This window comes from Parahaliea mediterranea (assembly GCF_017255185.1).
Taxonomy (GTDB): domain Bacteria; phylum Pseudomonadota; class Gammaproteobacteria; order Pseudomonadales; family Halieaceae; genus JAFKCZ01.
The window spans coordinates 230,686-346,028 of sequence record NZ_JAFKCZ010000004.1 but is presented as its reverse complement, the minus strand read 5'-3'; the positions used below and the strand labels follow the sequence as shown (position 1 = coordinate 346,028).

Sequence of the window (115,343 nt, the reverse complement as noted above, 5' to 3'; positions counted from 1 at the left end):
CCATCGGTTTCGATCTCCTGGTAGATCACCCGCGGAGTGATGCTCAGGGTCTCGGTGGGCTCCCAGGCCAGCGCCACGCGCCCGCCGGTGCGGTTGCCGCTGTTGACGTCCTCATCCCTGCCGCCGCCCTCGCGCAGGGCGTCAATATAGCCGCCGTACTCGGTGGTGTAGCCCACCACCCGCATGGCCAGGTTGTCGCCCATGGGGATATTCAGGTGACCCTTGAGGTGGCCGCCCTCCTCGCCGTCGGTGATGGTGTTCAAGTCCGCCTCCACCGAACCGTTGAAGTCATCCATCTCCGGCTGGTTGGTAATGAAGCGGATGGTGCCGCCCACCGAGCCGGAACCGAACAGCGTGCCCTGGGGCCCGCGCAGGGTCTCCACCCGGTTGAGGTCGTAGAGGTCGAGATCCGGGGTGAACAGGGACACCGAGATCACGGTCTCGTCCACGTACACCCCGACCTGCTCCTTCACCCCCGGCTGGTCGCGCACGATCTGGCCCGCGGACACCCCGCGGATCGCCACCTGGCTCTGGCCGGGGCCGAGGTTCTGGATACTGAGGCCGGCGACATTGCGCGACAGGTCCTCGAGGTTCACCGCCCCGCTGCGCTTGATATCCGCGGCGGACTGGGCGTTGATCGAGAACGGCAGGTCCTGGGCCGAGGCCTCGCGCTTGGTGGCGGTCACCAGCACTTCCTCGAGCTGGGCCAGTGCTGACCCGGGCACCAGGGCCAGGATGGAAGCGGCAAGCAGGGTTTTGCGGTGCAGTGGCATGGCGGGCTCCTCGCATTATTAAAGTTATATGCCCGAAGTCTAGTCCGCGTACCGGCAAGGTACAGGGCCGGAAGCTGTTAATTTTTCATAGGATTGGCGTTGAGGGGAAACACCCCCGGCGACCGGGCCGGGGGCTCACGAGAGCTACTCAATCGAGCAAATCGGGCTGCTCGGCCACTATCACGTCGTAAATCGGCTGGAACTGGAACCAGCCCGCCAGGCTGTTGCCCACGGTCTCCCGCGTCTTGAGCGCGATATCACGATCGATCGGGCGCGGCGTGCCGGCGGCTTCCGCCAGCAGCTGGGCCTGGCAGCTGCGCTCCATGGTGATGAACCACCACGCCGCCTCGTCCACCGACTCGCCCACTGTAAGCAGGCCGTGGTTCTGCAGGATGGCGGCCTTGCAGTCGCCGAGCGCCGAGGCAATCTGCTCACCCTCGTCGCAGTCGAGCACCACGCCGGTGAATTCGAACAGCACATGGTCCTCGAAAAAGGCGCAGGCATCCTGGGTCAGGGGCTCGAGCTTGCGCCCCAGGGCGGAGAAGGCCTTGCCGTGCAGGGAGTGTGAATGGGCCGCGGCCACGACCCGCGGGTGGGCCATGTGGATACGGGAGTGAATGGTGAACGCGGCGCCGTTGAGCAGGCCCTCGCCCTCCACAACTTCGCCCTCATGACTGACCAACAGCAGGTCGGACACCTTCATCTGCTTGAAGGAGCGCCCCATCGGGGCCACCCAGAAGTGGTCGGTGCGCTCCGGGTCGCGGACGGTGATATGCCCCGCCACCCCCTCGTCAAAACCGAAGCGTCCAAAGGCGCGGTAGGCCGCGGCCAGTTTGCGCTTGCGCTCGGCGCGCACCTCCTCTACGGATTGTCCCTCACCCGGCTTCATCGCATCGGGATCACTGTTCATTATGATATTGTTGACGGCTTCGGCCATGGAATCTTTCCTCCGGTTATCATGCTATGTCAAACACCACCGTTCACTCGCTGGACCACCTTCGCCAGTGGCTGCGCCAGCAGGGACTCTCCCGTCCGGCGGCCCTGGAAGCCTGGCTGGCGCACTGCCAGCCGCGTCAGCTGCAACGCGACGAATTCCTGCTCCGCGCCGGCGATGAACGGCATCTGCTCTACTTTGTGGACAGCGGCCTGCTGCGCCTGTTCTACACCACGCCGGACGGCAAGGAGCGCAACAAGGCCTTCTACAGCGCCCCCCACATGGTGGGGGCGGTCAGCGCGGCCATGACCGGTTCACCGGCGCCGTTCAGCATGCAGGCCCTGGAGCCGACCACGGTACTGGCGGTGCCGTTCGCGCCCCTGCGCGAGGCGGCCCAGGCCGACATCGACGTGGCGCAGTTGCTGATCCGGCTGCTGTCCGAGGCCTTCATGCGCAACGAGCAGCGCGAAGCCATGCTGCTGACCGGCAACGCGCGGCAGCGCTACGAGTGGTTGCGGGAGCGGGAGCCCGAACTGCTCGCGCGCCTGCCCCAGCACCACATCGCCTCGTACATCGGCGTCGACGCGGTGTCGCTGTCCCGTCTCAAGCGCAAGTAGTATGGAAGGTCCGGCGGGGGCGTGCCTTAACAAATGTTAAGGCGCTTTTGCTAACTAAGACATTGGGGTGCTCATGGAGCGGCGAATGATTTCCGGAATCGTCGGTGATTCCGCGTCATCCAGGCCGTCGGCGAGGGCGCGCAGGCCCGGCCCTATGACGGTGCGCACACCCTCCGGGCGCAGGGGCTCGCCGCACTCGCTGCAGGCCATGACCGGTATGGTTTTGTGGCCGCAGCCCTGGTGCACGTATTCCAGGGGCGGACCGGCCTCGTCGGCCATCCACTCGTCGCCCCAGCGCGCCAGGCTCATCAGCACCGGGTACAGGCCCAGGCCCTTGCGGGTCAGGCGGTACTCGTGGCGCACCGGGCGGTCCTGGTAGGGCACCTTGACCAGCACGCCCTGCTCCACCAGCTTGCCCAGGCGCTCGGAAAGGCGATGGCGGGTAATGCCGAGGTTGTGCTGGAACTGGTCGAAACGCCGGGTGCCGAGAAAGGCGTCCCGCAGTATCAGCAAGGTCCAGCGCTCGCCCACCACCGAGAGTGCCCGCGCCACCGAGCACACTTGTTTATCGATATCCGTCCAGCGCATGAAAACTCCTGACTCACCCTGTCAATCGGGAAATTATTGACTCTATTGAGCTAAAATCCACCGAAATCCAAAGATATTTCGGAAAACAGGAGAGTTTATGACGACAGGTATGGGTGGCGCCACTGCCGAACAGGCCCTGGCCGGCCTCACGGACATGACCGGCGGCGCGACAGCCATCGCCGACGGCGAGTTCGAGGCCCGCCTGCGACAGGCCCAGGCGTTGATGCGGGAGGCCGGCCTGGACGCCGTCTACGTCAATGCCGGCACCAACCTCTACTACTTTACCGGCACGCCCTTCGGCGCCACCGAACGTATGGTCGGCGCGCTGATCCCCGCCAGCGGCGGCGTGCACTACATCGCGCCGGCCTTCGAGCTCGGTACCCTGCAGGGCTTTATCCGCATCCCCGGCGAGGTCCACTGCTGGGAGGAACACGAGAGCCCCTACCGCCTGTGCGCCACGGTGCTGGCGCAACTGGGCATCGACCGCGGGCGCATCGGTATCGACGAGGCGGCCCCCTTCTTCATCTTCGACGGCCTGCGGCAGGCGGCGCCGGAACACGACTATGTCAGCGCCACCGCGGTCACCGCCGGCTGCCGGATGCACAAATCCGCCGCCGAACTGGCGCTGATGCAGCGCGCCAAGGACATGACCCTCGCCGTGCACCGCGCCGCCGCGAGCATCCTGCGTGAAGGCATCACCACCACCGAAGTCACCGAGTTCATCGACCGCGCCCACCGCGCGGTGGGCGCGCCCAAGGGCAGCTATTTCTGCATCGTGCTGTTCGGCCCGGACACCGCCTTCCCCCACGGCGTGGCGCAACCGAAAACACTGGAGCGCGGCGACATGGTGTTGATCGACACCGGTTGCCAGCTGCAGGGCTACGTGTCCGACATCACCCGCAGCTACGTGTTCGGAGAGCCCAGTCCCCGCCAGCGCGAAATCTGGGATATCGAGAAGGCGGCACAGGCCGCGGCATTTGCCGCGGCCCAGCCCGGAGTGCCCTGCGGCCGCGTCGACGACGCCGCCCGCGAGGTGCTGGTGGCCCACGGCCTGGGCCCGGACTACCAGCTTCCCGGCACCCCCCACCGCACCGGCCACGGCATCGGCCTGGATATCCACGAGTGGCCCTACCTGGTGCGCGGCACCGCCACGCCACTGGCTACCGGCATGTGCTTCTCCAACGAACCGATGATTTGCGTGCCCGGGGAATTCGGCGTGCGCCTGGAGGACCACTTCTACATGACCGACGACGGCCCGCGCTGGTTCACGCAGCCCTCCCCCTCCATCGACGATCCCTTCGGCCTCGCGGCAGAAGAATAGGCAAGGAGAGCAACATGCCCGCGAAACAAGGCAACATCGCACGTGAATTCGTGGTCTTCACCCCGGGCATGGACGCGGTGCCGGAGCGCAACCGCCCAACCCTGTACCAGGAGCTCGACCGGGACTACGACAACTTCGCCGGCCACGTGCTGGTATCCCAGTACACGTTCAGCGAAAACTGGCCAACCTGGGAGATTCACCCCAAGGGCGACGAGCTGGTGACCCTGATCGCCGGCCGCGCCACGATGGTGCTGGACTCGCCGGAGGGGGAGCGGTGCGTGGTTCTCGCGGAACCCGGCGACTATGTAGTAGTACCGCGCAATACCTGGCACACCGCGCGGGTCGAGGAGCCCTGCACCTTGCAGTTTTTCACCCCCGGACAGGGCACCGAAAACCGCGAGGCTGGCACGAACCGGTAGCGTCGACTAGCTTGAAACATGATCCGGGGCTTCACCCGGAGCATGGAGACGCCCATGAACAACAACATCCTGACCCTGGCCCTCGGCGCGGCCCTTGGTGCAACCCTGGCCGGGGCGCCCGCCCTGGCCGATCAGGCCGCCGACCGGGAAAAGCTCATCGCCCTCGACAAGTCCTGGGGCGAGGCCCGTGACGCAACCAGCCTGAAGAAGCTGCTGGACCCGCAGATGATCGGTATCGCGCCACAGGGGGTCGCCGACCGCGACCGGCAGATCGCTATCGAAACCGCCCCCGGCGCCTCCGCGGGCCCCTACGAACCCGCTGACTACAAGGTGCACTTCATTGACGACGATGTCGCGATCATGGTGCACAGCGTGCGCGGCACCGAGCCACACTACAGCATGCACGTGTGGGAGGAAGACGACGGCGTGTGGCGGGTAGTCGCAACCGCGACCACGCCGATGGCGAAATAGCGGACATAAAAAAGGGGTCAGTACCCAATCCCTCCGCTAGCGCGGTGAAATCGGTATCCGTCCCGGCTTTGTAAAAAAACGGGGAGGCGGCTTGCGCCACCTCCCCGTTCACGAAACAGCAGGGTTGGCGGCGGGCCATGCCCGCCGCCTCCGGCGTCTTAGCCGAACTGGTTCATGGTGTTGTCCTTGCCACCGGCCTTGAGCGCGCCCTCGCCAGCGAAGTACTCCTTGTGATCATCGCCGATGTTGGAGCCGGCCATGTCCTGGTGCTTGACGCAGGCGATGCCCTGGCGGATTTCCTTGCGCTGAACACCGGCCACGTAGGCCAGCATGCCTTCCTCGCCGAAGTAGCCCTTGGCCAGGTTGTCGGTGGACAAGGCCGCGGTGTGGTAGGTCGGCAGGGTGATCAGGTGGTGGAAGATACCCGCCTCGCGGGACGCATCCGCCTGGAAGGACTGTACCCACTGATCGGCCTGGGCCGCCAGTTCGGTGTCGTCGTACTCGGCGCTCATCAGGTTGTCGCGGTTGTAGGCGGACACGTCCTTGCCTTCCTCGGTCCAGGCGTCGAACACCTGCTGGCGGAAGTTCAGGGTCCAGTTGAAGGACGGCGAGTTGTTGTACACCAGCTTGGCGTTGGGTACCTGCTCGCGGATGGCATTCACCATGGCGCCGATCTGGCCAACGTGGGGCTTCTCGGTCTCGATCCACAGCAGGTCGGCGCCGTTTTGCAGGCTGGTCACACAGTCCAGCACGCAACGCTCCTCGCCAGTGCCGGCCTTGAAGCGGTACAGGCCGTTGGGCAGGCGCACCGGGCGCACCAGCTTGCCGTCCTGCTTGATCACCACGTCGCCCTCGCGCACGTCGGAAGCGTCTTTGACTTCCTCGGTTTGCAGGAAGGCGTTGTATTTGTGGGCCAGGTCGCCGGCGTCGCGGGATACCGGGATCTTCTGGGTCAGGCCGGCGCCCAGGGAGTCGGTGCGGGCGACGATCACGCCGTCTTCCACGCCCAGTTCCAGGAAGGCGTAACGCACGGCGTTGATCTTGGCCAGGAAGTCCTCGTGGGGCACGGTCACCTTGCCGTCCTGGTGGCCGCACTGCTTGGCGTCGGACACCTGGTTCTCGATCTGGATGGCGCAGGCGCCCGCCTCGATCATTTTCTTGGCCAGCAGGTAGGTGGCCTCTTCGTTACCGAAACCGGCGTCGATGTCGGCGATGATCGGCACCACGTGGGTCTCGAAGTTGTCGATGGCGTTCAGCGCGGCCTTCTCGGCCACCTGATCACCGGCCTTGCGGGCCTCTTCCAGGTCGCGGAACAGGTGGTTCAGCTCACGGGCATCCGCCTGGCGCAGGAAGGTGTAGAGCTCTTCGATCAGCGCGGGCACGGAGGTTTTCTCGTGCATGGACTGGTCCGGCAGCGGGCCGAATTCGCTGCGCAGGGCGGCGATCATCCAGCCGGAGAGGTAGAGGTAGCGCTTGTTGGTAGTGCCGTGGTGCTTCTTGATGGCGATCAGCTTCTGCTGGCCAATGAAGCCGTGCCAGCAGCCCAGGGACTGGGTGTAGCTCGAGGAATCGGCGTCGTACTCGGCCATGTCCTTGCGCATGATGGCCGCGGTGTAGCGGGCGATATCCAGGCCGGTGCGGAAACGGTTCTGCAGCGCCATGCGCGCGGCGTATTCGGGGTTGATGTTGTCCCAGGTACCGCCCTGCTGGTCGCGCAGTGCGGCGAAGGACTCAACGGTCTGCTGATAGGTGGCCATGGTTGATACCTCGTGCTCTAGATGGGTAAAGGGTCGCCGGTGCGTGCCCACCGATGATGTGCGGGTATCTTAGTCAGCCGCCACACATAATTGAAATAGATAGAAAAGATTTTTGCTATTCACCGCATGAATCAGCCGGAGGCGGCGACACCCCGGATTTCTGGCTGGCCGGAAGTCATCGGCCGCTTGCTGCCGTCGGGAGAGTGTACGGTTACCGAGGTTGCATCCACGCTGAACCTGGGTTCGCGGACGCTCCAGTCCCAATTAAGGTCCAGGGGCACGAGCTAGCGAGACATTCTGCAAGAGACACGCTGCAACCTGGCGGTCCAGCGCCTGTCAGAAGACGGCTCGAGCATCACCGAGCTGGCCCTGCAGCTGGGCTATGCGGAGGTTGCCGTGTTCAGTCGGCACTTCAAATACTGGACCGACTGTCGCACCGGTTGTGGCGGAAAACGCGGCGTGCCAGCTATACAGAGGCAAATACGTGGAAACGGAAGCAGCCGGGCAGTCGGGCTTGAGGTCTGCTCGCGGGGCCGGCAACCCGGCCCCGTCAAGTTACGGCGCGGACACTCAAGCTGGAAGCGGCCGCAGCCCGCCGACCTGTCCGGGGTTGGCCGCATCCTCGCGAACAGCGCGAAAGGCTTTGTCAACACGGGCGGTGTACTGCCTGGACACCACGCTGGACAGCGTAACGTAGCTCGCCGAGACATCCTCGCGCCGCAACTCCACCAGCAGGTAGCCCTTGCTCTTGGGATCGTTGTAAATCACCTCGGGATTGCGTTCCGCCATGGCCCGGCCGATCGGGGCGTCGGGCAGGTAGTCGCCATAGCTGGGACTGGTCACGGACGTGGTGGCGAATTCCACCGCGACCCGGTGGCGGCCGCTGTCGTCCCACAGCTCGTTGGCCCAGGCCATGTGGGTATCGCCCGCCAGCGCCACGACCCGCGCATTCGCCTGGCGTATCGCCTTGTACACCCGGGTGCGGGCGGCCGGGTAGCCGTCCCAGGCATCGAGGTTCGAGGGGATGTCGTAGGCCGACAGGATTTCGTTGCGCACCACCCGGTCGCGCTGACCTTTTGACAGCCCGGCCAGCAGGCTGTTCCAGGTCGCTTCCGGCATCGCGGCCTTGACCGAGGGCGCGGCGATGCGCGCCATCAACACCTGGTTTCCCAGTACCTGCCAGCGCACGCCGGCCGCGACCGACTGCGAAAGCGACCGCGCGAGCCAGTCGTCCTGCCAGCGCCCCAGCATCTCGCGGCCGGGGTCGAGCAGTTGCCGGTTAAAGGTCGCCACGTCGGGCTTGTCGCCCTGCCAGCTCAGGTGCTTGCCGTACTCCAGCGGCCGGTCGCGGCCGGTGAGCCGGCTTTCGACCATTAGTAGTTCCGCCAGGTCGCCGAAACGAAAGGCCCGGCACGCGGCGCTGCGACGGTCATTGGGCAGGGGTTCGCGTATCGGCATCCACTCGTAGTAGGCGCGCAGGGCCGCCACCTTCTTCGCGTCCCAGGCGGCGGCGCCCTCGCCCCCGGCGTCCGCCGTGGTGTCGTCGCCGCTGTGCCAGCTGTTGTTGGCCACTTCGTGGTCGTCCCAGACCGTGATCCAGGGCGCGCAGGCGTGTGCGCGCTGCAGCTGTTCGTCGCGTTTGTACTGGGCGTGGCGCGTGCGGTAATCCGCCAGCGTCGCCAGCCGGTGGGCCGGTTCAGGTATGCGGCCAATTTCGGCGCCGATGTGCATGCCGTAGTCACCGGCGGCGGCGCCGTACTCATAGATGTAGTCGCCGAGGTGAATAACGGCGTCCAGGTCCTGGCCTGAGGCAATGGCCTCGTAGGCGTGGAAGTAGCCCGAGGTCCACAGCGCGCAGGACGCGACCGCCAAGCGCAGCTTGTCGATAGGGCCCACCGCCAGGGTGCGGGTACGGCCCGTCGTCGAGCTGGCGCCCCGGCAGTGGAACCGGTAATAGTAGTCCCGCCCCGGCTCCAGGTTGTTGAGCACATGCTTCAGGGTGTAGTCCCGCGCGGCCACCGCCCGCAAGCCCGGCACCAGCCGGCGTCCCTCGCGGAACCCGGGGTCGTCGGCGACCTCCAGGTCCACGGCGATGTCGCCACCACCGGCGTCCCCCGCGGGCGTGACCCGCGTCCACAGCACCACGTCGTGGGCGCCGGGGTCGCCGCTGGCCACGCCGTGCAGAAATCGCCCCTCGCCGCCGTGCAGCGTGAGCGGAGCGGCGTACGCCGCGGGGGCGGCGGCGCCGGCCGCGCCCAGGGCGCGCAGCAGGTCGCGCCGTTTAAGCTTCGCCATTGCCGTGGCCCCCTAGAATGCCTGCTTCAGGGTGATGCGCCACTCGCGACCGCGGCCCGGCAGGGCGGAGGTGTTCACATAACTGCCGGCGGCGGGCTGGAAGTATTCCTCGTCCATCAGGTTGTTCACGTTCAACGTCAGCTGGGTGCTGCCCAGGGTGGCGTAGACGGAGAGATTGACCACCTCGTAGGACGGGTAGACCACGGGGTTGTTGATCAGGGTGGAGGTTTCGGCAACGTGGACAATACCCAGCGAGGCCCCGGCCTGCCCCCAACTCATGGGGTCAGACACGTAGGTGCCGTACAGGCTGAAGGTATTGTCGGGAATATTGCTGGAAGTATAGTCGCCCGGAAACCCGAGATCCGATCCGGCGAGGTTGAAAACCGCCAGGGCGCCACCGGCGGCATCCGCGGGGTCCAGGCCCACGGCATAGGCCGGTACGTACACGAAACCGGTGTCCGGCCCTTCGATGGTGGTCTCCTGGTCGGTGGCCGCCAGGGTGGCGCTGAAATTGTCGTCGATCAGCCAGCGCAGCTCGAGCTCGACACCCTCGCCGGTGGTGGCCACCACGCGCTCGCGGGAGCTGAGTCGGGTGCGCTGCTGCTCGTAATAGCTGAGGCCGCCCACCAGGGTCTGGTCGAACAGCTCGAACTTGATACCCGCCTCCTTGAGCTCCGACTCCGACAGCCATTGGCCGTTGTTGACCAGCCCCGGGTGCACGTCGCCCGCCTGGCTGTTCTCGATCGCCGAGCTCTCGGCGTAGGTGACGTAGGGCACAAATCCGCTGTCCAGCAGCAGGCTGAGGCTGGCATTCCAGGTGAAATCGTCGTCGGAATTCGACTCCGCCGGATTGTCAATGGCCAGGTGGCCGGTATCGTTGGAGGTGAGATCGTAATCGTCGTAACGGGCGCCAAGCATCAGGTTGAGCGTATCGCGGAAGGTCAGGTCGCCCATGTAGAACACACCGGCATCGCGCCACTCACTGTTGTTTTCCAGCTCCCAGCCGATATCCGGGTTGCGGAAGGGGTCGTCCAGGGTATCGCCTGGTGTCGCCCCCGCGGAAATGTCGCGACGGTCCAGCGCGGTGAAACCGAGGTTGTAGTTCTCGCGACGCACGCCGTCGAACTCGCGCCAGGACAGGCCGGTAATATGGTGGGATTCCAGCGCCAGGGATTCGTTGTCGAAGACAAAGTCCACACTGCCGCGCAGCTCCCACACCTCGGAGTCGTAGGATGCCGGGAAGCCGTAGCTGACAAAACGCTCGTTCTCCAGGGAGTCGTAAAAGCCCTGGGCGCGCAGGCGCACGTCGCTGTTGAGCTGGTGGCTAAGCTCTACAAAGAACGTATCGGTGCGGCTTTCGGAGAAATCGGCATCGCTGATGAACACGTCTCGCGGATCGAGCGTTGTCGTGCCGATATTCTGGTCGAGGCTGTAGCGCTCGTCCAGGCCGGGGGGAAAGCCAAAATAACCCGACACAAAGGAGCCGCCGCTTTCGGTAGGATCGATGCGTCCGTCACCATTGCTGTCGACCACGGTGGTGTCAGTGCCGGTGACATAGCGGCCGGAGTCGATCAGCTCCTGGGTGAGGCGGTTCCAGCCCGGGGTTTGCACGTAACCGTCCGAGTCGTAGTAACTGCCCGAGAAGGCGAAGGTGGTTTTATCGCTGAGATCGAGGTCGATCGCGTACTGGATCAGCTTGTGCTCGGGGTGGATGCCGCGGTAGTAGCTGTCGGAGTCCTCGTACTCGCCGTAGAGCGAAAACCCGCCCTCGACCGAACCCAGCTCAAATGGCCCGCTGATGATGCCCGAGGTATTGAACTTGCCGTAGCTGCCGCCCACCACTTCGATACTGCCGCCCAACTCGGAAATCAGCTCGCCGGAAGCGTCGCGGGCGGACTTCGGCGTGATGTTCAGGAAACCACCGACCTTGCCGGGACCGAACAGCGCGGTGGGCGGCCCGCGCAGGATCTCGATGCTCTCGGCGGAGGCCAGGGAGGTCTGGTAGGTGCCGCGGTTTTCGATGCGCTTGAAACCGCGGTAGTAGGTCTCCGCCATGGTGCCGCGCAGGTTGACGGCGCCCTTGACCCCGTAATAGCTGGCGGTGAACGCGCCGGGCACGATGGAGATGAGGTCGTCCACCTCCTCGATACCGTAGCGCTGGATGTTGATATCACTGACAAACGTTGCCGAGCGGGGCGTTTCCGTCAGGGGCTTGGCGATGCCGAACAGGTTCTCGGTGGGGGTGGCTTCGAGCAGACCGGTTTTATCCGAGCCGTAGACGATGATTTCCTCGATAAAACGGTCCTTCGGCTGCGCGGTCACGGCGCTGTCCTGGGCCGCGGCAAGCTGGGCGATGGCACTGGTGGTGGCGATGGTAATTGCAAGCAAGGGGAACTGCCGTGGCATGACAAGACTCCGGTCACGATGGAAGACGTGGCGGAGTGTAGGCAAGCCAGGTGACAAAAATATTAAAACAGTTTGAACGTAAAATATTTTTCGATCCAAATGGCCCGAAAAATTGTGCTGTGAAGAAAAACAGGCCGGCCGGGGCCGCAAACGCGCGCCGAAACACTATCGGCCGGCACTATCCGGATTACAAATTCCGGCGGCCGGTTTTACGCCGCCCCCCTGCCGGCGCAGCCAGACCTCGGCGGCCGCCGGCCAGGCGAGTAAGTTACCGCTGACCTGTCACTCGCCAGGATTCGAGGGGCGGGGCGAAACCACGGCCAGCGGCGATCTCACGACAGGGGGTACGGCGGTGGCGAGGCAATTTCGAGGTTGATTTCCACGCTGTCCAAACGCCAGGCGCCCTTTTCGTAGACGAAGCGCAACCGCTCCAGGCCATCCGCGAACTCATAGCGGTCACCCCGGCGCTCGCCCTGCCCGTGGTATTCGTGCAACAAGCGCCTGAAGCCCGCATCGAGATCAGCCATCGCCGCGCGGTTGATCCGGGCCAGAAGGCGACTCAGGGAACGGTCCAATGCCCGGTCATTCAGGAGCTCGTGCATGTCTTCGCGCTTGAAGCGCTCGCTGAACAACGCCTGGAACTTGTCCGGGTATTCCGCGTAGGCGTAGGCATTGCGGCCCCAGTGGGCAAGCAGCTCGCCGAAAGCAAGCTCCCGCGCCCCGAGCGCGGCAAAGGGCACGTCATGGCGCATCAGCAGGCCTTCCGTCTGCTCTTCGACCTCGGCGATAGTACGCCCCGTCATCTGCCACAGAGGTTCCAGCGCCGCTTCCCGGCGCATTTCGTCCGCGATCGCCATGATACCCGCCTGGTACTCGGGCCAGTCGAGATCGCTGCGATAGGCCGCGCGCAACTCGGAAGAGAACGCTTTGAACGCCTCCCGAAATTGGTCGTCGTGATCGGCCTCGCGGATCTGTTGCATGCCCGCCATGAATTTATCCTGGAACAGCGACCGCTTATCGGTATAGGGGCGGAAATAACGCCACGCGCCCGAGGAATAATCCACAAAGTAGCCGACTTCCAGCTCGGGGGGGGAGTCCGCAGGCTGGATGGACGGCAAGGAGGCCTCGTAAACGCCATCGAGTAATTCGCTCAGTTCCGTGTAGACCGGCTGACGCGCCTCACGATTGGACCAAGTAGCCGGATTGGTCACCACATTCTGCCTGTGCAGCTGTGCGGCCCGCTGCACCGCGGGCTCTTGCTTTAGCCGCTGATACTCATAGAAGCCGCACGTAGAAGGGCAGGCATCAGCGGCCATGGAACTCACAGAGTCGAGTCGGATTTCGTCGGCTTGAAGATGTGCCAGAGCGTCGAAAAACACTACCCGCTGCTGCTCCTGTAGCAGCTGCAATGACAGCCGGGTCGGGTAAAACTTAACCGCGCTAAAGCCCAGATCACTCTTTTTCAGGCAGAGTTCCAGTTGCCGGCTTGTCACCGGGTAGCTCGTGCCGTAGGCCTCCACGCGCAGATTTTCCAGCGCCACTCCCACGGGAATATCACTCAGTATGCGCACTTCGCAAGACTCGCCAGCCATCGATTCCGCCGGCAGGGCCAGCAGCCCAAGTAATCCCAGTGTTTTGATGAATGGTGTCTGGATGGATGTTTTGTGGTTCATGTGTCGTGGTTCCTTGGTCGGAAACGGAAACAGCGCCGCACTCCCGGGAGCTCCCGGGCGGAGATAAGTGTGGGAAAAAGCGTTTTCCGTCTTAAAGCTGGATGGGGCCGGGGATTTACCACCGCGAAAAAAGGACGACAGTGTGCGTATGCCCTCGCTCCAGGCGATCGCGATAGTCGCAGGTGATTTTGCCGCCTTTACTGCATGGACGGCTACTATACATTCCAGCCGTCCCGGCAGCAACGCCAGCTACCGAGATCTCGACACGGCCAGCGCAAGTTGCGCGTGTCGGGTTGGCGGGCCCCTTCCACAGGCACTCGCCCTCCTCGCGTCTGTGGCTATATCGGATAATTTGCCGGTTCGGTCGCCACGGTGACCCAGCGCAACTCGGTAAAACTGTCGATACCGGCCCTGCCTCCGAAGCGGCCATAGCCGGAAGATCCCACCCCACCAAACGGCGCCTGTGGCTCGTCCGATACCGTGGCCCCATTCACGTGGCAGATTCCCGACCTGATCTGGCGAGCCACGTTCAGCCCCCGGGCGGTGTCGCGTGTAAATACCGCGGCACTGAGTCCATACTCGCTGTCGTTCGCGATCGCGATGGCGTCTGCCTCGTCTTTCGCCCTGATCATGGACAGTACGGGACCGAAGCTTTCCTCGCGATAGAGCTTCATGCGCGAAGTCACTCCATCGATCAGGGTCGCCGGCATCAGGACCGAGTCCGCCGGCCCACCCGCCCGCAATTCGGCGCCGAGTTCCAGCGCGTCCTCGATCAGGCCATTGACCCGCTCCACCGTTTTCATATCCACGACCGCCCCCAGGGGCGCCGCCCCGTGGCGCGGATCGCCGACAGCCATTGATTCGACTTTGGTCTTCAGTTTTTCCGCAAGGGCGTCGGCAACGGCATCCACGACTATCAGCCGTTCCGTGGACATACAAATCTGCCCCTGGTTGAGATATGCGCCGAAGGAAACGGCCTTTACCGCCTCATCCAGATCGGCATCTTCCAGGACCAGCAAAGGCGCCTTGCCACCCAGTTCGAGCAAGCAGGGCTTCAGGTGTTCGGCGGCGCGCCTGGCGACAATCCGGCCAACAGCGGTCGAGCCGGTAAAATTAATGCGCTTCACCCCCGGGTGATCGATCAGCGCCCCGACAATGTCACCGGCATCCTCCGGCACGTTGTTGACGACGCTGACCGCGCCCTCGGGAAAGCCCGCCTCCTGAAGCGCCTCGATGATCAGACCGTGGGTGCGCGGGCAGATCTCGGAGGCCTTCAGAATCACGGAATTGCCACAGGCCAGCGCCACGGCCACGGCCCTCACCCCGAGAATAACCGGCGCGTTCCAGGGCGCGATGCCCAGGATAACACCCACCGGCTCGCGCAGGGCCATGGACAGCACCCCGGGCTTGTCGGAGGGAATGACCTCCCCGCCTACCTGGGTCGTCAAGCTGGCCGCCTCGCGCAGCGTGTTCACGCCCAGGTTGACATTGAGCGTCGCCCAGCCCTTGGTGGCGCCGGTCTCCAGCACCATGGCGTCCACCAGCTCGTCCTGCCTGGCCTGCAGGCGATCGGCCGCCGCCATCAAGGTCATTCGCCTGGCATTGGGGCCAAGCCTGGACCAGGTTGCAAACGCCCGCTCGGCCGACGCCACGAGCGGCGGTATATCGGCCAGCTGCATGGCCTGCACACGACTGACCACCTCGCCCGTAAGGGGACTGATGCGTTCCAATTCCATAACTGACGCTCCTTTCATAGCAACAGGCTATCGTTGTGGTGACAAAAAACCTTTAGTGGTAACAGAAAACTACTCGACGCCTTCGGAGACATCCGCCCCGCGCCTGTACCGGACATGCGCCCGAGCCGGGCAAGCACCTTTATACGATGGCGATTGCTGGCCGGCAACTACCTGAAAGACTATGGCCAGGCCCCCGCGGACGCCAATGAAGAGCTGTTTACTCGCCATGAGTAAAAGTTACCTCCATGCTTTCCAGCTGCCGACAAGAGGCGCCGGTATTCACACGCCCTGCAACTCCAGGGCCACTTCCCTCAGGCATTCCAGAAAGGCCTTGGCGGCAATGGATAGTTCCGTTCGGGCGCGAATCGTGATCCCGATCGAGCGGTAGGTGCCCGGCAACTCGATGGGCAGGACACACAGCTGGCCAAATTTTCTTTCGTAGTAAATCTGATGTTCGGACAACAGCGCCAGCCTGTCGCTTTCAGTCAATAATCCACGGACCATCGACAGCGAGCTGGACTCAATGAAGCGCTCTGGCTTGTCCAGGCCCTGCGCTTCCAGGACCTGATCGAAAAGCCCGCGCGCGGGGGTCTTGGCCGCCGGCAGTACCCAGTGGTAGGCCAGCAGATTGCTCAATTGGAGCTTCCGGCGCGACACTAGTGGGTGCCCCTTCCGCGCGATGATCGAGAGACGGTCGGTAAGCAGCTTTTCCGTGGAAAAGTCACCTGCGTCGCCTCCTTCCCTCAGGGCACCGACAATAAAATCCAGCTCGCCGCAACGCAGGGCAGCCTCCTGCATGACATACGGCCCCTCTGTCGTGGTAATGTTCAGTGCCGGATACACTTCCAGCAAGCGATTGATCGCGCGCGGGGTCAGAATACTGCGACTATAGGGCAAGGTGCCAATCGAAACGGTTCCCGTTGCCCCTCCATCCCGCAAGCTGGCGATGTCCTCTGTTAGCTGGCGAAGCTCCTTGAATACCAGCTTCAACTGCCGTACCAGCACATCGCAGTAAGCACTGCCCGTCATGCCAGTCGGGCCGCGCTCAAACAGCGACATTTCCAACAACGCTTCGGATTCTCTTACGGCCTTGTATACCGCCGGCGGGCCAATGCCGAGCCGCAGGGCCGCCAGGTTCACGTCACGGTGTTCATGCAAGGCAATCAACGCCGACAGGCGCTTGCAGCTGACCTCCATGGAGAACATCGCAATGCGCTTATGATTCCGCGCGCCCGGCTTGTATCTCGTATAGGCCTGCCCGGCAATCATCAGCTCGCGTTCCGCACGCTCCACGCTGGACGCAAGCAACTCACAGTAAGCCGTGGGCTGCATGCCGCAGCTTGTCCTTTCGAACAGGCGCACGCCAAGCCCCGCCTCGAGCTTCTTGATGCCCTTGGTTAGCGCGGTTTGTGACCGGTTGAGCTGACTGGCGGCCCGGGTAAGGTTTTTGGTGCGGCTAACCACCAGCGCCGCTTTCAGGTGCCGAAGGCTGAGATCGGGCAGTGCAGTATACGAATCGAGCATCGCTGTATGAAACCCCCATGGCTCGGCAATGCGTTTTGCAACTACTTACGGCTGCTGAATATCGCCCGGGCGCCCCATTTTATGGCATGCGGGTGCCACGCGGGCCCTTTGTGCCATTGTTGGTGGAACCGGCGACCTGGCACCCCCGGCAGGCCATTATCCAGATTATTGACCGCGACGAAACACGTGTTTAAAATCCGGGCAATGTCCGCGCAAAAAACAGCGAAAAAAGTCGCCAAACCGAAAAAAGGCCAAGGCAGAACCTCTGCAGGCAGCCAGACGCAAAGCCGTATCATGGAATCCGCAAGTTCACTCTTTGCGCAAAACGGCCTGAAGGGCGTTTCGATCCGGGATATTGTCAACGAGGCCGGCGCCAACGTCGCCCTGGCCAACTACTACTTTGGCTCCAAGGAAGCGCTTTACGTCGCCGCCGCGACTCGCTATGTCGCCGAAGTGAACAAACAGCGATCCGACAGCCTCGACGAGCTGGCCAGCTTTAAAGGGACGCAAAAGCGGAAACTCAAGGCCATTCTCGCCGGCTATGTCATGCCGCACTATGCCGTTGCCGCCAAGCCCGGCGGCATGGATTACCTGCGAATCTTCAGCCGCTTTCTCCTGGAAACACCCAACATTTCCAAATCGTTCACCCAGGACCACTTCGGCTCTATCAGGCGCCGCTACCTGGATGCCCTGCAGGAGGTGCTGACGCCCATATCGGAACAGAGCCTTCACCGTGGATTCAGTTTCTTTGTCACCAACATGCTGATCTCGCCGCGGGATTTCGGCTATGAATTACTGAACAATACGGAGTTAACCCCGGACGACCTGAACAAGGTCGGTGAAATGCTCGTCGAGTATTCCGCGGCGGGGCTGTGGGCTTTGCGCGATTGACCGTCAGTAGCGAATCAAACTCGCTTCGATGTTTCGCACCATATTTTTCAGAAGTGGCGCCACTTCTTTCCGCAGAAACTCCGGGGTCAACCTGTAGGCGGGCCCACCCGCATTGAAAGAATAAATATTTCCCTGGCTCATCACCAGCGGAACAGAGATGCCGTTTACGTCCCGGTCCCAATCTCCAAACGAACAACAGAAGCCACGCTGCCGGTAAGACTCCACCGCCTCGTCCACTCCGGCCTTTATCCGCGGCCAGTTTTCGCCCGCCTTGCGCTCCAGGTAACCGAGAAAGTAGTTGCGCTCCTCCTCTGGCAGGGCAGCCAGGTATCCGCGCCCGGTAGAGCTTTGGGCCAGGGGCATCTTGTCGCCAATTTCATGCTTGAAGGTGGTCACATTGACCGGGGCGCTGTACTCGACAAAAATCATTTCCAGGCGGTCGCGGTCCGCGAGCCCAATTGCCGCGCCGGTGTTGTTGGCCAGCTCCTGCATCAGCGGCCTGGCAACCTGCCGAATCGCCAAATTCGAAATAAATGCGTAGCCCAGAGCCAGCACACCACTACCCAGCTGATACTTTTCCAGCCTCTCGGAATACCCCAGGTAGCCCAGCTGAGTCAGGGTATATGTCAAGCGGGAAACACTGGACTTCGGCAAGCCGGTACGCTGCGCGATTTCCTGATTGCCCAAAAATCCGTCACCGGGCTGAAACGCGCGCAACACATCCAGGCCCCGGGCCAATGCCTCAATGAACTTGCGGTCGGTTTCCTGGCCTTTTTCACGGGGCAAGCCCGAAAAACTACTCATGAATACAACTTCCATCATCTGCGGCCACCATTATATACGCGGCCTCCTCCGAAGTAAGGGGCCGTCGCGAGCGCCACCGGCGTCGACAGCCTACAGGGAGGCAAAACGCCGGGTGTGATGGTCGGTACTGCCAAACATGTATTGCACGGTGGTCAATCGCTTGAATATGTGACCGATATCCAGCTCCTCCGTGACACCGATGCCTCCGTGCAATTGCACCGCCTCCTGACCGATAAGGCGCGCGGCCCTACCCACCCTGCTTTTTGCCGCGGACACGGCCCTGGGCGCGATGCCGTTATGGGCATCGAGCTGCAAGGCAGCCATAATCACAATCGAGCGCGCCATTTCGCATTCGATAAACATATCGGCCATGCGATGCTGCAGGGCCTGAAAAGAGGCGATGGCTACGCCAAACTGTTTCCGCGTGCGGGTGTATTCCACGGTTTTCCTGTAGGCGACCTCCATCGCTCCCACCGCCTCGGCACACAGCGCCAGGGAGACCCGATCCACCGTGCGCTCGATGACGGGCAGCGCCCCGCCCGCCTCGCCCAGCAGGTCAGTGGCGGGCAGCCGGACCTTGTCGAAGGTGATCTCCGATGCCCGGTGGCCGTCCACCGTGGCGTAGTCCTGCCGGACAAGCCCATCGGTATCGGCATTCACCAGCAGCAGGGAAACGCCGTTATCGTCCAGTTGACCACCGGAGGTACGGGCCGCCACGATAAGGACATCCGCGGCACCGCCATTCAAGACCACCGATTTTTGGCCGCTAAGTACGTAACTGTCCCCCTGCAACTCTGCCCGGGTCTTGATGTTGGCCAGGTTGTAGCGACTCTGCGGCTCGCTGAACGCAAACGCCAACTGCAAGCGCCCCGCCATCAACGCTCCCAGCATGTCGCGTTTTTGCACCTCGCTACCCGCGGCGGCGATCAGCCCGCCGCTCAGCACGACCGAAGGCAGAATGGGCTCGACCACCATGCCCTGGCCGAACGCCTCCATCATTAGCATCAGATCAACCGCCGACCCGCCAAACCCGCCGTCTTCCTCACGAAACGGCACGCTCAACCAACCCAGTTCCGCGAACAGTTGCCAATGCGCCGCGCTAAAGCCGGTCTCACTGCCCACCAGCTCACAGCGACTGTGGAAATCATAGTTCTGCTGTATAAATTTCGCGATGCTGTCCCGCAACATCCGCTGCTCTTCACTGACTGAAAAGTCCATACCCTACCTCGCCCCGGATGTTGGATTAGAGCCCTAGAACGGCCTTGCAAATAATGTTCTTCTGTATTTCGTTGCTGCCACCGTAAATTGAAGTCTTGCGATTATTGAAGTACCGCGGCGCACTGTTTGCCGCCGCTCCGGGCCCCACCCACGGTCCCTCGTACTCGCCGCCAAACTGCGCTTTGACAAAGGGAAGACCGTAGTACCCGGCAATTTCCACATACAGCTCGTCAATAGCTTGCGCCACCTCGGTTCCCTTGATCTTCAGGATCGACGATTCGGGGCCCGGCGCCTGTCCCGTGCTGACAGCCGACAAGGTGCGCAGCTCGGTGAATTCCAGGGCCAGCAACTCAATCTCTATAGCGGCGACTTTTTGCGCAAACGACGGGACCCGCATCAGGCTTTCGTCGTCCTCAATGCCGTCTCCATGACTGGTATTCGAAGCCAGCTCCCTGGCCGTCTGCAGGCGCTTCTTGGATTGCGCGACCCGGGCGATCCCGGTTCGCTCATGCGTCAACAGCATCTTGGCGTACGTCCAGCCCCGCCCCTCTTCACCGATGCGGTTTTCAAGCGGTACCCGAACATTGTCGAAGTGCACTTCGTTGACCTCGTGCAAGCCGTCCAGCGTTATGATCGGCGATACCGTAATCCCCGGCGTCTCCATATCGATAAGAAGAAAGCTAATGGCTTCCTGATTTTTCACCCCGGGACCACCGGTTCGCACCAGACAGAAAATCCAGTCAGCGTAGTGCCCCAAGGTGGTCCAGGTTTTGGTGCCATTGACGACATAGCTATCGCCGTCGCGCACCGCGCTCGTGGTCAGTGAAGCCAGATCCGAGCCCGCGTTGGGCTCGGAGTAGCCCTGGCACCACCAATGGTCGCTGGAAAGAATGCCGGGGAGAAAGCGGTGCTTCTGCTCCTGGTTGCCGTAGGTGTAGATAACAGGCGCCACCATCTTCATGCCAAATGGCACAACTTCCGGCGCACCGGCCATCGCGCACTCGTTGGCCCAGATATACTTCTGCGTGGGGGTCCAGCCAGTGCCGCCGTACTCTACCGGCCAGTTCACCGCGGCCCAGCCCTGCTCATAGAGTATTTTCTGCCAATTCACATGATCGCTCTTGATCAAGGGCAGGCCGTCCAGCACCTTGCGGCGGGTACCGGGGGGCAGCTTTGCTTGCAGGAAATCGCGAACCTCCCGCCTGAACGCCAGCTCCTCCGGGGAATAATCGATGTTCATCTTCACTCCTTGTCGTCAAAGCTCCCGGGGGGTGATCGGGCCGGTAAAGCCCCGAGACAGGAACACGCATCCACGCCTTTACCTTCGCGGTCGATTCGCGCATGGGCTGCCGCCGATTCCGCGCGGAATCGCCCACTCGCGGCTTTATTTAGCGACTTAGTTCTATTATATTATCAGCTAGTACCGCTCTGCGGAACAATGCAGTCACAAATGGCAGTATCAACCCTGCCAAAATTATCGTCAAGGAGCGTAAGCAGCATGTCGGATACCGCGGCGAACCTGAAGACAGCGAGTGATTTAACGACCTTCGAAGCCTCTCCCAGAATGCGTCGCTACCCCCTGACCAACACGCTTGAGCTGATAGTCAGCTGCAGCGAGAGATACCGGCACGATACCGCCCTGGAGTATCTACCCACGGCGGCCCGGGGCGAGACCGGTATCCGCGTCAGTTTTTTACAACTCGCGGAGCGCGTCATCCAGACCGCCAACTTGTTCACCAGTCTCGGCGTGAGACCGGAAGATGCGATCAGCTTGTTACTGCCCAATCTCCCCGAAACACACTATGCCCTCTGGGGCGGCCAGGCAGTGGGCATCGCCAGCCCCATAAACCCGTTCCTGGAGGCCGGCCACATCGTCGAGATCATGAACGCCACCCGGGCCAAGGTGCTGGTCACCCAGGGGCCCGGTGTCGATCGCGAACTCTGGAGCAAAGTCGGGCAAGTCATGGAAAAAGTCCCCACCCTGGAGACGGTACTGGTCGTCGATGCGCCCGGCGACACCGCCGGTGTTTCGACCGGGATCAGGACACTGAATTTCAATGACTCCATCACGCAACAGGCGGCGGACGCGCTTGCCGGCGACCGCGCGATCAATGACAACGACATCGCGGCATACTTTCACACGGGCGGCACTACCGGGCGCCCCAAAATAGCTCGGCTCACCCACGGGAACATCGCTTTTGTCTCCCAGGTGTACGCGGACTGCACCGCCGAAAAAGGCCGCTACGCCATGCTGTGCGGGCTTCCGCTGTTCCATATCTTTGGCACCGTCGCCGCGGGTATTGCGTCGCTGTTCGCCGGGCGCAGCCTTGTTATCACCACACCTCAAGGCTTCCGCTCCCCCAATGTGCTGCCCAACTGGTGGCACCTCGTCGAGCGCTATCAAGTCAAGAGTTTTGCCGCGGTCCCGGCCATCCTCGACGCCCTGCTCCAGATGCCCGCCGGCGATTGCGACATCGGCTGCCTCCAGGAGATAACCTGCGGCGCCTCCCCCCTGCACGAAAGCCTGAAACAGGCCTTTGAGAACAAGTTCAACGTGGCGATCTCCAACGGCTACGGCATGACGGAATCAAGCTGCCTCCTCGCCCGGCCGTCCTCGGCGGCGGACACACCACCGAACAGCGTTGGTAGTCGCCTGCCCTATATGGAAATGCAGATCGCCCACGTTGATGGAAACCGCCGTGCCAGGCAGTGTGCCGCTGGCGAAATCGGCGACATCCTGGCTCGGGGGCCGCATATTTTCGCCGGCTACCTGAACCCACAAGACAATGCGGGCGCCTGGGTTGAAGAACGCTGGTTCAACACCGGCGACATGGGCTACATGGACGACGACGGCTTCCTGTACCTTACCGGCCGCAGCAAGGACCTGATCATCCGCGGCGGCCACAACATCGACCCCGCATTGATCGAGGAACCCCTCGGCCGGCACCCGGCAGTGGCCACCGCCGTGGCCATCGGACAGCCCGACGCCTATGCCGGCGAACTCCCCATCGCCTACGTCACGCTCAAAGCCGGCCATCGCACTACGGTTCAGGCGCTGGACGAGCACTGCAAAGCGACGGTCTCCGAACGTGCGGCGGTTCCGAAACGCATCGTGATCCTTGAGAAAATGCCGCTGACCGCGGTCAACAAAATATACAAGCCGGAGTTGCGAAATCTCGCAACGGAATGGGTGATTCTCGACATGCTGTCCAAAAAGTCCATCAACGCCTCGGTGAAGGCATCGATGGATACAAAACTCGGCCAGCTGGCGAGGGTTCAGCTGCAGGAGCCCGGGCACAATGCCCTGGCCCGGGAGACGCTTGCGCGCCTGCCCGTGCATATTGAACTGATATAGATGGGACCAAGGCCAACACAGCGGCGGGGTCCCCGCCGTCGCTATCAACAAACCGAACACCGAGGAATACGATGGTTTTAAAGGGTATACGCGTACTGGACTTTGGCCGCTATATTTCCGGCCCCCTATGCGGGTGCATGCTTGCGGACCTCGGCGCCGAAGTGATTCGCGTCGAAAAAGTCAGCGGCAGCGAAGATCGCTACCTGATTCCCGTGGACGACAACGGCGATGGCGCCATATTCCTGCATCTCAACAGGAATAAGCTCGGGATGACGCTGAACCCGATGAAACCGGACGCGAGGAATGTCATGGCCAGGCTGGTCGCCAGCGCGGACATCATCATTGCCAACCTGCCGCAGGAATCCCTTTTGCAAATGGGGCTGGATTACGACACGTTGAGAAGCTACAAGCCCGACATCATTCTAGTCAGTTCGTCGGCTTTCGGCAGCAAGGGGCCCTACGCAAACCGCACCGGCTTTGACGGTGTTGGCCAATCCATGTGCGGCAACGCCTACCTGTCTGGAGATCCCGACAAGCCGAGCAAGTCCTTTGCCACCTGGGTGGACTACTCAACGGCTTTGTTCGCCTTTTCCGGAACGATGGCCGCACTCATGCACAAGGGCATAACCGGCGAGGGCCAGGTCGTGGAAACAAGCCTGCTGCGCTCGGCATTAATGGTCTTTCACCACAACAACATGGAGCAGTACCTGACAAAGGTTAATCGTACCGCCACCCAGAACCGCAGCCCGATTGCCGGACCGGGAGACATTTTTGAAACACGCGATGGCCACATCATACTCAATGTGATTGGCCAACCTCTCTTTGAACGCTGGGCCAGGATGATAGGCGAGGAACACTGGATCTCCGACCCCCGTTTTTCCACCGACGAAAACCGGGGAAATAACGCGGAAATCCTCAGCGAGCGAACACAGGCCTGGGTTGGGCAGTACACCACCGAGCAGGTACTCGCCCTGCTGGCGGAGGCCAGGATTCCCGCGGGCCCCGTGCTGTCGCCAGAGCAGGTTTTCCAGAACCCGCACATTCAACAGTCCGGCATGATGGAGATGGTCGACTACCCTCCCGCGGGGAGGGAGGTTCCAATGATGCCGCTGCCAATAAGCTTTTCCGGACTGGATACGCCCATCCGCATGCCGCCGCCACAACTTGGCGAGCATACCGGGACGATTATGCGTGGCCTCGGGTTCAACCAGGACGAAATCGCCGATCTGCGCAGCAAGCGCGTCATCTGAAACGCCGGTATCCCGCGACCAGGGAATCAACAAGGCCAAGCGCCGGATAACGGCGGCACCAAAGGATAATAGAATGTCAGTATCAAAGTACCCGAAACTGTTCCAACCCCTTGACCTCGGTTTCACCACGCTCAGAAACCGCGTTCTGATGGGATCCATGCACACGGGGCTGGAGGACGCCCCCGACGGCCATAAACGCATGGCCGCATTCTTTGGCGAGCGCGCTCGCGGCGGTGTCGGACTGATCGTTACGGGTGGATTCAGCCCGAATGAACGCGCCACCCATCGGGGGCGCGGCCGGGCACTTGAAACCGATCTCGACGTTGAGAATCATCGACTCATCACCCGCGCTGTACACAAGTACGACAGCAAGATCTGCCTGCAGATTCTACACACAGGCCGCTACGCGAAGAACGAAAATGCAATCGCCCCGTCGCCCATTCAGGCACCGATCAACACTTTCACGCCCAGGGAAGCCCGAGAGGAAGAACTTGAAGAGCAAATCCAGGACTTCGTTCTGCTCGCGCGACAGGCCCAGAAGGCGAACTATGATGGTGTCGAGATCATGGGATCCGAAGGTTACTTCATCAATCAGTTTCTTGCGAAACGAACCAACCAGCGCGAGGACCGGTGGGGAGGAAGTTATGAAAACCGCATCCGGCTCGCCATCGAGATAGTGCGACGCGTTCGCCAAGCCGTGGGGCGCGATTTCATCATTATCTATCGCCTTTCCATGCTGGACCTGGTCGAGGGCGGCAGCACCTATCAAGAAATCGTCCAGCTGGGCCAGGCCATCGAGAAAGCCGGCGCGACAATCATCAACACCGGTATTGGCTGGCACGAATCCCGTATTCCAACGATAGCGACCAAGGTACCCCGGGCCGCCTTTACCTGGGTCTCGGCGAAGTTTAGAGAGTCGCTATCGGTTCCCGTCGTCACATCCAACAGAATCAATACACCAGAGGTCGCGGAGGAAGTGTTACAGCGAGGCGACGCGGATATGGTGTCAATGGCGCGACCATTCCTTGCCGACCCAGACTTCGTCGTTAAGTCCATCGAGGGTCGCGCGGACGAAATCAATACCTGTATCGCGTGCAACCAGGCGTGCCTGGATCACATTTTCAGCGGCAAGTTGACCAGCTGCCTGGTCAATCCCCGCGCCTGCCACGAAACCGAGTTGAATATCGTCCCCGCCGCCGTGATGAAGAAAATTGCCGTGGTTGGCGCGGGGCCCGCGGGCTTGTCCGCCGCGACGTCGGCGGCGCATCGCGGGCATATCGTTACGTTGTTTGACGCCGCGGGGGAGATTGGCGGGCAGTTCAATATAGCCAAGCAGGTGCCGGGAAAGGAGGAATTCAACGAAACCCTGCGCTACTTTGCGCGCCAGCTGGCGCTTTCCGGCGTCGAGCTCAGGCTCAACTGCCGAGTCGATGTGGAATCGCTGAACGACAGTGACTATGACGAGGTAATCATTGCCACCGGCATTACGCCCCGCACACCCGGCATCGACGGTATCGACCACCCCAAGGTTATGACCTACCTCGATGTTCTGCGGGACAAAAAGCCCGTTGGACGAAAAGTCGCCGTCATCGGCGCTGGCGGTATCGGCTTCGACGTATCCGAGTTCCTCGTTCATTCAGGCGCTGCTTCCAGTCAGGACATCCCGGCGTTTATGCGGGAATGGGGTGTCGACATGAGCTTGCAAGCACGCGGGGGTGTCGAAGGCGTGACAGCCGATGTGGAAAAATCCCCGCGCGAGGTATTTCTGCTGCAACGCAAAGACACCAAGGTCGGTGCGGGCCTGGGCAAAACGACCGGATGGATTCACCGCACGGGTTTAAAGCGAAAGGGCGTTACCATGCTGTCGTCCTGTGAGTACCACAAGATCGATAGCGAAGGCCTGCATATCAGCGTAAACGGCGAACACAGGGTACTGGATGTGGATAATGTGATTCTCTGTGCGGGCCAGGAACCGCTGAATGAACTGGCTAGCGGCCTGCGGAAGCCGTATCACCTTATCGGCGGCGCGGATGTGGCGGCGGAGCTGGACGCAAAACGCGCCATCGACCAGGGAACACGCCTGGCCGCGGCGATATAGTCGCCCACCGCGGGTATTGCCTCGGGTCGGGGCAATACCGCGGCGGCACCCGACCCGATGCCAAGCGGGAGGCGCGCGCCTCCCTCCGTTTGCAGCGGCTACGGAGTATCTCGATGAAAATCGCCGGGGCCACTCCTGTATCGGCTGGCCCGCTCTTTCGACAGGCAAACCGGGCGTCGATCATGGCTGATCGGCGTTGTCCACCATGGCGACAGCCCTGGTCCAGCCAGCGCTGGCGTCCTTGATTTTTATGGGGAAGCAGGAAACCATAAAACCATGGTTGGGCAGGGCTTCAAGGTTGGCGAGCTTTTCCATCTGAAAGTAGCCCATATCCTTGCCGGCTTTATGCCCTTCCCAAATGATCGACGGGTCGTGACACGCCTTCCACCGCTCCGCCACGTGAGCGAACGGGGCATCCCACGACCAGGCGTCGGTCCCCACGACGCGCACGCCCTGCGCGCACAGAAACAACGTTGCCTCGCGACCGATACCACACCCCTTTGACAGGAAATCCGGCTGCCCCAGCGCCTGGCCCGCCGAAGTATTCACCAACACAATATCCAGTGGTTGGAGCTGGTAGCCGATGCGCGACAACTCGGCTTCAATGTCGCGCTGCGTGATGATGTAGCCGTCCTCGACGTGGCGGAAATCAAGTTTTACGCCCGGGCGAAAGCACCAGTCCAGCGGTACCTCATCGATGGTCATCGCCCGCCGTGGACCGTCCTTGTGCATGGCGTCCTGGGTTGAATGGTAATGCCAGGGGGCATCCATATGAGTCCCGTTATGGGTTGATAGCGACAGCAGCTCGACCGCCCAGCTCTCCCCCCCCGGAAGCTGCTCCGGCTTGAGGCCCGGGAAAAAACCTCCCAGTTGCTCAAAGGTTTCATCGTGCTTCATGTAATGAATCTTGGGCTCCAGGCCGGGGGGATCCGCGAGGACATCATTGTCGATAGCGATCGAAAGATCGATGATTTTCATATTCATGGCTGAACCCCAGTGGCTAAACGGCACGCTTGATACGGGTACGGAGAACACCGAGACTCGAGATCTCCAGCTCGACTTCGTCACCGTCCTCGAGGAATCGCATATGCTCGAAACCACAACCGTCACCCACGGTTCCCGAACCGAATACTTCACCGGGGTAGATGGTCTCCCCCTCGCTCACGAATGCGATCATATCCTCGAATTTCCAGTGCATTTCCCCGGATGAGCCCCTGGACATTTCCCGGCCGTTCACGCGTACTATCATATCCAGCGCTCGCGGGTCCGGAACTTCGTCGCGCGTGACCAGATAGGGCCCCAACACATTGGCATTATCGAAGTCCTTGGCTTTCGCCGGCCCCATCATCCCCTGAATCTCCAGGGCCTGGGTATCGCGAGCGGAGAGATCGTTAAAGATCGTATAGCCGAAGATGTAACCGCTGGCCTTGTCCCTGGGTATATCACGCCCTTTTCTGCCAATCACACAAGCCAACTCGCACTCATAGTCCATGAGTTCCGAATAGGCGGGCCACTCAACCGTCTGCTCCGGCCCGCTTACCGCGAAGCGGTTAGCCTTGTAGTAAATGGGGCGCTGATACCAGGCGTCCGGTATCTTCAGGAATCCGGCGTTCAAGGCATTCTTAACAAACTCATCCGGATCCTGGCCATCGGCCATTGCCCTCAGCCTGGCGGAGCTTTGAATGGCTTGCGCGAAGTGCTTTTCAAAAGCCAGAAAATCACGAATCTGCGGCGGCACGGGTATCGGCGCCAGCAGGTCAACATCCCCCGGGTTGACTATCGCCTCTTCCGGTTGAAGATGAAGATAGTGGTAGGCCTGCTCCAGACCGGCCTCGCCGGCCTCGATCAGGTCCAGCATTGTAGAGAACCAGCCCGGCTTTGCGGAAGCCAGGCGTTCATTGCACGCCAGGAGATCAAGGTAGTGACCAGAATCGGTAAGCGCCGCAATTCGCTCATTGGCGCCGTCTCGGTAAGTGACTAGTTTCATTGCTTCCTTTCCTATGGTTTCCACATAAAGGTAACGCCCGGCATGCTGCAAACACGGCGCCACGGGTTCATCCAGGCACCCCAGAACAAAGAGTCCGGGGCGGCGGTAGCGACGCAGGCACGCGGCTAGGCCGTCTCGCCGGGGAACGCCTTGAGGCTCAGGCAAAAAGCGGCGGCCAAAAACAGTGCGCAGGCAGAGGCAATCAAGGCCGGCTGGTAGCTGCCCGACAAGTCATAAACCATCCCGGTGACAAATGGCGCCAGACCCGCGCCGATGAGGAATATGCCGTAGAGCGTACCGTACAGCACACCGTAGGAAGCCAGGCCGAAGTAGCGGGACACCAGGTAACCGATAAGATCGACCTCGGCGCCCATGGCGAAACCGACCGCGACCGCCGCCAGGGGGGCCAGCCCGATCCCGCCCGCAATGAATATCGTGAAACCAACGGCCGCGAAGCAGAACAGAAGCGCGGCCACGCGCGGTGCAAAATAGCGATCAATCATAATGCCGGCCACAATACGACCGATGATCACCGACAGCCCAATGAGAGAAGCCAACCTACCGGCACTGGCGGGCGCCATTCCGGTATCTATCAACATCGGTATGAAGTGAACGATCAATCCACTGACCGCCGCGGATACCAGGAAAAATATCACGGCAAGCTTCTTGAATACCGGATCGGAGTACAGTGTTCGCGCGGATTGCGCGGGAACCGCTCCGCTTGCTGTAGTGAGTTTCTCATCCGCTACGCGGCCGGAATCCGGTTGTCCACGGTGCACCGAAGCAGATGAGTCATCCTTGAGAAAGACGATCACAATCAATGCCCCAAGGGCCACGACCAGAGCCAACATTCTGTAGCCGGCTCGCCAACCGTGATCGGCGACGTACTCTGTCAGCAACATTGGCGCGAGAATACCGGCAATTCCCGTGCTCATTAGCGCGATGCCTAAAGCCAGGCCCCTTCTATGGTCGAACCAGCCGGTCACCGCGCGAGTAAAGGTTACGGGTGAGGAGCCGGCCGCGAACGTCGTGGTTGCCAGGGTGATGGCGTAGAACAACAGTATGGAATTGGGAATAAAGCTTGTCGCCAGCAGCCCCGTGGCGTAAGCCGCGAGCGAGAAGAAGGCCACTCGCTTGATTCCGATACGATCGATTAGCCCGCCAATAAATGGCGACAACAGCGCCAGGATTGCGACAGCGAAAATACTCTGGGCTGATATCGACGACCGGCTCCACCCAAAATCCTGCTCCATGGGTGTCATGAAGATTCCGGCCGCATAGTAGCTCAGCGAGGAAACACCAACTCCGATGCCGACGAACGAAGCCAGAAGCACGGACCATCCCCTGGAAAACTCGCCTGGCTCAACCGCCGATTTACAATTCTCTACCCTGGAACTCGAGGTCACTATACTATCCCTTCTGTGAATGATTGTCGGACGGCAGGCTCACTCGCGAGCCGTCGAAATAGGCAATATCAAACGATCGTCGTTCCTGGACGCGCCGGTACCATCCGGAAACCCGTGGATAGTTGGCCCACATGTGCGCAAGCCCAATGTCGTCCATTCTTACAATCGTTGGGACCAGGACAATATCCGCGACCGTGAATTGCTCACCGAGTATCCAGGGGCCTGGATCCAGGGATGCATCCACGCGCTCGAGCGTTCGCGCCAAGCTCTCGATGGATTCATCAAACGTCGCCTGATCGAAGCCTTCCTCTGTCTCGCGCATTTTTCGGTAGAAGCTTCGACGCAGCGGCATGCTCTCGGTCATTGCCTCGAACTGATCATCGGGCATGCGAGCAAAAGCTTTGGCAAACAGGCCGTTAAACGACGGAACACGGATGGCGGCGGTCGGGACTTCTTCAAAATAGCGCATCCAGCTCCTCATCCCTGCCCTGCCGGCAGCAGTGGCAGGCGACAGCCTGGGCTCGGGTACAACCTCATCCAGGTATTCGCAGATGACGGACGAATCGACGATCACGCTCGCACCGTGAACAAGGGTTGGCACCACCCCGTTCGGGTTCAACTCCAGATACTGTGGAAGAAGATGCTCCTGGCGCGACAGGTCAACCAGGTGGCTGACATAGTCAATGCCTTTTTCGGCGAGACATAACCGCACCTTTTGGCTGCAGGTGGAAAATGGCGCGTGATACAGCTCGAACATAGCGATCTCCTACGAAGAATGTGATCCCGGGTCAGGTCGTCCCATCTAAAATCTGGCTATCAACTGAAGACCCCATTTTCGGGGTTCGCTGACCGATGCATTGGGGAAGCCGCCCAGTGCGGCAATCTGCGTCATATAACGCTCGTCCAGTACATTCTGGCCAAACAGCGCCAGCTCCCACTTCCTGTCTTCGGTAGAGATTCCCAGACGCACGTCGAGTTCGGACCAGGCGTCCTGCCAGAAGGTGTCCGCGTCCTGGTTTGTTTCCAGGAAATAAACACTGTCCTGCCATCGATACGTAGCGATAAAGGTGCCAAGAAGCGACCCAATCTGCCATTCGTAGCGGGCATTGATGTTGAACGCGTGCCTGGGAGCGCGGGTAAGGTCGTTACCCGCGACATCTTCTTCCGTCAGGGACACAAAAGGGGAGCCAAAAAGAAACGGGGTCACGTCGGTGGGAATAGCCGTCAGCGTGCCTTCCGTCATGCTGGCGTCAAGATAGGTATAGCTGGCCGACACGGTCAGGTTTCCGGCCAGGATCGCGGACATCTCGGCTTCGAAACCGCTGATTTCAGCGGCGCCAATATTTTCAATTTCGACGCCGCCCGTCACCACCGGCAGTCGCAACTGCAAGCCTTCATAATCGTAGCGATACGCCGATAGATTCAGGCGCAATCGCTGGTCAAAAAGCGTGGATTTTAGCCCGACTTCATAGGCATCCACGTTCTCCGGATCAAAGGATTCATCAAGACCGAAAGAGTTGAAACCACCGCTCTTGAAACCCTGCGAATAGGACGTGTAAATCATGGCGTCGTCGCCCAGAACATAGTCAATCACGACGCGGGGCGAAACATCCTCAAAGCGTTCCTTGTGGGCCACGGAAACCGGCAGCCGGAAGTAGTCACCGGGCGCAACGGCATCCCCGGGATTCTTTCCGTAACCCGCGTCGCCGCCACCCGTTGGAGCCAGGTAGAATTCCGACCCACGAAGAAAAAGCCCTTGTGTCGTGTTGGTAAAGCTTTTCTTTTCTTCGCTCCACCTTCCACCGAGGGTCAGCTTTAGCCTTTCTGAAAGATGAAACGACGCGTCGAAGAAAAGCGCGTAGGCCTCGGTCTCGTTGTCCGCGTCAAACTGTACATCCAGGCCGTGCGCTACCGGTGCCGAAGTCGGGGGAAATTCGGAGAAACCCACGCCACCGCTGTTTTGGTTCTGTATGGCGATATCAATACCCGCATTCTCATGCATATAGTACAGGCCAACGATCCAGTCGAACGCTTCCCGCTCACCCGACAGCCGAAATTCCTGTGACAGCAATTCACGCTCGGTCTCCGCGTTGTTTGAAAACAACGTTAAACTGCTGCTGTCGGAGTCCATCGACCCGTTCGTATCGGCATTGAAGTACCCGGTAACAGCGTCGAACGTGACCTGCTCGGAGATGCTCCATTGAACGGAAAGCGAATAGTAGGCGTTGGTCGATGAAAACTCATTGGTACCATCGATGGAGAATTCGTCACTTTCCAGTACCTCGTTGAGGTCCGCTCGACGGACATAGGGCGACCCGACTCCTCCCCCCGCCTCGATACCGGTGACTGCCTGGAGCATTGGCGTGGCGTCCCTTTCACTGTGCTCGCCCGCGAACACCAGATCCAGGGAATCAGAAGCGTTGAATGTCAGTGTTCCGCGAATACTCTGGCTGTCCGAACCACCAAAATCCCTGCCGGTAACCGTGTTTTCTCCATACCCGTCTCTCTGCGTGTCACCCGCCGCCAGGCGGGCGCCCAACCGCTCGGTTAGCGGACCGCCAAACGCGCCACTGACACTGATTTCATCCAGGTCTGTTACAGACGCGCGAAACTCGCCCTCGAACTCCTCGCCGGGCTTCCTGGTTTCAATCAACAGCGCACCCGCCGTGGCGTTTCGGCCGTACAGGGTTCCCTGCGGTCCGCGCAGTACCTGGATGGATTCAATATCCAGCAGTTCCGTAACATTAAATGCCGGCGGGCCGATGTAGACGCCGTTCAGGTAGGTAGCCACCGGCTCGTCGGCAAAGACGTTGCCGCCGCCGTTCGCCCCGCCGATACCCCTGATACTCAAGGGTGCCGCCCCGTAGCCGACCGATCGCGTCGTTACGAGCCCGGGTACGGTAGCGGCAAGGTCCTGGATTGAGCGAATTTCGTGCTCATCCAGGAAATCGGATGACAGGGATGTCACTGCGATTGGAACGCTCTGGAGGTTCTCCACTCTCTTCTGCGCCGTGACCACTACTTCTTCCAGCTGATACGCACTGGAGACATATTCGCTCTCCGCGTGCGCGAAAGATGCCAGTAGCATCGAATTCGTCAGCACCGCGTATCTACCAACCAGATTCAATCGCATCGTCCTCTCCTTTCGATCAACCCTGAATCACACAGCGTGCGCCGGAACTACAGCCATTGGTGTACGCGCGGAAGCCGCGACATCCGCACTCCTTGCTGGCCATCCGATACCCAGGGCTGCTCATGAATTTTATTTTTTGTCACGCAACCAGGATTAACTCTTGCGAAAAAAGATTAAACGCGTGTTTTATTATTGTCAATTATTTTTAAACGTCTGTTTTACATTCTCGGTTGCGAGCGCCCGACACCGGATGTGATCGAGGCACCAATCCGGGAACCGAGCCGGGAACCGAGGCGGGAAAAAGCGATACGGGCACGCCGTTTCCGCAGGCGCGTGCCGTCATTGACTGGAATCAACGCGCCACGACGGAGGGAGCCGCGCCTGCCACCATGGCGGAACCCGCCTGGAGGGACCAGATACGAGCGAAAGCCCGCTGAACATCACCGACCTTAGCGCGGCATTCGGCGCCGCAAGCAAAGGCCGGTTGTCACTACTTTTGAGGATTTCGGGGGGAGAGACTACCCAGCATCGCGCTCAGCAGCTGATTCAGGAGGGCATGATCAGCCGGGTCACCCAGATTGCCCGTCAACCAAAGATTGGCAAAACCGTGCACCTGCGACCACAGGGTTATAACGGTGGCGTGAATCCGTTTCTGTTCCGCCCCCGTTGGTTTTAGCAATGCCGCGACGCAATCTTCTAGCACGGCGCGCGAGCGGGCACGGGAGGCCAGGTACTCCTCGGAGGAATGCACCAGGTTTGGCTGGAACATGATTGAAAAATGCACGGGGTGCTGAACCGCGAAGCGCACGTAAGCTTCACCAGCGGCCCTGAGACGCGCCCTGTCATCCGTCCTTCCGGCCTGACTCTCATGCATCTTGATCTCTAGCAGCTCGTAACCCTGCATGGCCACGGCGGCAAACAAGCCCGCTTTGTCGCCGAAATGATGGGCCGGCGCGCCGTGAGATACTCCCGCCGCGCGCGCCACCTCGCGCAAACTGAGCTGCGTGGGACTCTTGTCCTCCAGCAGGTCAACCGTGCTGTCTATGAGGGCCTGGGCGAGGTCGCCATGGTGATAGCCGCGTTTCCGCGATTCGATAGTCATGCCAATATTATCCCCGCGCGGCTTGACATTGTCTAGATTTGGCTTAACCTCATATCTAGACACTGTCTATTTAACGATAAATTCGCGTGGAGAGATACATGTCAGCTCAATTGAACGACTTACTGGATAACAAACACATAGCCCCGGAAGACAACCCCGTGTTGAGTGGCAATTTCGCTCCCGTGGACACCGAACAGACCCTTGTGGAGCTGGAGGTGGTTGGACGGATCCCCGATGCGGTATCAGGCACCCTGCTGCGCAATGGACCAAACCCGGTTAACGCGAAGCACAATCACCACTGGTTTATCGGCGACGGCATGGTACACGCCATAGAATTTGCCGACGGCAAGGCGCATACCTACCGCAACCGCTGGGTGCGTACCACAAGACTGGAAAGCAAAACGGACATGAAGGCCGCGCCGGTGAGCGCTCACGAACTCTTGATGCAGGGCACCGGTAACGTCAACGTGATATCCCACGGCGGTCGAATACTGGCGCTGTCCGAAGCGGGCCTGCCCTATGAGATGAGTGCGGAACTCGACACTGTACGCATGTACGACTACGACGGAAAGTTGGCCAGCAGCATGACGGCCCACCCCAAGGTAGACGGAAAAAACGGTGAACTGCTGTTTTTCGGGTACGATATTCTTCCACCCTACCTGCGCTATCACGTGGCCGACCCCGAGGGTCGCCTCACCAGCACCGTGGACATCAACCTGCTAGCCAGCGTAATGATGCATGACTTTGGGGTAACCGCAACCCGGGTCATTTTCATGGACATGCCCGTGGTGACCGACCTGGAGCTTATGAAGGACGGGTTTGGCATGCCCTTCCGCTGGGATGAGGGCCACAAGACGCGCCTGGGGATAATGGACCGCGACTCGACATCGGACACCGTGCGCTGGATCGACATCGACACCTGCTACGTGTTTCACGTGCTCAACAGTTACGATGACGGCGACAAAATCATCATGGACGTTGTTCGCTACGAAAGAGTATTCAACGAGCGATCCGATCTCGACTACGAACGCGGAACAAAACTCGTTCGCTGGACCATCGATCCGGCTGAAGGAAAAGTCGACAGCCGCGTACTAAGCCCCCTGGACCAGGAGTTTCCCCGGGTAAATCCGGCGGTGGAATGCCACCCCCATCGCTACGGATACTGCCTGCAGGCCGACGCCGGTAACGGGCACGGCTTCGCCAACCTCTACAAACACGATCTTGTCGAGGGATTGACCGAGTCACACGACGTCGGCGACAACTGCGCCGGTGGCGAGCCCATATTTGTGTCATCCGGTGAAGCCGAGGATGAGGGGTACATTCTCAGTGTGGTATTCAACGGCAACACGGGATTCAGTGAAGTGCACATTATCAACGCGCAGCAATTCACCGCGCCGCCGGTGGCCGTGGTCAAGCTGAACACCCGGATTCCCTTCGGCTTTCACGGCAACTTCGTTCCGTCCTAGCGATCCGGGGAGTGCCTTGCGATAGCCCGGTTCGCGCCGGCTATCGCTCGATCCATCAAAACCGCCTCTCATCCGGGTCGGTAGTTTATTCTGTATTCCATGCTGTGTTACTGAGTGAGATGTGGAAAATGACTACGGTGCGCAAAGAGAAAGATGACGCTACCTGCACGGTTGAGGGCGGTATTGCATGGCTTGAACTCGATCTCGGGAGCGTACGCTGCCGCGAGGCTCCGGCACTCAACCGGAAAGTCATACGCATTCTGGATGAAATAGAGTTCGATAGAACGGTCGGCGTCCTCGTGCTTGTCGTTGAGGGATGCATGTCGCCGGAAAGGCCGAATGCCAGGGAAAATCCCGGTAAAAACGTATCTTCGGGCACCGACGCGGAAAGACGGCCCCGGCGCGAGGCGCAAAGCTGGTGGAATCGTCTGTACTGCCTTCGCAAGCCTACAATAGCCATGGTCACGGCATGCCGCGTCGATGGCGCGTACGACCCGGTATCTGCCTGTGACCTGGCATTCGCGGACATCGATACGCAGTTCATGCTAGACGGTGACAATTGCGATGCTATTCCCGGCATGGACCGGTCACCGGGAACCACGGGGCTTCTGAGCATGCGCGGGCTTATGTATCATGCCCTGACCGGGGAGAGTATCAACGGAGCCACCGCCGCCGAATGGGGGCTGGTCAACGAGGCCCTCCCCGCCGACCGGCTACGGGCGCGCGTGATTCAGGTAGCCAATACGCTGCGATAGCCCTGGCCAACGGCAGTTTCGAGACAAGGTTCGTGTAAAGCTCAAGCGATAACAGGTAGAACAAATCACCACAATAAGTTGAGTCTGTACTATGTCGGCATGCTCAGAAAAAGACTACGAAACATGGATTGATTCTCTCAGCAAGGTTTGCGGACGCTACCAAACCAAACTACCCGCGGACGCGGCTTTCACCGGATCCGTTACCCTTCGCCGCGCTGCGTTGATGGAGCTGTCAAACATCAGCACCAACGCCGCCGGACTGATAAAGTCGGCGAGCGACGACCGCGACGACGAAGAGAGCCATTTCTTCATGGTTCTGCAAAAATCAGGCGAGTCGCTATTTGAACAGCTTGGCAATGAAACCCTCCTTTCCGAGGGCGATGTCGTGCTCATGGATCAACGCCATCCCTGTGCGTTCAGAAACCATGGGCTTGTTGAGCACGTTTCGTTTCACGTGCCTTCCGTACTTGTGACAGAGCTTTGCGGCCGTGAAAGCCTGGATTTTTGCCGCAAACTGGACCGGCGATCGAGTCGTGACAACGCTATTTTTCGCTACCTGAAGCAGGTCTATTGCGAAGTGGTGTCGGGAGAACATGCAGTTGGTCTCGACTGCACAATGGACAACCTGGTTCTAGCTTGCGCATCCGGTTTTTCACGTACAGACAGACCGCTACCGGCGGACTTTGTCAAACTCGTCAAGTTCAACGAGGTCAAACTGACGCTGCACAGAAACCTCTCCGACCCGGACCTGGATGTCGATCGGATTGCCAGGCAAAACTCAATGTCCAGAAGGCAGCTGTATCGACTGTTTCAACATGAAAACAGAACCCCGTTCGAGTGGATCAAGCACAAACGCCTTCAATCGGCAAAGCGGTTACTGGCGGACGACAAGTTTCGAGGAGCCTCCATTCTCGAAATCGCCCAACACTGTGGTTTCAAGGAGTTGAGCCATTTCACCCGAAGCTTCTCGGACCTTTTTGGTATGTCTCCGGGAAGCTATCGGAAAGAGGCCGTTTGGGCCCGTGACGACCTTCACAGTTAACAAGGGAGCCCTCCTTTACCCAATAACCCGGCCCTAGTAACCGCTCACCCGATCGGGAAGGACAACCCCATTGCGCTGCGCATAGGATTCCCAGCGTTGAACCAGTTGTTCGAGCACCGTCCTTTCCGTATTCGCCAGGTCGACCTCTTCCGCTGGATCCTGTTTTAGATTATAGAGCTGCCATTTCCCGTTGCCCCACGGTTCGGGCTGAAAGACAACCTTCCAGTCACCGTATCGATAGGCGCGCTTCCCCGCCAACTCCCAGCCCATTTCCGCAATTTTATCGGGAGCCTGGTCGAGGAAGGAGGAGCCACTTGGCGGCACAACCGTACGATCGCTAAAAGCACCGGCCGCATACTGCACACCCGCCATCGACAGCAAGGTGGGCATCACGTCCTTAACGGACACAAATCGCGAGGACAACGGGCTCGAAGGCGCGAGACGCGAATAGCTCAGGAAGGCAGGGGCGCGAATACCTCCCTCTGACGTCGCCCCTTTAAAGTGCTTGAACGGCGCACCGGTCGCGCGCGCCCAATTGGGGCCGAGCATCACGTAGGAATCGGCTCGACCAAGATTTTCATAGCTGTTGTCACAGCACTTTTCAATCCAGGTAATCATTCCTCCAAAGCCGTACTCCACCTTCGGTTCGTGGCCTTCCGCGCCATTGTCCGACATAAAAAAGATGATGGTATCGTCATACTCACCCACCTGAACGAGGTACTCGACTAGCTCGCCGACGTAGCGGTCGACGTCATCAACCATGGCGGCGTATATTTCCATTTTCCTCGCTTCAACGCGGCGCTCTTCCTCGTTCAATGCATCCCAGGCGCGCTCGCCCGGAAAACGCGGCGCCAGTTTCGCGCCCTGTGCGACAACACCTTGCTCAACAGCCCCCTTTAGCCGCTCCCCCTGCAAATGATCATAGCCACGATCATAGCGACCTCGATATCTGGCGATCGATTCCTCCGGCGCCTGAAGTGGCCAATGGGGCGCGCTAAAGGCCAGGTAGGCAAAAAACGGCTTGCCGTTGCCCCGATCCTTTTCGAGATAGCGAATCATTTCCTCGGTGTAAAAGCGGGTGGAGTAGAAGTCCTCGGGCAACGCGGTCATGCGGCCGTCTCTTCGGTAGGTGGCGGGGGTACCGAACATGCCCAGATTGTCAAAATGCCCCCCTCCCCCATTCAGCAAGGCAAAGGATCGCTCGAAACCGTGCCCGGCCGGACTTTGTGACTCCTCGAAACCGAGGTGCCACTTGCCTGTCATATAGGTGTTGTAACCCTCTCGTTTCAGGATCTCGGCCATGCTTGCGGCACGTTTGTTCAGGTAGCCTTCATAACCTGGCCTCCCTTTCTGGTTGGGCGACAGCAACTCCTTCATATTACCCAAGCCAACCAGGTGGTTATCAACGCCTGTCATCAGCATCGCCCGTGTCGGCGAACAGGTCGGAGCGGTATAGAAGTTCGTGAGGCGCAATCCACCGAAAGCGAGCGCATCCAGATTCGGGGTTTTTATTTCCCCGCCGAACGCGCCCATATCGGTATAGCCCATGTCATCGACGACTATCAGCACGATGTTGGGACGCGAATCCTCACTCGCGACTCCCGCTATCGATAGCAACACAAGGACAATAGTTAGAAACAACCTGGACACGACTCACTCCTTCCACCAGTTTTCGGGCTCTTGCCCCATTTACACCTCGATAGCTGTTTGCTTTCCGGGGAAAATCCCGGAAAACTCCAGTCCGGCACTCTATGGCTGCGCGAGATACACCGTTTCACCCTTGAAAACCGTGCGCAGGACCTTGGTCGCCGATACTTGCTCTGGCGTAGACTCGAAGATATCCCTATCCAACACAATCAAAGTACCCCACTTGCCCTTGCTAATACTCCCCTCTTGCTTGCTTCTCCCCACTGAGCGTGCGCCGTTGATCGTGAATATCTCGATCGCCTGTTCCAGGGCAATCGACTCGTTGCCATTGGCCATCATTCCAGAGATGGCGGGAAAGAGGTTTGATAGCTCGCCAATTGGCCAATCCGTACCCGCGGTAATCAGCGCGCCCGACCCGATCGCCGTTTTAAAATTGAATTCCACACCCGGCCCCGGGTCTGCTCCGGTTGCCCAGAATGTCGGGGAGAACTCAATGGCCGTATTGTTCCTGGCCGCGCGCTCACTGTCGTACTCCATGACGCTCTGACCATGGGCGATGTCATGGTAAATACCGGAATTTCCGTTTAGCGCCCTGACTTCGTCCAGCGTGTTCATCACGACCCTGGCCGCACCGGAGCCCACCGCATGTGTTTTTATCTTGATCCCGAGAGCGTCATATTTTCGATAGAGCGCAAGGAGTTCACTCTGCGGAATCAGCAAATGCCGCTTATCCGGCAAGCCAGTATCCGGGTCCAGCTTTGAATCCGTTGGCTTGGGCGGCAAGGGCACGCCATCGAGAAACAACTTTACATTATCCACATGAATATTCTTACTCGCATATTTTCCACGCTCGTTTATCTGCGCATCGAGTTCCTGCTGGTCATCGTATGCCGTGCCTTCTTTCGCCCTGCCGACAAGGTGCGTATCGATAGACAGACTGACTTGACCAAAAGTATCCATGAGCTTCAGGAGCTTGACAAAGGGCCCTATTGCCAGCGCCTCCTGAACCGAGGTAGTACCGGTTTCGTTCAAGTCCCGCATGATGGTTTTCGTCGCCCGGAAGAGACTCACCGGGCTGGGTAAAGGCAGCCGACTAAAGGCCTCGGTATAGGCCGCCTCCAATAGAAACCCGTTAAGCTCGCCAGTGGCGGGATCAACGCCATATTCACCGCCCGGAGGGTTCGGCGTATCCTTTGTAATGCCCAGGCGTTCCAATGCGCGGTCATTGGCAAGGCCGTTGTGAACGGAATAATCGCTTAGAAACACCGGCGTATCGGGAAAGTGCTCGTTCAACTCCGAGTTTTCGGGAATCCCACCCGGAAAGACGTCCGGCCGATAGCTTGAACCAATGAGCCAGCCATCCGTTACTTTTCCAGCTTGCTGGCATGCCTTCAGCTGGGCGACGATTTCATCCACACCACTACCCGGTGTGAGGCTGCAGTTGATCTTTTGCTGTATCGCCCCCACCAGCAAATGAATATGCGCATCGTGCAGCCCCGGTATGACGACCCTGCCTTCGAGGTCGACCGTTTCGGTACGCCAGTTGGCCAACTGCCTGACGGAATCGTTCGAGCCTACTTCCTGTATCTTTCCATTCTTTATCGCCACGGCGTCGGCCCAGGGCCGGTCGGGATCGACGGTGTAAATCTTTCCATTGAACAGCACTGTATCAGCCGATTTACCGAACCTGTTCATGACTTTATCAGCCGCGAGAACAAGCAGAAAAAGCCCTAGCAACGTTACAAAAATTCTCTTCAAAACCTGGCTCCGAGAGACAGCTGGCATGGGTTCAAACTACAAACACGAGATTAAAAGTTATAGAAAATATCGACACCGTAGGTTCTTCCGATATCGAACAGGCTGCTTGTGATATCAAAGGTCGGTATATAGAAAACCGTGTGCACATACTCCTTGTCAGCGAGATTCTTACCCCATATCGCCAGCTCCCATTTCTGGTCACTCGAGTAAAAACCAGCCCGTGCGTCCACCAGCTCCCGGGAGTCAACCCGCGTTCGTCCGGTATTCGTCGGCTCGATAAAAACTTCGTCCCGATACGACCAATCGGCCCGGACATACACCTGCCCCGGATCACCGATGGAGAACAGATACTGAACGGCGGCGCTGGCATTCAGTTTGGAGGCGTTATTGAGCTGGTTTCCATCGCAATCTATCGCATTGCTACCACCCGGCCCCGATGCGCACTCTTTAAATTCCTTATAGATGGGATCGGTATAACCGATGCTTGCACCGAGGGTAAGTCCATTGACGGGAACAAAAAGCGCTTCAAGTTCAACACCCCAGATTTCCGCCTGGTCAGCGTTGGTGATTGCAAACCCCTTGCCAACCGGTGTATAGGCGAGCCGCTGAACCTGAAGGTCATCATAATCCGTGAGGAAAACCGCGGCATTCACTCGCGCGCGTCCATCGGCCAGCTCGGCTTTAAGGCCCGCTTCATATGACCAGACAGTCTCACTGTCAAACACAATTTCGTCTCCGCTGGGGACGATATCCGGATTGAACCCTCCGCTCTTGTAGCCCCGGCTTATTGAGCCATACAAGGTTGTCTGGTCGAGGATGTAGGTGAGACTCAGGTTTCCCGACCAGGCGCCATCATCTATCCCTGGCCGCGAAACAACATCGGGATGCAGGGTAAACGAGGTATTGTCCTGAATGAAATCAAGGGACTTTTCCTCCTTGGTGTATCGAAGCCCGGTGTTCAGGGTCAGGTTCTCCGCCAGATCAAAGTCCGAGCTTGCAAAGATCGCCAGGGCCTCCGTTCGAACTTCCGCGGAACTGCTGATATTGCCGATGGGAGCGACGGTATTGCCGGCGTTGTTCGTCTCTCCAACCACAAACAGGGGAAAGAACGGACCGAGCTGGGCCCGCGTCAGCGGATCGCCAGTAAGCGGGTTCATTGGCGCCGTGGCCGTGGAGCTGCGTTCCGCGCTAGCCTTCTGATCCAGGTAGAAAAGGCCCGCTGTGTAGTCCCACCTTTCCGAAAGCACCCCTTGCAGCCTGAATTCCTGGCTGAACTGACGCGAATCATCGTTGAATGACGAATGAGAGAGACTGACGCCCCGGGAATCATTGTCGGAAAGGACTTCGAAGTTCACCTCATTGTATGCGGTAACGGAAACCAGGGTCAGGTCGTCAGCAATATCCCAAATTCCGCGCAACGACCCACTCCGGGTATCTCTATCGTCCCTGGACATGAAGTCTTGCTGGGTCACGTTAGGTTGGCGCATTTCCGGCGTGGGTATACTGAAACCCGGCGGCGCCTCTGGGCCAATTTCGCTTAGCTCAAAAACGTTGGATGCTCCTTCGGTCGTTGTCGAATCGACCGTCAAAGCTATCTCCAGATCATCCCTGGGCACCCAGCGTAGCTTTCCCCTGAAACCTCGTTCCCGCACACTGCCTATATCCGGCCCCGCACTATTCTCGATATAGTCATCCTCCCGATTGTCGAGCAGGACACTAAGCCTGCCGTAAAGCGTGTTTTCAATTATCGGCCCCGAGACTGCCGCGCTGATCCTGGACGAGTCATGGTTCGCGAAGGTAGTCCTGATATTTCCTTCCAATTCATCGCCGGGGTTTTTTGTTGTAATGTTGATGGCCCCCGCAATCGTGTTGCGGCCAAAAAGCGTACCCTGTGGACCGCGAAGCACTTCCACTTGCGCTATGTCAACAAGGTTCTTGTTGAAGGCCGCCGGGCGGCCCACATACACCTCATCCACATAGACGCCCATGCCACTTTCAAAGCCAATATTGCGCGTGACGTTGACAATGCCCCGCATCCCCATTCCGCCGACGGAGCTTTGTGAATCCACCGTGAAATTCGGCACGGACTTGCTCAACTCGGCAACACCCGTGACGCCCCTTTGTATCAGGTCATTCTCCGCCAGCGCCGTTACCGCAATCGGGATATCCTGAAGACGCTCCTCCCTCTTCCTCGCGGTAACCACAACCTCCTCCAGAGCCCCGCCAGCGGCGCCGGGAGCCATGGATTCTCCGGAAGCGTTCGACATTCCGGCGTAGCCCGCGCCAACACAGCCGATTACGGTTATGCCGCCAACTTTTCCAATGGCGCCCATCAAAAGACCATGAGCGGAGAGCATTTTTATACTTTTATACATTCCACGTTCCTCACATAGGATCCAGGCGGCGCAAGCGAAGGCGCCTGTTTGGCATCGCACGCTTCGTCGGCACGCCCGCGGCCGGCCCGGTTCAGCTGTTCGACACGGCGAACAGCTCACATCCATTGTTTGTATTTCGACGAATCCGGCCCCGTCGTTAGGTTTTCTTTGACACCCCTAGGGCTCATAACCTCCGGTAAATGTCTTGCTGATGATTTTCCATCCGGAGCCATCGTCGATGAGGTGGAAGAGATTGGTGAAGCACATTCCCCCCGGATACCCGGACTCCCGCAGCGTCACCGCCGCGACGTTGCCCTCGATGTGGGTATGAAGAATTTCATGCCTGTATTCACAGCCGGAATTCTTGACGGGGAAATTACTCACTTCTTCAATGAAGGGCCTTGGCGAGGTCATCATGAGTTCACCCACAAGGTAGCCATTCATCACCGCGCTATCGTGAAAACAGCGACACAGATCTTCGGCGCAGCCCTCGTAGGTCCCTCTTACGTACAACTCAATGATATCCTCAACAGATCGTTGTTCAGCCATGCTCGTTTCTCACTATTTTCACCCAGGCAAGTAAACCGGTCCCGCGTCTCCAGCAGCGGAGACAGGCGGAACTGAAACGACTATACAGGTGTTTAAACTCACACCCCTTGTCTCTACGTGCCAGGATTACCCCCTGCGGGGATCGGCAACAGGCGCGGCTTATCGACAAGTGCGGATTGCAAGGGAAGGAGCGGGAATCCGGCCGGGATGGCTCGGGCCCCTTTCAGGCCTGAAAGGGGCGGCAGTGCGGGCTGGAGTGTGGGTGGAGGCAGAACTCCACCAGGGCTTGAATACGCGGCGCGCTTGACGCGCCGTCAGATCTCCCAGCGGTGCCGCCGCAGCCACACGGCACCGGCGACCAGGGCCACGGCGACGGCGAGACCACCGGCCAGGCTGAGCAGGCTCAAGGCGGACCACTCGGGGCCAAGCAGGCTGAAACCGGCGGAGGTACCGCCGCCCACCTGATGCGGGATATGGTTGCCGATGGCCGAACGCAGGTAGTCGCTGCCAAACAGCAGCTCCTCCAGCAGCACCAGCACGACCACCGGCACCACCGCGGCCAGGAAGGGCGAGCGCCGGGCCGCCGCGGATGCCACCAGTAACCAGGCGTAGACCGGGGCCACCCACAGCGCGGTGACCAGCCAGCTCCCCACCTGCTGCATCAGCAACTGGCCGAACTGCAAATTACCCAGCACCAGCTCAAAGGGGTCCTTGTCCATGCGCCACACCACCAGCATGGCCACCAGGGTGGAGGCCAGCTGTATCAACACAGTCGCGGCCAGAAACACCAGCGGCGCCACCACCAGGGCCACGATGAGCTTGGACAGCACCACCTCCCATTCCGACACCGGCATGGATTTCCAGAACAGGATGGAGCGGTCCCGGCGGTCGTCGTACAGACAACCCAGCAGGTAGTTCACGGTCACCACCACCAGTACCAGGCTCATCAGGACACTCACCACTGCGAGCAGCGCGTTGAAGGGCGCCAGGCGTTCGGCGGTAACCACATCCGAGGGCGCCTCGCCCGACGGCGGCTGGTCGGCGCCGCCGCGCGGCTTGAAGGACCATTCGCGGGAGAAGTTCCATTCACCCTCCGCCACCGGCGACGTCTCGGTTTCGATACGGTAGTCGGCCTCTCCCCCATTTGGCTCGTCATCGATCTGGATGGTGATATTCATCCCCGACACCGCCTCGTCCTGGGTCACCACCTCGATAAAGGCCTGCCCGACCGCGGCGATGCGGTTGGCCACCACGGCGCTGACCAGCATTACCGCGACCAGCAACAGCGCGGTGACCAGGGGGGTCCACAACAGCGACACACGGTATTCCTGTAGTTCCCGCTGCAGTAGCGTGAACCAGCGCGAGAAGGGTGATTCAGACATGGTTTTGCGCCCCCTCAATTTTGGCGACGAACAGGTCGGACACCGAGGGCGTCCTCACTTCCCCCAGTGACTCCAGCAACGAACGGTCCACCCCCTCGTAGAGAATGGCCTTGCCGCCGAGAATGGTGCGGGAGCCAATGTGCGGGATGGCCTCGGCGCGGGCCGTGGCCTCGCCCACTACATGCAACTCCGCGAATTCTTCGTCAAAGCTGGACATCGGCTTGTGCATGATCAGCCGTCCGCGATCCATGAACACCACCTCGGTCAGGATATGCTGCACCTCCTCCACCTGGTGAGTGGAGATAATGATGGTGCGCTCGTCGTCGAAATAGTCGTTGAGCAGTTGCTCGTAGAAGCGCTTGCGGAACAACAGGTCGAGACCGAGGGTCGGCTCGTCCAGGATCAACACCTTCGCATCGACGGCCATCACCAGGGCCAGGTGCAGCTGCACGGTCATGCCCTTGGACAGCTCCCTCACCTTGCGCTTGGCCCCCACCTCTGTGGTGGCCAGGAACTGCTCGGCCTGGCGCCGTTGAAAACGCGGGTGGATGCCGGATACGTAGTCCAGCAATTGCCGTACCGTCATCCAGCGGGGCAGCACCGCGGTATCGGCGATAAAGCACACCTGCTGCATGAGCCGGGCATGGTCGCGGCGCGGGTCGATCCCCAGTACCGACACCTCGCCGTCACAATCGGTCAAGCCCAACAGGGCGCGCAGCAGCGTGGTCTTGCCGGCGCCATTGGGACCGATCAAACCCAGCACCGACCCCGCCGACAGGCTGAGGTCCACCTTGTCCACGGCCTGCACCTGGTCGAAACGGCGGCTGAGGTCTCTCGCCTCGATCACCTGACTCATTGTCCACCCCCATTGTCGAGCAGCTGTTTCACGACATTCCCCATATCCAGACCCAGTACCCGCACCCGCTCGGCGAAGGCAGGCACCTCCTCTTCCAGGAAGCGTTCCTGCTCGCCGGTAGTGAGGGCCCTGCGCGCGCCATCGGTGACGAACATGCCCAGGCCGCGGCGCTTTTCCAGCAGGCCGGCGTCCACCAGTTCCTGATAGGCCTTGCCCACGGTGAGGTGATTGATCTGGAAATCGGCGGCCACCTGTCGAACCGAGGGCACCGCCTCGCCCTCGGCGAAACTCCCATCCATAATGCGCTCCACAACCCTGTCTCTCAGCTGTCGGTAAATCGGTTGTTTGTCGTTCCATTCCACTGACACGATCCACTCCCGGCGCGGTTTCAGCGCTCGTTCCGCAAGTCGCCCGAACCGAGCACGGTCTGTTCTATCTCGGGATTGCCACGGAAAACCACGTCGCCACTGCCGAGGATATTGACTTCCAGCTCCTCCACCTCGCCGATGCGCGCATCGCCGGAGCCGACAATATTGATCTCGGCGCTCACGGTATCCAGGCCGCGCAGGTCGATATCCCCCGAACCGACGATGTTGGCCTCCAGGTCGCGGATTGCGCCGCCATCCGCCAGGGACACATCGCCGGAGCCGCGCAGCGACACCTCGACGGCCTCAGCCGCCAGTGCACCCAGTTGCACATCACCCGAGCCGGAGAGACTGATGGTCAGGTCCCGCACATCGAGTTCGGCGGCCTGGATTGCCCCGCTGCCACTCATCTGCAGGGTCAGGTCGTCGCCGCGCAACTCGAACAGGCGCACCCGGCCGCTGCCGCCCACCGACACAAAAAGATCGTCGATGCGCAGGGGCGTCACGTACACATCGCCGGAGCCCTTGAGTTCCAGGTGGTCGAGTGTCGGCGTCACCAGGCGGAATTTCACGCCGGAGAAATTCTCTCGGCGGTGGTCGCGGCTGAACCCGAGGACCAGGGAGCCGTCCTCAACCAGAAAGGGCCGTTTGTCCAGGTCGTCGCGGTCGCCGCGTATCAACAGCTCCCGGCTGTCACCCTGGCTGATCTCCACCTCCACGTCGCCATAGACCAGCACGGCGTCGAACTCCAAGCCCTCCACCCGCTGGGTCTCCGCCATCAATGGCGCGGCCAGGGCGGACAGGAAAGCGAAACAGAGTGTTTTCCACATATCGGGTTCCTCACTATCCCGGAACAATATCGGTGCCGCGGCGGCTTCCGCGCCCGTCAGGCCGGAGCAGCGCCACTGTGGCGCCCAACACCGCGAATGTCGTCAGCGCCGCCATGCCGCCGCCGGCGACACTGATCAAACTACTGGCGAGAAACAGCAGGCCGCCCGTCAGCAGGGCATTGCCCGGCCGGCGCAGGGCCGGCTTGTCGGTATGAAGATACATTATCAGGCGCCTCAATGCTATGGTGTTATATGTAACTATAACACCTGTCGCGAGCGCTGCAAACCGCCATCCACCCGTTCATCCCAGGCGGGGCACGGTTCGTCGCAAGGCGCGGTGCCGCGATGGCGATTTCAGTGTGGGGGGGAGCGAAACCGGTCCGGGATCTCCCGGCGATTGTCCATGAAGCCCCACAGGCGCCGCCGCAGCCCGTAGAGAAGGGCGCCGGCCGACAGCGACAGTATCACCGCCGGCAGCCAGTGGAACAGGGCTCCGTGGACGGGGTCGTACATGCAGGCGAGTTGCATCAGCAGGGCCGGCAGCAGGGCGGACGCCAACACAATACCGGACAGGGTGGCAACCGGCCGCAGGGGATAGCGCCGCAACAGCAACCAAGCGCCGCACAAGGCCGGCAACAGGGCAAACAGGACCACTTCCACCGCGCAGTGGGGCCGCTTGCCGAGCATCGATGGCGCCAGGGGCGGCGCCAGCGCGTTCCACAGCAACACCCACAACCACATGGCGAACACCGCGGTGACCGCCACCGCGCCTCGCCGGCTCGCCCTGCCGGGTATCGCAAGACGAAACAGGTACACCGACAGTCCCGACACAGACAGCAGTCCCAGCGCGACCTCGAGGGCGAAGCGCGGCGCCGCGCCCAGCTGCGCGAGAACGCCCGGGCGCCAGGGGCCGGTAAAACTGGTCGCGGCGGCCACGGCGAGCAGGGCCACTACCAACCAGACCAGGGCCAGGACACCGGGCGCACGCCGCGGCCTGACCGGCGCGAGGTCACGGCTCAGGTCGCGAATCAACAGTTCGGTGGTCACCATCACTCCATTGCCATCAGTTGCTTCAATCGGCCCAATCCCCGGTGCACCCGCACCTTCACCGCGGACTCGGAAATATTCAGCACCCGCGCCGCTTCCGCGGTGCTCAAACCCTCGATCTTGGTCAGGGTGATCGCCTCGCGCTGGCCGGTGACCAGCTTGCCGAGCAACTGCCCCTCGCCTGCCGTGAGGTATTCACCCGGGTCGGCGTCGAGCGCGGCCACCTGCAACAGCTCGCGCTGCCGTGCCCGGGCGCGCTCGTAACTGCCCTGGCGGCGCAGGACATCGACGGCCTTGTGCCGCACTATCGCAAACAGCCAGGGCTTGAAGGGCCGGCCGGGATCGTAGCTGTGCCGCGCGCAGTGGATGGCCACCAGGCACTCCTGCACGCAATCTTCGGTAAAGTGAGTCGCCCCGATGCGGACGAGCAGAAAGCCATGGATAGCCCGCGACAGCTCTTCCAGCAACTGCCGGTAATCGCTCTCGTCGCCGCGCTGGGCGCTGGCCATCAACCGTGACCAGCGCGACTCATCCGATGGCATGCCGCGGGTGCAATGGGCCCGACCTCCACTAACGCATACGTTTCACTGTAATGCGCGCCACCGGATTGCGCCAATCGTATTGGGCGGGAGCGAGAATACCGTCGCCCTCGCCCAGGCTGTGAAAGCCATCGCTGATATGGACAAAGCCCTCGTCTCCGTCATTGGGCCCGGGCGAATGCCCCTCGCCACCGCATACCGGCCCGGGAATACTGGCGCAATCCTGGTCGTTGGCTTCGGTGCCGGCATCGTAGGCGGGAACCATCCGCTCCAGGGTTTGCCCCCAGCGCGGCAAGGGCGCGGCGTCGAGGGCCACGAAGGTGTCGTTGGTGGGAATCAGCATCGCCGCCAGCGAGACGACATCGCGAACGCGGCCACTGATCACCACGCTGGCGCTCTCCCCCGGCCCCAGCAAGCCGTCTATGGTGGTGATATCGGTGGCCACCGGTGCCAGGGCAGTGGCCAGCGGGTGGGTGTCGCCTCCCTCGGCAAGTATCTCCAACGCCGCGCCGGCCGGCTCGCCCAGTTTGAAAACCCGGGCGGCATTGGGGTGGGTGACCACCAGTTGCGGGGTAAAGGTCTGCCCGGCGGTGATATTGGTGATGGTCAGTTCATAGTCGAAGCCAGGCCAGGCCCAAGCCGCCGAGGACAGGGCCAGGCCGGCGGCGGTGCTCAATAGCGTGCGAATCATGGTGATATCTCCTTGGATAAACGACAGGTTCAATCACGGATTCGCCGCGGCGGCCCGAAAAGTTACAATAGCCGGGAATTTTTTTGCCGTTGCGGCATTCACGGAACCGCAACACAGCCCGACTAGCATGATGCAATTCAGACAAGGATGCCGCCAATGCCCCAGCCGCCAAGCCACCTCACACGCCGCGCCCTGATCAAGGGCATTGGCGCCAGCGCCCTGCTGCCCCTGCTGTCCGCCAACCTCGCGGGCTGCTCCGACAGTTCGGATTCGCGCGCCGATGGCGACACCCCCATCGACAGCGTGCCCGCCACCTTCGAGCACGGGGTGGCCTCCGGGGACCCGCTCGACGACCGGGTCATCCTGTGGACCCGGGTGACACCCGAGCGCGAGGGCACCGTGGCGGTGGACTGGGAGCTTGCCCTCGACGAGGCCTTCGAGCAGGTCGTGGCCAGCGGACAGGACACAACCACCAGCGCGGTGGACTACACCTTCAAGGTGGACGCCGTGGGCCTCGATCCCGGCAGCGACTATTTCTATCGCTTTCGCAGCGGCGACAACAGCTCGCCGGTCGGGCGCACCCGCACCGCCGCGACCGGCGCCCTCGCCAGCGTCAGTTTCGCCGTGGTGTCCTGCTCCAACTACCCGGCCGGCTTTTTCAATGTCTACCGCGAGGTTGCCGGACGCGAGGTGGACGCGGTATTGCACCTGGGCGACTACATCTACGAATACGGCGCCGATGGCTACGCCAGTGAGCGCGCCGAGGCCTACGGTCGCGTGGTGACGCCGCCAACCGAGATCGTCTCGCTGGCGGACTACCGCGCCCGCTACGCCCAGTACCACGGCGACCCCGACCTGCAGGCCTGCCACGCCCGGCACCCCTTTATCGTAGTGTGGGACGATCACGAGGTGGCCAACGACGCCTGGCGCGAGGGCGCGGAGAACCACAGCCCCGACAGCGAGGGCGGCTACGGCGAACGCCGCGCGGCGGCGATCCAGGCCTGGTACGAGTGGCTGCCGGTACGGCCGCCGGCGGATGCGCGGGAGATTATCTACCGCCGTTTCCGCTACGGCGACCTGGTGGACCTGCTGATGCTGGATACACGCAACATCGGTCGCGACCGCCAGGTGGACTACACGGCCTTCGCCAACGGCGGCGTGATCGACCCGGTGGCGGCGCGGGCGGCCGTCGCCGACAGCGCGCGAACCTTGCTCGGCGGGGAGCAACTCGATTGGCTCAAGGGCGCGCTCAGCGACAGCGGCGCGCGCTGGCAGGTACTGGGGCAACAGGTGCTGATGGCGCGCCAGGCAATGCCGGAACCCCTGGTGCGCGCCCTCGCCACCTCCATTGGCGGCGACAGTGCCCTGGAGGAAGCCACCGCCGCGGCACTCACCGCGGTGGCCGCCAAGGGCAAGGCGCCACAGGATCGCAGCGCCGCGGAGCAGGCGCTGCTGGACTCCGCCATCCCCCTGAATCCGGACGCCTGGGATGGCTACGCCTTTGAGCGCGACGATCTGCTGAACCACGCGCGACAGCTGCAGTCACGGCTGGTGGTGTTCGCCGGCGATACCCACAACGCCTGGGCCTCGCAGCTCACCGCCGCCGACGGCGAGGTGGTGGGGGTCGAGTTCGCGTGTCCCAGCGTCAGTTCCCCCGGCGCGGAGGCGGTAATCGGCGCCGACAACGCGGCCCTGTTCGGGCCGCTGGCGGTGAACCTGGTCGATGACCTGCGCTATGCCAACCTGGTCAATCGGGGCTTTGTCGAAGCGACCTTTACCGCCGACAGCGCACAGGCGCGCTGGCTCTACGTGTCCGGCGTGGACAGCCGCGACTACCAGCTCGACGCGGATGCCGAACGCCACCTCGGCGTTGCCAGGGACACCCTGCTGGTGAACGGCATTTGATATAGCGCAAAGCGGCGTCATTTTCTCCACCGCGGCGCACCGGGCCGCTCCACCACGCTTGGTCAATCGCCGCCGGGCGCGTTATGCTCCCTCCAGGTCACCCCTGGAGGCGAGCCATGCAGCAACTCTCCGGGCAGGACGCCATGTTCCTGCACGCCGAACTCAAGGGATTGCCGCAACACATCGGCGGCGTCTCGATCTACGACCCGTCCTCCGCACCGGGGGGCCGGCCCGGTTTTGCCGCCATTCACGACATGCTGCAATCCCGGCTGCACCTGTCCCCGATCTTTCGGCGCAAACTGGCGCCGGTGCCCTTCGGCCTCGGCCAGCCCTACTGGACGGAGGACACCCACTTCGACCTGGAGTACCACCTGCGCCATATCGCCCTGCCCAAACCCGGCGACTGGCGCCAGCTCTGTATCCTCGCGGCGCGATTGCACGCGGTCCCACTGGCACGCGATAAACCGCTGTGGGAAATGTATGTCATCGAGGGCCTGGACGGTGTCGAGGGCCTGCCGCCCGGGTGCTTCGCGCTGCTGCTCAAGGTTCATCACGCCGCCATGGACGGGGCCACCGGCGCGCGTTTCATGGGCATTGTCCACGACCGGAGCCCGGAACCGGCGCCCGCGCCTCCCGCGCCGCCCTGGATCGTTGAAAAACCGTCGCCACTGGGCATGCTCGGGCGCGCCTACCTGGACGCCTGGCGGCTGCCCGGCAAGCTGTGGCACCTGGCGAGCGACGCGGTACCGACCGCGCTGCGCCTGCGGCGCGGCTATGCCGAGCACCGTTTCGAACACCTGGGCAAGTTGCCTCGCACCCGTTTCCAGGGCCCTATTTCCCCCCACCGCGTGGTCGAGGCCCGTGAATTCGACTTCGGTAAAATCCGCGCCATGAAGAATGCGGCCCCGGGCGCGACGGTCAACGACGTGATGCTGGCCATCGTCTCCGGGGGACTGCGTCGCTACCTCGATGCCAGGGGCGAGCTGCCCGCACAGAGCCTGGCCGCCGGCTGCCCGATTGACGTGCGCAGTGATAGCGAGCGCGCCAGCGGCGGCAATATGGTGGGTTTCATGGGGCTCTCCCTGTGCAGTCATATTGCCGACCCCCGGGAGCGCCTGCTGGCGATACACCGCAAATCCGTCGAAGCCAAGGATTATGCCCAGGCACTGGGGCCGCGCATCGCCCTGGACATCACCGACCTGATACCGGGCAGTGTCCTCGGGGTGGCCCTGCGCGCGGCCGCCGTTACCGGCCTCGCCGAGAGCAGCGTGGTGATGAATACCGTGGTCACCAACGTGCCGGGGCCGCCCTTCGCGCAGTACCTCTGCGGCGCCGAGTTGATCCGCAACTTCTGCCTGGGGCCGCTGTTTCCCAATGTCGGCCTGTTCCACGTGGTCTACTCCACGGTGCAGCACGGCGAGGGCACCATCTCCCTGTCGTTCACTGCCTGCCGGCAGATGCTGCCGGACCCCGAATTCTACGCCCGGTGCCTGCAGGAGGCTTTTGACGAACTGGCCAAGGCCCTGCTGCCGGCGGCGGCCAGGAAGCGCACCGCCGCGCGCCGCAAGCGCGGAGCCGGAGCCTGAGGTGCGGGCATCCGGCCATGTCGCGGACTGGCAAGTGGGCAAACTGGCACGGCACATACCGAGGTGAAACAGATGTACGGCACTATCACGCGATCCACAGTATCACCGGCCCAGCGGCAACAGCTGCGGGACATCGAACGGGCGATGACCGAGGCCGGGGACTACAAGCAGTGGCGGCAGCTGGCCCGGGAACATGACGACATCTCCGGCGCCGCCATCTGGCGACGCATTCCCGAATCCCGCCGCTACGACCACCTGAGCGTGCGCCGGCGCCTCGACCGGCTGCAGGAACTGCGCCTGGCGGGCAATGACAGGGGCCTGCTGTTCGCCCTCAACGAGGGCATTCACGGCAACATGGCCGGCATGGGCAACTACGACCTCTACCGGCGCGCCCGCTGCGGCACCAAGCACCTGATCACGGAGTACATCGACGCCATCTGCGACGCGCTGGAACACCTGGCCGGGGACGGTGGCGGCGATATTCCACTGGCGGAAAAACTGGATTTCTACCGCCGCGCCAGTCACTGCTACGGCCGTTCCGCATTGATGCTGAGCGGCGGCGGCACGCTGGGTTACTTTCACTTTGGCGTACTCAAGGCACTGATCGAGCAGCAGCTGTGCCCGGTGGTGATCTCCGGCGCCAGCGCCGGCGCCTTCGTGGCCGCCGTGGTGGGCACCCGCAGCGACAGCGAGTACCTGGCGCTATTCGAGGACAACACCCTGGCCCGCGCCATGACCGACAACCCCGAGGGCATTAAAATCGGTCTCGGCATGGACGAAGAGGCCTACCTGCCCGCGGTGCGCGAGGCCTTTGCGCGCTTGATCCCGGACCTGACCTTTCTCGAGGCCTATCGCAAAACCGGCCGCAGCATCAATATCACCATCTCACCGGCGGAACCCCGACAGGAGTCGCGCCTGCTCAACCACATTGCCTCGCCCAATGTCACCATCCGCTCGGCGGTGATGGCGAGCGCCGCGCTGCCGGGGGTGTTTCCCCCGGTGGTACTGGAGGCCACCGACGACAACGGCAGAAAACGCCCCTACCTGCCACAACGGCGCTGGATCGACGGCTCATTTTCACAGGACCTGCCCGCCAAGCGGCTCGCCCGCATGTACGGCGTCAATCACTTCATTGTCAGCCAGGTCATGCCGGGGCTGGGCCGGGAAACGACACCGCGACCGGGGCTGTACAGCATTCTCTCGGACGCCTGGGTGGCGGCCGCCAAGCAGTTCGTCCGCGGCAGCCTGCACACCGCCCAGCGCTACACCCGGGTGGGCTCCCGCAGCGGCAGCGTCATGAACGCCGTCAACGGCCTGATCGACCAACAGTTCACCGGCGATATCAATATCATCCCGCCCTATGGCTTCGGCAGCCTGCGCAAGCTGCTCAAGATTCTCAGCCAGGAGGAGTTCGTCGACCTGGTGCGCGCCGGGGAGCGCGGCACCTGGCCTAAAATTCCCGCCATCCACACCACCACCCGTATCGGCCGTACCCTGGACGACATCCTGCACCGCTACGAGCTCGAGGAGGCCCACTGGCTGAATACCGCGCCGAAAACGGAGCGCTACCGCGACAAGCCCGCCCCCCGCGAGAGCCGCCGGACAGGCTCCGCGACACTGGGGTCGAAAGCCCCGCGCAAGCGCCGCAAGGCCTGAGCCAGCCATCGGGCCGCCGCGCGCGACGGGTCTGATTGCTTGAACTTCTCCTCGCGCGCAGCCCCCCTGGCATGCGCGAGACGCTGTCGCTTGATCCATATCAAGTAATCCACGGGGAGCTTCACCTATAACGGGATCCGTGACCCCGCCAGCCGCTGCTATCGAGCAACCGCACCCGATGAATGGAGTATCGACATGACAGCTCACCAACGTCCCCGGCAACCCTATGAAATCCAGGCCGCGCCAAGGGTGGAACGCTACGCGCGCGGCTGGTACGTGATCGGCAACACCGCCAGCGTGACCACCGCGCCGCGCACCCTGGAGGTATTCGGCACCAAGCTGGTCGCCTACCGCGGCGAGCGGGACGGCGAAGTCCATGTACTGGATGCCTACTGTCCCCACATGGGCGGCGACCTCAGCAAGGGCCGCGTCTGCGGCGACTCGGTGGTCTGCCCCTTTCACCACTGGAGCTGGGGGGCGGACGGGGTCTGCGACGAGATCCCCTACGCCAAACGCATTCCGGACAGGGCGGTGATTCGCGCCTGGCACACGCTGGAGAAAAACGGCCTGGTGTTCCTGTGGCAGGACCCCGAGCGCAACCCGCCGTTGGCGGAGCAGGAGCCGGAGGCACTCGCGGACTGGTATTCACCACAGTGGACCGACTGGGCGATGCGCGCCATACCCATTGAGTCCCAGGGCCGTGAGCTGGTGGACAACATGGCCGACATGGCCCACTTCGGCCCGATTCACTACTCCACGGTCAAATCCTTCAGCAACGAAATGGCCGGCCACAAATTCATCCAGTACATGGTGGGCGGCCACCAAATCCTCACCGAGGGCGAGGACAGTCTGATCACCAGTGTGGCCACCTACGAGGGGCCGGCCTACATGACCACCACCATGACCGGCGCCATGGACGGCCGGCCGATGAAGGTGCACCTGCTGGTCAGCCATATCCCGGTGGACATGCAGCGCTTCGTGATCAACTTCGGCGTCATGGTGCGCCGCGACCCGACCCTGGACGACACCGCCAATGCGGCCATGCTGGAGGCCTACGCGGAGAAGAACGTGGAATCCTTCCAGCAGGACGTGGATATCTGGAACAACAAATGCGTGATCGACAACCCGCTATTGTGTGACGGCGATGGACCGGTCAACCTGGTGCGCAAGTGGTACAGCCAGTTCCTGACCGACATCGCCGAGGTGAAGGAAAGCCAGGTGCGGCACCGCCGCCACACCACCGTGGAGGGACCCACGGTGGAGGAAGTACTCGCCGCGCAGTGCCCGGGCCCGAGCTGAACGGAAGCCGCTCAGTGATGGCCGTGGGCCGGCACGCCGTCATGCGTCAATGAGCGAAAGAACGGGTCCGACTCCTGGTCGCCCAGATCGGCGAAGTCGATGACAACGTAGTCCGCCCGGTGCGACTGCTCGACGGCAAAGGCGTCGTCCCCGGTGACGAGCGCGGTCAATTCCCACACCCGCGTGGCCTCCGGCGCGCGGATTTCCAACCGCTGTATCAGGGCCTGACCGGGCAGCCAGCGCAAGTGGTGCTCGGCGCCCCGCACCGTGTAGGCATAGTCCTCCACCGGAAAGCAGCCGGCCGGCCGGCGACTGTCGCGCGGAGAGTGTTCGCGCAATATGGCGGAGGGCACCAACTGCCAGGCCCGGTCCCAGTCCATCTGGCTGCGCGGTTCCGCCGGGTTGCCCTGGTAGAACTCGATACCGCGCGCGGCGTCGTCGTAGTAACGCGTGAAGTGCGTGCCGCCGCGCGAATTGCGCTCCCACAGATCGGCGCGCCCGGTGGCCGGGTAGACATGCATGACCCGATCGGTTCCGCGCACCAGGCGCAGGATGTCGGGCTCGCTTTCCTGGCTATCGGCGGCAATCGTGCGAATACGGTACTCCGCCCCGTACACCTGGCCACCGACGCCACAGGAAGGGTCCGCACCGGCCACTGCCGAGGCGGGGTGAAACAGCAAGGCGGCCAGCGCGGCCGCCGTCATCCACAGTGATTTCATTGCAACGTGAACTTCCACCGATAAAAATGGGGGCCGAAGCCCCCGGAACCACATATAGCCCGAATTTCAGGCCTGCCCTCAGATGGCATCCTCGGCGCGGGCGATCAGGTCCGCGGCGTAATCCATGATATGGAACACCACGCTCTGCTCGTTGGTGCCCGATACCAGGTGCGCGCCCGGGCCGGTCGCGTAGAGCCCCACGTCCTCGCCGGCATGGGTCTCCGAACCCAGCGGCACCAGCGCCTCCTGGTGATAGCCGGGGGCCTCGGTGTCGACACTGCTGGTATCGGCGCGGCCACTGTGGGGTTCCAGTCCGTAGACCGCGTCGGAATCGGTTTCCTGTCCCAGGTCCTGGAAACCCAGGCCGTTGGCGTAGGCCAGGGTGGTATAGGGCAGGCCGTCGGCGGCCAGGGCCGGCGCGTTCTCACCCACGTTGACCACCTGGCCCAGGATCGGGTTGCCGCGCTTGGGATAACCGCCGATGGTGAACACGTGGCTGTGATCGGCGGTGACGATGATCAGGGTTTCCTCGGGGTTGGTCGCCGCCATCGCCGCTTCCACCGCCCGGGCCATTTCCACCGTATCGCTCAGCGCGCCGTAGGCGTTACCGGCGTGGTGGGCGTGATCGATGCGTCCGGATTCCACCATCAGGAAGAAACCCTCGGGGTTGTTGTCCAGCACCTCGATGGCGGCGGTGGTCATCTCGGTCAAGGAGGGTTCCCCGGCGACGTCGTTGCCGCGATCGGCCTCGTACTGCATGTGGGACTCGTTGAACAGCCCCAGTACCTTGTTGGTCGACCCGGTATCCAGCGCCGCGAAGCCCGCGCTGTCAAAAACGTAGGCACCTTCGGGGTACATGGCCTGCCACTCGGCGGTCAGGTCGCGTCCGTCGCTGCGATCACCCTCGGTGGCGCTTACCGCGTCGGGGCTGTTGAAGGCCGGGTCGTTGGGCAGGAAGTGGCGGCGGCCGCCGCCCATGACCACGTCGATACCGTCCACATCGGCACCGCCAACCCGCGCCTCCAGGTTGGCCTCGAAGCTCACCAGCTGGCTGGCGATATCCTCGCAACCGGCGTCCACCGCCGCCTGCGGCATGTCGGAGATGTCCTCCCAGTTGCGGTCGGCGGACTTGGCGTAGGTCGCCGCCGGGGTGGCGTGGGTGATGCGCGCGGTGGAGATCACCCCAGTGGACATGCCGGCCACCTCGGCCAGCTCCAGGTAGGTCATCACCTCGTTGCCCGCCACGGTGGCGCAGTTGCCGCGCTCGATGTCCTCGTCCACGCCGATCACGCCGACGTCGGTCTTGAGGCCGCTCATCATCGCGGTCATGGTGCCCGCGGAGTCCGGCGTCTGGGCATCCACGTTATAGGTCTTGGACAGGCCGGCGAAGGGGAATTCGCCGAAGCTCAGGTAGCCTTCCTCGCCATTTTTGCCTTCCTTCTGTCCGGCGAAAATACGGGCGGCGGTGACGGTGGAAACCCCCATGCCATCGCCCACGAACAGAATGACGTTCCTGGCCTTGCCCCGTTGCGCGACCAGCGCCTGGGGCTGCCTCGCGGCCAGCCTGGCCTCGGCGTCCGCGAACCAGGGATTGCCGGTATTCGTTTCCAGGTCCTGGGGTGTCAGGCTGGTTACCGGATCCGGATCCGGCGCCGGCGGGTCAACGGGGTCCGGGGTGGGGGTCGGGCTGAAATTGGAATCACTGCCGTCGTCGCAGGCCGCCACCGCGAACACCAGCGCGGACAGTCCCAGTGCTTTTGCAATCTTGTTCATTTTCATTCCTTATTCCGCGATCAGGCGACGCGCCTTGTTCATGATGTGAAAGACCATGTTCTGCTCCACGGTGCCGCCGACAAATTCAGCGGCGGGCCCGGAGGCGTGCAGCGTGATGTCCTCGCCGGCGTGGGTTTCCGACGCCAGCGGCACGATAGTCTCCTGGTGGTAGCCGGGGGACTCGGTGTCCACGGCGCTCAGGTCCACCCGGCCGCTGACCGGCTCGCCGGCGTAGCCCGCGTCGGAATCGGTCTCGTCGCCCAGGTCGCGAAAACCGAGCCCGTTGGCATAGGCCAGGGTGGTGTAGGGCAGGCCGTCGGCGGCCAGGGCCGGCTCGCTGGCGCCCACATTGACCACCTTGCCGAGGATCGGATTGCCGCGCTTGGGGTAGCCGCCTATGGTGAATACATGGCTGTGGTCGGCGGTGACCAGGATCAGGGTGTCCTCCGGGCTGGTGGCGGCGCGCGCCGCTTCCACCGCCCGCGCCAGCTCGATGGTGTCGGCCAGGGCGCCGTAGGCGTTGCCGGCGTGGTGGGCGTGGTCGATGCGCCCGGACTCCACCATCAGGAAGAATCCCTCGTCGTTATTGTCGAGCACCTCGATGGCCGCGGTGGTCATCTCGGTCAGCGAGGGCTCGCCGGCAACGTCGTTGCCGCGGTCGGCCTCGTACTGCATGTGGGATTCGTTGAACAGGCCCAGTACCTTGCCGGTGGCGTCGGTGTCGAGTGCGGCGAAGCCCGCGCTGTCGACGATGTAGTCGCCCTCCGGGTACAGTTCCCGCCACTCGGCGGTCAGGTCGCGGCCGTCGCTGCGATCACCCTCGGTGGCGCTTACCGCGTCGTGGCTGTTGAAGGCCGGATCCTTGGGCAGGAAGTGGCGGCGGCCGCCGCCCATGACCACGTCGATGCCGTCCACGTCGACACCGGGGTAGCGCGCCTCCAGGTTGGCCTCCAGGTTCACCAGCTGGCTGGCGATGTCCTCGCAGCCGGCGTCCACCGCGGCCTGGGGCATGTCGGAAACATCCTCCCAGTTGCGGTCGGCGGACTTGGCGTAGGTCGCCGCCGGAGTGGCGTGGGTGATGCGTGCGGTGGAGATCACCCCGGTGGACATGCCGGCGATTTCCGCCAGTTCGAGGTAGGTGGCCACCTCATTGCCCGCCACGGTGGCGCAGTCGCCGCGCTCGATGTCCTCGTCCACGCCGATCACGCCCACATCGGTTTTCAGGCCGCTCATCATCGCGGTCATGGTGCCCGCGGAGTCGGGCGTCTGCGCGTCCACATTGTAGGTTTTCACCAGCGCGGTATGGGGATACTGCTCGAAGCTCAACAAGCCCTCTTCCCCGGACTGGCCCTGCAGTTGCCCGGCGCGAATCCGCGCCGCGGTGAGAGTGGAGACCCCCATGCCGTCACCGACAAACAGTATGACGTTCTTTGCCGCGCCAGCGGTGGCGGCGCCCTTGCCCTGGACGGCGGCCTGCCCCTGGGTGAACCAGCTATTGCCCGCCTGGTCCGCCGGCAATACCTGCGCTCCCGCCACGCAGGCGTGGAACGTCGCGCCCGCAACCAGCAGGTGTGTGAACTTGCGTTTCATAGGCCCTCTCTCGGAGATATCGGTGTTGTTGTCAGTGTTGTGAACGACAAAGGCAACGCCACCGCGAGGCGATCTCGCGGGTTCTGGTGTCTCTGCTCGGGGCCAATAGCTTGCCGCCGCCCTGTTACGTTCTTGCAACGGCGGCGTGACAGAAAATCGAAACTATTGTGACAGGCCGTTCGGGCCGTGAAATGATGGGCTATCCCAGGCTGTGTTGCATATTGCCCGCGATCGAGGTCGCCACGCGCTTGGCCCGCTCGGCTTTCTCGCCGGCGTAGTAGTCATCGACTGTGGCGGTGAACAGGGCCAGCCAGCGCTGGAAATCCTCGGGGACGAGGGCGCGCTTGCGATGCAACTGGCGGTGAATGTTCATGGTATGACGGTTGTAAGCGGTGTCGCCAAGCAGCAGCTTGCACCAGTAATCCTTGATATGCGGCAGGTGCACATCCAGCTCTATCCGCGCCACATCAATGAAGATCGGCGCCAGCTGTTCATCGCCGAGCATGCGCCGGTAAAAGTGATCGACGAAGGCTTCGATGTGTTCGCGGCTGTCGAGATCCGGCTTGCGTGCTGGATGATGGTTCATAGGCAGCCTCAACCAGGCCCCGAAGGGCCGATTAACGCTTCTTCTTGTTTTTCTTGACGTGCGCCATCATGCGCCGCTTGCGCTGCACCTGGCGCTGGGTGAGTTTATTGCGCTTGTCCGCGTAGGGGTTTTCCCCGGTACGGAACTCGATGCGCACCGGCGTGCCCACCAGGTCCAGTTCCCGGCGGAAAATCTTCTCCAGGTAGCGCTGGTAACTGACCGGCACCTTGCCGGTCTGGTTGCCGTGGATCACGATCAGCGGCGGATTCTGGCCGCCGGCATGGGCGTAGCGCAACTTGATCCGCCGGCCATTGACCATCGGCGGCGGGTGATCGAACACCGCGCCCTCGAGTATTCGCGTGAGCTGGTTGGTACTGAGCTTGCGGGTGGCGCTGCGATGGGCGGCGTCGATCGACTTGTACAGGTGCCCCACCCCGGTGCCGTGCAGGGCGGATATGAAATGGGTGTCGGCGTAATCGGCGAACTGCAGGCGGCGCTGCAGTTCGTGGCGCATCCAGTCGCGCTGGTCGGACTCGATGCCGTCCCACTTGTTGACCGCCAGCACCAGGCCCCGTCCGGCCTCGATACAGTGGCCCAGCAGGTGCATGTCCTGTTCCACCAGGCCCTCGTGGGCGTCCATCACCAGGATCACCACGTGGGCGTCGTCCACCGCCTTGAGGGTTTTGACGATGGAGAATTTCTCCACCACCAGGCGCACATTCTTGCGCCGGCGGATGCCGGCGGTATCGATCAGGGTGTAGTGCTGGTCGTTGCGCTCGAAATCGATATAGATACTGTCGCGGGTGGTGCCGGGCTCGTCGTAGACCACCACCCGCTCCTCGCCGAGCAGGCGGTTGACCAGGGTCGACTTGCCGACGTTGGGGCGCCCCACCACCGCCACCCGAATGCCCTGCCAATCGTCCGCCCCGGGCTCGGCTTCCTGCGGCGGAAACTGCGCCAGCACCGACTCGATCATGGCGCTGACACCGCGGCCGTGGCTGGCGGCGATGGCGAACATTTGCTCCACGCCCAGCGAGTAAAAATCGCTGGTGGCCAGGTCGGCGTCCACCCCGTCGATCTTGTTGACCACCAGGTAGAAGGCCTTGTTGCGCTGGCGCAGGTGGCGCGCCAGGGCCTCGTCGGCGGCGTTCAGGCCCTCGCGGGCATCCACCAGGAACAGTACCGCGTCGGCTTCCTCGATCGCCTGCAGGGATTGCCCCGCCATCTGCGAATCGATGCCGTCCTCGTCGCCGCTGATGCCGCCGGTGTCGATGACCACATAGGGTCGTGAGCCTAACCGGGCCTCGCCGTACTTGCGGTCCCGGGTCAGGCCCGCGAAGTCGGCCACCAGGGCGTCGCGACTGCGCGTCAGCTGGTTGAACAGGGTCGACTTACCCACGTTGGGGCGGCCGACCAGGGCGATGACCGGGATCATGTGCGCTACTCGTCCAGGGCCTTGATTTCGTAGGCCGCCAGTTTACCGCTATTGCCGTAGACGTACAGGACATTCCCGTCGCTGAGCATGTCGGCGCGGGCGCCGTCGCCGTCCACTTTCACGCGGCCGGCAAAGCTGCCGTCCACCTGGGAAATAATATGCACAATGCCCTCCAGGTCGGCCACCGCCACGTAGCTGCTGACCGGCGTCGGGCGCGACAGCTCGCGATAGGCCAGATCGCCCTGGGTCCAGCGCACGCCCTGGCCCCCGCGAAGGTAGGCCGTGAGCGTACCGTCCTCGTCGGCCACATAGACGTTGCCGAAGCCCGTGGACACGCCGGAGAAGGACGACACGTTCTGCTGCCACAACTTGCGGCCGCTGTTGACCTCGATGGCGGCAATGCGCCCCTGGTAGGCCGCGGCGTAGAGTTCGTTGCCGGTCAGGGCCATGGTGCCATCGATGTCGACAATGCGCTCGATCTCCGAGCGGCCCTGGGAAATTGCCACGCGCACTTCCCAGGCGATGGCGCCGGTGTCGGCGGTGAAGGCCAGCACCCGGCCGTTGGCGAACCCGGCGTAGACCATACCGTCGTTCAGTACCGGCGTGCTGGTGCCGCGAATGGTCAGTACCGGCACGTTGCTGTCATAGGTCCACAGGCGTTCGCCGGTATCGTAGTCCAGGCCAAACAGCTTGCCGTCGTAGGTCTGGGCCACCACCACGTCGCCGTCGCCCTGGGGTGGCGCCAGTACCTCGCCAGTCACCTTGCGCTTCCACACCACCGAGCCATCGCCGGCGTCCAGGCGCAGCACCGATCCGTCGGCGCCACCGAGGAACAGGCTGTCCTCATAGGCGCCCACGCCGCCGGACAGGGCCTGGTCTTCCAGTTCCACGTCCCAGATTTTCTTGCCGCGCTCGCGATCCAGGGCCACGACTTCGCCATCGGCGGAGGCGGCGTAAATGCGCTCGCCCAACAGCGCCGGCTGGATATGATATAGGCCCTCGCCCTGGCCATCGCCAATACCCGTGGACCACAGGCGGTCAATGTCCACGGTCTCTTTGATGTCCTGTAGTTCGGCGGGCTGGTTCGGGTCCTCGTCGTCGTCCATTTCAAACCAGCCCTTTACGGTGCTGCAGGCGCTGAGCGACATCACCAGGCTCGCCGCGCCCAGCCAGCGCAGTTCGCGGCGCATCATTGTTCAACCTCCGCCGCGGTGGGCGCCGGCTCCGGCGCCTCGGGCGACACCGGGCTCAATCGCGCCAGCTTGCGCTCGAGAGAAGCCAGGTTGAGCTGGCCGGGGGACTCGGACTCGAGCTGCCGCGCCAGTTGATAGGCGCCCAGGGCATCGGCCCGGCGCCCCTCGCCGAACAGGATATCGCCGCGCGCCAGGGCGTAGGAGGCCTGGTAGGGGTGGCTGCCGCTCACATCGAGCAGGGCCAGGGCGGCGTCGGTCTCGCCGCGCGCCGCCACGACACGCGCCAGGCGCTGCCGCGCCACCAGGGCGACATCGCCGCCGCTGCTCGCGTCGGCCAACACCGCGCGCAGTTCACTCTCGGCCTGCTCGAGATCGCCGTCGGCCACCGCCAGACGGGCCAGTTGCAGCCCGGCGAACTGGGCGTAGGTGCTACCCGCGTACTCGTCCTTCAGGCGCTGGGCCAGGCGTTCGGCCACGCCCTGCTGCGCCGGCGACTGCGCGGCCCCGCCCGCCGCCTGCAGCAGCTGCTGGTAGATGTCGGACGCGGCGTCGCGCTGGCCCTGGCTGTACTCCTGCCAGCCCTGCCAGCCGAAAACCCCCACCAGGGCCAGGGCGATACCGATCACGGTGGAGCGACCGTTCTCGTCCCACCAGCGCTTGAGCGCCTCTACCTGTTCTTCTTCACTGCGATATGTTTCCACGTCGATTCCTTATGTCCTGGTCCACTGTTATCACTGTTGGCCGCTGTTATCGCCAGGCCAGCGCGGCGCGAATGCGCTCGGGCAGTTCGCCCAGCGCCACGCTCTCCTGGCCGCCGGGATCGCGCAGGGATTTTACCGCGCAGGTGCCGGCGCGCACCTCGTCCTCGCCCCAGATCAGCGCCAGGCGGGCGCCACTCTTGTCGGCCTTTTTCATTTGGCTCTTGAAACTGCCGCCGCCGGCGTGCTGCACGATGCGGCAATCGGGCAGCGCATCCCGCAGGCGCTCCACCGCCGCCAGCGCGACCGCGGCGGCCTCTTCACCCACCGATACCGCGTAGAGGTCGGCTTCGCCGTCCTCCACCGCGTCCCCCTGCGATGCCAGTTCAGACAACAACAGCACCAGGCGTTCCATGCCCATGGCAAATCCGATGCCCGGGGTCGACTTGCCCCCCAGCTGCTCCACCAGGCCATCGTAGCGACCACCCGCGCAGATGGTGCCCTGGGCACCCAGGCGATCGGTGACCCATTCGAACACTGTTTTGTTGTAGTAATCCAGCCCGCGCACCAGGCGCGGGTTGACGCGGTAGGACAGCCCCGCGGCGTCGAGCAGGCCGCACAGGCGGGCGAAGTCGGCCCGCGATTCGTCGTCGAGGTAGTCGGCCAGCGAGGGCGCGTCGTCCAGCAGGGCCTGGGTGTCGGGGTTCTTGCTGTCGAGGATGCGCAGGGGATTGCCCTGCAGGCGGCGCTGGCTGTCCTCGTCGAGTCGCTCGCGGCGCGCCTCGAGGTAGTCGACCAGGGCCGCGCGGTAGCGCGCGCGGGCCTCGCCACTGCCGATGGAGTTGAGCTCCAGCACCACGTCGTCGGCGATCCCCAGCTCGCGCCACAGCCGCGCCGACAGCAGGATCAGTTCGGCGTCGATGTCGGGCGTGGCAATGCCAAACACCTCCGCGCCCACCTGGTGGAACTGCCGCTGGCGCCCCTTTTGCGGGCGCTCGTAGCGGAACATGGGGCCGCTGTACCACAGGCGCCGGGGCGTGCCCAACAGGCCCTGCTGGATGACCGCGCGCACGCAGCCCGCGGTACCCTCGGGGCGCAGGGTCAGGCTCTCGTCGTTGCGGTCGTTGAAGGTATACATCTCCTTCTCGACGATGTCGGTCACTTCGCCGATGGAACGCTTGAACAGCTCGGTGTGCTCGACGATCGGCAGGCGAATCTCGCCGTAGCCATAACCGCGCAAAAGCTTGCGCACACATGCCTCGAGGGACTGCCAATAGGGGGTTTCATCCGGGAGAATATCGTTCATTCCCCGGATGGCGCGTATGTTTTTCACCACTACTCCAGGATTGCTGCCTGCTCAGGCCGTTGTTTTCAATATGAGGTTCTGTTCCCGCCGGGCCCGCTCTTCCTCCAGCTCGGCCGCGCGCTGGCGGATCACCTGCTCGAGGTGGTCGACAAAGTCCTGGTTACTGACCTTGTGGTCCGGCTCGCCGTTGACGTAAATCAGGTTGCTGGGAGTGGCGCCGGTCAGGCCCACGTCCGCTTCCCGCGCCTCCCCGGGACCATTGACGATGCAACCGATGACCGCCACGTCCATGGGTGTGCGCACGTCTTCCAGGCGCTGCTCCAGGGTGTTCATGGTGCCGATCACGTCGAAGTTCTGCCGCGAACAGCTGGGGCAGGCGATAAAATTGATGCCGTTGGTGCGCAACTTGAGGCTCTTGAGGATCTCGAAGCCGACTTTCACCTCCTCCACCGGGTCCGCGGCCAGGGAGATGCGGATGGTGTCACCGATACCGTCCATCAGCAACATGCCCAGACCCACCGCGGACTTGACCGTGCCGCCGCGCAGGCCGCCGGCCTCGGTAATACCCAGGTGCAGGGGCTGGTCGATTTCCCGCGCCAGCAAGCGGTAGGCCGACACCGCCATGAACACCTCGGAGGCCTTCACGCTGACTTTGAAATCCGGGTAGTTGTGCTTGTCGAGAATGTCCACGTGGCGCATCGCCGACTCCACCAGCGCCTCGGCGGTGGGCTCGCCGTACTTGCGCTGCAGGTCCTTGCCCAGGGAGCCGGCGTTGACGCCGATGCGGATGGGTATGCCCTTGTCGCGCACGCAGTCGATGACCTCGCGCACTTTTTCGTCGCGGCCGATGTTGCCCGGGTTGATGCGCAGGCAGTCTACACCGTACTCGGCGACCTTGAGCGCGATCCGGTGGTCGAAGTGGATATCCGCCACCAGCGGCACGTCCACCCGCGCGCGGATCGCGCGAAAGGCCTCGGCGGCATCCATGCTGGGCACCGAGACACGCACGATGTCCGCCCCGGCGTCGGCGATGGCCTGAACCTGCGCCACCGTGGCCTCCACGTCGCAGGTCTCGGTATTGGTCATGCTCTGCACGCTGATCGGGGCGTCGCCGCCCACGGCGACCTTGCCGACGTGGATCTGGCGGCTGACCCGGCGTTTGATGGGGGACTCTGTGTTCATACCTCACCCGTATTTGCGTTGTCCGTCGGCGACTGCGCCGCCGGGATAAGCGGTGCTGGCACCAATGCTTCACTGCGCCACCACCACAGCCCGAGGGCCACCAGCACCAGTGCGCACAGGCACAGCCCAATGGCCAGCCGGGGCACCGCCGCGGACGGTGCGGGCCGCCGGCGCGGCGCTGCCGGCAACTCCGGCGAGCGGGCGTCGCCCGCCGCGTCAAAGGCCGCCAGCAGCGGAGCCTCGTCAAGGCCCACCAGCTTGGCGTAGGCCTTGAGGTACCCGCGAGCGAAAGCGGGGCAACGCAGTGCCGCGTAGTCGTCGCGCTCAATGATGCCAACATAGGAAGGCATCCAGTTCAAGCGATCCGCCGCCTCCAGGGGCGACAGACCCCGAGCCTCGCGGGCATCGCGCAGCATGGCGCCGGGCGATGGCGGGCCTGGCGTCGCCTCGCTACTCACCGCCGCCCTGGGTCGTGCGGTAGGCCTGGTACTCGGCCGAATCGGGATAGAGATTGCGCAGGGCCATGGCGTAGCTGCCCTCGGCATTGAGGTCGCCCTCGGCCCGCGCCAGCCGGATACCCAGCCACAGGGCCCGGGCCGACTGCTGGCGCACCGCGGTGCGGTAGACGCCGTAGTATTTCTCCGCCGCCGTGTAATCCTCGGCCTCGTAGCGCAGGATGGCGGTTTCCAGCAGGGCCACGGCGTTACTGCGCTCCATGGCCAGGGCGCGGCGGAAAGCCTCCTCGGCGCCGGTGTTGTCGGCCAGCTGCAGGCGACACAGGCCCAGGTTGACGAAGGCCCGGGGGCGCGCATTGTACAGGGGATCCTTGACCACGTACTCGAGCTGCTCCTCGGCCTCCTCGTAGCGGCGCTGGGAATAGAGGAAAGCGGCGTAATTGTTGCGCGCGCGCGAGAAGCCGCGATCGATGCGAATGGCCTGCTCGAAATGGTCCTCGGCCAGCTCCTGCTCGCCGGTGCTCTGGTACACCAGGGCAAAGGCCTCGTGCACCTCGGCGTTGTTGGGATCGATGCGATAGGCCTGCTGCAGATTGCGCTTGGCGTTCTCCCAATTGCCCTCGCCGATATACTGGCGCGCCAGTTCCACGCGCTGTTTCAGGGCCTTTTCGGGCGAGGGCGGCTGGGTGAAAACCCGCTCGGTATGCGTGACGCAGCCGGCCAGCGCCATCGCTGCCAGCAGCGCGGCGGCCCAGCGGATCAATCTGTGCATCGGCAATTCGCTTACCCCGCTTTCGTCGCCTGGTTTTCGGCCGCGTTGCGATAGCGCTCGCTGCGGCGGGTGCGGTCGACCACCTGGCCCACCAGCTGGCCACAGGCGGCGTCGATATCGTCGCCGCGGGTGGTCCTGACGGTGACAATATATCCTGCATCCACCAGCACTTGCCAGAACCGCGACACCGCGTTGCCGCTGGGGCGCCGGTAATCGGACTGGGAAAAGGGGTTGAAGGGAATCAGGTTGATCTTGCAGGGGAAATCCCGCAGCAGCTCGGCCAGTTCGCGGGCGTGCTCGAGCTGGTCGTTGACACCGGCGATCAGGGTGTACTCCACGGTGACCACGCGCTTGTTGTCGCTCTGCGCGTCGATGTAGTTGCGGCAGGATTCCAGCAGGCGCGCGATGGGATACTTGCGGTTGATGGGCACCAGCTCGTTGCGCAGGGCGTCGTTGGGCGCGTGCAGCGACACCGCCAGGGACGCCTCGCTGACCTCGGCCAGGCGGTCCAGCGCCGGCACCACGCCGGAGGTGCTCAATGTCACCCGGCGCTTGGAGATACCGTAGGCCAGGTCCTCCATCATCAGGTTCATCGCCGACACCACATTGTCGAAGTTCATCAGCGGTTCGCCCATGCCCATCATCACCACATTGGTGACGATGCGGCCCTTGCCGGACTGGAAGGCGTCGTAGGATTTGATCGCCAACCACACCTGGCCGATGATTTCGGCCGCGCTCAGGTCACGCTGGAAGCCCTGCTTGCCGGTGGAGCAGAAGCTGCAATCGAGGCTGCAGCCCACCTGGGAGGAGACACACAGGGTGGCGCGCTCGCGATCGGGAATCAGCACCGTTTCCACCAGGCCGCCGCCATCCACGCGGACCGCCCACTTGCGGGTGCCGTCGGCGGAGTCGTGCTGGCTGACGATCTCCGGCGGGCGCACCTCGGCCACGCGCTGCAGTTTCTCCCGCAGCGCCTTGCCGAGGTTGCTCATCTGTTCGATATCGATGACGCCGGCATGGTGAATCCACTTCAGCACCTGCTGCGCGCGAAACTTCTTCTCCCCCTGGTCGAGGAAGAACTGCTCCATCTGGGCCCGGGTCAGGCCCAGCAGGTTCACCTTCGGCACCTCGGCGGTGCTGGCAATGGTGGCGGAAGTGGAGGTACTCATGCCGGCATCCTCGCGCCTCAGGCGCGCTCGCAGATCTCGCTGGCGGCGAAGAAGTAGGCGATCTCGCGCGCCGCGGAGGCCGGCGAGTCAGAGCCGTGCACGGCATTGGCGTCGATCGACTGGGCGAAGTCGGCGCGAATGGTGCCCGCCTCGGCTTCCTGGGGGTTGGTCGCGCCCATCAGCTGGCGGTTCTTGGCGACGGCGTCCTCGCCTTCCAGCACCTGCACCATGACCGGGCCGGAAGTCATGAATTCGATCAGCGCGGGGAAGAAGGGGCGCTCGCGGTGTTCGGCGTAAAACCCGCCGGCCACGTCGTCGCTCAGGCGCAGCATCTTGGCGGCCACCACCTGCAGGCCGGCCTCCTCGAAGCGGGCGTAAATCTTGCCGATCACGTTTTTGCCAACCGCGTCCGGCTTCACGATGGAAAGGGTGCGTTCTACTGCCATGAAAGTTCTCCAGGTCTGTTGTCAGGGGCGCCCGTGCCTTGCGGGCGTGCCGCCCTGGGATCGGGGGCGGCGGGGGCAAAACCGGCCGGTTCTGCCGGGGCGCGTTTAAAGCGCGCGCAATTATACGGATTTTGCCCCCGTATTTCACCCCGGGCCGCCACATTGTTACGGATTATTCTTGTTGTAAATCAGCCGGTTAGCGGCGCCGGCCGGAAAAGCGAAAATTTCACGCCCCCCGCCCTCAGGCGGATTGCTGCCGGCGCCGCCACTGGGGGTTCGATTCGCGCAGCTTCGACACCGCGTCGCACACCAGAGTCACCGCCCGGTCCACCTCGTCCGCGGTGGTGAACCGGCCAAAACTGAAGCGCAGGGAACTGTGCGCCAGCGCATCGTCCAGCCCCAGCGCGCGCAAGACATAGGAGGGTTCCAGGCTGGCGGAGGTGCAGGCGCTGCCGCTCGACACCGCCAGGTCCTTGAGCGCCATCAACAGGGATTCACCCTCCACGTAGGGGAAGGCGACATTGATGGCCCCCGGCAGACGGGCCTCGGCATCGCCGTTGACGCGCACTTCCGGCAGCGCGCGCACACCGGCCCAGAACTGCTCCCGCAGGCCGCGAATGCGCTCCGCCTCCGCGGACATCTCCTCCCGGGCGATGCGCGCGGCCTCGCCCATGCCCACGATCTGGTGGGTGGCCAGGGTGCCGGAGCGCATGCCCCGCTCGTGGCCGCCGCCGTGAATCTGCGCCTGCAGTCGCACCGGCGGGTTGCGGCGCACATAGAGCGCCCCCACGCCCTTGGGGCCGTACATCTTGTGGGCGGAAAGGGACAGCAGATCCACCGGCCAATTGGCCAGGTCGATGGGAATCTTGCCGGCGCTCTGGGCGGCGTCCACGTGCAGCAGCACACCGGCCTCGCGGGTCATCGCCGCGATCGCGGCGATGTCGTTGACGGTGCCGATTTCGTTGTTGGCGTGCATGATGCTCACCAGGATGGTGTCCTCGCGCAGCGCCGACGCCACCGACGCCGGGCTCACCAGGCCGTCGGCTCCCGACTCGAGGTAGGTGACCTCGAAGCCCTCCCCCTCCAGGAAGGCACAGGTATCGAGTACCGCCTTGTGTTCGATCCGCGAGGTGACGATGTGGCGGCCGCGATCGCGGTGGAACTGGGCCACGCCCTTGATCGCCAGGTTGTCGGACTCAGTGGCGCCGGAGGTCCAGACGATTTCCCGGGGGTCCGCGCCCAGCAGGTCCGCCACCTCGCGCCGGGCCTCCTCCACCGCCGCCTCGGCGCGCCAGCCGATCATGTGCGAGCGGGAGGCGGGATTGCCGAAGTTGCCGTCGATGGTGAGGCACTGGCACATTTTCTGGGCCACCCGCGGGTCCACGGGAGTGGTGGCCAGGTAGTCGAGGTAAACAGGTGTGGGCATGATCTGGCTCCGGATTACAGCTGGCGCGCGCTGACCACGTCGGCGCGCCGGTCCTGGCGGGCACTCACCGCCTTCACATCGCGCCGGGCCACCAGCTCCGCCAGGCTGATGCGGCCGAGAAAAGCGTGGATCTCCAGCGACAGGTCCTCCCACAGGTGGTGGGTCAGGCAGGCCTCCCCCTGCTGGCAGTCCCGGGTACCCCCGCAGCCGGTGGCGTCCACGGTCTCGTTGACGGCGTCGATGATCTGCGCGACGAACGTGCGTTCCAGGGCCCGGCTCAGGCGGTAGCCGCCGCCGGGGCCGCGCACGCTGGTGACCAGGTCGTTGCGGCGCAGCTGGGCGAACAGCTGCTCGAGGTAGGACAGGGAAATGTCCTGACGAGCGGAGATATCCGCCAGGCTCACCGGTCCCTTCCCGCCGTGCAGGGCGAGGTCCAGCATGGCGGTCACGGCGTAGCGTCCCTTGGTGGTAAGGCGCATGGTGGCGGCAATTCCCGGCTAGTAGGCCGGCAGTATGAAATGCCCCAGTAATTCAGTCAACTTTTAGACCGTCGTCCCGGGGCGCGAACTTCTGGGTCTCGGTGAGGATGCCGCGCAGGATGTTGAGTTCCATTTCATCCAGTCGCACCCGGCTGTAGAGCCGCCGCAGGCGCGCCATCAGCTGCCGCGGCGCCGCCGGGTCGAGGAAGCCGATATCGATCAGCGTCTCCTCGAGATGGATGTAGAAACGCTCCATGTTGTCCCGGGTGGCAAAGGCCGCATCCCACTGGGCGTCCTCGGCGGCGCTCAGGCGATCGGCGTCGAGCAGCATGCGCAGCTCATAGCACACGATCTGCACCGCCATGGCCAGGTTGAGGGAACTGTAGTGGGCCGAGGTGGGGATATTCAGGTGCAGGTTGCACACCTTGAGCTCCTCGTTGGTCAGGCCCCGGTCCTCGCGCCCGAACAGGATCGCCACCTGCTCCCGGCCCGACAGGTCCGCGACGCGCTCCGCGCAGTGGCGCGGATCCAGCAAGGGCCAGGGAATGCGCCGCCCCCGGGCGCTGGTGCCCACCACGAACTGGCAGTCGGCGATGGCCTCGTCCAGGGCTCCGGTGACCACGGCGCCCTCGAGCACGTCGAGGGCCGAGGCCGCGCGCCAGGTGGCTTTCTCATGGGGGTACTGTCGGGGCTCTACCAGGTAGAGGCGCGACAGCCCCATGTTTTTCATCGCCCGGGCGACGCCGCCGATATTGCCGGGATGGGAGGTATTGACCAGTACGATGCGGATATTGTCGAGATTCATGGGTATTGCCGGGTATCCTCGCCGAAGCCTGCGTGGAGGGTGGCGGCGCAGTGTAGCAGATTTGCAGTGTTACCCGGTCCCCCAACGCTGCTATAATCCCGCGCCCACAGCCTATCACCCGGAATCAACTACTATGGAACCGATGGTCAACATCGCGCTGCGTGCCGCCCGCAAGGCGGGAGAACAGATCGTGCGCGCCTCCGACGACCTCGACCGCATCGAGGTCTCCACCAAGGGCCGCAACGACTTTGTGTCCGAGGTGGACATGGCCGCCGAACGCGAGATCCGGTACCACCTGAAGAAGGCCTACCCCGATCACGCCATCCTCGGCGAGGAAGGCGGCCTGGAGGGCGATGAAAACGCCGACTACCGCTGGGTCATCGACCCCCTGGACGGCACCACCAACTTCCTGCGCGGCATCCCCCACTACGCCGTGTCCATTGCCTGCCTGTACAAGGGCAAGGTCGAACACGCGGTGGTCGTGGACCCGGTGCGCCGGGAGGAATTCACCGCCTCGCGCGGCCGCGGCGCCCAGCTCAACGGCCGCCGCATCCGCGTCAGCAAGCGCGCCTCCCTGGACGGCGCCCTGCTGGGTACCGGCATTCCCTTCAAGCATCACTGCGACGACATTCTCGGCCCCTACAGCAAGTCCATCGAACTGCTGGCCGGCCAGTGCGCGGGCATTCGCCGCGCGGGCGCCGCGTCCCTGGACCTGGCCTATGTGGCCGCCGGCCGCCTGGACGCGTTCTGGGAAAAGGGACTGTCGATCTGGGATATCGCCGCCGGCGCCCTGCTGGTACGCGAGGCCGGCGGCCTGGTGTCGGACTTCAACGGCGCCGACATGAACCTGGAGAGCGGGGATATCGTGTGCGGCAACCCCAAGTGCTTCAAGGCGGTGCTGCAGGTCACCAAACCGCTACTGGGCTAACCCCGCCCCCCCCCTGTAGGGTCGAATTCATTCGACCATCACCGGTGCGGGGGTGGCGGAATGAATTCCGCCCTACAGGTAGCGCCTCCACCCCCCTTGTAGGGTCGAATTCATTCGACCACCACCGGTGCTGCGGGGTGGCGGAATGAATTCCGCCCTACAGCGATCCCCTCCGCCCCCTTGTAGGGTCGAATTCATTCGACCACCACCGGTGCTGCGGGGTGGCGGAATGAATTCCGCCCTACAGGTAGCGCCTCCACCCCCCTTGTAGGGTCGAATTCATTCGACCATCACCGGTGCGGGGGTGGCGGAATGAATTCCGCCCTACAGCGAGCCCCTCCCCCCCTTGTAGGGTCGAATTCATTCGACCATCACCGGTGCGGGGGCGGCGGAATGAATTCCGCCCTACAGCGAGCCCCTCCGCCCCCTTGTAGGGTCGAATTCATTCGACCAGGGGCGGGCGCGTACCCCGCCCCCCTTCCTCAGGGCGTCAAATCCTCCTGCTCCGCCCCCTCCCTCACCGGGATCATCAGGTCGTCCTTGCTCACCTTCATCATCAGCAGCACGTTGGCCGCCACGTAGATGGACGAGTAGGTCCCGATGCCCACGCCCACGATCAGGGCGATGGCGAAGCCGTTGATCATCTCGCCGCCAAACACCGCCAGCGCCACCAGCACCAGCAGGGTGGTCAGCGAGGTCACCAGGGTCCGGCTCAGGGTCTCCGTCAGGGAGATGTTGATCACCTCCACCGAATCGGAGCGGCGCAGCTTGCGGAAGTTCTCGCGGATGCGGTCGGACACCACGATGGTGTCGTTGAGGGAGTAGCCGATCACCGCCAACAGCGCCGCCAGCACGGTCAGGTCGAACTCCATGCCAACGATGGAAAAGAAGCCCAGGGTGATGATCACGTCGTGCACCAGGGCGGCTACCGCGCCCACCGCGAACTTGAACTGGAAGCGGAAGGCGATGTACAGCATCACCAGGCCCAGGGCCATCAGCATGGCCAGCCCGCCCTGCTCGCGCAGCTCGTCACCCACCTGCGGGCCGACAAACTCGATGCGCCGCAACTCCACGCTGCCGTCGAAGTTGTCCTGCAACAGCGACACCAGGGCCGCGCCCTCCTCGTCGCCGTGGCCCTGGGGCAGGCGGATCATCACGTCCTGGTCGGTACCGAAGCTGACCACGATGGCGCCGGCGTAACCACCGGTCTCCAGGGTGCCGCGAATGGCGTTGAGGTCGGCGGTTTCACTGTAGTGCACCTCCACCAGGGTGCCGCCGGTGAAATCCAGGCCCCAGTTGAGCTGGCGGGTCGCCAGGGAGGCGATGGCCGCCACCAGCAGCAGCGTGGAGAAGATAACGGCCAGTTTGCGCTGGCCCATGAAATTGATGATCTTCATGCGGGTTTACCTCCCCCGATGGCCAGGGTTTTCACTTTGCGCCCGCCGTAGGCCAGGTTGACCATGGCGCGGGTGCCCACAATTGCGGTGAACATGGAGGTGAGAATGCCGATCGACAGGGTCACGGCGAAGCCCTTCACCGGGCCGGTACCCACGGCGTAGAGGATCACCGCCACGATCAGGGTGGTGATATTGGCGTCGAGAATGGTCGACAGCGCCGCGTCATAACCCCCGTGGATGGCCATCTGCGGCGAGCGCCCGTTGCGCATCTCCTCGCGTATTCGCGAGAAAATCAGCACGTTGGCGTCCACCGCCATACCCACCGTCAACACGATGCCGGCGATACCCGGCAGGGTCAGGGTGGCGCCGATCAGCGACATAAAGGCCACCAGCAACACCAGGTTGAAACTCAAGGCCACCACCGCGAACAGGCCGAACACGCGGTAGTAAAGCAACATGAAGATCACCACCAGGCCGAGGCCGTACTGTACCGACTTCACCCCCAGGCGGATGTTCTCCGCGCCCAGGGACGGCCCCACGGTGCGCTCCTCGACAAAGCTGATCGGCGCCGCCAGGGCGCCGGCGCGCAGCATCAGCGCCAACTCGGAAGCCTCCAGCGGGCTGTCCAGGCCGGTGATCTGGAACTGCGCGCCCAGGGCCGACTGGATCACCGGCGCGGTGAGCAGCTTTTTCTCGTCGTAGGGGATCTTGACCGCCTGCTCGGTGCCATCGGGCAGCCGCTCGTAGCGGGTGCGGTACTTGCGCTCGATGAACAGCACGCCCATGCGGCGCTTGATATTGTTACGGGTGGCCCGGGACATCAGGGTGCCGCCCTCGCTGTCCAGGCTGATCTGCACGTTGGGCCGGCCGTTCTGGTCGAAGCTGGCCTGGGCGTTGGAGACGTGCTCGCCGGTGATGATCACGTCCCGCTCCAGCCACTCGCTCATGCCCGCGCGCTCCTCGCTGCGGTACTCGAAGCGCTGCTTCTCGGAGGGCGGCGCGTCCATATTGGCCACCAGGCGGAACTCCAGGTTGGCGACCTTGCCGAGGATACGCTTGGCTTCGGCGGTATCCTGGATACCGGGCAATTCCACCACGATGCGGTTTTTACCCTGGCGCTGCACTAGGGGCTCCGACACCCCCAGCTCGTTCACCCGGTTGCGCAGGGTGGTGAGGTTCTGGCTGACGGAGTAGTCGGCGATCTCGTCCCGGGTCTGCTCGGTCATGCTGGCGACAATGGAGAAGCTGTCGCCCTCGTCCACCCGGTCCAGGGCCAGTTCCGGGTGGTTGTCGGCGATGATCGAACGCGCCTGCTCGCGCAGGTCCTCGCTGCGGAACTGCCCCACCACGCGGCCCTGGTCGTCGAGGGTGACCAGGCCGCGGATGCGATCCTCGCGCAGCGCCCGCTTGGTCGCGTTGAGGTAGTATTCCTGGCGACGCTCAATGGCGGCGTCGATATCCACCTCCAGCTTGAAGTGCACCCCGCCACTCAGGTCCAGGCCCAGCTTCATGGGCTGGGCGCCGACGCCGGTGAGCCATTCGGGGGTGGTGGGCGCGAGGTTGAGCGCCACGATAAAGCCGTCGCCCAGGGCCCGGCTGACCCGTGCCTGGGCGGTGAGCTGCTGCTCGGCGTCGCGCAGGCGGATCAGGGCGTTGCGGCCGTCGGGGTCGATGACCTCGTCGAAATGCTCGATGCCCGCCTCCTCCAGCGCCCGGGTGGCGCGGGTAAGCGTGGCTTCATCGATGATCTGGGCACTGCTTTCGCCGGCGATCTGCAGGGCCGGGTCGGGCGCGTACAGGTTCGGGGCCGCATACAGCAACCCGATCGCCACCACGAAGAGCACGAGCAGGTATTTCCACAGCGGGTACTTGTTCAGCATAGTATTGCTCTGGCAAAGAAAAGGCGTCGGGGGCCCAACGAGCCCCCGCATTCAGAGAAGGCGCCATTATAAAGAAACAGCCTGTGGCCACAAGGGAGGCCCTTTGCGGGCGCCTTCGCGGCTGGGGGCTGGTCGAATGAATTCGACCCTACAGGCTGGGGGGTTAATCCCCTGTAGGGCGCAATTCATTGCGCGGGCGCCCCGCCGGGGAATGGTCGAATGAATTCGACCCTACAGGCTGGGGGGGAGTACCCCCTGTAGGGCGCAATTCATTGCGCCGGCATCCCGCCGTGGATAAGGTCGAATGAATTCGACCCTACAGGCTGGGGGGGAGTATCCCCTGTAGGGCGCAATTCATTGCGCCGGCGCCCCGCCGGGGAATGGTCGAATGAATTCGACCCTACAGGCTGGGGGAGTACCCGCTGTAGGGCGCAATTCATTGCGCCGGCATCCCGCCGGGGAATGGTCGAATGAATTCGACCCTACAGGCTGGGGGAGTACCCGCTGTAGGGCGCAATTTATTGCGCCGGCGCCCCCCTCCGGGGAATGGTCGAATGAATTCGACCCTACAGGGGCGGGTCAGTCCAGCCAGACCCGGGCGTTGCGGAACAGCCGCATCCAGCCGCCGTCCTCGCCCCATTCATCGGGAGCCCAGGAACACTGCACCGCTCGGAACACCCGCTCCGGGTGGGGCATCATGATGGTGGCGCGGCCGTCCTCGCTGGTGAGGCCGGCGAGGCCCGCGGGCGACCCGTTGGGGTTGGCGGGGTAGCGCTCGGCCACACTGAGGTCGTTCTCCAGGTAGCGCAGGGTGATGGTGCCGGTGGCCTCGCAGGCCGCCTGCGTCGCCTGGGCGCTGAATTCCGCCCGACCCTCGCCGTGGGCCACCGCAACCGGCAGGTGGGACCCGGCCATACCCGACAGCAGCACCGAGGGGTTTTCCTCCACCCGCACCAGGGCATAGCGCGCCTCGTACTGCTCGGAGCGGTTGCGCACGAACCGCGGCCAGTGCCCGGCGCCCGGAATGAGGTCCTTCAGCGTGGACACCATCTGGCAGCCGTTGCACACCCCGAGGGTGAAGGTATCCGGGCGGTGGAAAAAGGCACTGAAATTCTCGCGCACGGCGTCGTTGAACAGGATGCTCTTGGCCCAGCCCTCGCCGGCCCCCAGCACGTCGCCGTAGGAAAAGCCGCCGCAGGCCGCCAGGCCCTTGAAACCGGCCAGGTCGCGGGCGCCACCGAGGATATCGCTCATGTGCACATCCACCGGGGTGAAACCGGCGCGGTGGAAGGCCGCCGCCATCTCCACCTGGCCGTTGACCCCCTGCTCGCGCAGGATCGCCACCCGCGGGCGGGCGCCGGTGTTGATGTAGGGCGCGGCGATGTCCTCGCCCGGATCGTAGGCCAGGCGGACCGACAGGCCCGGGTCGTCCGCGGTGATGCGCTCGAATTCCTCGCGGGCGCAATCCGGGTTGTCCCGCAGGGCCTGGATTTCGTAGCTGGTGCGGCTCCACAGCGCCTGCAAACGGGCGCGGCTGTCCGCCAGGAGGGTCTCGCCGCCCTCGCGCAGCACCACCGCGTCGCCGGCGGTGGCGCGGCCGAGCACCTGCAGGCAGTCGCCGATACCGAGCTCTGCGGCGCGCGCGCGCAGCGCCGCCAGATCGGCGTCGGCCACCTGCAGCACCGCGCCGGCCTCCTCGTTGAACAGCGCATCCAGGGCCGCCCCGGACAGCGGGGACAGGTCAATCTCCAGGCCGCAGCGCCCGGCGAAGGCCATCTCCAGCAGGGTCACCAGCAGACCGCCGTCCGAGCGGTCGTGATAGGCCAGCAAGCGGCGCTCCGCCAACTGCTCCTGCACCAGCTGGAACAGGGCCTTGAGGTCCGCGGCGCGCTCGAGGTCCGGCACGGTATCGCCCAGCTGGCCGTAGACCTGCGCCAGGGCGGAGCCGCCCAGGCGATTGGCGCCGCGACCGAGATCCAGCAACACCAGGGAGGCGTCGTCCCGCACCCGCAACTGCGGCGTGGCCGTCAGGCGCGCGTCGGTGACCGGCGCGAAGGCGGAAATGACCAGCGACATCGGCGCGGTGACCGCCTTGTCCTGCTCGCCGTCGCGCCAGGTGGTGCGCATGGACATGGAATCCTTGCCCACCGGGATGGTGATGCCCAGCTCGGGGCACAGCTCCATGCCCACCGCGCGCACGGTGTCGAACAGGGTCTCGTCCTCGCGCCCGTAACCCGCCGCGCACATCCAGTTGGCGGACAGCTTGATGTCGTTGAGCGCGGCGATTGGCGCGGCGCAGATATTGGTAATGGCCTCGGCGATCGCCATGCGCCCCGAGGCGGGGCCGCTGACCAGGGCCAGGGGGGTGCGCTCGCCGATGGCCATGGCCTCCCCGGCAACGCTGTCGTAGGACACGGTGGTCACCGCGCAGTCGGCCACCGGCACCTGCCAGGGGCCCACCATCTGGTCGCGGGCGACGGTGCCGGTCACCGTGCGATCGCCAATGGTGATCAGAAAGTGCTTGCTCGCCACCGCGGGCAGTTGCAGCACCCGCTCCAGGGCCTCGGGCAGCGTCGCCTCGATGGCCAGGGCGGGCTGGACCACCGGCTGGCGGGTAATTTCGCGGTGCATGCGCGGCGGCTTGCCGAACAGGATCGACATCGGCAGATCCACCGGCGCGTTGTCGAACTCGCTGTCCAGCACTTCCAGCACCTGCTCCTCGGTGGCCTCGCCGACCACCGCGTAGGGGCAGCGCTCGCGGGCGCAGATCGCCTCGAAGCGGGCCAGGTGGGCGGGTTCCACCGCCATTACATAGCGCTCCTGGGACTCGTTGCACCAGATCTCCAGGGGCGACATACCCGGCTCGTCGTTGGGTACCGCCCGCAGCTGGAACCGGCCGCCGCGACCGCCGTCCTTCACCAGCTCCGGCAGGGCGTTGGACAGACCGCCGGCGCCCACGTCGTGGATAAAGGCGATGGGGTTGTCGGCGCCCAGCTGCCAGCAAGCGTCGATCACTTCCTGGCAGCGGCGCTCCATCTCCGGGTTCTGGCGCTGCACCGAGGCGAAATCCAGGTCCTCGGCGCTGGCACCGCTGGCCATGGAGGAGGCGGCGCCGCCCCCCAGGCCGATAAGCATGGCGGGGCCGCCGAGCACGATCAGCTTGGCGCCGGCGCCGAACTCACCCTTCTCCACATGCCCCTCGCGGATATTGCCGTAGCCGCCGGCGATCATGATCGGCTTGTGGTAGCCGCGCACCTCCGGCCCGTCCACACCCGCCACTTCGCATTCGTAGCTGCGGAAGTAGCCGCACAGGTTGGGACGGCCGAACTCGTTGTTGAAAGCGGCGCCGCCGATGGGGCCCTCGATCATGATATCCAGCGCCGAGACGATGCGCCCGGGCTTGCCGTAGGGCTGCTCCCAGGGCTGGGCGTAGCCGGGTATGTTCAGGTTGGACACGGTGAAGCCGGTGAGACCCACCTTGGGCTTGGAGCCGCGGCCCACGGCGCCCTCGTCGCGGATCTCGCCCCCGGCGCCAGTGCCGGCGCCCGGGAACGGCGCGATGGCTGTGGGGTGGTTGTGGGTCTCCACCTTCATCAGCAGATGGATATTCTCCTCGCTGAACTGGTAGTGGCTACTGTCCGGATCGGGGTAGAAGCGCCCGGCCCGGTGGCCGGCCACCACCGCGGCGTTGTCGGCGTAGGCCGAAAGTACGTTCTGGCCGCCGCGGTTGTAGGTATTGCGGATCATGCCGAACAGGGAGTGCTCCTGCTCCTGGCCGTCGATGCTCCAGCTGGCGTTGAAGATCTTGTGCCGGCAGTGCTCGGAATTGGCCTGGGCGAACATCATCAACTCCACGTCGGTGGGATTGCGCCCCAGGGCGCCAAAGCTCTCCACCAGGTAGTCGATTTCGTCCTCCGCCAGCGCCAGGCCCAGGCCGCGATCCGCGGCCACCATGGCCTCGCGGCCGCCGCCGAGCACATCCACGCTGGCCAGCGGCGCCGGACGCGCCTCGCCAAACAGCGCTTCCGCCGCTTCCAGGCTGTCGAACACGCTCTCGGTCATGCGGTCGTGCAGCTCCGCGGCCACCGCGCGCCGCTGGTCTTCGGCCAGCTCTTTGGGCAGCGCCAGGTAGTAGGCGACCCCGCGCTCCAGGCGCCGGACCTCCTCCAGGCCGCAGTTGCGGGCGATGTCGGTGGCCTTGCTGGACCAGGGCGAGATAGTGCCGGGCCGCGGCACCGCCAGCATCAGGGTAGCGCCCTCCGCCGGCGCGCCCTCGCCGGCCTCCACCGCCGGCCCGTACTCAAGCAGTTGCTCCAGCACGCGCCGCCGCTGCGGCGCCAGGGCCCGCGCCAGGTGGGCGAAGTGCACGAACTCGCTGTGCACGAGCTGGATGTCGGGGTGAATGGCAAACAGTCTGGCCGCCAGCTTGTCTCGCCGGAAGGCGGACAGAGCCGGGGCACCGCGCAGTATCAGCATGCTGGGAGCGACTCCGGGGTCGGATCTGGAAAAGTCGCGCATTTTACTGCATTCGGCGCCCGCCGTTAACAGGTGATCCGCCGATGAGCGCCGCCGGCGCGAAGCCGGCCGGCCATACCCAAGCCCGCGACACCGGCCAACAGGCCGGCGAGCAACCACAGCGCCCAGCGGGGCGCGGTGGGAATGGACTGCGGGGTGCTGCCCGGCTGGGAGGGACAAGCCGGGTATTCCAGCACGATGGCGTCACCGGCGTTGCCGTTTAGCCGCAGGGACAATTCGGGAATGCGATCGTCCTCCACCGGCACCAGCTTGCCGTCCTCATCAATCCAGCCCGGCCAGGCAATGGGCTCTCCGGCGCCATTGACCTCGACCCCGGGCCACAGCAGCACGCCGCTCGCGGGCCAGCCGTCCAGCCGCTCGGCCAGCCGGCCGCCGGCGGTCATCCAGGACAGGTTCGCCGAACCGGCGCCGCCAAGTGGTCCCGTGACCCGGTATTGCACCGAGGGCGCGTTGTTGACGCAGACCGCGGAAGCCGTCCAGGCCGGCGCCGCCGGCAGGCGCTCGCCAAAGTCATAGTTCTCAGCCCGGTCGCCGGCAGCCAGGGTCACCATCGACACCTCGTCGTCGCCCACGGTACCGCCGTGGGTTCCGGCGCTGTCGCCACTGTCCAGCCAGCCGGCGGGCTGGGTTTCCGTCACCGTGTAAGTCCCCGGCGGCAGCCCCTCGAAGCTATAGCGTCCCTCGCTGTCGGTAATCGCGGTCGCGGTCACCGGCCCGGTCAGGGTCACCTCGACACCGGCGATGCCCGGCTCCGCCGGCCCCATGAGGCCATTGCCGTCGATATCGTGGAAGACATGGCCGCTGATGCTGGCCGGCAACACCTCCGAGAAGTTATTGCCCGGCGAGCCACTGACCTCGTCCGCATTGCCGTTGTTGTCCAGGACGATGCCGGTGATCTGGCTGGTGAACCCACCGGTACCCGGGTTCAGCGGCACCCCGGGGGTGCCGGTACTGCCGTTGACCGGCACGATGCTTCCCTGGGTGGTCACGCTGTTGAAAGTGTCAGCCGGCTGCACCGGCTGGCACACGGAGTACGTGCCGGCCGGCAATTCGCTAAAGAGATAGTTGCCCTGGGGGTCGGTTTGGGCCGTTTCCAAAAGCGCGCCACTACAGTCAGCGCCCTGGCGCAACTCAATGGGGTTGCCCGCCACCGGTTCCGACTCCCCGGGCACGTAATTTCCATCCGGGACGGCCTGGGTATCGATAAAGACCTTGCCGGAGATATAGCCCTTGGTGCTCGCCAGCAGCTCGCCGACAGCGGGCTCCTCGTTGCTGCCAAAGGAAGTCTCGAGATCCCCCTTGGGAATCCGGTTGATATAGGTACCCGCCACCGGCACGGTGACATCCACCGCGACCTCGCAACCCAGCGGAGGCACTTGCGCGCCGCTGTTGACGCGAACCCGGCTCGCCCCCGGCGCGGCCTGGACAATGGCGGCGCCCCCCGGGCAGGTGGTGGCGACATTGCCCGGGTTGGCCACCAGCATCTGCCCCGGCAGGGATGGCAGTTCGTCGACCAGGTGCTCGGTCAGCGCGGTGGCGGCCTCGTTGGGGTTGAGGATACGGATGGTGAGGCGCGACACCCCGCCCGGGGCCGTCACCGGCGGATCGAACTGCTTGTTCACCGCAGGCGGCTCGGGGACGACGAGTCGCGCCTGGGTGGGCTCTTCATTCGAGATTCCCTCGAAACTGGTGACCCCGCCGGCGGGGATTTCGTTAACATAGACACCGTGGTCATTGCTCACCACATCCACAGTCACCTGACAGCTGGCGCCGGCATCGCCGTGCGCGGCCAGCGTCGCCCCGGTCAGGCGTACCTGCCGCCCGGCGGCGGGCGCCGTTACCTCGCCGTCCACACAGTTGGTCAGCGCATTGGGTTGCGGCGCGATCACCACGCCCGCGGGCAGGGAATCGATCAAACGCACCTGCGTCAACGCCTTGCTGGTGGGGTTTTCCAGGCGAATCGTCAACGGTGCCGGCACCCCGGAGAGGCGAACGGCATCCCCGGTGGTAAATCCGACGGGGTCGCCGCTGTCCAGGGTGAAGCCGTCAATCGCCTTGTTGACTATTACCCGTTCGCGCACCTCCAGCGAGTCCTCGGTCTCGGGGTGTTCCAGCGGATCGCCCTCTTCGGTCAGCGAATCCTCCGGTATGAGGTTGGTATAGGTACCCTCGACATTGGCCGCGACATCCAGCTCGAGGTAACAGCTGCTCGCCTGGCCGTCGACGGCGGCCGCCAGGCGCCCGCCGCTAAGCTCGACACGGGTACGCTCCGGCCACGCGAGCTGGACCGCGCCACCGCAATTGGAAAAGGCGTTGGCTGGCTGGGCCACCTGCAGCCCCGCCGGCAACTCATCCCGCACGCTGAAATCCCTCAGCGGAGACGCCTGTGCGTTGAGTATGGTGATGCGCAGGCGCGAATTCTCGCCTGGACTCACAACGCGTGGCTCGAAGTTCTTCACCACGTTGACGCTGGATATCGTACTCAGGGTACTCTGGCCAAAGGTCGTGCTATTGGTGGCGCCCTCCGCGCTACCCAGGGCGTTCAAGGGGATGTGGTTGGTAATGGTGCCGACCACCCGGGAGGTCACATTGACTTCCACCAGGCACTGCTCGCCAGGGTCCAGCGCGGCGCCGCTCAACTCCACCGACGCCCCACCTGGCTGCGCGACGACCACGCCCGAGCGACAATCGGTGGACACCTCCGCCGGCGAGGCTATGGTCATGCCGTTTGGCACGCCGTTGGCCAGCCCGTCCTCGGTGAAATAGTCGGCCAGCGACACATTGCTCAGGGGCGTGCCGCCATTGACGATGGTAATGGCCAACCGGGCCACCTGGCCCGGCGCAATCAGGCCGGGACTAATGGCTTTGGAAATGGTCGGATCATCCAAGGGAACATAGCCCAGGGTTGCACTGACCGGGCTCTGGTTGATGATGCCGCCGTCGGTCCTGATTCCGCCCGGGGGGATGGTATTGGTCCAATCCGCCTGGCCATCCACCACCACGTCAAACACGAGATCGCAACTGGCGCCGGCCGGAATGGTGCCGCCCTGCAAGCTCACGGTATCCGCGCCAGGGGCGGCGTTAACCACCACGTTGTTGCCGCAGCTGGAATACGCCCCGGCCGGTGTTGCCACGCGCATGCCGGCCGGCAGGGGGTCGGTTACCGTCAGGCCGGTCAGGGATCGGCTTAAATCCCCATTGGCCACGGTCACCCGCACGGTTGCGCGACCACCGTCCCCGGTTGAAGTCGGGGCGAAGGATTTGTCCGCGGTCATGACGCCAGTATAAATCAGCCTGGCACCGTCGGAAGCCAGGGCGTTGGTGGTAGTGCCATCGGCATTGTTCTGCACCGCGGAGACCGTTGCGGTGTTGTCGTAGGTGCCCGCAGGACCGACGACGTCGAGCTGGATTTCACAGCTTCCGGGATTGCCGCTGCCGGTGTCCCGCCCGGCAACGCTGCCGCCGTTGAGGGACACGGAGGTTTCACCCGGCACCGCCGTCAGGGTACCGCCACAGCTGGTAACCGCGCTGGCGGGGCTCGCCACGCGCAGCTGCGCGAGCGGGCCGTCGACCGGGAAAGTGTCGCTCAAGGCCACCGAGGTCAACGCCAGGTCGGAGAAATTATCCAGGCGCATACTGAGCCGGGACACCATGCCCTCGGGGTGGGTGGAGGTTTCCACGCCGTCGAACTGCTTGGACAATGCCACAACGGCCACGTGATTGGTGTTGGTGCCAGAGGAATTCTGGTTGCAGTCCGCCGCATTGCCATTGATACACACGGAGCCGGCATCAATCTGGTTCGCGGTATCGCCGGTCGCATCCGGATCGATCATCACCCAGAAACTCAGGGTACAAGCGCCGGGGGTACTTGCCCCCGCGCGCGCCGGTACCGAGGGAATGGTGAATAGCAGATCGCTATCGCCCTCGGCGGCACCGTTCAAGCCCCCGGTGCCACAGGCGGCAGGTGACAACTCCACCGGATACGCCGCGTCCAGCAACAGGGTCGAGCCATTTTGCAACTGGTCCGCCACGGTCACGTTGGCCAGCGGCGCGCTGGAAAAGTTCTGCACCGTCACGCTGTAACGAACGGCACTGCCCGGCGCCACGGTTGCCGGTTGACGGGACTTCAGTACTCGCAGGCGATCGGCCACCAGCACGTTCGCCGAGCGGGGCTGGCTGACAATACCCGGCATGCCAGACAATTCAACCGCCCCCTGGGGGATCACGTTATTGTAGGCCGTCGGCGTATCCGCGCCCGGGGTCGTGCCGGTGAACCGGACGCTCAGGACACACCCGCCGTAGGGCGGAATCGTAAAACCGGTTACCTCGAAACCATTACCGCCATCGAGCAAGGCCTGGCCCCCGCCACAGGAATTACTGACGGAATTCACCTTCAGCTGGCCCACATGGGGAGCCGCGGAAATGGGGTTGTCGGCGAAGCGTGTCACTGGCAGTGGCGTACCGCCGCTGTTGCCCAGGCCGATGGTAAACCCGCTCTCCTCCCCGGAAGCCACCGGACTCTCGTCGAAGCTTTTCGTCACGGTGAGGGGTGAGCGCACGCGCACCGGACTTACCGCGTTGGCCGCCGGCCGCAAACCTTCGCGGCTAGTAAAACCGCTGGCGTCAATAACGTTGTTCACGTTTTGGCTGAAGGCCCCGTCGGTGTGGCGCGCGCGCACTTCCACCTCGACGGTGCAACTGGCATTGGGCGCCAACGAGCCCCCGGAGACCGCCACCTGCGCCGCGGCCCCGGCCTGCAGCGTGGCCGTCGCATTGACCGGTGCCGCAAGGCAGGATCCGGAAGCCGGCGTACCGGTAGGCTCGATCACCGCGCCATCGGCGCCCTGGACCGGAAATACATCGGTAAATCCGAAGTCATTGAGCGCGACATTCGCATCGGGATTCTCGATGCGAATGGTCAACACCCCGGGCGCGCCTCCCAGTACCAGAGGCGAACCGAACAGTGACTTGGACCAGTCGGGAGGCGCGGCGGAGCGCACCGTGATCGCCTGCGGCCCGCCACTGGTATTGGTGCCGCTGTCACTGCCGACCTCCCCCGCCGCCAGGCTATAGGAGTGCGAAGTCGAGGAACCGCCGGTGCTCCACGCAATCACCGGAAGGTCGATGTAACACTCCCCCGACCCGGGAACGCCATCGACGCGCGGGAGAACAGTGAGGCCGCTGAGCACCACGTCCGGCTGGCCGTCGACGGTCACAAGGGAACCGCCCATGCAGCCCGAGCCCGCTATCGTGCCGCTTCCGGCCACGATCAGGCCGCCATTGGGCCCGGTAGGCAACGACTTGCTAAAGCCGATATTGTCAATGCTGGAAAGCGTGGAGTTATTGGACAGGCTTACCCGCAGGCTGGTCAGCTCCCCGATGTGCACGGTATCGCTGTTCGGCGGCGTCGGCCCAACGTTGACCGTTACCGAAAAATCGGGGTTGCCCGTTGCCTGGGCCGAAACCGCGGCGGCCATAAACGGCGCCGCCAGTGAAAGAAGCGAGACACCGAAACAGCGAGCACTGTTCACAATCGCGCGACGCCGACCGCGACCACCAAAAATACCGGATGCGAGCTGCAAGTTTACCTCCCTCACTGGAACGGGCCTTTTACGGAAAGAAAAATGAATTTGCGGAAAAAAATGCAATGAAAGTCGTTGCGGGCGATCCCCCGTCACAGGCAAGCTGCGACCTGCGTGCCGTATGGATTTTTAAAAATCCGGACACAACAGCCACAGAAACCGGCCTCGGCGGCATTGCCCCAAGCGGCGTCATCCTACCGAGGCCGGGCAACGAAGACCCGCACATCCCCTGCAAGCCGCGACAGTCGCATTCCGCATATTTCCCGTGAGATTTTCCGGCGGGGACGCCGGAAGTCGGCAGGCATGGGCCCGCCATTCACACAGGATCAGGGAACGCGCGCATGGGCGACACGGACGGGGATTGAAAGGTCGGGTGTAAAAAAGAGGGAGGCGCGAGGGCCGCATGGCAGGCCACGCGGCGACCCGGACCGAGCCACCGCGGCGGTAAACGTGCTAGTCCTCGCTATGGAGTCGCCCGAGGAAGCGGTAACCTACGCCGCGGATGGTCTTCAGGGGAAAATCGCGGCCGACCTTCGCTCGCAAACGGCTTAGAACGGCTTCCAGGGTGTGCGGATCGTACAGGCGTACATCCTCGCCGAGGTAGGCGACAAGGTCTTCCCGGGAGACGATCCTATCGATCCGCGACAGGTGCTCTATGCCCTGCATAAAATCCCGCTCCTTGGCGGTAAGCCGGAATACCGACCCGTCCGGCGAGACCAGCAGCCAGCCATCGTGTCCCAGTCGCCAGGCATCGCGCCTGCCCCCGTCGACCGACAGCTTTTGCATTCGCCGTACCAGGGCGCGAATATTGGCCATCACCTCCGGCATGCACAGGGGCTTGGACAGGCAGACATCGGCCCCCGAGAGCAGCGCCCTCACCTTGGTGGTATGATCGCAGTCGTCAATCAGCGCGATCACCCCCACCCTGGAGCGGTGCGCAAAGGTGCGCAGGGTGGAGAACAGCCTGTCGCCCAAAGCGCCCGCCCCCAGGAGCACGATATCGACCTTGCGGCCGCGACCAAGGCGCTCCCACCACTTTCCAGACACGGTGCCAGCCTCGCTTGCAATGCCCGTGGTCTCCAGTAACAACGAAATTTCGTTTCGAAAATCCGCGTCGTCGTCCACAATAATGACGCGAAACGCCCCACTTCCCGCCAAGATGATTCCCGCCCAATAAACCACACCCGCCAGATTCAACAATCCGGCGGGCAGCACAATGCGGGCAGCCGCGAACAGCCCCCACCCCTGACATAATACTCAAACATGGAGTATATAGGGTCGGGCAATCGAATTCGATAGCGGGATTAGCTTATAATTCCTATGGGGGAACGCGCGCCGTTGCAGTCCCCGGTGTTCCAGCCGCCCCAAAACCTGGATCAGTACCTTGCGGCTACCGACTCGCGGGCTTGCCAACCCGGGGTTCGGGCGGTCTGGGTACTGGCGAACCAATAAATGATAAGGAGATATAAAAGACATTGGCCAAACTGACCAATACCAGCTTCACCATCCTGGGCGTACTTGCTCGCGGGCCATGGTCTGCCTACGAGCTCACAAAACACATTCGAAAAAGCGCCCTTCAAACTGTCTGGCCACGCACCGAAAGCCGGATTTACCTGGAACTCAAGAATCTCGTCAATCACAACCTGGCCACTTCTCGCAGGGAAAAGCAAGGCGGCCGCCTTCGCTCGATATACCGAATTACACCCAAGGGCCGCAGCTCGCTGTCTGAGTGGCTGGAGGGCACCGAGGGCAGAATCCGGCTGGAATCCGAACCACTGCTAAAAATCCTTTTGAGTGGCGCCAATCCTCCCGCTCTCGACAATCAACTCCAATACCTGGCGGCGCAACTGGAATCGGATATCGAGGCATTGCATGCCGCGCTCCGGCTCATGATCGCGACCAATTTCGCCACGGTCGGACATTTGCAATACAATGCCCTGCTGCTACCACTTCTGGTTGACCATATCGAAATCTGGAATGACTGGCTTGCCAAGGTCCAGAGTGAGGGAGGGAATGCCCTGCCATCCGTTGAAGAGGCCCGCGAAGTCTATAGTCAACAGGCGGACCGCCTTCGGGCGCTATGTGGCACTTGACAAACCCGGGGGCAGCAGGCGCGACCCACCCATTCCGCTCGAGGTCTCCAGTTCCGCGCAATGAATAGCCGATTTTCCAGGGCCCGCACCCTGCTGGCCGCGGCCTTGATCTCCCTGTGCGCGGCCTGCTCCGACGGCGACCGCCTGGACCGGGTCCTGGCGCGCGGCGAGCTGGTGGTCACCACCCGCAACAGCCCCACCACCTATTACCTGGACAAGAACGGCGCCGCCGGTTTCGAGTACGACCTGGCGCAGCTGTTTGCCGAGGACCTGGGCGTGGAGCTGAAGATGCGGCCGGCCTTCAGCCTCGAAGCGCTATTTACCCACCTGCGTCGGGGCGAGGCGGACATCGCCGCCGCGGGCCTGAGCCTCAGCGCCCGCCGGGAGGCCGACTTCGCGCACTCCGAGGCCTATGCCAGCCAGGCGCCCGTGGTGATCTACAAGACCGGCAACGCCAGGCCCCGCAGCCTGGAGGACGTCGGCGAGCGCGAACTGCTGGTACTGCGCGACAGCAGCCATGCCGAAACGCTGCGCAGCCTGCGCGCGAGCGGCCACGCGCAGCTCAAGTGGCGCGACGTGGAGGGCGCGGACTCGATGGAGCTGCTGGAAATGCTGGAGGCTGGCGACGGCGCGCTGGCCATCGTGGACTCCGGCGAATTCAGCGTACAGCAAAGCTTCTACCCGCGCCTGGCGGTGGCCTTTGAACTGGCCGACGAGCAACCGATGGTGTGGTACATGCCCCCCGGCCCCGGCAGTGAACGGTTAAAAGCGGAGGTGGATCGCTTTATTCGCGCACTGCGCGACAGCGGGCAGCTGGAGCAGATGCGCGAACAGCACTTCGGCCACGCCGCGGTACTTTCCCGTATCGACTCCCACACCTTCGCCCGCAACATGAGCCGCGGCCTGCCCCCCTACCGCGACATGATCCGCCGCGTGGCCGAGGAGTACCAGATGGACTGGCACCTGCTGGCGGCCATCGCCTACCAGGAATCCCACTGGGACCCCCTGGCCACCTCCCCCACCGGGGTCCGCGGCATGATGATGCTCACCTCGCCCACCGCCCGGGAAATGGGGGTCAAGGATCGCCTCGACCCCCTGCAAAGCCTGCGCGGCGGCGCCCGCTACCTGAAGAATATCCAGCGCCGCCTGCCAGCCGACATCCTGGAACCGGACCGCACCTGGATGGCCCTGGCCGCCTACAACATCGGCATGGCGCACCTGGAGGACGCGCGGGTGATTACCGACCGCCAGGGGGGCGATCCTCATCAGTGGAGCGATGTCATGGCGCGCCTGCCGCTACTGCAAAAACGCCAGTTTTACCGCACCACCCGCTACGGCTACGCCCGCGGCCGCGAGGCGGTGACCTACGTGCAGAACATCCGCCACTACTACAGTATTCTCCAATGGCAGGCCAGCCCGGTGGACCAGCCCGCACCGCCCCAGCAGGTGCAGGACTACCTGCCGGAGCAGCTCAGGGGTGTGCGCTTCAGGGCGCTGTAGCGGCCGCTGCCACTTTCTCCGGGGTGCCGGCGCCAAAACGCGCCGTGAAGCCTTCCAGGGTGATAACGAAGTCATCGCCAGCGAGGAATTCCTCCACACTCTCGCCGGGCTTTTCCTTCTCCCGGTACCAGTCGGCGTACTCCGCCAGGTCGCTGCTGCGTACGTCATAATGCGTGGAGTAGGTGCGCACGTGCACGCGGGGCTCGTCGCCGCTCATGTCAAACTCGAGCATGCGAAACCAGCCATCACCGACGCCCACGGGCATGTCACCCATTTCGTAGCCGACATCGACCAGGGTCTGGTGGCGGTCCTGGTAGTCCGACAACAACTGCCACACCGGATTGCCCGCGGCGTTGTCGTCCACCCGGGCGGCCTGGGCGTGCTGGTGGCCGCACAGCACCAGGAAAATCTGGTCGTGTCGGCTGAGGAACTTGTCCCACAGCATCTGCGGGTTGTTGTGAACGGGGTCCACTTTATGCCCGTCGATCAGGGCGTTGGCCTTCCGCTCGCCCTGGGTATTCAGGTAGTCGTGGGTGGAGACAATGGTCGGCAGGCCCGGGTAGCGGGCGATGACCCGCGCCGCCCACGCCAGGCTGTCATTCGGCGGGTCGAACTGCAGGCCGATGTGCAGGAAGCGGTAGCCGCCGGCGGTAAAGACCTGCGCGCTGTCCGCGCCGCCGTCGTGGGAGGCCACGTACCAGGGCTTGCCCTTGAAAAACGCCGTCTCCGCGCCGAACACCGAGCGGAAATTATCCAGGCCGCCCGGGTGCAGCACGCCCAGGCTGGACCAGTCCCGCGGGTTGAACTCGGCCGCCGGCGGGTGCCCGGCGTCGGTCCACATGGCGTCGTAGTCGTGGTTGCCCGGCACCACGGAAAAAGGCACCTTGCCGGCGATCAGCGAGAATCCCTCGTGAGCCTTGGGCATTTCCACGGTGCGGGTCTTCTCGGTGGGAGCGAAGTGGCCGTCGAACAGCGGATTGGGCACCGCCTCGAAACCCCGCGCCCGGTGCTCCGGGTCCATCTTTTCGGTCTGGTGCTGCCACACGTCACCCAGGGAGGTGACGAAGGCGATGTCGCCGCCCTCGCTCTCCAGGTTGTCGGCGATGTACCGCATCTGCTCAATGAACATGGCGTTGGCATCGAAGGGAAAGCCCTCCGCCGTCTGGTGCGTGTAATCGAGGTAATTCTGGGTGTCGGGGATAACCGCGATGGTGAAGGCGTCATCGCCCGCCTGGACCGGGGAGGCGGCGAGTGAGCCGCACAATAGCGCGGCGGCCACGGCACTGCCCAGGGCTTGCAAGCTTGGCATTGTATTCACTCCTCGATTCTCTTGGTATCGGAACGCGACGCTCGGCCGCGCGTTATTGTAGCCATAGCTCGCCAACAGGGTCGCGCGGTGGGGGGATATATAGTTGAACTGCGCCTCGAGTCCGGCGGCGTCATCGAACCGCCGCAGGCACGAACATCGGCCTCAATCTGGCCGGGGCGGTGTACCGGCCGGTGAATTCGACTGCCCCGACGGCAGCGCGGAACGCGGGCAGACGCAACTGCGCCGCGGTAACGAGAGTGGTCGACGCGGCCGCTAGCGGCGCGCGCGGAAGAACTGGCGCAGCTTGTCGGCGCTTTCCTGTGCCAGCACCCCCCCCAGCCACGTCACCCGGTGGTTGTACCAGGCCTCGTCGAGCTGTGCGCCACGGCTGCAGACCACGCCGGCCCGGGGCTCCTCGGCGCCGAATACCAGCTGCGAGACGCGCGCGTGCACCATGGCGCCGGCGCACATGGTGCAGGGCTCGAGGGTGACGTAGAGTACGGCACCCGGCAGCCGGTAGTTGCCCGCGGCCCGGGCGGCGGCGCGCAGGGCCACGATCTCCGCGTGCGCGGTCGGATCCGCGGCGGAGATCACCTGGTTGTAGCCCCGGCCCAGCACCTCCCCGTCGCGCACCACAACCGCGCCCACGGGCACCTCCTCGTGGCGGGCGGCTTCATCCGCCAGCTCGAGCGCCTGTCGCATCCAGTATCTGTGTTCTGCGTTGTCTGTCATTGGCGCAAGAGTGTACTCAACTGAGGCCCAATGCTAAACCAAAGAAGCCAATTCCGAACAACCGGGGTGCATTGTGGAACCCGCGGGGCGGTATAACCAAATCGTCGTATATTCTATTTTTTTAGCGCTTTTCAATCATTTTTAAGCATAAAAAAAGCTTTCCAAACTGCCTCTAAAACGAATGCGGAATAAGGCGCGAAATTAACCGACGCGCACCCGGGGCTGTACTACTTTTCCTGTACCCGGCCACCGGCCGAAAAAAATCAAAAGTCTACTTTAGTGGAGGAAGAGCCATGCCTGTTCAGGGGAAAAGACTGGCGTGGGCGATCGGTCTCACGGCGGTGGCGGCGGGTTTGCCATCGATCGTGACCAACGCCGCCAGCAGCCTGGAAGCACGTATAGCACAACGCGGAGACAACACCCCCAACACCCGGCTTGAACAACGTCGACTCGACGCACCGGTTTCCACGCGCACCGAGGCGCGAACGGTGGTCGATCCCGAACTGCACGCCGCCAGCGGGCGGCAGACGGTAATCGTCAGGCTGAAGGAAGCGCCAGTGGCGGCCAGCGACAAGACCAACCGCTCCAGCCGCATGGCCTACAAACAGCAACTCATACGCAAACAGAGTGACTTCATCGCCCGGGCACAGAGTATGGCGCCGGGCAATCGCGTGTTTGCGCGCACCCAGATGGTGATCAACTCCGTGCTGATGGAAGTGGACGGCGCGCAGATCGCGGCCCTCGCCGAGGACCCGGATGTCTTCAGTATCAACCGGGTCAAGGAGTACAAGAAGCACCTGCCTGAGACCGTGCCCTATATCGGCGCCACCACGGTGCAGAACATGGGCTACGACGGCACCGGCGTCCGGGTCGGCGTGATCGACAGCGGTATCGACTACTACCACGCCGCGCTCGGAGGATCCGGCAACGTCGACGACTACAACAACGACGACCCCTCGGTGATTGAGGCCGGCAGCTTCCCCACCGCCAAGGTGGTGGGCGGCTACGACTTCGTCGGCAGCACCTGGGGCACCACCGGCGACCCCCTGTTCCCCGACCCCGATCCACTGGACGACGGCCCCGCGGCCGGGCACGGCACCCACGTGGCGGACATCATCGCCGGGCTGCTCGGCGTGGCCCCGGGGGCGGATCTCTACGCCCTCAAGGCCTGTTCCTCGGTTTCCACCTCCTGCTCCGGCGTCGGGCTGGTACAGGCCGTGGAGTGGGCCGCGGACCCCAACGGGGATGGCGACCCCTCCGACCACCTCGACATTCTCAATATGTCCCTGGGGTCGGACTACGGCCAACCCTTCGATGACGACCTGGCCGCGGCCGTCGACAACGCCTCCCACCTCGGCATCCTGGTGGTGGCATCGGCGGGCAACGGCGGCGACAAGCCCTTCATCGCCGGCACGCCCTCCAGCGCGCCGACGGCGCTGTCGGTGGCCCAGACCAATGTGCCCTCGGCGGTGCAACCCGTGCTCGAGGTCGGCGACCAACAGTACTCGGCGGTTTTCCAGCCCTGGTCGGTGGCGCCCACAAGTGTCGTCTCCGGCGCACTGCAATACGGTGACGGCGCCGGCGGCAACCTCGACGGCTGCGCGCCCTTCGCCGGCGACCTGAGCGGCCTCACCGTATTGATCGATCGCGGGGCCTGCAACTTCAGCCTTAAAATCAGCAATGTCAGCCAGGCCGGTGGCGCCATCGGCATCATCGGCCTGGTGGCGCCGGGAGACCCCTTCAGCGGTGGCGACGGCGGCGACCGCCCCATCGACATCCCCGGCTACATGGTCAGCCAGGCGGTTTCCAACGCCTTCAAGGCCCAGCTGGGCGAAACCCTGACGGTCGACCCCAACAACGGCATACCGCTGGTCGGCACCATGGTGGGCAGCTCCTCCCGCGGACCGCAGCACGACACGCGGCACATCATCAAGCCGGAGATCGGCGCCCCGGGCGCCTCGGTGTCCGCCATCGCCGGCAGCGGTATCGACACCGGTCCCTTCGGCGGCACCTCGGGCGCCGCGCCAATGGTGTCCGGCGCCGCTGCCCAGCTGCTGCAGATGTCGCCGGGGACGCCCCCCGCCCACGTCAAGGCGCGCCTGGTCAACACCGGCTATACCGATATCCTGACCGACCCCGCCTCCGGGCTGGCGCCGATCACCCGCATCGGCGGCGGCGAGGTCCGGGTGGACGAGTCGGTGTATGCACCGGCCATCGCCTACGACCGCGACACCGGCCAGGCCTCCCTGAGCTTCGGCTACCACGATGTCGACCGCAATGTGCAGACCCTGCACAAGACGGTGATGCTGAAGAACACCTCGGGGGATACCCTGCGCTTCAGCGTCGAACCGACCTTCCGCTACGCGGACGATGAAGCCAGCGGCGCGGTGGATATCTCGGTGTCGCCCAGCAATGTCAGACTGCGCCCGGGCGCCCACGCCAACGTGCGGGTCACCCTGCGACTGCGCGGCGATCACCTGCCGGATAACAGCATGAATTCCGGCTCGGAGGGTGCCAACCCGGCCGCGCTGACGGCGATGGAGTACGATGGTTACATCGCCTTCCGGGACGGCATCCACGCCATCCACATCCCCTGGCATGTGCTGCCGCGCAAGGCGGCGAAAGTGGCCGGCCGCAACCACCTCAACACCTGGCGTGGCGGCGATTCGGTGCGGCTGAGGAATCTCGGCAAGGGTACGGCGCAGAACGACGCCTACGCCCTGATCGCCCTCAGCGACAACCAGCCCGAGGGCGGCGAGGGCGAGCAATCGCCCACCCCCGACATCCGCGCGGTGGGAATCAACACCTTCCCCGTGGGCGCCGGATTCTGCTCCGCGCAGCCGTCCTTTGTGTGGACCTTCGCCATCAACACCTGGGAGCGCCAGCAGCATCTGCTGCCGGTATCGCATATCGTGTACCTGGATACCGACCGGGATGGCACGGATGACTACGCGATACTGAACCGCGACCTCTCGGGCCTGGGCACCATCAGCGACGGTCGCCAGGTGGCCTGGGCGTTGAACCTCACCAGCGGCGAGGCGTCGGCATTCTTCTTCGCCGAACACGCCACCAATACCGCCAACACGGTACTGACTGTCTGTGCCGAGCAGGTGGGGTTGAGCGGCGCGGACCTGCTGACGACACCGGTGAATGTCGCTGTGCAGGCCCAGGACTTCTATTATGGCGGTCCCGGGGACCTGGTTGAGGGCCTCACCGTGACACCCTACGGCGAGCGCTTTGTCGGCAGCGCGGACGACATCCCCGGCGGCGGCCTGGGCACGATGGAAGTCACCGACTACGGTCAGTTCCCCGGCAACAGCCCGGAGCACGGCATCCTGCTGTTCACCAACGGTGATCGCGGCGCCGGCGCCCGCGGCGGCGCGACCGCCGACACCGAGGCCCTGCTGTTCCTCGGCCGCTAGCTCCGCCCCCGGTCAATCCGTTCCGGATGGCCGGGGATCTACGCGGGTTCCGGTATCCGGGGCCCGCGCCTTAGCGAGGGCCCCGTCCCGGGCCTCCCCGGGCAGCCAGCCGGCTGCCCATTCCGCAAACACACCGGTTCCGAGCGGCCCGCCGCCGGCGGCTTGCATCAATTCGAAATTCCACCCGGTGTTCGCTTCGATCACCACGGGGCCGTCCCCGGTAATGGCGACGTCCCAACCCAGGGACGTCAGCTGGTCCAGGCCCGCGTGGCCGCGCTTCACCACGCACAGTGCCTCTCGCCAGTACGGCACCCGCCGCCCGGCAATAACCGCGCCCGTTTCGGGGTGGTGGCTAAAGTTGCCGCGACACAAATCCCGGGCAGTCGCGGCCCGCAGCTTTCCCGTGTCGCAATCAACGGGCGCGGCAAGGCCTCCGGCCCAATAGGCGTCGATGGCCACCTCGCTGGCGGGCAGCTTGAGTACCGCGGCGAGTACCTGGATGTCGCCGCTCGCCCGCCGGAGCGTCACGATACGCACCGTGCCCAGGGCATCCCCCATCAGCTCCCGCAAACTCCCGTGGCTGAGCAGCCTGGGCTGTAGAATGCTGTCCGCCGCCGCGCAATGGGCCAGCAGTCCGGCTTCCGACAGGCGGTGCTCACCCTGCTGCCAATGGTCCCCTTCAGCCAGGTAGCGCCAACACTCGGCCCCTTCCCCGCCAAAAGCGCCCAGGGGTTTGTGAAACAGGTCCCGCCGCGGCAGAGCTCCGTCTCCAGTCGTCCGCCGCCCCGACTCAAACGTCGCCAGCACCGGCACCACGGGCAATTCCAGGTCACCCGCCACGCACCAGAAGCGTCGCTTGTCGATGACCCAGTCCATCTGCCCGGCGGGCGGTTGCAGAAGGCGGTGAACCGCGGCCTTTTCCCGCTGCTGCAAGTACTCGCCGGCGCTTGTTCCCTCCGGGCGCGCAAAGATACGCAGCAAGTAGTATTCGGATGGCGCGATATTGTGCTTCACGGCGAACGCAAGGCATTCCAGCCACAGCGCGAGGGACCCGCGCCCGGCCGCCGCGGCATTGCGCAGCGTCAGCCCGGAGGCAAACAACAGGACCACCGGTGGCCACAACAGGGCCTGAATGGCGGTCAGCAGGCGATTGCCCCGTTGATCCCGACGGGCCTGTCGCGCCAGGCGGTGCAGCCGGCGATTGACGGGCCGACAATCGCGGTCAAACCAGGGCAGTGACCAGGGAAAGCTCTCGCACTCCACTAGAAAACCGTACATCCGCTCCCACACCGCGGGACCGCCGCCCCCGGGAGTCCCGCTGCGCAGCAGCCGGTTATATTCGACCAGGTCAAACCGCAACAACGCCGCCAACTTTTCCCTGTACACGCTTCCTCGCCCCTGCAATTTTTATCGTGGTATCGACAACCCGGAACCGGCTGTGAAAATCGCACGAAATAGCGCCCCTGTACAGGCGTCGACGCGATCGGCGGACACCGCCATAGTTGATAACGATTCTCGTTATCAATACAATCCGCTCCGATAGATACCCGCGTGGATGATCACCCGACCGGACCGCCCCACCGCGGCAAACCGCAAACTGGAAGCAATTTAAGCGATGAAAGAGGGATTCCGCCAGAGCATGGCCTGGCTCCACACCTGGTCCGGCCTGGTCACGGGCTGGGTGTTGTTCTTTGTCTTTGTCACCGGCACGGCGGGCTACTTCGACGACGAAATCACCCGCTGGATGCAGCCGGAGCAGCCCCTGCGCCAGGCCCCGGCCCCGGCCGACAATGGCAGGCTGGCCGGTTTGGCCCTGGACCAATTGGAGCAGCTGGCGCCGGGCGCCGCCTACTGGCGTATTGTCCTGCCCCACCAGTCCAGCAACCCGCGGGCGTGGCGGGACTTTGCGGTGGAATGGGAAACCCTGCCGGAACCGGGACAGGTCCGCGGCCGGCGCGGCCAACAAGGCCTGGACCCGCAGACCGGCGCGCACCGCGAGCCGGTGGCCACCCGCGATACCGGCGGCGGCCGCCAGCTTTACCGCATGCACTACGCCCTGCACTATATCGACAGGCAGCTGGCCTATTACCTGGTGGGTGTGTGCACGATGCTGATGTTGGTGGCCATCGTCACCGGCGTCATCACGCACAAGAAGATCTTCAAGGACTTTTTCACCTTCCGCCCCGGCAAGGGGCAGCGCTCCTGGCTCGACGCGCACAATGTGGTCAGCGTCATGGCCCTGCCCTTCTTCCTGATGATCACCTACAGTGGCCTGCTGTTGTTCGCGACCACCTACATGCCCGCCGGCGTCGCCGCGCTGTACGGCACCGGGCCGGAAGCAGTGACTCAATTCTTCGACGAGCTGCGGGGCCGCGAAGCCGCCGCGCCGGTATCGCGCCCGCGGGCCTCGGTGCCGGCGATGATCGCCCGGGCGGAAGCGAGTTGGGGCGAAGGCCAGGTGGCCTCGGTGGTCGTCAGGCAGATCAGGGGCGGCGAACCGCGGGTGGAAGTCCACCGTGTGCTCGGCGGCCAGGTGCGTTTCTACGATGGCGAGATCCTGCGCTTTCACGCCGGCGGCGGCGAGCCCCTGCCCCTCGATGCCCCCGCGAGCCCCAGCGTAAAAACCAACGAGACTTTTCGCGCCCTGCACGAGGGACTGTTCGCCGATACCACCCTGCGCTGGCTGTACTTTATCGCCGGCCTGCTGGGCTGCGGGATGATCGGCACCGGCCTGGTACTGTGGACCACAAAACGCCGCCAGCGCCAGGCGCACACCTTTGGCTTCCGCCTGGTGGAGGCGCTCAATGTGGCGACCATCGCCGGCCTGCCCGCGGGCGTGGCGGCCTATTTCTGGGCCAACCGCCTGTTGCCGGTGGACTTCGCCGACCGCGCGGCCTGGGAAGTGAACTGCCTGTTCCTGATTTGGGGCGAAGCGCTGATCTACGCCTATTTCCGCGATACCCGCAAGGCCTGGACCGAACTGCTGTGGCTGGCGGCCGGCGCCTATGCCCTGCTACCGCTGCTCAATGCGCTGACCACCGACAAACACCTGGTGGCCACGCTGGCGGCGGGAGACTGGGTGCTGGCGGGCTTCGACCTGACAGTCCTGGCCCTGGGGGGGATTTTTGCCTGGGCGGCCATCAAGGTTGGACGCCGCACGCGGCAGCGGCGGGCCGGCGCGGCCGCGACGGGAACGGGTCGCTCGCTGGCCGCGGAGGCGTTGTAATGCGTCATTCGCAACCCGCTTTCCACTACCGCCGGCAGGTCGCAATGCGGGTTGTGGCCGCCGCGCTCGGCGGCTATACCCTGACCTCGGCGGCGACGGTCCTGGCCGCCCTGGTCTGGCCCCTGCCCCGCGCCGAGGCGGTTGCCGCCGCCACCATGTTGAGCTTTGCGCTCTACACCGCGGTCATTGTCTGGGTGTTCGCCGTCCGGCGCCTGCGCACCGCGTGGTGGGGGCTGGCGGTCGCGACCGCGACCTGTGCGAGCCTGGGTTACTTGCTGTCACCGGGGGCCGCCACATGATCCCGGATAACGGCGCAATACTGTGCTGCGCCCTGCTCGGTTTTCTCGCCCTGGCCCTGGCCATGTCCCGTCACGCCAAACAGGTACTGGGCGGCGCATTGCCGGCACCGCGCCGGCGCGCGCTGCGCGCCGGCGGCTGGTTGCTGCTGGTTTTCGCACTGGCCCTGTGCATACGGCGCCCGCACTGGGACGTGGGGCTCGTCGCCTGGCTGGGCTGGCTATCGGTGGCCGGTGTCGCCGTGGCATTCTCACTGCCCTACTGGCCGTCCAGGTCCGGTCGCAGCTGACACCGCGAGTCCAGCATGCGGCTGGGTGGCAGCGTCGCAATCAGGTTTCGCTGGCGCTAACCTGATCGGGAGCGATCTCGATGTGGCTGGCGGCCACGACCCTGTTGCGGCCCTCGCGCTTGCCCCGATACAGGGCCTCGTCGGAGCGGGAGACGCAGCTGTCGAGGCTCTCACCCCGCCGGTGCTCGGCCACGCCGAAGGTCATGGTCAGTTGCAGGCTGGCATCGCCGTAATCGATCGTGCTTCCGGCTATTTGCCGGCGGATCTTCTCCGCCAGCAGGACGGCGCCCTCGGCATCGGTCTCCGGCAACAACAAGATAAACTCCTCGCCACCCCAGCGCGCCACCAGGTCGGATTTACGCACCGCCTGCCGCAAAATCCCGGCCAGGCAGGTGAGTACATGGTCCCCGCAGGCGTGACCGAGACGGTCGTTGACCGGTTTGAAGTGGTCGACATCGGCAAGCACCACGCTGAACGGGCGGCCACCGCGAAAGGCGCGCCCCACCTCCGACTCGGCGGCGGCGAAAAAGCCGCGTCGATTGTTGACGCCGGTCAGGGGATCGATCCGGGCCGCCTCGAACAGCCGGTGATTGGCCTCGGTGAGCCTGGCGGTGCGCTCCGCCACCTCCTCTTCCAGGTGATTCAACATGCGTGTAAAGCGGTTGCCCAGGGATATCGCCATGGTCACGGCGATGGCCAGAAAACCCCAGGGCAGGATTCTCGGCGAATCCAGGCGAATCAAGTCGATCAGGGCGTCGTGAACACAGGTGGCAATAAACAGGCCGGCCCCCACCACCAGGGTGCGCGCCTCCTCGTGTCCTGCGCGCAACTTCCGCACCAACAGCCACAACACGCCGAGCGGGGCCAGCAGGGCCCATAACTCCCAGGCGTGCAGGGTCGACACGTTGAGATCCAGCCCCGGCGCGAGCACCAGGACAACCGCCAGCAGCACCGAGATCACCTGATAGGCGCGCAGCCAACGCCCCACCGGTTCGTCCAGCATGGTCCAGACACCCTGGATCGACAGCGCCGGCAGCAGGTAAACCAGGCCCAGTTCGGCTTTCTTGTAGGTCGGGAAGTTCCAGTCCAGCAGGTAGCGCCATTCGGTGACCAGCAGGCCATAAAGACCGATCATCAGGGCGGCGACGCCAAACCACAGGAAACTGTGCAAGTCGCGGGCGCGCGTGTAGAGGTAGAGGAAATAGAAACCGAAGGCCAGGTAGATCACGCTGACGAGCAGGGCCGGCATCTGGTGAACGGTCAGGGACAGCAGCTGGTCGCTGAGGCGCCCGATCTGGAACTGGCCGCCGTGGACCCCGCCGCCGAAGTGCTGCAACAGGGACTCGTTGCCGGCCCATACGCGCAGAGCCAGGACCAGGCTTCCATCGGGCGCAATGGCGGAGGCGGGTATGGTCAGCACGCGCTCGCGGTTGTAGTCGATACCCGGCCGGTCATCCGGGGGCAGGCGGCCGGCACCGCCCAGCCGCTTGCCGCCGGCATAGAATTCGTAGGCGCTGAGCATTGAGCCGAGCCGAACCGCAAGGTGCTCGAGATCCCCGGCCCGCCCCCGATCCTCCAGGCGCAGGTGCAGCCGGTACCAGCCAAAGTAGCGGGCCCCCGGATCGGCGTCCGCCGGTCCCCAGCGGTGCGGGAAATCGACCTGGCGCCAGGCGGAATCATCGTGGCCGGGGCTCGACCATGCGGGGTTGTCGCCGGGCTGAAAGCGCCAGCCGGACTCTATGCGCATACCCGCCAGGGCATCCGCCAGGCGGATTGACAGCGCCGGGCTCCCGGCCTCCGCCGCCTGGGCCGGGGGCGGTTCGGCCATTGCGGCGGCGGCGCATAGCAGGCAGGCCGCCAATAGCCCGATACCGGTCCGCAGCGAATTGATTATGGAATACGACCAAGACATGCGGCGCATTATACGTCTGTCAAGGCCGTGTGGTGACTCAATGACGACGATTGTTGATGCAGTTCACAACACCTTGCGGCCATTCAAGCCACGATCGCGCCATTTCCTCGCGCGAGCCCGGCTATTCCGGAGGCGGGCCAAGGCCCGGCTTCCGCCGCGCTATGCCGTATCCCGGGCTCCGATGGTGGTGCGGTGCAACAGGCGGTCATGGCCCTCGTAGCCGCCGGTGGCCCGGTGCAGGACCGCGCGGTTGTCCCACATCACCAGGGTGCCGGCCTGCCAGCGATGACGGTAGATGAACTCGGGGCGGGTCTGCCAGGCCAGCAACTCGGTCAATAGCTCGAGCGCGGCATCCTGCGCCATGCCTTCGAAGCCGACAATATAGCCCAGGCAACTGAACAGGCCCTCGACCCCCGTCTCCGGGTGCCGGCGAATCAGCGGGTGTCGCTGGGTGGCGAGAGCCGACTCGCTCGGCTCGATCGCCATGCTGCGGCCGGCGGCCTTGTCCTGGTCGCCATAGAGACCGTCCGGGGCATAGCCACCCATCGCCGAGTGAACCGCCCACAGGCCCTCCAGCCGGGCGCGCAGTTCAGCCGGCATCCGTTGCAGGGCCAGCTGCTGGTTGGCGAACAGGGTGTCGCCCCCCACCGGCGGTATGCGCAAGCCGTAGAGGCAGGTGCCGGCGGGTGGCGCTGCCTGAAAACTCCAGTCGGAATGCCAGCTCTCGGCGAACAGGCTGGAAGTCTCGTCGGCGTCGCGGCGAATGGCGATGACATTCTCCCGGCCGGAGATCGGCTTGATAAAGGGGTCTTCGCCAAAGGGGCCGAAATAGCGGGTGAAGCGTTCCAGGTCGTCGTCCGACAGCGTCTGCCCGGGAAACGCCAGTACCTGGTGTTCCAGCCAGATGCGCCGCAACTCCGCTACCTGCTCGCCGGTCAGCGCCTGCGACAGGTCGACGCCGGTCACGCTGGCGCCGCAAGCCTGTCCTGTGGGGGTGACTTCAATGTCCATGGTGACGATCCTCGACTGGAAGCTCGGGGACAGTGTACTCAAGCGCGGCCGGGTGGTGAATGGCCAGGCGCTTACGGTCCGATATGTCGCGCGAAGAATGCCAGCAGGCCGGTATACAGCGCCCGACTGGCTTGCGGAGAGTTGTAGCCATGCCCGCCTTTGTCGTAGTACTCGGTCTGCACCGGCACGCCCGCCTCGCGCAAGGCCTGTTCCAGCGCCCGGGCGTGTTCGATGGGGGCGCGCTGGTCCTCGCCGCCATGGGCGATGAAGACCGGTACCGAGATACGCTCGGCGTTGCGCGCCGGCGACGCCGCCGCCAGCTCGGCCTCGTCGGTACCCAGCGCTTCCTCCAGGTAGGCCTGTCCGGCCCGGCGCTGGCGGATATCGCCGCGCTCGTACATCATCTGCAGGTCGTAGACCCCGGCGAAACCCGCCGCGCACTGGTACAGATCCGGCTCGCGGATAACGCTCATCATCGCGGAATAGGCGCCGAAGCTGGCGCCGTAGATACAGACGCGCTCGCGGTCCGCGTAGCCGCGCTCGATCACCCAGCGAGTGGCGTCGGCGATATCATTCTGCACCGCCCCACCCCACTGCCCGTGCGAGGCCGACTGGAAGTCCTCGCCATAGCCGGTCGAACCGCGGAAGTTGACCTGCATCACCAGGTAACCGGCGCCGGCCAGTATCTGTGCCTCGGGATCGTAGGCCCAGTAGTCACGCGCCGAAGGCCCGCCGTGCGGCAGCACGATCATCGGCAAGTCGCTGCGCCCCGAAGCCGGGTAGGTCAGAAAGCCCTGCAGACGCAGGCCGTCCCGCGCATCGAACTCGAAGGGCTCGCTCCTGGCCAGTTTGTCTGTCGGCAACCAGCTGGCGGCGGACAGCAAGCGCCTGGCGGAACCGTCCTCCAGGTCCGCCAGGAAAAATTCACCGGGCTGGTTGTCGCCGCTTACCGAAACAATGAGCCGCTGCCCGTCCGGGGTCTCGCTTTCAACCCGGATGCGGTAACCCGGAAACGCCTGGTGAAAATTCGCCAGGTAGCGCGACACACGGTGCTGCGGGTCCAGGTAGTGGCTTGTCGGCGCGCCATCCTCCAGGTGAACCACCATCGGTTCACCGCTGCCCGGGTAGCTACCCACCCCCTCGACATCGACCTTCGGGTGAGCGTGAAGCGAGGTCGAGGTACCGGCTTCCAGGTCGAAGCGCAGCAGTTCCTCGCGGTCGCTACCCGCGCGCGCCAGCAGATAGGCATATTGACCGTCAGCGCTATAACCGGTGGGGTGGGCATGGTAATCCCCCTGCGGGTCACCCAGCTGCCGCCACTCGCCGTCCCGGTACTGGTAGAATTCCCGCCTGCCCTCGCCATCGTGCCCATCGGCGAAGCGCAGTTCGCCGGCGGGGTCGGCGTAGGCGCGGCCGCCGCGCGCGGGGAGGTCGGCCACCTTGCGGGTGCGCCCGTTGTACACATTGAGCTTCAACACCTCGCCGAAGGTCTCGCCGGTAAACCACCAGCGACTGCCCCTGGCTTCCCAGGGGTAAGTGCTGATCAGCACATGGCTGTCATCCTCCGGGAGAATACTGATGATATCCGCGTGGGCGGTGTGGACTTGCTGGCGCTTGATGCGCGAAGCCGTGGCCTGGTTGTTGTAGCCGACCTGATAGCCGAAAACGATGTCACGTCGACCGCCATCGTAGTCCACCGCGTAGAGGGCGCTCATCTGTCTCTTTGTATCGAGCCACCCTTTTTGCTCCCAGACCGTACTCACCACGCGGTCCTCGTTCACCCAGTAGTACTCGCCCACCTCCTGCCCCTCGACAAAACGCAGCACATAGGTAATTTCCAGGGGGTCGAGGGTCATCAGCGCGAGCACGCGCTGCCCCTCCTCAACCGAGACCACCGCCAGTTTTTCGCCGTCCGGGGATATCCGCGGCTGGCTATACTGGGGCTTGCGAATCAGTTCGTCGAGATCCAGGCCGCCCGCGACGCCAGGTTCCGGCGACACCAGGCAGCACAACAATAGTAAACAGGCATAACGCATCGTTCTCTCCCATTATTCTTAACGGACATGCCCACGTGTGGCGCCAGGTCCGGGTGAACAGGTCGGAGAGAAGGATGTTGCGAGCCGCTATTGATAGAGTTCCCGGGCGCCGCCGCGGGGTAGCCGTCATCCTTGACCGCCGAGACCGTTGCCTACTGCAATTCCAGTGCCTGGCCCGACTTCAGACTAGCCAGGGCCGGCGGGGCTGTCAAACGGCGGACAGCCCGGGCCGCGTCAAGTAACGCCCTCCACGGCCAGTGACCGACGCGCGGGTGACGTCGCGCCGTCACTTCCCGTCGGGGTTGATTCGCGCGATCAGGTTGCCGGCCGCGCAAAGGAGCTCGGCGGCGACATCGGCATCGATGTGATCGGGGTCGTTGGACGGCAGGTTGGACCGGCTCATCGCCAGCCACATAAAATTCTGCAGCTTGAGACGGGCCTCTTCCGGCCGTCCCTCAATAAGAGCCTCCCGCGCCGCTTGCGCGCGGTAGCGCATCCTGTTGGCGGAGTCCGCGCTGGTCTCCAGCTTTGCCGCGGTACGGGCCAGGGCCAGTAGCGATGTACTGCTCGCGGTGCAGCTGTCCACCGCGTAACCCAGATCCGCGTCGCCGAGATAACCGGCCCCCGACCCCACGTGGAAATCCCCGAGAAGCTCGAATGTCTCCGCATCGATCGCGGCCATCATCCGCCGCCCCACCGCGAACAGCCCTTTGCCGTCCCGGGTTTGCAACAACTCGCTCATGTGATGTTCCAGCCCTCGCGAACTGGCACTGGCCGATAGGGGAATCACTGCCCGGGACACCTCGATGCCAGCGCCAGGACGGGTTCTGCGGACTAGAAACTCGATGCAATTCACCGGCTCGGCACCCTCCGTGCATCGCACCGATGCCACGCCCTCCTCCAAACCCACGTACAGGACGGTCCCCGCCCGGGCCGGTTCCACCTGCAACGGCATGCCCAGGGAGGCATCGTCGACTAACTGCGCGACCGGCACCGTCCCGCCGGGTACTGGCTCGAGGACCGACACTCTCTCGCCCTTTCTCTCGCCGCGAATCCGCAGTGTCCAGCCTAATCTCACGATGTCCTCGTCCACCACCACATACAGCATGCCGTCATCGCCCATCCCTACGTCCCCGATGCGACCATTGACGACACGCCCGGAGGGGTACAGTTCACCCGTGTCCAGTGACCAGGCGAACAACTCGCCATACTCCGAGAGCGAGACAAGGAGACCGAGCTCGTCATCAATAAACAGGCCAACGGACGGCGCCGGATTCACCCAGCCCTCCAGTACCGTGTGCTGGCTGGTGTCCACCACCCACAGGGTATCCGCGGACAGCAGGAACGCGCGCGGATCCCGCGGGTGAAAGACCACCTGGCGCACATCGACTGGCAGCTCGGATTGCCGCCTCGTGTCGTCCACCAGGGTGTGAGTCAGGGTGTCCAGAATCCGGGTGGGAACACGCTCCATACCCACATAGCCGAAGGTGCCGTCGGGGCTGATCGCCACCACGCTCGGCCGGCCGTCCGCGGGGATGCCACCCACAATCGTCCTCGACACGGTATCAATGATGCCGACGTCGACGCGGTCGGGCCGGGCCACATAGGCAAGCGGCTCCGCCCGGGCGTTCAGCGCCAGGCAGGTCAGCACGGCGACACCGAGCTGAATCAGGGAACAAGGCACTACACGGGGACCACGGTTGCTGACAGGCATGGGACTCTCCCAACGGCGCAAGGATGACTGGCGCGGCGCCCCCGTACCACGCGGGACGCCACACGGGCGATAGTTGACGCAAAGCGTAGCCGAGGGCCTACAATAAGCCCAATCTATATTTTATAAATAACTTATCCATGAAGCTGAATTTGAAATCCGTCGACCTGAACCTGCTCACCGTCTTCGAGGCGATCATGGAATCACGGCAACTCAAGCGTGCCAGCGAACAGCTGGGAATGAGCCAGCCCGCGGTCAGCGCGGCGCTGCACCGACTGCGACTGACCTTCAAGGATGACCTGTTCATACGCACGCGCCGCGGCATGCAACCAACCCCCCGGGCTCGCGCCATCTACCCCCGCCTGCGCGACGCCCTGGACATGATTCGGGCGGAAGTTCAGGGCAGCAAGCACTTCGACCCCGCCCATTGCGACCGGCATTTTCGCATTCAGGGCGGCGACTACCTGGAGATCCTGTTCTACTCGGCCCTGATGCGCCGCATCACCGCGGTCGCCCCGGGGGTGAGCAGCGAAACCCAGCCACTGATGCTGGAGGGCCTGCTGTGCGCGGCACTCAAACGCGGTGACACCGACATGGCGGTCCACTACTCCCGCCCCGACGACCGGGAGCTGCACTGCGAGCACCTGTTCGATGACCGGCTGGTGGTGGTGGCGCGCCGGGACCATCCGCGGGTGGGCAAGCGCATCGGCCGGACGCGTTTTTTTCACGAGTTGCACGTGGCGCTACTGCCGGACGAAAGCAGCGCCGGTCACCTGGAGCGATTCCTCAACCAGGCCGCGCTGGGGCGCGACATCAAGGCCCGGGTGAGCCAGTTCAGCAGCATGATACCGGTCTTGCTGGCCACCGATTTTCTCGGCGTGATGCCAGAGAAACTCGCCGACTGGTTCAGTGAGCGCTTTCCGGTCACGCACTGCGCGCTGCCACTGGATGCGCCATCGCTGCCGGTCAATTTGATCTGGGCCCACCGGTTTCACGACGACCTCGCCCACGCCTGGGTAAGAGAACACCTGATCGGGATGATGCGGGAGACGGAATCCCCGGCGCCGGGCCAAACGTCGGCCTAGTCAGCGCGAACCGCGGGCGGTCGCCTGCGACACTATGCCACACGCCGGCTCCATCGCGGCTTGCTACCATGGCGCCCGCCTCAACCACCGTGGAATCCACCCGCCATGTCCGCCACCAGAAAGCCCGCGCAAAACCTGTTACTCGCCGCCCTTGCCGCCGGCCTCGCGCCCCTGCCGGCCAACGCCGAGGGGCTGGAGGAAATGATCGTCACCGCCGTGCGCATGGACAAACCCCTGCGCCTGGTGACCGACCCCGGCAAACCGCGCCAGCCGCTGCCAGCCAGCGATGGCGCCGACTACCTGAAAACCATTCCCGGCTTTTCGGTGATCCGCAAGGGCGGCTCGGACGGGGACCCGGTATTGCGCGGCATGGCCGGATCGCGCATGTCCATGCTGCTGGACGGTGACGTGATCCTCGGCGGCTGCAGCAACCGCATGGACCCGCCCACCGCCTACATCTTTCCGGACACCCTGGACGTGATCGAGGTGATCAAGGGGCCCCAGAGCGTGCGCTACGGACCCGGCAACTCCGCCGGCGTGGTGGTGTTCGAACGGGACAACACCCGCCCCGCGGAAGCGGGCTGGAGCGGCCACGCCAGCCTGTTGTCCGCCAGTGCCGGGCGGGTCGACGGCACTGTCGATACCCGCTACACCACGCGGGACATTACCGTGCGGGCCACCGGCTCCTCGGCCTCCGCCGACGACTACGAGGACGGCGACGGCACCACGGTGCATTCACGCTACGAGCGCTGGAGCGCGCAGGTGGATGTCGCCTGGACACCCGACGACGATACGCGCCTGGAATTCGGCGCGGGATTCAGTGACGGCGAGGCCGCCTACGCCGACCGCGGCGTGGACGGCTCCCGCTTCAACCGCGAAAATTACAGCGCGAGCTACGAGCGCCGCAACCTCGGAACAACCCTCGACAGCATCGAGATCGCCGCCTACCGCAATTACGTGGACCACGTAATGGACAACTACAGCCTGCGCGAACCCACGGGCATGATGGCCACGCGCAGGGCGATGAACCCGGACCGGGACACCCACGGCGGCCGGATTACCCTGGGCTTCACCCCCGCGGCGACCCTTCGCCTGGATCTCGGCGCCGACGCCCAGCGCAACGAGCACGGCTACCGCAACAGCATGAACCAGGACCTCGTCGATTACCGCGGCATGGAGCGGGTGCCCGATGCCCGCTTCGAGCAGGCGGGGTTGTTCGGCGAACTGACCTGGACCCCGAATGAGGACTATCGCCTGCTCGCCGGCGCGCGGGTCGACGACTGGGAGGTGCGGGACCTCCGCGATCACATCAACCTGTCGATGATGCTGTCGGTGCCCAACCCCACCGCCGGAGAGCGTCGCTCGGAGCAGCTCTACAGCGGATTCGCGCGCCTGGAACGGGACCTGGAGAGCCCCGGCACCTACGCCGCCACCCTGTACGCGGGCATCGGCCACAGCGAGCGCTTCCCGGACTACTGGGAGATGATCGCGCGGGAGTCGGAAAGCGGCCTCAGCGCTCTCGATATCGAGTCGGAGAAGACCACCCAGCTCGACATCGGCGTGCTCTACAACGCCGACCGGCTCAGCGCCGGCGCATCCCTGTTCTACAACACCATCGACGATTTCCTGCTGATCGAATCCGGCTATGCCAAACCCGCGCCGGGCATGGGCATGGGCGGTATGGACATGGGCGGCGGCATGGCCGCGAGCCGTGAAACCACCGTGGTGCGCAATATCGCGGCGCGCTCCTGGGGCCTGGAGATGGACCTGGAGTACCAGCTGCTCGATCACCTGAGCCTGTCCACCTCCCTGGCCTCGGTGCGTGGCGCCAACGATACCGACGGCACCACCCTGCCCCAGCTACCCCCGCTGGAGTGGCGAGTGGGCATGACCTGGGAGCGCAACAACTGGTCCGCCGGCCTGTTGTGGCGCGCCATCGCCGCGCAGGACCGCGTCGACCCGGGCCGCGGCAATATCGTGGGGCAGGATTTCGGCCCCTCCGACAGCGCCCGGGTACTTTCCCTGAACCTCGGCTGGCAGCCGGCGCAGGCGCTGCTCATTACCGCCGGTGTGGATAACCTGCTGGACGAAACCTACGCCGAACACATCAGCCGGTCCGGCGCGGCGGTATCGGGCTTCGAGCAACTCACGCGCATCAACGAGCCGGGGCGCACACTGTGGCTGAAGGCGAGTTACGCGTTCTGAGCCGCCCACCAGCGCCCGGGCCGCGATAGCCAGCGGGCAGTGGAACCCACCCGGGCCGGGGGCCGGTGCCGGCCCCCAAAGCCCGCGCGCAACCGCGGACTTTTGCGCCGCGGCTTGCGCCGCTTCCACACCAGCGGTTACGCTTGCCGCCTCAAACACGCGAGGACAGCAAAGATGGGGCAATTTAACAGCGCGGCACGGTCGAAACAGCGAGTGGCGGGCCCGGGAGCCGACATCTGGCGACAGTGTCGCACGCTACTGCTGGCCTGTTGCTGGGTATTTTCGGCCTATGGCACTTCCGCATTCAGCGCCCCCCGGGACGAGGTGGGTCGGGTACTGGACACCTTCCACCACGCGGCGGCCACCGCCGACCTGACCGCCTACACCGCCCAGATGGGGCCCGACATGGTGTTCCTCGGCACCGACGCCACCGAGCGCTGGCAGGGCCAGGCCTTTGTCGACTTCGCCCGCCCCCATTTCACCGCCGGCAAGGGCTGGACCTACACCGTGCGCGAGCGGCATATCGACCTTGCGCCCTCCGGCGATGTCGCCTGGTTCGACGAGTTGCTCGACAATGCCAAGCTGGGCCTGTGCCGGGGCTCGGGGATACTGCTGAAGGGCCCCGATGGCTGGAAGCTGCAGCAGTACAACCTCAGCATGCCGGTACCCAACGAGATCGCCCTCGACGTGGCGGCGGAAATTCGCGGCGAGGCGCCGGCCGCTGACGCCGGCGCGGACCAAACGCCCCGCTAGCCCGTGCGCCAGACTCCCGCGTCCGCCACCGACCGGGTCGATCCCCGGCCCCTCCGGTCTCCCCGCCCTGTCGAGACCGCGGAACCGGGCGGCGCCAAGGCCCTGTCATTCGATGACCTGAACCGTGTGTACGAGGGCTTCAACGACGCCTACCTGGACGACCCGGCGCGTTTTGAGTTTCTCAATGTCAAGCAGGTCTGCGACAACCACAACGGCCTGCGCCTGGAACTCGACAGCAGCGAGGCCAGGGGCTACTGGGAGTTGTTTCGCGCCAACCGCGACCTGCTGGTGTGCATTATCGACGGCCGCTACCTGGGCAGTTACCAGCAGGCCGTACTGCCGCGCCAGGACCTGATCACGCTGCGCTTCATGCTCTCCAGCGGCCTGGAAATCAGTTTCGACGACGCGGCCAAGGTGCAGATTCCCCAGGCCAGCGTCTCGGTGATGCACACCCGCAAGGATCACGGCTTCAATATCTGCATCGATAAAAACAGCCACCTGTGCTCGGTCACCGTCCACCTGAAACCGCGCTTTCTGCGGCGGCACTTCGACCTGGCGCGCGACCGCCTGCCGCCGCGCCTGGCGGACGTCATCTACGGCGACAACCAGGCCGACAATTTCTGCAGTTTCCCGCTCTCTCCAGGCATCATGCACACCGTACTGGACCTGATCCACATGCCCTACAGCGGCGTGCGACGCCGGCTGTTCACCGAGGCCAAGGTCGCCGAGCTGATCTGTCGCTTTTTCCAGGAGACCGAGGACAATCACCGCGCCCAGCACCAGGAGGCCAACCCGCGGCTGAGCCTGGAATCCAAGCTGTTCGCAGCGCAGAAAATCCTGATCGAGTCCTATGCGACCCCCCCCACGGTGGCCGAGCTGGCCCGCCGGGTCGGCCTCAACCGGAGCACCCTGTGCGCGAGCTTCAAGCGCCACTTTGGCAGCTCCGTGTTCGAGTTTGTCCAGGACTACCGCATGAACAAGGCCCGGGAGCTGCTGCACGACGGCAAACTGGCCATATCGCAGGTTGCCGAGACAGTTGGCTACCAGCACCCCACCAACTTCACCGCCGCGTTCAAGAAGCATTTCGGCCACCTCCCCAAGGTACTGCGCACGCCCTCGTAGGGCTTTTTGCCGCCGCACAACACCATCATTCCTTCGGACGATCGCATCATTCTGCGATCGGGGGCTGTGCTAATCTGCGCCGCCACACAATGACAAAAAGCCGGGCCCGGCCCGGCTACAACTGCTCCACAGGGGGAACCTGCAAATGACAACTCTCGCACGCCATATCCGACACGCACTGTATCGCGACGGCCTGACACCGACCGCCACGATGGCCTCCCTGCTGCTGGCGGGCGCCGCCGCGCTGCCCGCCCAGGCCCAGCAGGACACGGCCCAGGCCACCAACACGGTGTTCGAGGAAGTCGTGGTCACCGCGCGCAAGCGCGCTGAGTCCATGTACGATGTTCCCATCAGCATCAACGTGCTGTCGGAAACCGCCATCGACAACATGGGCGCCAAGGACTTTTCCGACCTGCTGGGCACCGTTCCCAGCCTGACCGCCTACCAGAACGGCCCCGGCCGTACACGCCTGTCCATTCGCGGCGTGGCCAACGGCGGCGGCAACGACAATGACACCCAGAACCAGGAAACCGTCGCCATCTACCTCGACGAGATCCCCATTTCCATGGGTGCGATGAACCCCGAGATCAGCCTCTTCGACCTGCAGCGCGTCGAGGTACTGCGCGGCCCCCAGGGCACCCTCTACGGGGCGGGCTCCATGACCGGCACCATTCGCCAAGTGACCAACAAGCCTGACCTGGCCGAGTTCGGCGGCAAGTTCGAGACCAGCCTTTCGACCATCCACAAGGGCTCGGTCGGCCAGTCCTACAAGGGCCTGGTCAATGTCCCGGTGATTGAAGACACCCTCGCCGTCCGCGCCAGCGCCTACTACGTCGAGGAAGGCGGCTATATCGACAACATCCTGACCGGCGAGGACGACCTCAACGAAGCGACCTCCAAGGGTGGCCGCGTAGTGGCGCGCTGGCAGGCCAGCGACCGGCTGATCGCCGACCTGTCCCTGCTGCACCACGAGTACTCCGACGGCGGCCGCCCGGAGGACCTCGACCACACCCCGGAACTGACCCGTGACTACCCCTCCTTCGACGGCTACGACGATGAGATGGATATCTACAACCTGACCCTGGACTACGACCTGGGCTGGGCGCAACTGGTCAGCTCCACCTCCTATTTCGACCGCACCGTGGTCAACCGCCGCTCGCTGGATTTGCTGCTGATCTCCGAGTTCCCGATGGTCACACCCCACGAACTGGAGGACACCACCGACTCCGAGGCCTATGTGCAGGAGATTCGCCTGGCCTCCACCTACGACTCGCCGCTGCAGTGGACCGTTGGCGCCTACGCCGACAAGAAGGACGTGTTCTACGAGAACACCTTCCCGGTCCCCGGCGCCGACGCCGCCATGGGCATTGATTCCGGCGATTTCGGCGCGCCCACCGACAACCTGTACTACGGCTACGACGACCTGACCATCAAGACCTACGCCCTGTTCGGCGAGGCCTACTACAACTGGGACAAGTGGACCCTGACCGCCGGCCTGCGCTACTTCAACTGGAAGCAGGAAATCGAGTACTACCAGTCCGGCCTGCTCAACGGCGGCGCCAACAGCGACCCGCGTCCCGAGGGCAAGGAAGACGGCGTCAACCCGAAGGTGAACCTGTCCTACGACCTGGGCGACAACAGCCTGGTGTACGTCCAGGCGGCCCGCGGCTTCCGCTACGGCGGCATCAACGGCAACATCCCCCGCTCGGTGTGCGCGGACGAGCTCGACGATGTCGCGCGCAGCGGCGGCGATACCCGCTTCTTCGACCCGGACAAGCTGTGGAACTACGAGATTGGCACCAAGGGCGCCACCGCCGGCGGCCGCCTGCAGTACAACCTCACCTACTTCTACATCGACTGGGAAGACATGCAGACCCAGCGCAGCTTCGAGTGTGGCTTTGGCTTCCGCGAGAACGTGGGCAAGGCGACCAGCGAAGGGGTTGAGGTTGAGCTGACCGCGCGCCCGATCGATGGCCTGACCCTGACCGTCGGCGGCACCTACGTCGACTCCCAGCTAGCCGAAGACGTGCCCAACCTGGATGCCGACAAGGGCGACCCCGCACCCTTTGTCGCCGACCTGAGCCTGAACGGCAGCGTGGAATACCGCCGCCCCGTGGGCAACGGCCTCGACGGCTTCATCTGGGCCAACGCCATCTACACCGGCGACCGCGGCACCGAGTTCAGCAAGGACCAGCCCAACTACCGCGCCATGGACGACTACACCGTGGCCAACCTGCGCCTGGGTGTACAAAGCGCGCAGTGGGAAGTCTCGCTGTTTGCCGACAACCTGTTCGACAGCCGCGGCGTCACCCGCGCCCTGCGCCGGCCGCCCTTCGATCCCGACGCGGAAATCCGCGTGCAGCCGCGCACCCTGGGTGTCACCGGTCGCGTTTACTTCTAAGGGCAAGGCAGGAGCGTGAGCATGCAGCGTTTTAAACACCGCCTGGTTGCGGGCATTCTCACGCTCCTGGCGGCGGTCGCCGCCTGGGGCGACGAGCCGCGGGTGATCCTGCACTCCAGCGCGGGTGACATCATCCTCGAGCTCTACCCCGAGGCGGCGCCGGAAACCGTCGCCAATTTCCTGCGCTACGTCGACGCGGGGCACTACCGAGACAGCAGCTTCTACCGCGTGGTGCGACTGGACAACCAGTCGCACCAACCGGTGAAGATCGAAGTCATCCAGGGCGGCATCGGCATGACCGAGGCCCCGCCGCCCTTCCCCCCCGTCGCCCACGAGACCACCCGGGACACCGGCATTCAACACCTGGCCGGCACCATCTCCATGTCGCGCCTGGAGCCGGGCAGCGCCAGCACCGAGTACTTCATCTGCGTGACCGACCAACCGGCGCTGGATTTCGGCGGCGAGCGCTACCCGGACGGCCAGGGTTTCGCGGCCTTCGGGCGGGTGGTGTCGGGCATGGAGGTGGTACGCCGCATCCAGGCCGGCAACACCGACCACAGTGACAGCGGCTACGCCCGCGGCCAGATGCTGCTGGAGCCGGTGCACATCCGCGACATCCTGCGCCTGCCGGACTGAGCGACACCCGCGCAAGGCACTCCTCTTGCAGACTCCCAATTACCGCGAGTTTGCGCTAGATTGACGCAACACCACACAGGGAGGTAGCAAGCCATGTCCGACATCCCGGAACAGGAACTGCGCGACAACTTCGATCACTTCGATACCGATGGCGACGGCTACATCGACCTCGCCGAATTCAGCTACCTGATGCAGGCCCTGGATGCCCTGGAACCGGGGGAATCGGCGGAGATCGGCTTTCAGGCGATCGATACGGACTGCTCGGGCAAAGTGGAGTTTGACGAATTCGTGCGCTGGTTCAACGCCCGCTAATAAAGCGCCCATCCCCCGATCGCGCCGACAGCTACCAGCCCCACCCAGCGCGCCCCCGCCTCCACACCCTCCGATTGCGGACTCAGTGGCCGCGCCGCCACCGCGCCGGTGAACAGCCGTACCAGCGGCGGAAAGCGCGGCCAAAATTGGCCGGATCGCGATAGCCCAGCAGCTCGCCGACCTCCGCTACCCGCAGGCCCGCGCGCCCCAGCAGGCTGGCGGCCAGCTCCCGGCGTTGCCGCTCCACGATCGTGCGGTAACTACTGCCCTCGGCACCCAGGCGGCGAATGAGCGTGCGCTCGGTCACATGCATCTCCCGGGCGATTTGCGCCAGGGTCGGCGGAGGTTCCGGCGGGCAGTTCCCGCCGATCAGGTGGTCGAAATGATTGTGCAGGCGCCCGCTCACCGCCGCGGTGGTGCTGCCGTCCCGCTCCCGCCGGGCGATGATCTCGCGGCAGCGGATACAGTTGGCGCGATAGGTTCCCTCGTCGTGCAGGGGCGACGGCAGGGCGCACCAGGTGGCGGGCAGTGAGAGTGCACTGCGCCCTGCACCGAATAGCACGCGAGCGTTGAAAGCACCGCTGATCGCCACGTCGGCGGCCGGCGCCGCGCCCTTGATGTGCACCTCCACATTGTGACCCACCGGGTGGCCGAGGATCGCCTCCAGCAGCGACTCGATAATACGCATCACCACCAGCGCCATCCGCACGCCGAACACCTCGTCCCCGGTCACATCCTCCAGCCACAGGTAGTAACGCCGGCCCACCTGCTCGACACCGGCACGCATGGCACTGGTGCGCGCCGGGTAGAGGCTCGCCAGGACGTCCAGCGCGGCGCCGAGGGTTGGGGCCGACAGGGCCGCGAAGCCCAGGGGACCGTGGGCATTGATGTTGAACAGGGCCCCCAGCACCGGGGCCCAGGCTAAGCCTGGCCGCTCCCGTTCAAGGTTATCGAACAGGGTCGCGAACACCCGCCAGGGTAGAAAGGCCTCGCGCGCCAGGCTCTCCTCGGTGAGGCCCGTGCCGCGCAGGGCCCGGGCGGGCGACAGCAGCTCCGAGCGCAGGATCAGGCGCGCATAGGCCGTGGACAATTCCGGTGGGCGAGCCATGGGGTCACCTCTTGTCGGTTATAGGTGGTCACCTTTTGTCGGTTAATGACCATTATATTGTCAATAAATGAAATCACGCCAGAAACCTGGCTGGTCTAGTATCTTCTCTACCGCAGATCGAACGTGGAGTTCACGCGCATGACCAGCTATACCCTGGACCACCCCACGCTGGGACACATCGAATACCGCGACCGCAAGCGCTACCTGTGGCTGTCGTCCCTGTTCATGCCCCTGTTCCCGATGCTGGGCATAGGATTGTTCTTTGTCACCGGTAGCCAGTGGGCGCTGGCCGTGCCGCTGGTGTTCAGCTACGGCGTCAT

90 protein-coding genes (2 of these 90 only partly in view) are annotated in these 115,343 nt (G+C 63.9%); 31 read left to right on the top strand and 59 right to left on the bottom strand.

The genetic code is table 11. From position 1 onward, the window contains the following. Window positions 1-773 carry the 5' end (the start) of a TonB-dependent receptor gene (locus JYP50_RS06340; RefSeq protein WP_206559641.1) on the bottom strand. It extends 1,579 nt beyond the left edge of the window, so the window shows 773 of its 2,352 coding nt (coding positions 1-773); its start codon is at window positions 771-773; the stop codon falls past the left edge of the window. A gap of 148 nt (window positions 774-921) precedes the next feature. Then, window positions 922-1,710, bottom strand: a complete 789-nt coding sequence (locus tag JYP50_RS06335) for a class II aldolase/adducin family protein (protein WP_206559640.1) — start codon at window positions 1,708-1,710, stop codon at window positions 922-924. A 26-nt stretch (window positions 1,711-1,736) separates the two neighbouring features. Here JYP50_RS06335 and JYP50_RS06330 point away from each other — a divergent pair, with 26 nt between their 5' ends. Next, window positions 1,737-2,324: a Crp/Fnr family transcriptional regulator gene (locus tag JYP50_RS06330; protein ID WP_206559639.1), complete on the top strand. Its 588-nt coding sequence runs from the start codon at window positions 1,737-1,739 to the stop codon at window positions 2,322-2,324. Window positions 2,325-2,378: 54 nt separating this feature from the next. Here the strand turns inward: JYP50_RS06330 and JYP50_RS06325 are convergent, their stop codons facing one another. Next, window positions 2,379-2,912: a winged helix-turn-helix transcriptional regulator gene (locus tag JYP50_RS06325; protein WP_206559638.1), complete on the bottom strand. Its 534-nt coding sequence runs from the start codon at window positions 2,910-2,912 to the stop codon at window positions 2,379-2,381. Window positions 2,913-3,009: 97 nt separating this feature from the next. Here JYP50_RS06325 and JYP50_RS06320 point away from each other — a divergent pair, with 97 nt between their 5' ends. The 3 genes from JYP50_RS06320 to JYP50_RS06310 are packed head-to-tail and all read left to right on the top strand — an operon-like array spanning window position 3,010 to window position 5,123. After that, a complete protein-coding gene (locus JYP50_RS06320; RefSeq protein ID WP_206559637.1) occupies window positions 3,010-4,233 on the top strand; it encodes a M24 family metallopeptidase in 1,224 nt (407 codons plus the stop codon). Between the two features lie 14 nt (window positions 4,234-4,247). Beyond that, entirely contained in the window at window positions 4,248-4,652 is a 405-nt protein-coding gene (locus JYP50_RS06315; RefSeq protein ID WP_206559636.1) for a cupin domain-containing protein, read from the top strand. A 54-nt stretch (window positions 4,653-4,706) separates the two neighbouring features. Further along, window positions 4,707-5,123 carry a nuclear transport factor 2 family protein gene (locus JYP50_RS06310; protein WP_206559635.1) on the top strand — a complete coding sequence of 139 codons (417 nt, stop codon included), beginning with the start codon at window positions 4,707-4,709 and terminating at the stop codon, window positions 5,121-5,123. A gap of 158 nt (window positions 5,124-5,281) precedes the next feature. Here the strand turns inward: JYP50_RS06310 and JYP50_RS06305 are convergent, their stop codons facing one another. The 6 genes from JYP50_RS06305 to JYP50_RS06280 form a co-directional block, all read right to left on the bottom strand. Further along, entirely contained in the window at window positions 5,282-6,880 is a 1,599-nt protein-coding gene (locus JYP50_RS06305) for an isocitrate lyase (protein WP_206559634.1), read from the bottom strand. Window positions 6,881-7,450: 570 nt separating this feature from the next. Further along, window positions 7,451-9,175: an alkaline phosphatase D family protein gene (locus JYP50_RS06300; protein WP_206559633.1), complete on the bottom strand. Its 1,725-nt coding sequence runs from the start codon at window positions 9,173-9,175 to the stop codon at window positions 7,451-7,453. A 12-nt stretch (window positions 9,176-9,187) separates the two neighbouring features. Further along, a complete protein-coding gene (locus tag JYP50_RS06295; protein ID WP_206559632.1) occupies window positions 9,188-11,581 on the bottom strand; it encodes a TonB-dependent siderophore receptor in 2,394 nt (797 codons plus the stop codon). A 332-nt stretch (window positions 11,582-11,913) separates the two neighbouring features. Beyond that, window positions 11,914-13,254 carry a hypothetical protein gene (locus JYP50_RS06290; protein ID WP_206559631.1) on the bottom strand — a complete coding sequence of 447 codons (1,341 nt, stop codon included), beginning with the start codon at window positions 13,252-13,254 and terminating at the stop codon, window positions 11,914-11,916. A gap of 338 nt (window positions 13,255-13,592) precedes the next feature. Next, entirely contained in the window at window positions 13,593-14,990 is a 1,398-nt protein-coding gene (locus JYP50_RS06285) for an aldehyde dehydrogenase (protein WP_241262874.1), read from the bottom strand. Between the two features lie 279 nt (window positions 14,991-15,269). Next, a complete protein-coding gene (locus JYP50_RS06280; RefSeq protein ID WP_206559629.1) occupies window positions 15,270-16,514 on the bottom strand; it encodes a LysR family transcriptional regulator in 1,245 nt (414 codons plus the stop codon). Window positions 16,515-16,700: 186 nt separating this feature from the next. Between JYP50_RS06280 and JYP50_RS06275 the strand changes: the two genes are divergently transcribed. After that, entirely contained in the window at window positions 16,701-17,405 is a 705-nt protein-coding gene (locus JYP50_RS06275) for a TetR family transcriptional regulator (RefSeq protein WP_206559628.1), read from the top strand. 3 nt (window positions 17,406-17,408) lie between these two features. Here JYP50_RS06275 and JYP50_RS06270 read toward each other — a convergent pair whose 3' ends face one another. From JYP50_RS06270 to JYP50_RS06260, 3 genes are all read right to left on the bottom strand, one after another. Beyond that, window positions 17,409-18,227 (bottom strand): IclR family transcriptional regulator, encoded by an 819-nt coding sequence (locus tag JYP50_RS06270; RefSeq protein ID WP_241262873.1) that lies wholly within the window; start codon window positions 18,225-18,227, stop codon window positions 17,409-17,411. Window positions 18,228-18,299: 72 nt separating this feature from the next. Beyond that, a complete protein-coding gene (locus JYP50_RS06265) occupies window positions 18,300-19,427 on the bottom strand; it encodes an acyl-CoA dehydrogenase family protein (RefSeq protein ID WP_206559627.1) in 1,128 nt (375 codons plus the stop codon). A gap of 25 nt (window positions 19,428-19,452) precedes the next feature. Next, a complete protein-coding gene (locus JYP50_RS06260) occupies window positions 19,453-20,667 on the bottom strand; it encodes an acyl-CoA dehydrogenase family protein (protein ID WP_206559626.1) in 1,215 nt (404 codons plus the stop codon). Between the two features lie 258 nt (window positions 20,668-20,925). Here JYP50_RS06260 and JYP50_RS06255 point away from each other — a divergent pair, with 258 nt between their 5' ends. The 3 genes from JYP50_RS06255 (at window position 20,926) to JYP50_RS06245 (ending at window position 26,130) form a co-directional block, all read left to right on the top strand. Next, a complete protein-coding gene (locus JYP50_RS06255) occupies window positions 20,926-22,782 on the top strand; it encodes an acyl-CoA synthetase (RefSeq protein ID WP_206559625.1) in 1,857 nt (618 codons plus the stop codon). 71 nt (window positions 22,783-22,853) lie between these two features. Next, window positions 22,854-24,032, top strand: coding sequence for a CaiB/BaiF CoA transferase family protein (locus JYP50_RS06250; protein ID WP_206559624.1), 1,179 nt, complete (start codon window positions 22,854-22,856; stop codon window positions 24,030-24,032). A gap of 73 nt (window positions 24,033-24,105) precedes the next feature. Then, on the top strand, window positions 24,106-26,130 hold the full coding sequence (locus tag JYP50_RS06245) for an NADPH-dependent 2,4-dienoyl-CoA reductase (RefSeq protein WP_206559623.1): 2,025 nt from the start codon (window positions 24,106-24,108) through the stop codon (window positions 26,128-26,130). Window positions 26,131-26,310: 180 nt separating this feature from the next. Here JYP50_RS06245 and JYP50_RS06240 read toward each other — a convergent pair whose 3' ends face one another. The 6 genes from JYP50_RS06240 to JYP50_RS06215 all read right to left on the bottom strand — a co-directional run bounded on the left by JYP50_RS06240 (window position 26,311) and on the right by JYP50_RS06215 (window position 33,758). Next, the gene (locus JYP50_RS06240) at window positions 26,311-27,114 is read right to left on the bottom strand and encodes a cyclase family protein (protein ID WP_206559622.1); all 804 of its coding nucleotides are present in this window, start codon (window positions 27,112-27,114) and stop codon (window positions 26,311-26,313) included. 16 nt (window positions 27,115-27,130) lie between these two features. After that, a complete protein-coding gene (locus JYP50_RS06235) occupies window positions 27,131-28,117 on the bottom strand; it encodes a fumarylacetoacetate hydrolase family protein (protein WP_206559621.1) in 987 nt (328 codons plus the stop codon). A 125-nt stretch (window positions 28,118-28,242) separates the two neighbouring features. Then, a complete protein-coding gene (locus tag JYP50_RS06230) occupies window positions 28,243-29,451 on the bottom strand; it encodes an MFS transporter (RefSeq protein WP_206559620.1) in 1,209 nt (402 codons plus the stop codon). Between the two features lie 76 nt (window positions 29,452-29,527). After that, window positions 29,528-30,280 carry a glutathione S-transferase family protein gene (locus tag JYP50_RS06225; RefSeq protein WP_206559619.1) on the bottom strand — a complete coding sequence of 251 codons (753 nt, stop codon included), beginning with the start codon at window positions 30,278-30,280 and terminating at the stop codon, window positions 29,528-29,530. A gap of 45 nt (window positions 30,281-30,325) precedes the next feature. Next, the gene (locus JYP50_RS06220) at window positions 30,326-32,656 is read right to left on the bottom strand and encodes a TonB-dependent receptor (RefSeq protein WP_206559618.1); all 2,331 of its coding nucleotides are present in this window, start codon (window positions 32,654-32,656) and stop codon (window positions 30,326-30,328) included. A 490-nt stretch (window positions 32,657-33,146) separates the two neighbouring features. Beyond that, window positions 33,147-33,758: a TetR/AcrR family transcriptional regulator gene (locus JYP50_RS06215; protein WP_206559617.1), complete on the bottom strand. Its 612-nt coding sequence runs from the start codon at window positions 33,756-33,758 to the stop codon at window positions 33,147-33,149. Between the two features lie 98 nt (window positions 33,759-33,856). Here JYP50_RS06215 and JYP50_RS06210 point away from each other — a divergent pair, with 98 nt between their 5' ends. The 3 genes from JYP50_RS06210 to JYP50_RS06200 all read left to right on the top strand — a co-directional run bounded on the left by JYP50_RS06210 (window position 33,857) and on the right by JYP50_RS06200 (window position 37,021). Beyond that, window positions 33,857-35,224 carry a carotenoid oxygenase family protein gene (locus tag JYP50_RS06210; protein ID WP_206559616.1) on the top strand — a complete coding sequence of 456 codons (1,368 nt, stop codon included), beginning with the start codon at window positions 33,857-33,859 and terminating at the stop codon, window positions 35,222-35,224. A 128-nt stretch (window positions 35,225-35,352) separates the two neighbouring features. Further along, the gene (locus JYP50_RS06205; protein ID WP_206559615.1) at window positions 35,353-35,979 is read left to right on the top strand and encodes an enoyl-CoA hydratase-related protein; all 627 of its coding nucleotides are present in this window, start codon (window positions 35,353-35,355) and stop codon (window positions 35,977-35,979) included. A gap of 91 nt (window positions 35,980-36,070) precedes the next feature. After that, window positions 36,071-37,021 carry a helix-turn-helix domain-containing protein gene (locus JYP50_RS06200; protein WP_206559614.1) on the top strand — a complete coding sequence of 317 codons (951 nt, stop codon included), beginning with the start codon at window positions 36,071-36,073 and terminating at the stop codon, window positions 37,019-37,021. Between the two features lie 33 nt (window positions 37,022-37,054). Here JYP50_RS06200 and JYP50_RS06195 read toward each other — a convergent pair whose 3' ends face one another. The 12 genes from JYP50_RS06195 to JYP50_RS06140 all read right to left on the bottom strand — a co-directional run bounded on the left by JYP50_RS06195 (window position 37,055) and on the right by JYP50_RS06140 (window position 49,060). Beyond that, window positions 37,055-38,671: a sulfatase-like hydrolase/transferase gene (locus JYP50_RS06195; RefSeq protein ID WP_206559613.1), complete on the bottom strand. Its 1,617-nt coding sequence runs from the start codon at window positions 38,669-38,671 to the stop codon at window positions 37,055-37,057. A gap of 99 nt (window positions 38,672-38,770) precedes the next feature. Next, window positions 38,771-40,426, bottom strand: a complete 1,656-nt coding sequence (locus JYP50_RS06190; RefSeq protein WP_206559612.1) for an amidohydrolase — start codon at window positions 40,424-40,426, stop codon at window positions 38,771-38,773. Window positions 40,427-40,476: 50 nt separating this feature from the next. Then, the gene (locus JYP50_RS06185) at window positions 40,477-42,801 is read right to left on the bottom strand and encodes a TonB-dependent receptor (RefSeq protein ID WP_206559611.1); all 2,325 of its coding nucleotides are present in this window, start codon (window positions 42,799-42,801) and stop codon (window positions 40,477-40,479) included. Between the two features lie 177 nt (window positions 42,802-42,978). After that, window positions 42,979-43,350 (bottom strand): nuclear transport factor 2 family protein, encoded by a 372-nt coding sequence (locus JYP50_RS06180; RefSeq protein WP_206559610.1) that lies wholly within the window; start codon window positions 43,348-43,350, stop codon window positions 42,979-42,981. 314 nt (window positions 43,351-43,664) lie between these two features. Beyond that, the gene (locus JYP50_RS06175; protein WP_206559609.1) at window positions 43,665-44,732 is read right to left on the bottom strand and encodes an ABC transporter permease subunit; all 1,068 of its coding nucleotides are present in this window, start codon (window positions 44,730-44,732) and stop codon (window positions 43,665-43,667) included. Next, entirely contained in the window at window positions 44,725-45,588 is an 864-nt protein-coding gene (locus JYP50_RS06170; protein WP_206559608.1) for an ABC transporter ATP-binding protein, read from the bottom strand. The genes JYP50_RS06175 and JYP50_RS06170 overlap by 8 nt, the downstream gene beginning before the upstream one ends. Then, entirely contained in the window at window positions 45,585-45,950 is a 366-nt protein-coding gene (locus JYP50_RS06165) for a GntR family transcriptional regulator (protein WP_431311292.1), read from the bottom strand. Before JYP50_RS06165 ends, JYP50_RS06170 begins: the two co-directional genes overlap by 4 nt. A 26-nt stretch (window positions 45,951-45,976) precedes the next feature. Then, complete coding sequence (locus JYP50_RS06160; protein ID WP_206559607.1) at window positions 45,977-46,783, bottom strand: head GIN domain-containing protein; 807 nt, start codon at window positions 46,781-46,783, stop codon at window positions 45,977-45,979. A gap of 13 nt (window positions 46,784-46,796) precedes the next feature. After that, window positions 46,797-47,006 carry a hypothetical protein gene (locus JYP50_RS06155; protein WP_206559606.1) on the bottom strand — a complete coding sequence of 70 codons (210 nt, stop codon included), beginning with the start codon at window positions 47,004-47,006 and terminating at the stop codon, window positions 46,797-46,799. A 131-nt stretch (window positions 47,007-47,137) separates the two neighbouring features. Then, window positions 47,138-47,833: an NrsF family protein gene (locus JYP50_RS06150; RefSeq protein WP_206559605.1), complete on the bottom strand. Its 696-nt coding sequence runs from the start codon at window positions 47,831-47,833 to the stop codon at window positions 47,138-47,140. Continuing rightward, the gene (locus tag JYP50_RS06145; protein ID WP_206559604.1) at window positions 47,833-48,372 is read right to left on the bottom strand and encodes a sigma-70 family RNA polymerase sigma factor; all 540 of its coding nucleotides are present in this window, start codon (window positions 48,370-48,372) and stop codon (window positions 47,833-47,835) included. Before JYP50_RS06145 ends, JYP50_RS06150 begins: the two co-directional genes overlap by 1 nt. Window positions 48,373-48,400: 28 nt before the next feature. Continuing rightward, on the bottom strand, window positions 48,401-49,060 hold the full coding sequence (locus JYP50_RS06140) for a spondin domain-containing protein (RefSeq protein ID WP_206559603.1): 660 nt from the start codon (window positions 49,058-49,060) through the stop codon (window positions 48,401-48,403). A gap of 156 nt (window positions 49,061-49,216) precedes the next feature. Here JYP50_RS06140 and JYP50_RS06135 point away from each other — a divergent pair, with 156 nt between their 5' ends. From JYP50_RS06135 to JYP50_RS06120, 4 genes are all read left to right on the top strand, one after another. After that, complete coding sequence (locus JYP50_RS06135) at window positions 49,217-50,965, top strand: alkaline phosphatase D family protein (protein ID WP_206559602.1); 1,749 nt, start codon at window positions 49,217-49,219, stop codon at window positions 50,963-50,965. Window positions 50,966-51,081: 116 nt separating this feature from the next. Next, window positions 51,082-52,551, top strand: a complete 1,470-nt coding sequence (locus JYP50_RS06130; RefSeq protein WP_206559601.1) for a wax ester/triacylglycerol synthase family O-acyltransferase — start codon at window positions 51,082-51,084, stop codon at window positions 52,549-52,551. 72 nt (window positions 52,552-52,623) lie between these two features. Then, a complete protein-coding gene (locus tag JYP50_RS06125; RefSeq protein ID WP_206559600.1) occupies window positions 52,624-54,207 on the top strand; it encodes a DUF3336 domain-containing protein in 1,584 nt (527 codons plus the stop codon). 195 nt (window positions 54,208-54,402) lie between these two features. Then, window positions 54,403-55,506 (top strand): Rieske 2Fe-2S domain-containing protein, encoded by a 1,104-nt coding sequence (locus JYP50_RS06120; protein WP_206559599.1) that lies wholly within the window; start codon window positions 54,403-54,405, stop codon window positions 55,504-55,506. An 11-nt stretch (window positions 55,507-55,517) separates the two neighbouring features. Here JYP50_RS06120 and JYP50_RS06115 read toward each other — a convergent pair whose 3' ends face one another. The 16 genes from JYP50_RS06115 to trmJ all read right to left on the bottom strand — a co-directional run bounded on the left by JYP50_RS06115 (window position 55,518) and on the right by trmJ (window position 71,540). After that, window positions 55,518-56,225 (bottom strand): hypothetical protein, encoded by a 708-nt coding sequence (locus tag JYP50_RS06115; RefSeq protein WP_206559598.1) that lies wholly within the window; start codon window positions 56,223-56,225, stop codon window positions 55,518-55,520. Between the two features lie 78 nt (window positions 56,226-56,303). Then, a complete protein-coding gene (locus tag JYP50_RS06110; RefSeq protein ID WP_241262870.1) occupies window positions 56,304-57,998 on the bottom strand; it encodes an alkaline phosphatase in 1,695 nt (564 codons plus the stop codon). 9 nt (window positions 57,999-58,007) lie between these two features. After that, a complete protein-coding gene (locus JYP50_RS06105) occupies window positions 58,008-59,588 on the bottom strand; it encodes an alkaline phosphatase (RefSeq protein WP_206559596.1) in 1,581 nt (526 codons plus the stop codon). 199 nt (window positions 59,589-59,787) lie between these two features. Next, complete coding sequence (locus JYP50_RS06100) at window positions 59,788-60,174, bottom strand: group III truncated hemoglobin (RefSeq protein WP_206559595.1); 387 nt, start codon at window positions 60,172-60,174, stop codon at window positions 59,788-59,790. Between the two features lie 31 nt (window positions 60,175-60,205). Further along, window positions 60,206-61,609 carry a ribosome biogenesis GTPase Der gene (der, locus tag JYP50_RS06095; protein ID WP_206559594.1) on the bottom strand — a complete coding sequence of 468 codons (1,404 nt, stop codon included), beginning with the start codon at window positions 61,607-61,609 and terminating at the stop codon, window positions 60,206-60,208. Window positions 61,610-61,614: 5 nt separating this feature from the next. Then, window positions 61,615-62,802: an outer membrane protein assembly factor BamB gene (bamB, locus tag JYP50_RS06090; RefSeq protein WP_241262869.1), complete on the bottom strand. Its 1,188-nt coding sequence runs from the start codon at window positions 62,800-62,802 to the stop codon at window positions 61,615-61,617. Then, entirely contained in the window at window positions 62,799-63,503 is a 705-nt protein-coding gene (locus JYP50_RS06085) for a tetratricopeptide repeat protein (RefSeq protein ID WP_206559593.1), read from the bottom strand. Before JYP50_RS06085 ends, bamB begins: the two co-directional genes overlap by 4 nt. A 46-nt stretch (window positions 63,504-63,549) precedes the next feature. Continuing rightward, the gene (hisS, locus tag JYP50_RS06080) at window positions 63,550-64,833 is read right to left on the bottom strand and encodes a histidine--tRNA ligase (RefSeq protein WP_347136732.1); all 1,284 of its coding nucleotides are present in this window, start codon (window positions 64,831-64,833) and stop codon (window positions 63,550-63,552) included. Window positions 64,834-64,857: 24 nt separating this feature from the next. After that, entirely contained in the window at window positions 64,858-65,988 is a 1,131-nt protein-coding gene (ispG, locus tag JYP50_RS06075; protein ID WP_206559591.1) for a flavodoxin-dependent (E)-4-hydroxy-3-methylbut-2-enyl-diphosphate synthase, read from the bottom strand. Then, window positions 65,985-66,446: a helix-turn-helix domain-containing protein gene (locus JYP50_RS06070; RefSeq protein ID WP_206559590.1), complete on the bottom strand. Its 462-nt coding sequence runs from the start codon at window positions 66,444-66,446 to the stop codon at window positions 65,985-65,987. Before JYP50_RS06070 ends, ispG begins: the two co-directional genes overlap by 4 nt. Then, on the bottom strand, window positions 66,439-67,215 hold the full coding sequence (gene pilW, locus JYP50_RS06065; protein ID WP_206559589.1) for a type IV pilus biogenesis/stability protein PilW: 777 nt from the start codon (window positions 67,213-67,215) through the stop codon (window positions 66,439-66,441). The genes JYP50_RS06070 and pilW overlap by 8 nt, the downstream gene beginning before the upstream one ends. An 11-nt stretch (window positions 67,216-67,226) precedes the next feature. Continuing rightward, complete coding sequence (gene rlmN, locus JYP50_RS06060) at window positions 67,227-68,384, bottom strand: 23S rRNA (adenine(2503)-C(2))-methyltransferase RlmN (RefSeq protein WP_206559588.1); 1,158 nt, start codon at window positions 68,382-68,384, stop codon at window positions 67,227-67,229. Window positions 68,385-68,401: 17 nt separating this feature from the next. Continuing rightward, window positions 68,402-68,830, bottom strand: coding sequence for a nucleoside-diphosphate kinase (ndk, locus tag JYP50_RS06055; protein ID WP_206559587.1), 429 nt, complete (start codon window positions 68,828-68,830; stop codon window positions 68,402-68,404). Between the two features lie 241 nt (window positions 68,831-69,071). Next, window positions 69,072-70,256 (bottom strand): IscS subfamily cysteine desulfurase, encoded by a 1,185-nt coding sequence (locus JYP50_RS06050; protein ID WP_206559586.1) that lies wholly within the window; start codon window positions 70,254-70,256, stop codon window positions 69,072-69,074. A 14-nt stretch (window positions 70,257-70,270) separates the two neighbouring features. Further along, a complete protein-coding gene (locus JYP50_RS06045; RefSeq protein WP_206559585.1) occupies window positions 70,271-70,735 on the bottom strand; it encodes an Rrf2 family transcriptional regulator in 465 nt (154 codons plus the stop codon). Window positions 70,736-70,787: 52 nt separating this feature from the next. Beyond that, window positions 70,788-71,540, bottom strand: a complete 753-nt coding sequence (trmJ, locus tag JYP50_RS06040; RefSeq protein ID WP_206559584.1) for a tRNA (cytosine(32)/uridine(32)-2'-O)-methyltransferase TrmJ — start codon at window positions 71,538-71,540, stop codon at window positions 70,788-70,790. 133 nt (window positions 71,541-71,673) lie between these two features. Between trmJ and JYP50_RS06035 the strand changes: the two genes are divergently transcribed. Beyond that, entirely contained in the window at window positions 71,674-72,468 is a 795-nt protein-coding gene (locus JYP50_RS06035; RefSeq protein ID WP_206559583.1) for an inositol monophosphatase family protein, read from the top strand. A gap of 482 nt (window positions 72,469-72,950) precedes the next feature. Here JYP50_RS06035 and secF read toward each other — a convergent pair whose 3' ends face one another. The 4 genes from secF to JYP50_RS06015 all read right to left on the bottom strand — a co-directional run bounded on the left by secF (window position 72,951) and on the right by JYP50_RS06015 (window position 85,758). Then, window positions 72,951-73,865 carry a protein translocase subunit SecF gene (gene secF / locus JYP50_RS06030; protein ID WP_206559582.1) on the bottom strand — a complete coding sequence of 305 codons (915 nt, stop codon included), beginning with the start codon at window positions 73,863-73,865 and terminating at the stop codon, window positions 72,951-72,953. Further along, window positions 73,862-75,745 (bottom strand): protein translocase subunit SecD, encoded by a 1,884-nt coding sequence (gene secD / locus JYP50_RS06025; protein WP_206559581.1) that lies wholly within the window; start codon window positions 75,743-75,745, stop codon window positions 73,862-73,864. The genes secF and secD overlap by 4 nt, the downstream gene beginning before the upstream one ends. Before the next feature lie 579 nt (window positions 75,746-76,324). After that, on the bottom strand, window positions 76,325-80,221 hold the full coding sequence (gene purL / locus JYP50_RS06020) for a phosphoribosylformylglycinamidine synthase (RefSeq protein ID WP_206559580.1): 3,897 nt from the start codon (window positions 80,219-80,221) through the stop codon (window positions 76,325-76,327). 65 nt (window positions 80,222-80,286) lie between these two features. Beyond that, window positions 80,287-85,758 carry an SdrD B-like domain-containing protein gene (locus JYP50_RS06015; RefSeq protein ID WP_206559579.1) on the bottom strand — a complete coding sequence of 1,824 codons (5,472 nt, stop codon included), beginning with the start codon at window positions 85,756-85,758 and terminating at the stop codon, window positions 80,287-80,289. A gap of 14 nt (window positions 85,759-85,772) precedes the next feature. Here JYP50_RS06015 and JYP50_RS06010 point away from each other — a divergent pair, with 14 nt between their 5' ends. Further along, entirely contained in the window at window positions 85,773-86,132 is a 360-nt protein-coding gene (locus tag JYP50_RS06010; RefSeq protein ID WP_206559578.1) for a hypothetical protein, read from the top strand. A 184-nt stretch (window positions 86,133-86,316) separates the two neighbouring features. Here JYP50_RS06010 and JYP50_RS06005 read toward each other — a convergent pair whose 3' ends face one another. After that, window positions 86,317-87,021 (bottom strand): response regulator transcription factor, encoded by a 705-nt coding sequence (locus tag JYP50_RS06005; RefSeq protein WP_206559577.1) that lies wholly within the window; start codon window positions 87,019-87,021, stop codon window positions 86,317-86,319. Between the two features lie 317 nt (window positions 87,022-87,338). On the opposite strand from JYP50_RS06005, the gene JYP50_RS06000 reads away from it, so the two are divergent. Beyond that, window positions 87,339-87,956: a PadR family transcriptional regulator gene (locus JYP50_RS06000; protein ID WP_206559576.1), complete on the top strand. Its 618-nt coding sequence runs from the start codon at window positions 87,339-87,341 to the stop codon at window positions 87,954-87,956. Window positions 87,957-88,016: 60 nt separating this feature from the next. Further along, complete coding sequence (mltF, locus tag JYP50_RS05995; RefSeq protein ID WP_206559575.1) at window positions 88,017-89,456, top strand: membrane-bound lytic murein transglycosylase MltF; 1,440 nt, start codon at window positions 88,017-88,019, stop codon at window positions 89,454-89,456. Here mltF and JYP50_RS05990 read toward each other — a convergent pair. Both JYP50_RS05990 and tadA read right to left on the bottom strand, forming a co-directional pair. Further along, window positions 89,443-90,765 (bottom strand): metallophosphoesterase, encoded by a 1,323-nt coding sequence (locus tag JYP50_RS05990; RefSeq protein ID WP_206559574.1) that lies wholly within the window; start codon window positions 90,763-90,765, stop codon window positions 89,443-89,445. The two genes, mltF and JYP50_RS05990, sit on opposite strands and share 14 nt — an antisense overlap. A 273-nt stretch (window positions 90,766-91,038) precedes the next feature. Next, window positions 91,039-91,497: a tRNA adenosine(34) deaminase TadA gene (gene tadA, locus JYP50_RS05985; protein WP_206559573.1), complete on the bottom strand. Its 459-nt coding sequence runs from the start codon at window positions 91,495-91,497 to the stop codon at window positions 91,039-91,041. Window positions 91,498-91,790: 293 nt separating this feature from the next. Here tadA and JYP50_RS05980 point away from each other — a divergent pair, with 293 nt between their 5' ends. Further along, window positions 91,791-94,919, top strand: coding sequence for a S8 family serine peptidase (locus tag JYP50_RS05980; RefSeq protein ID WP_206559572.1), 3,129 nt, complete (start codon window positions 91,791-91,793; stop codon window positions 94,917-94,919). Window positions 94,920-94,931: 12 nt separating this feature from the next. Here the strand turns inward: JYP50_RS05980 and JYP50_RS22100 are convergent, their stop codons facing one another. Further along, window positions 94,932-96,305, bottom strand: coding sequence for a sugar-transfer associated ATP-grasp domain-containing protein (locus tag JYP50_RS22100; protein ID WP_206559571.1), 1,374 nt, complete (start codon window positions 96,303-96,305; stop codon window positions 94,932-94,934). Between the two features lie 229 nt (window positions 96,306-96,534). Between JYP50_RS22100 and JYP50_RS05970 the strand changes: the two genes are divergently transcribed. Genes JYP50_RS05970 through JYP50_RS05960 form a run of 3 tightly spaced genes read left to right on the top strand, consistent with a single transcriptional unit; the run spans window position 96,535 to window position 98,731 of the window. Then, window positions 96,535-98,145, top strand: coding sequence for a PepSY-associated TM helix domain-containing protein (locus JYP50_RS05970; RefSeq protein WP_206559570.1), 1,611 nt, complete (start codon window positions 96,535-96,537; stop codon window positions 98,143-98,145). Beyond that, window positions 98,145-98,444, top strand: a complete 300-nt coding sequence (locus tag JYP50_RS05965) for a DUF3649 domain-containing protein (protein ID WP_206559569.1) — start codon at window positions 98,145-98,147, stop codon at window positions 98,442-98,444. Before JYP50_RS05970 ends, JYP50_RS05965 begins: the two co-directional genes overlap by 1 nt. Next, window positions 98,441-98,731, top strand: coding sequence for a DUF3325 domain-containing protein (locus JYP50_RS05960; protein ID WP_206559568.1), 291 nt, complete (start codon window positions 98,441-98,443; stop codon window positions 98,729-98,731). The genes JYP50_RS05965 and JYP50_RS05960 overlap by 4 nt, the downstream gene beginning before the upstream one ends. 40 nt (window positions 98,732-98,771) lie before the next feature. On the opposite strand, the gene JYP50_RS05955 is transcribed toward JYP50_RS05960, so the two are convergent. From JYP50_RS05955 to JYP50_RS05940, 4 genes are all read right to left on the bottom strand, one after another. Continuing rightward, a complete protein-coding gene (locus tag JYP50_RS05955) occupies window positions 98,772-100,559 on the bottom strand; it encodes a sensor domain-containing diguanylate cyclase (RefSeq protein WP_206559567.1) in 1,788 nt (595 codons plus the stop codon). Window positions 100,560-100,802: 243 nt separating this feature from the next. Continuing rightward, window positions 100,803-101,654, bottom strand: coding sequence for a TauD/TfdA dioxygenase family protein (locus tag JYP50_RS05950; protein WP_206559566.1), 852 nt, complete (start codon window positions 101,652-101,654; stop codon window positions 100,803-100,805). Between the two features lie 71 nt (window positions 101,655-101,725). Beyond that, complete coding sequence (locus tag JYP50_RS05945; protein ID WP_206559565.1) at window positions 101,726-103,690, bottom strand: alpha/beta hydrolase family protein; 1,965 nt, start codon at window positions 103,688-103,690, stop codon at window positions 101,726-101,728. 286 nt (window positions 103,691-103,976) lie between these two features. After that, window positions 103,977-105,374: a hypothetical protein gene (locus JYP50_RS05940; protein ID WP_206559564.1), complete on the bottom strand. Its 1,398-nt coding sequence runs from the start codon at window positions 105,372-105,374 to the stop codon at window positions 103,977-103,979. A 167-nt stretch (window positions 105,375-105,541) separates the two neighbouring features. Here JYP50_RS05940 and JYP50_RS05935 point away from each other — a divergent pair, with 167 nt between their 5' ends. The 7 genes from JYP50_RS05935 to JYP50_RS05905 all read left to right on the top strand — a co-directional run bounded on the left by JYP50_RS05935 (window position 105,542) and on the right by JYP50_RS05905 (window position 113,915). After that, window positions 105,542-106,486: a LysR substrate-binding domain-containing protein gene (locus JYP50_RS05935; RefSeq protein ID WP_206559563.1), complete on the top strand. Its 945-nt coding sequence runs from the start codon at window positions 105,542-105,544 to the stop codon at window positions 106,484-106,486. A gap of 105 nt (window positions 106,487-106,591) precedes the next feature. Beyond that, window positions 106,592-108,691 carry a TonB-dependent copper receptor gene (locus JYP50_RS05930; protein ID WP_206559562.1) on the top strand — a complete coding sequence of 700 codons (2,100 nt, stop codon included), beginning with the start codon at window positions 106,592-106,594 and terminating at the stop codon, window positions 108,689-108,691. A gap of 174 nt (window positions 108,692-108,865) precedes the next feature. Then, on the top strand, window positions 108,866-109,444 hold the full coding sequence (locus JYP50_RS05925) for a nuclear transport factor 2 family protein (RefSeq protein WP_206559561.1): 579 nt from the start codon (window positions 108,866-108,868) through the stop codon (window positions 109,442-109,444). Between the two features lie 3 nt (window positions 109,445-109,447). Then, a complete protein-coding gene (locus JYP50_RS22095) occupies window positions 109,448-110,566 on the top strand; it encodes a helix-turn-helix domain-containing protein (protein WP_206559560.1) in 1,119 nt (372 codons plus the stop codon). A 145-nt stretch (window positions 110,567-110,711) separates the two neighbouring features. Beyond that, window positions 110,712-112,967 carry a TonB-dependent receptor gene (locus JYP50_RS05915; RefSeq protein WP_206559559.1) on the top strand — a complete coding sequence of 752 codons (2,256 nt, stop codon included), beginning with the start codon at window positions 110,712-110,714 and terminating at the stop codon, window positions 112,965-112,967. 21 nt (window positions 112,968-112,988) lie between these two features. Continuing rightward, window positions 112,989-113,603 carry a peptidylprolyl isomerase gene (locus JYP50_RS05910; protein WP_206559558.1) on the top strand — a complete coding sequence of 205 codons (615 nt, stop codon included), beginning with the start codon at window positions 112,989-112,991 and terminating at the stop codon, window positions 113,601-113,603. A 93-nt stretch (window positions 113,604-113,696) separates the two neighbouring features. Then, window positions 113,697-113,915: an EF-hand domain-containing protein gene (locus JYP50_RS05905; protein WP_206559557.1), complete on the top strand. Its 219-nt coding sequence runs from the start codon at window positions 113,697-113,699 to the stop codon at window positions 113,913-113,915. Between the two features lie 82 nt (window positions 113,916-113,997). Here JYP50_RS05905 and JYP50_RS05900 read toward each other — a convergent pair whose 3' ends face one another. Beyond that, window positions 113,998-115,023 carry an AraC family transcriptional regulator gene (locus JYP50_RS05900; RefSeq protein WP_206559556.1) on the bottom strand — a complete coding sequence of 342 codons (1,026 nt, stop codon included), beginning with the start codon at window positions 115,021-115,023 and terminating at the stop codon, window positions 113,998-114,000. Window positions 115,024-115,161: 138 nt separating this feature from the next. Between JYP50_RS05900 and JYP50_RS05895 the strand changes: the two genes are divergently transcribed. After that, window positions 115,162-115,343, top strand: the 5' portion of a protein-coding gene (locus JYP50_RS05895; RefSeq protein ID WP_206559555.1) for an alkane 1-monooxygenase. It continues 1,012 nt past the right edge of the window; the window shows 182 of its 1,194 coding nt (coding positions 1-182); its start codon is at window positions 115,162-115,164; the stop codon falls past the right edge of the window.

Bases quoted from the DNA above. Each gene is read 5' to 3' on its own strand.
- JYP50_RS06200 (WP_206559614.1), top strand. From the start codon at position 36,071: ATGTCGGCATGCTCAGAAAAAGACTACGAAACATGGATTGATTCTCTC.
- JYP50_RS06255 (WP_206559625.1), top strand. From the start codon at position 20,926: ATGTCGGATACCGCGGCGAACCTGAAGACAGCGAGTGATTTAACGACC.
- JYP50_RS06175 (WP_206559609.1), bottom strand. From the start codon at position 44,732: ATGTCTGAATCACCCTTCTCGCGCTGGTTCACGCTACTGCAGCGGGAA.
- rlmN (WP_206559588.1), bottom strand. From the start codon at position 68,384: ATGAGTACCTCCACTTCCGCCACCATTGCCAGCACCGCCGAGGTGCCG.
- JYP50_RS06270 (WP_241262873.1), bottom strand. From the start codon at position 18,227: ATGATGGAAGTTGTATTCATGAGTAGTTTTTCGGGCTTGCCCCGTGAA.
- JYP50_RS06185 (WP_206559611.1), bottom strand. From the start codon at position 42,801: ATGTATAAAAGTATAAAAATGCTCTCCGCTCATGGTCTTTTGATGGGC.
- bamB (WP_241262869.1), bottom strand. From the start codon at position 62,802: ATGATGCGCCGCGAACTGCGCTGGCTGGGCGCGGCGAGCCTGGTGATG.
- JYP50_RS06115 (WP_206559598.1), bottom strand. From the start codon at position 56,225: ATGAAATCACTGTGGATGACGGCGGCCGCGCTGGCCGCCTTGCTGTTT.
- JYP50_RS05935 (WP_206559563.1), top strand. From the start codon at position 105,542: ATGAAGCTGAATTTGAAATCCGTCGACCTGAACCTGCTCACCGTCTTC.
- JYP50_RS06300 (WP_206559633.1), bottom strand. From the start codon at position 9,175: ATGGCGAAGCTTAAACGGCGCGACCTGCTGCGCGCCCTGGGCGCGGCC.
- JYP50_RS06235 (WP_206559621.1), bottom strand. From the start codon at position 28,117: ATGAAACTAGTCACTTACCGAGACGGCGCCAATGAGCGAATTGCGGCG.
- JYP50_RS05900 (WP_206559556.1), bottom strand. From the start codon at position 115,023: ATGGCTCGCCCACCGGAATTGTCCACGGCCTATGCGCGCCTGATCCTG.
- der (WP_206559594.1), bottom strand. From the start codon at position 61,609: ATGATCCCGGTCATCGCCCTGGTCGGCCGCCCCAACGTGGGTAAGTCG.
- purL (WP_206559580.1), bottom strand. From the start codon at position 80,221: ATGCTGATACTGCGCGGTGCCCCGGCTCTGTCCGCCTTCCGGCGAGAC.
- tadA (WP_206559573.1), bottom strand. From the start codon at position 91,497: ATGACAGACAACGCAGAACACAGATACTGGATGCGACAGGCGCTCGAG.
- JYP50_RS06280 (WP_206559629.1), bottom strand. From the start codon at position 16,514: ATGCTCGATTCGTATACTGCACTGCCCGATCTCAGCCTTCGGCACCTG.
- trmJ (WP_206559584.1), bottom strand. From the start codon at position 71,540: ATGAATCTCGACAATATCCGCATCGTACTGGTCAATACCTCCCATCCC.
- JYP50_RS06305 (WP_206559634.1), bottom strand. From the start codon at position 6,880: ATGGCCACCTATCAGCAGACCGTTGAGTCCTTCGCCGCACTGCGCGAC.
- JYP50_RS05925 (WP_206559561.1), top strand. From the start codon at position 108,866: ATGGGGCAATTTAACAGCGCGGCACGGTCGAAACAGCGAGTGGCGGGC.
- secF (WP_206559582.1), bottom strand. From the start codon at position 73,865: ATGAAGATCATCAATTTCATGGGCCAGCGCAAACTGGCCGTTATCTTC.
- JYP50_RS06330 (WP_206559639.1), top strand. From the start codon at position 1,737: ATGTCAAACACCACCGTTCACTCGCTGGACCACCTTCGCCAGTGGCTG.
- JYP50_RS06105 (WP_206559596.1), bottom strand. From the start codon at position 59,588: ATGAAACGCAAGTTCACACACCTGCTGGTTGCGGGCGCGACGTTCCAC.
- JYP50_RS06100 (WP_206559595.1), bottom strand. From the start codon at position 60,174: ATGAACCATCATCCAGCACGCAAGCCGGATCTCGACAGCCGCGAACAC.
- JYP50_RS06335 (WP_206559640.1), bottom strand. From the start codon at position 1,710: ATGGCCGAAGCCGTCAACAATATCATAATGAACAGTGATCCCGATGCG.
- JYP50_RS06015 (WP_206559579.1), bottom strand. From the start codon at position 85,758: ATGGCCGCCGCGGTTTCGGCCCAGGCAACGGGCAACCCCGATTTTTCG.
- JYP50_RS05945 (WP_206559565.1), bottom strand. From the start codon at position 103,690: ATGCGTTATGCCTGTTTACTATTGTTGTGCTGCCTGGTGTCGCCGGAA.
- JYP50_RS06290 (WP_206559631.1), bottom strand. From the start codon at position 13,254: ATGAACCACAAAACATCCATCCAGACACCATTCATCAAAACACTGGGA.
- JYP50_RS06250 (WP_206559624.1), top strand. From the start codon at position 22,854: ATGGTTTTAAAGGGTATACGCGTACTGGACTTTGGCCGCTATATTTCC.
- JYP50_RS06160 (WP_206559607.1), bottom strand. From the start codon at position 46,783: ATGTGGAAAACACTCTGTTTCGCTTTCCTGTCCGCCCTGGCCGCGCCA.
- JYP50_RS06205 (WP_206559615.1), top strand. From the start codon at position 35,353: ATGACTACGGTGCGCAAAGAGAAAGATGACGCTACCTGCACGGTTGAG.
- JYP50_RS06125 (WP_206559600.1), top strand. From the start codon at position 52,624: ATGTACGGCACTATCACGCGATCCACAGTATCACCGGCCCAGCGGCAA.
- JYP50_RS05965 (WP_206559569.1), top strand. From the start codon at position 98,145: ATGCGTCATTCGCAACCCGCTTTCCACTACCGCCGGCAGGTCGCAATG.
- JYP50_RS06265 (WP_206559627.1), bottom strand. From the start codon at position 19,427: ATGGACTTTTCAGTCAGTGAAGAGCAGCGGATGTTGCGGGACAGCATC.
- JYP50_RS06050 (WP_206559586.1), bottom strand. From the start codon at position 70,256: ATGCCCACACCTGTTTACCTCGACTACCTGGCCACCACTCCCGTGGAC.
- JYP50_RS06320 (WP_206559637.1), top strand. From the start codon at position 3,010: ATGACGACAGGTATGGGTGGCGCCACTGCCGAACAGGCCCTGGCCGGC.
- JYP50_RS06245 (WP_206559623.1), top strand. From the start codon at position 24,106: ATGTCAGTATCAAAGTACCCGAAACTGTTCCAACCCCTTGACCTCGGT.
- JYP50_RS05950 (WP_206559566.1), bottom strand. From the start codon at position 101,654: ATGGACATTGAAGTCACCCCCACAGGACAGGCTTGCGGCGCCAGCGTG.
- JYP50_RS05930 (WP_206559562.1), top strand. From the start codon at position 106,592: ATGTCCGCCACCAGAAAGCCCGCGCAAAACCTGTTACTCGCCGCCCTT.
- JYP50_RS06120 (WP_206559599.1), top strand. From the start codon at position 54,403: ATGACAGCTCACCAACGTCCCCGGCAACCCTATGAAATCCAGGCCGCG.
- JYP50_RS06295 (WP_206559632.1), bottom strand. From the start codon at position 11,581: ATGCCACGGCAGTTCCCCTTGCTTGCAATTACCATCGCCACCACCAGT.
- mltF (WP_206559575.1), top strand. From the start codon at position 88,017: ATGAATAGCCGATTTTCCAGGGCCCGCACCCTGCTGGCCGCGGCCTTG.
- JYP50_RS06225 (WP_206559619.1), bottom strand. From the start codon at position 30,280: ATGTTCGAGCTGTATCACGCGCCATTTTCCACCTGCAGCCAAAAGGTG.
- JYP50_RS06130 (WP_206559601.1), top strand. From the start codon at position 51,082: ATGCAGCAACTCTCCGGGCAGGACGCCATGTTCCTGCACGCCGAACTC.
- JYP50_RS06325 (WP_206559638.1), bottom strand. From the start codon at position 2,912: ATGCGCTGGACGGATATCGATAAACAAGTGTGCTCGGTGGCGCGGGCA.
- JYP50_RS05990 (WP_206559574.1), bottom strand. From the start codon at position 90,765: ATGCCAAGCTTGCAAGCCCTGGGCAGTGCCGTGGCCGCCGCGCTATTG.
- JYP50_RS06310 (WP_206559635.1), top strand. From the start codon at position 4,707: ATGAACAACAACATCCTGACCCTGGCCCTCGGCGCGGCCCTTGGTGCA.
- ispG (WP_206559591.1), bottom strand. From the start codon at position 65,988: ATGAACACAGAGTCCCCCATCAAACGCCGGGTCAGCCGCCAGATCCAC.
- JYP50_RS06170 (WP_206559608.1), bottom strand. From the start codon at position 45,588: ATGAGTCAGGTGATCGAGGCGAGAGACCTCAGCCGCCGTTTCGACCAG.
- JYP50_RS05960 (WP_206559568.1), top strand. From the start codon at position 98,441: ATGATCCCGGATAACGGCGCAATACTGTGCTGCGCCCTGCTCGGTTTT.
- JYP50_RS06260 (WP_206559626.1), bottom strand. From the start codon at position 20,667: ATGAACATCGATTATTCCCCGGAGGAGCTGGCGTTCAGGCGGGAGGTT.
- JYP50_RS05955 (WP_206559567.1), bottom strand. From the start codon at position 100,559: ATGGCCGAACCGCCCCCGGCCCAGGCGGCGGAGGCCGGGAGCCCGGCG.
- JYP50_RS06035 (WP_206559583.1), top strand. From the start codon at position 71,674: ATGGAACCGATGGTCAACATCGCGCTGCGTGCCGCCCGCAAGGCGGGA.
- JYP50_RS06215 (WP_206559617.1), bottom strand. From the start codon at position 33,758: ATGACTATCGAATCGCGGAAACGCGGCTATCACCATGGCGACCTCGCC.
- JYP50_RS06285 (WP_241262874.1), bottom strand. From the start codon at position 14,990: ATGGAATTGGAACGCATCAGTCCCCTTACGGGCGAGGTGGTCAGTCGT.
- JYP50_RS06155 (WP_206559606.1), bottom strand. From the start codon at position 47,006: ATGTATCTTCATACCGACAAGCCGGCCCTGCGCCGGCCGGGCAATGCC.
- secD (WP_206559581.1), bottom strand. From the start codon at position 75,745: ATGCTGAACAAGTACCCGCTGTGGAAATACCTGCTCGTGCTCTTCGTG.
- JYP50_RS05905 (WP_206559557.1), top strand. From the start codon at position 113,697: ATGTCCGACATCCCGGAACAGGAACTGCGCGACAACTTCGATCACTTC.
- JYP50_RS06315 (WP_206559636.1), top strand. From the start codon at position 4,248: ATGCCCGCGAAACAAGGCAACATCGCACGTGAATTCGTGGTCTTCACC.
- JYP50_RS06140 (WP_206559603.1), bottom strand. From the start codon at position 49,060: ATGATTCGCACGCTATTGAGCACCGCCGCCGGCCTGGCCCTGTCCTCG.
- JYP50_RS06220 (WP_206559618.1), bottom strand. From the start codon at position 32,656: ATGCGATTGAATCTGGTTGGTAGATACGCGGTGCTGACGAATTCGATG.
- ndk (WP_206559587.1), bottom strand. From the start codon at position 68,830: ATGGCAGTAGAACGCACCCTTTCCATCGTGAAGCCGGACGCGGTTGGC.
- JYP50_RS05910 (WP_206559558.1), top strand. From the start codon at position 112,989: ATGCAGCGTTTTAAACACCGCCTGGTTGCGGGCATTCTCACGCTCCTG.
- JYP50_RS06240 (WP_206559622.1), bottom strand. From the start codon at position 27,114: ATGAATATGAAAATCATCGATCTTTCGATCGCTATCGACAATGATGTC.
- JYP50_RS05970 (WP_206559570.1), top strand. From the start codon at position 96,535: ATGAAAGAGGGATTCCGCCAGAGCATGGCCTGGCTCCACACCTGGTCC.
- JYP50_RS06180 (WP_206559610.1), bottom strand. From the start codon at position 43,350: ATGGCTGAACAACGATCTGTTGAGGATATCATTGAGTTGTACGTAAGA.
- JYP50_RS06145 (WP_206559604.1), bottom strand. From the start codon at position 48,372: ATGCCATCGGATGAGTCGCGCTGGTCACGGTTGATGGCCAGCGCCCAG.
- JYP50_RS05980 (WP_206559572.1), top strand. From the start codon at position 91,791: ATGCCTGTTCAGGGGAAAAGACTGGCGTGGGCGATCGGTCTCACGGCG.
- JYP50_RS06210 (WP_206559616.1), top strand. From the start codon at position 33,857: ATGTCAGCTCAATTGAACGACTTACTGGATAACAAACACATAGCCCCG.
- JYP50_RS06045 (WP_206559585.1), bottom strand. From the start codon at position 70,735: ATGCGCCTTACCACCAAGGGACGCTACGCCGTGACCGCCATGCTGGAC.
- JYP50_RS06110 (WP_241262870.1), bottom strand. From the start codon at position 57,998: ATGAACAAGATTGCAAAAGCACTGGGACTGTCCGCGCTGGTGTTCGCG.
- JYP50_RS06135 (WP_206559602.1), top strand. From the start codon at position 49,217: ATGCCCCAGCCGCCAAGCCACCTCACACGCCGCGCCCTGATCAAGGGC.
- JYP50_RS05915 (WP_206559559.1), top strand. From the start codon at position 110,712: ATGACAACTCTCGCACGCCATATCCGACACGCACTGTATCGCGACGGC.
- JYP50_RS06150 (WP_206559605.1), bottom strand. From the start codon at position 47,833: ATGGTGACCACCGAACTGTTGATTCGCGACCTGAGCCGTGACCTCGCG.
- pilW (WP_206559589.1), bottom strand. From the start codon at position 67,215: ATGCACAGATTGATCCGCTGGGCCGCCGCGCTGCTGGCAGCGATGGCG.